Annotated in this window: 105 protein-coding genes and 1 pseudogene (1 of these 106 only partly in view); 53 read left to right on the forward strand and 53 right to left on the reverse strand. The window is 61.9% G+C overall.

The genetic code is table 11. The features are described 5' to 3' along the window. Positions 1-195 precede the first annotated feature (195 nt). Positions 196-1,845, reverse strand: a complete 1,650-nt coding sequence (locus ACH79_RS40870) for an MFS transporter (protein ID WP_246738332.1) — start codon at positions 1,843-1,845, stop codon at positions 196-198. Positions 1,846-1,919: 74 nt separating this feature from the next. Continuing rightward, positions 1,920-2,918 (reverse strand): glutaminase A, encoded by a 999-nt coding sequence (gene glsA, locus ACH79_RS40875; protein WP_202639136.1) that lies wholly within the window; start codon positions 2,916-2,918, stop codon positions 1,920-1,922. A gap of 533 nt (positions 2,919-3,451) precedes the next feature. Here glsA and ACH79_RS40880 point away from each other — a divergent pair. The 3 genes from ACH79_RS40880 to ACH79_RS40890 all read left to right on the forward strand — a co-directional run bounded on the left by ACH79_RS40880 (position 3,452) and on the right by ACH79_RS40890 (position 7,425). Next, the gene (locus ACH79_RS40880) at positions 3,452-3,973 is read left to right on the forward strand and encodes a DUF1269 domain-containing protein (protein WP_161855809.1); all 522 of its coding nucleotides are present in this window, start codon (positions 3,452-3,454) and stop codon (positions 3,971-3,973) included. Positions 3,974-4,072: 99 nt separating this feature from the next. Then, positions 4,073-5,635 carry an AbgT family transporter gene (locus tag ACH79_RS40885; protein ID WP_161855810.1) on the forward strand — a complete coding sequence of 521 codons (1,563 nt, stop codon included), beginning with the start codon at positions 4,073-4,075 and terminating at the stop codon, positions 5,633-5,635. Positions 5,636-5,646: 11 nt separating this feature from the next. Continuing rightward, entirely contained in the window at positions 5,647-7,425 is a 1,779-nt protein-coding gene (locus tag ACH79_RS40890; protein WP_161855811.1) for a metallophosphoesterase, read from the forward strand. A gap of 1,067 nt (positions 7,426-8,492) precedes the next feature. Here the strand turns inward: ACH79_RS40890 and ACH79_RS40895 are convergent. Continuing rightward, positions 8,493-9,200 carry a hypothetical protein gene (locus ACH79_RS40895; RefSeq protein WP_161855812.1) on the reverse strand — a complete coding sequence of 236 codons (708 nt, stop codon included), beginning with the start codon at positions 9,198-9,200 and terminating at the stop codon, positions 8,493-8,495. A 2,398-nt stretch (positions 9,201-11,598) separates the two neighbouring features. On the opposite strand from ACH79_RS40895, the gene ACH79_RS40900 reads away from it, so the two are divergent. Next, entirely contained in the window at positions 11,599-11,808 is a 210-nt protein-coding gene (locus ACH79_RS40900) for a PRC-barrel domain-containing protein (protein WP_161855813.1), read from the forward strand. Positions 11,809-11,904: 96 nt separating this feature from the next. On the opposite strand, the gene ACH79_RS40905 is transcribed toward ACH79_RS40900, so the two are convergent. After that, positions 11,905-12,939 carry an AI-2E family transporter gene (locus tag ACH79_RS40905; RefSeq protein ID WP_161855814.1) on the reverse strand — a complete coding sequence of 345 codons (1,035 nt, stop codon included), beginning with the start codon at positions 12,937-12,939 and terminating at the stop codon, positions 11,905-11,907. 171 nt (positions 12,940-13,110) lie between these two features. Here ACH79_RS40905 and ACH79_RS40910 point away from each other — a divergent pair, with 171 nt between their 5' ends. Next, on the forward strand, positions 13,111-14,763 hold the full coding sequence (locus ACH79_RS40910) for a caspase family protein (RefSeq protein WP_161855815.1): 1,653 nt from the start codon (positions 13,111-13,113) through the stop codon (positions 14,761-14,763). 71 nt (positions 14,764-14,834) lie between these two features. On the opposite strand, the gene ACH79_RS40915 is transcribed toward ACH79_RS40910, so the two are convergent. The 4 genes from ACH79_RS40915 to thiD all read right to left on the reverse strand — a co-directional run bounded on the left by ACH79_RS40915 (position 14,835) and on the right by thiD (position 18,725). Next, positions 14,835-15,824, reverse strand: a complete 990-nt coding sequence (locus tag ACH79_RS40915) for a threonine/serine dehydratase (protein WP_057836636.1) — start codon at positions 15,822-15,824, stop codon at positions 14,835-14,837. A 53-nt stretch (positions 15,825-15,877) separates the two neighbouring features. Beyond that, positions 15,878-16,936, reverse strand: a complete 1,059-nt coding sequence (locus ACH79_RS40920; RefSeq protein ID WP_161855816.1) for a glycosyltransferase family 1 protein — start codon at positions 16,934-16,936, stop codon at positions 15,878-15,880. Beyond that, positions 16,933-17,745, reverse strand: coding sequence for a UDP-2,3-diacylglucosamine diphosphatase (locus ACH79_RS40925; RefSeq protein ID WP_161855817.1), 813 nt, complete (start codon positions 17,743-17,745; stop codon positions 16,933-16,935). The genes ACH79_RS40920 and ACH79_RS40925 overlap by 4 nt, the downstream gene beginning before the upstream one ends. A gap of 179 nt (positions 17,746-17,924) precedes the next feature. After that, the gene (thiD, locus tag ACH79_RS40930) at positions 17,925-18,725 is read right to left on the reverse strand and encodes a bifunctional hydroxymethylpyrimidine kinase/phosphomethylpyrimidine kinase (RefSeq protein ID WP_161855818.1); all 801 of its coding nucleotides are present in this window, start codon (positions 18,723-18,725) and stop codon (positions 17,925-17,927) included. A 132-nt stretch (positions 18,726-18,857) separates the two neighbouring features. Here thiD and ACH79_RS40935 point away from each other — a divergent pair, with 132 nt between their 5' ends. The 3 genes from ACH79_RS40935 (at position 18,858) to ACH79_RS40945 (ending at position 21,326) form a co-directional block, all read left to right on the forward strand. After that, positions 18,858-19,103: an Lrp/AsnC ligand binding domain-containing protein gene (locus ACH79_RS40935; protein ID WP_029583462.1), complete on the forward strand. Its 246-nt coding sequence runs from the start codon at positions 18,858-18,860 to the stop codon at positions 19,101-19,103. A 64-nt stretch (positions 19,104-19,167) separates the two neighbouring features. Then, complete coding sequence (locus tag ACH79_RS40940) at positions 19,168-20,244, forward strand: Ldh family oxidoreductase (protein WP_246738333.1); 1,077 nt, start codon at positions 19,168-19,170, stop codon at positions 20,242-20,244. A 269-nt stretch (positions 20,245-20,513) separates the two neighbouring features. Further along, positions 20,514-21,326: a J domain-containing protein gene (locus ACH79_RS40945; protein WP_161855819.1), complete on the forward strand. Its 813-nt coding sequence runs from the start codon at positions 20,514-20,516 to the stop codon at positions 21,324-21,326. Positions 21,327-21,350: 24 nt separating this feature from the next. Here the strand turns inward: ACH79_RS40945 and ACH79_RS40950 are convergent, their stop codons facing one another. Next, positions 21,351-22,274 (reverse strand): cytochrome c, encoded by a 924-nt coding sequence (locus ACH79_RS40950; RefSeq protein WP_161855820.1) that lies wholly within the window; start codon positions 22,272-22,274, stop codon positions 21,351-21,353. A 169-nt stretch (positions 22,275-22,443) separates the two neighbouring features. Between ACH79_RS40950 and ACH79_RS40955 the strand changes: the two genes are divergently transcribed. Then, on the forward strand, positions 22,444-22,866 hold the full coding sequence (locus ACH79_RS40955) for a CHRD domain-containing protein (RefSeq protein WP_161855821.1): 423 nt from the start codon (positions 22,444-22,446) through the stop codon (positions 22,864-22,866). A gap of 236 nt (positions 22,867-23,102) precedes the next feature. Here the strand turns inward: ACH79_RS40955 and ACH79_RS40960 are convergent, their stop codons facing one another. The 7 genes from ACH79_RS40960 to ACH79_RS40990 all read right to left on the reverse strand — a co-directional run bounded on the left by ACH79_RS40960 (position 23,103) and on the right by ACH79_RS40990 (position 32,621). After that, entirely contained in the window at positions 23,103-23,546 is a 444-nt protein-coding gene (locus ACH79_RS40960; protein WP_161855822.1) for a cytochrome c, read from the reverse strand. Between the two features lie 101 nt (positions 23,547-23,647). After that, positions 23,648-25,957, reverse strand: a complete 2,310-nt coding sequence (locus ACH79_RS40965; RefSeq protein WP_161855823.1) for a xanthine dehydrogenase family protein molybdopterin-binding subunit — start codon at positions 25,955-25,957, stop codon at positions 23,648-23,650. 328 nt (positions 25,958-26,285) lie between these two features. After that, positions 26,286-27,827, reverse strand: a complete 1,542-nt coding sequence (murJ, locus tag ACH79_RS40970; RefSeq protein ID WP_161855824.1) for a murein biosynthesis integral membrane protein MurJ — start codon at positions 27,825-27,827, stop codon at positions 26,286-26,288. Between the two features lie 36 nt (positions 27,828-27,863). Further along, positions 27,864-29,015 carry a DegT/DnrJ/EryC1/StrS aminotransferase family protein gene (locus tag ACH79_RS40975; protein WP_161855825.1) on the reverse strand — a complete coding sequence of 384 codons (1,152 nt, stop codon included), beginning with the start codon at positions 29,013-29,015 and terminating at the stop codon, positions 27,864-27,866. Positions 29,016-29,042: 27 nt separating this feature from the next. Continuing rightward, complete coding sequence (locus ACH79_RS40980) at positions 29,043-30,059, reverse strand: Gfo/Idh/MocA family protein (RefSeq protein ID WP_161855826.1); 1,017 nt, start codon at positions 30,057-30,059, stop codon at positions 29,043-29,045. 153 nt (positions 30,060-30,212) lie between these two features. Beyond that, positions 30,213-31,625, reverse strand: a complete 1,413-nt coding sequence (locus ACH79_RS40985) for a mannose-1-phosphate guanylyltransferase/mannose-6-phosphate isomerase (protein WP_161855827.1) — start codon at positions 31,623-31,625, stop codon at positions 30,213-30,215. A gap of 6 nt (positions 31,626-31,631) precedes the next feature. After that, positions 31,632-32,621, reverse strand: coding sequence for an NAD-dependent epimerase (locus ACH79_RS40990; protein ID WP_161855828.1), 990 nt, complete (start codon positions 32,619-32,621; stop codon positions 31,632-31,634). 180 nt (positions 32,622-32,801) lie between these two features. On the opposite strand from ACH79_RS40990, the gene ACH79_RS40995 reads away from it, so the two are divergent. Then, positions 32,802-33,761 (forward strand): lysylphosphatidylglycerol synthase transmembrane domain-containing protein, encoded by a 960-nt coding sequence (locus ACH79_RS40995; protein ID WP_161856824.1) that lies wholly within the window; start codon positions 32,802-32,804, stop codon positions 33,759-33,761. A 27-nt stretch (positions 33,762-33,788) separates the two neighbouring features. Beyond that, a complete protein-coding gene (locus ACH79_RS41000; protein ID WP_161855829.1) occupies positions 33,789-34,811 on the forward strand; it encodes a glycosyltransferase family 4 protein in 1,023 nt (340 codons plus the stop codon). Here ACH79_RS41000 and ACH79_RS41005 read toward each other — a convergent pair. The 6 genes from ACH79_RS41005 to rfaD all read right to left on the reverse strand — a co-directional run bounded on the left by ACH79_RS41005 (position 34,808) and on the right by rfaD (position 43,125). Beyond that, complete coding sequence (locus tag ACH79_RS41005; RefSeq protein ID WP_161855830.1) at positions 34,808-36,013, reverse strand: glycosyltransferase family 4 protein; 1,206 nt, start codon at positions 36,011-36,013, stop codon at positions 34,808-34,810. The two genes, ACH79_RS41000 and ACH79_RS41005, sit on opposite strands and share 4 nt — an antisense overlap. A gap of 47 nt (positions 36,014-36,060) precedes the next feature. Beyond that, positions 36,061-37,977 carry an SDR family NAD(P)-dependent oxidoreductase gene (locus tag ACH79_RS41010; RefSeq protein WP_161855831.1) on the reverse strand — a complete coding sequence of 639 codons (1,917 nt, stop codon included), beginning with the start codon at positions 37,975-37,977 and terminating at the stop codon, positions 36,061-36,063. Positions 37,978-38,065: 88 nt separating this feature from the next. After that, entirely contained in the window at positions 38,066-39,283 is a 1,218-nt protein-coding gene (locus tag ACH79_RS41015; protein WP_161856825.1) for an O-antigen ligase, read from the reverse strand. Between the two features lie 86 nt (positions 39,284-39,369). Continuing rightward, a complete protein-coding gene (locus ACH79_RS41020) occupies positions 39,370-40,632 on the reverse strand; it encodes an O-antigen ligase (protein ID WP_161856826.1) in 1,263 nt (420 codons plus the stop codon). Between the two features lie 23 nt (positions 40,633-40,655). Then, positions 40,656-42,128, reverse strand: coding sequence for a D-glycero-beta-D-manno-heptose-7-phosphate kinase (gene rfaE1 / locus ACH79_RS41025; RefSeq protein WP_161855832.1), 1,473 nt, complete (start codon positions 42,126-42,128; stop codon positions 40,656-40,658). A 19-nt stretch (positions 42,129-42,147) separates the two neighbouring features. After that, positions 42,148-43,125, reverse strand: a complete 978-nt coding sequence (gene rfaD, locus ACH79_RS41030; RefSeq protein WP_161855833.1) for an ADP-glyceromanno-heptose 6-epimerase — start codon at positions 43,123-43,125, stop codon at positions 42,148-42,150. 163 nt (positions 43,126-43,288) lie between these two features. On the opposite strand from rfaD, the gene waaF reads away from it, so the two are divergent. After that, a complete protein-coding gene (gene waaF, locus ACH79_RS41035; protein ID WP_161855834.1) occupies positions 43,289-44,353 on the forward strand; it encodes a lipopolysaccharide heptosyltransferase II in 1,065 nt (354 codons plus the stop codon). On the opposite strand, the gene ACH79_RS41040 is transcribed toward waaF, so the two are convergent. After that, positions 44,335-45,381 carry a glycosyltransferase family 4 protein gene (locus ACH79_RS41040; protein WP_161855835.1) on the reverse strand — a complete coding sequence of 349 codons (1,047 nt, stop codon included), beginning with the start codon at positions 45,379-45,381 and terminating at the stop codon, positions 44,335-44,337. The two genes, waaF and ACH79_RS41040, sit on opposite strands and share 19 nt — an antisense overlap. A gap of 128 nt (positions 45,382-45,509) precedes the next feature. On the opposite strand from ACH79_RS41040, the gene galE reads away from it, so the two are divergent. The 3 genes from galE (at position 45,510) to ACH79_RS41055 (ending at position 49,195) form a co-directional block, all read left to right on the forward strand. Beyond that, a complete protein-coding gene (galE, locus tag ACH79_RS41045; protein ID WP_161855836.1) occupies positions 45,510-46,523 on the forward strand; it encodes a UDP-glucose 4-epimerase GalE in 1,014 nt (337 codons plus the stop codon). Positions 46,524-46,626: 103 nt separating this feature from the next. Then, positions 46,627-48,447, forward strand: coding sequence for an ABC transporter ATP-binding protein (locus ACH79_RS41050; protein WP_161855837.1), 1,821 nt, complete (start codon positions 46,627-46,629; stop codon positions 48,445-48,447). A gap of 46 nt (positions 48,448-48,493) precedes the next feature. After that, a complete protein-coding gene (locus ACH79_RS41055; protein ID WP_161855838.1) occupies positions 48,494-49,195 on the forward strand; it encodes a fumarylacetoacetate hydrolase family protein in 702 nt (233 codons plus the stop codon). A gap of 164 nt (positions 49,196-49,359) precedes the next feature. Here ACH79_RS41055 and ACH79_RS41060 read toward each other — a convergent pair whose 3' ends face one another. Next, a complete protein-coding gene (locus ACH79_RS41060) occupies positions 49,360-50,376 on the reverse strand; it encodes a fatty acid desaturase (RefSeq protein ID WP_161855839.1) in 1,017 nt (338 codons plus the stop codon). Between the two features lie 417 nt (positions 50,377-50,793). Between ACH79_RS41060 and ACH79_RS41065 the strand changes: the two genes are divergently transcribed. The 16 genes from ACH79_RS41065 to ACH79_RS41140 all read left to right on the forward strand — a co-directional run bounded on the left by ACH79_RS41065 (position 50,794) and on the right by ACH79_RS41140 (position 62,813). Next, entirely contained in the window at positions 50,794-51,108 is a 315-nt protein-coding gene (locus tag ACH79_RS41065; RefSeq protein WP_161855840.1) for an EthD family reductase, read from the forward strand. An 81-nt stretch (positions 51,109-51,189) separates the two neighbouring features. Then, positions 51,190-51,591: an ACT domain-containing protein gene (locus ACH79_RS41070; protein WP_161855841.1), complete on the forward strand. Its 402-nt coding sequence runs from the start codon at positions 51,190-51,192 to the stop codon at positions 51,589-51,591. A 516-nt stretch (positions 51,592-52,107) separates the two neighbouring features. After that, the gene (locus ACH79_RS41075; protein ID WP_161855842.1) at positions 52,108-53,511 is read left to right on the forward strand and encodes a site-specific integrase; all 1,404 of its coding nucleotides are present in this window, start codon (positions 52,108-52,110) and stop codon (positions 53,509-53,511) included. A gap of 245 nt (positions 53,512-53,756) precedes the next feature. Continuing rightward, a complete protein-coding gene (locus ACH79_RS41080; RefSeq protein WP_161855843.1) occupies positions 53,757-54,167 on the forward strand; it encodes a hypothetical protein in 411 nt (136 codons plus the stop codon). Between the two features lie 98 nt (positions 54,168-54,265). Then, on the forward strand, positions 54,266-54,508 hold the full coding sequence (locus tag ACH79_RS41085) for a hypothetical protein (protein WP_246738334.1): 243 nt from the start codon (positions 54,266-54,268) through the stop codon (positions 54,506-54,508). A 5-nt stretch (positions 54,509-54,513) separates the two neighbouring features. Further along, positions 54,514-54,786, forward strand: a complete 273-nt coding sequence (locus tag ACH79_RS41090) for an AlpA family transcriptional regulator (protein WP_161855844.1) — start codon at positions 54,514-54,516, stop codon at positions 54,784-54,786. Positions 54,787-54,902: 116 nt separating this feature from the next. After that, positions 54,903-55,193, forward strand: a complete 291-nt coding sequence (locus ACH79_RS41095) for a hypothetical protein (RefSeq protein WP_161855845.1) — start codon at positions 54,903-54,905, stop codon at positions 55,191-55,193. Continuing rightward, positions 55,190-55,882, forward strand: coding sequence for a DUF3102 domain-containing protein (locus tag ACH79_RS41100; protein WP_161855846.1), 693 nt, complete (start codon positions 55,190-55,192; stop codon positions 55,880-55,882). Before ACH79_RS41095 ends, ACH79_RS41100 begins: the two co-directional genes overlap by 4 nt. A gap of 79 nt (positions 55,883-55,961) precedes the next feature. Next, complete coding sequence (locus ACH79_RS41105; protein ID WP_161855847.1) at positions 55,962-56,981, forward strand: helix-turn-helix domain-containing protein; 1,020 nt, start codon at positions 55,962-55,964, stop codon at positions 56,979-56,981. A 27-nt stretch (positions 56,982-57,008) separates the two neighbouring features. Beyond that, positions 57,009-57,293, forward strand: coding sequence for a hypothetical protein (locus tag ACH79_RS41110; protein WP_161855848.1), 285 nt, complete (start codon positions 57,009-57,011; stop codon positions 57,291-57,293). 72 nt (positions 57,294-57,365) lie between these two features. Further along, entirely contained in the window at positions 57,366-57,692 is a 327-nt protein-coding gene (locus tag ACH79_RS41115; RefSeq protein WP_161855849.1) for a hypothetical protein, read from the forward strand. After that, entirely contained in the window at positions 57,689-58,027 is a 339-nt protein-coding gene (locus ACH79_RS41120; RefSeq protein ID WP_161855850.1) for a hypothetical protein, read from the forward strand. The genes ACH79_RS41115 and ACH79_RS41120 overlap by 4 nt, the downstream gene beginning before the upstream one ends. 61 nt (positions 58,028-58,088) lie before the next feature. Further along, the gene (locus ACH79_RS41125) at positions 58,089-59,204 is read left to right on the forward strand and encodes a hypothetical protein (protein ID WP_161855851.1); all 1,116 of its coding nucleotides are present in this window, start codon (positions 58,089-58,091) and stop codon (positions 59,202-59,204) included. A 315-nt stretch (positions 59,205-59,519) separates the two neighbouring features. Further along, on the forward strand, positions 59,520-61,943 hold the full coding sequence (locus tag ACH79_RS41130) for a DUF4238 domain-containing protein (protein ID WP_161855852.1): 2,424 nt from the start codon (positions 59,520-59,522) through the stop codon (positions 61,941-61,943). A 142-nt stretch (positions 61,944-62,085) separates the two neighbouring features. Then, positions 62,086-62,262: a hypothetical protein gene (locus ACH79_RS41135; protein WP_161855853.1), complete on the forward strand. Its 177-nt coding sequence runs from the start codon at positions 62,086-62,088 to the stop codon at positions 62,260-62,262. Next, on the forward strand, positions 62,259-62,813 hold the full coding sequence (locus tag ACH79_RS41140; RefSeq protein WP_161855854.1) for a hypothetical protein: 555 nt from the start codon (positions 62,259-62,261) through the stop codon (positions 62,811-62,813). The genes ACH79_RS41135 and ACH79_RS41140 overlap by 4 nt, the downstream gene beginning before the upstream one ends. A gap of 15 nt (positions 62,814-62,828) precedes the next feature. On the opposite strand, the gene ACH79_RS41145 is transcribed toward ACH79_RS41140, so the two are convergent. The 3 genes from ACH79_RS41145 to ACH79_RS41155 form a co-directional block, all read right to left on the reverse strand. Next, positions 62,829-63,362, reverse strand: a complete 534-nt coding sequence (locus ACH79_RS41145; RefSeq protein ID WP_161855855.1) for a hypothetical protein — start codon at positions 63,360-63,362, stop codon at positions 62,829-62,831. Between the two features lie 196 nt (positions 63,363-63,558). Beyond that, positions 63,559-63,837: a hypothetical protein gene (locus ACH79_RS41150; protein WP_161855856.1), complete on the reverse strand. Its 279-nt coding sequence runs from the start codon at positions 63,835-63,837 to the stop codon at positions 63,559-63,561. A 22-nt stretch (positions 63,838-63,859) separates the two neighbouring features. Continuing rightward, positions 63,860-64,354: a hypothetical protein gene (locus ACH79_RS41155; protein ID WP_161855857.1), complete on the reverse strand. Its 495-nt coding sequence runs from the start codon at positions 64,352-64,354 to the stop codon at positions 63,860-63,862. A 260-nt stretch (positions 64,355-64,614) separates the two neighbouring features. Here ACH79_RS41155 and ACH79_RS41160 point away from each other — a divergent pair, with 260 nt between their 5' ends. Then, complete coding sequence (locus ACH79_RS41160) at positions 64,615-65,667, forward strand: competence protein CoiA (RefSeq protein WP_161855858.1); 1,053 nt, start codon at positions 64,615-64,617, stop codon at positions 65,665-65,667. Here the strand turns inward: ACH79_RS41160 and ACH79_RS41165 are convergent. After that, positions 65,664-66,872, reverse strand: coding sequence for an EVE domain-containing protein (locus ACH79_RS41165; RefSeq protein ID WP_161855859.1), 1,209 nt, complete (start codon positions 66,870-66,872; stop codon positions 65,664-65,666). The two genes, ACH79_RS41160 and ACH79_RS41165, sit on opposite strands and share 4 nt — an antisense overlap. A gap of 702 nt (positions 66,873-67,574) precedes the next feature. Here ACH79_RS41165 and ACH79_RS41170 point away from each other — a divergent pair. Next, positions 67,575-68,534: an IS110 family transposase gene (locus ACH79_RS41170; RefSeq protein ID WP_161849892.1), complete on the forward strand. Its 960-nt coding sequence runs from the start codon at positions 67,575-67,577 to the stop codon at positions 68,532-68,534. Positions 68,535-68,873: 339 nt separating this feature from the next. Here ACH79_RS41170 and ACH79_RS43490 read toward each other — a convergent pair whose 3' ends face one another. From ACH79_RS43490 to ACH79_RS41190, 5 genes are all read right to left on the reverse strand, one after another. Then, entirely contained in the window at positions 68,874-69,026 is a 153-nt protein-coding gene (locus ACH79_RS43490) for a hypothetical protein (RefSeq protein WP_202639137.1), read from the reverse strand. A gap of 157 nt (positions 69,027-69,183) precedes the next feature. Further along, positions 69,184-70,650, reverse strand: a complete 1,467-nt coding sequence (locus ACH79_RS41175) for an NAD(P)/FAD-dependent oxidoreductase (RefSeq protein ID WP_161855860.1) — start codon at positions 70,648-70,650, stop codon at positions 69,184-69,186. A 222-nt stretch (positions 70,651-70,872) separates the two neighbouring features. After that, complete coding sequence (gene ahcY, locus ACH79_RS41180; RefSeq protein ID WP_161855861.1) at positions 70,873-72,300, reverse strand: adenosylhomocysteinase; 1,428 nt, start codon at positions 72,298-72,300, stop codon at positions 70,873-70,875. Between the two features lie 126 nt (positions 72,301-72,426). Continuing rightward, on the reverse strand, positions 72,427-73,623 hold the full coding sequence (gene metK, locus ACH79_RS41185) for a methionine adenosyltransferase (protein WP_161855862.1): 1,197 nt from the start codon (positions 73,621-73,623) through the stop codon (positions 72,427-72,429). Between the two features lie 60 nt (positions 73,624-73,683). Further along, positions 73,684-75,036 (reverse strand): hypothetical protein, encoded by a 1,353-nt coding sequence (locus ACH79_RS41190; RefSeq protein WP_161856828.1) that lies wholly within the window; start codon positions 75,034-75,036, stop codon positions 73,684-73,686. Between the two features lie 169 nt (positions 75,037-75,205). Here ACH79_RS41190 and ACH79_RS44675 point away from each other — a divergent pair, with 169 nt between their 5' ends. The 3 genes and pseudogenes from ACH79_RS44675 to ACH79_RS45395 all read left to right on the forward strand — a co-directional run. Further along, on the forward strand, positions 75,206-75,487 hold the full coding sequence (locus ACH79_RS44675; protein WP_246738335.1) for a hypothetical protein: 282 nt from the start codon (positions 75,206-75,208) through the stop codon (positions 75,485-75,487). Next, entirely contained in the window at positions 75,484-75,771 is a 288-nt protein-coding gene (locus ACH79_RS44680; RefSeq protein WP_246738336.1) for a tetratricopeptide repeat protein, read from the forward strand. The genes ACH79_RS44675 and ACH79_RS44680 overlap by 4 nt, the downstream gene beginning before the upstream one ends. Beyond that, positions 75,750-75,869, forward strand: a pseudogene (locus ACH79_RS45395) (caspase family protein); the annotation flags it as partial. The gene ACH79_RS44680 and the pseudogene ACH79_RS45395, both read left to right, overlap by 22 nt. A 105-nt stretch (positions 75,870-75,974) precedes the next feature. Here ACH79_RS45395 and ACH79_RS41205 read toward each other — a convergent pair. From ACH79_RS41205 to ACH79_RS41230, 6 genes are all read right to left on the reverse strand, one after another. After that, positions 75,975-77,093 (reverse strand): cobalamin-independent methionine synthase II family protein, encoded by a 1,119-nt coding sequence (locus ACH79_RS41205; protein WP_161855863.1) that lies wholly within the window; start codon positions 77,091-77,093, stop codon positions 75,975-75,977. A 34-nt stretch (positions 77,094-77,127) separates the two neighbouring features. After that, the gene (locus tag ACH79_RS41210) at positions 77,128-77,844 is read right to left on the reverse strand and encodes an ABC transporter ATP-binding protein (RefSeq protein WP_161855864.1); all 717 of its coding nucleotides are present in this window, start codon (positions 77,842-77,844) and stop codon (positions 77,128-77,130) included. Continuing rightward, complete coding sequence (locus ACH79_RS41215; RefSeq protein WP_161855865.1) at positions 77,837-78,589, reverse strand: ABC transporter ATP-binding protein; 753 nt, start codon at positions 78,587-78,589, stop codon at positions 77,837-77,839. Before ACH79_RS41215 ends, ACH79_RS41210 begins: the two co-directional genes overlap by 8 nt. Continuing rightward, positions 78,586-79,617, reverse strand: coding sequence for a branched-chain amino acid ABC transporter permease (locus tag ACH79_RS41220; RefSeq protein ID WP_161855866.1), 1,032 nt, complete (start codon positions 79,615-79,617; stop codon positions 78,586-78,588). Before ACH79_RS41220 ends, ACH79_RS41215 begins: the two co-directional genes overlap by 4 nt. A 7-nt stretch (positions 79,618-79,624) precedes the next feature. Continuing rightward, positions 79,625-80,494 (reverse strand): branched-chain amino acid ABC transporter permease, encoded by an 870-nt coding sequence (locus ACH79_RS41225; protein ID WP_057835590.1) that lies wholly within the window; start codon positions 80,492-80,494, stop codon positions 79,625-79,627. Between the two features lie 179 nt (positions 80,495-80,673). Further along, complete coding sequence (locus ACH79_RS41230; RefSeq protein WP_161855867.1) at positions 80,674-81,846, reverse strand: ABC transporter substrate-binding protein; 1,173 nt, start codon at positions 81,844-81,846, stop codon at positions 80,674-80,676. Positions 81,847-82,193: 347 nt separating this feature from the next. On the opposite strand from ACH79_RS41230, the gene ACH79_RS41235 reads away from it, so the two are divergent. Beyond that, the gene (locus ACH79_RS41235; protein ID WP_161855868.1) at positions 82,194-82,469 is read left to right on the forward strand and encodes a hypothetical protein; all 276 of its coding nucleotides are present in this window, start codon (positions 82,194-82,196) and stop codon (positions 82,467-82,469) included. A gap of 91 nt (positions 82,470-82,560) precedes the next feature. Here ACH79_RS41235 and purU read toward each other — a convergent pair whose 3' ends face one another. Beyond that, positions 82,561-83,424 (reverse strand): formyltetrahydrofolate deformylase, encoded by an 864-nt coding sequence (gene purU / locus ACH79_RS41240; protein ID WP_161855869.1) that lies wholly within the window; start codon positions 83,422-83,424, stop codon positions 82,561-82,563. A 140-nt stretch (positions 83,425-83,564) separates the two neighbouring features. Here purU and ACH79_RS41245 point away from each other — a divergent pair, with 140 nt between their 5' ends. Then, entirely contained in the window at positions 83,565-84,410 is an 846-nt protein-coding gene (locus tag ACH79_RS41245; protein WP_161855870.1) for a uroporphyrinogen-III synthase, read from the forward strand. A 63-nt stretch (positions 84,411-84,473) separates the two neighbouring features. Here the strand turns inward: ACH79_RS41245 and ACH79_RS44685 are convergent, their stop codons facing one another. After that, positions 84,474-84,749 (reverse strand): hypothetical protein, encoded by a 276-nt coding sequence (locus ACH79_RS44685; protein WP_246738337.1) that lies wholly within the window; start codon positions 84,747-84,749, stop codon positions 84,474-84,476. Positions 84,750-85,006: 257 nt separating this feature from the next. On the opposite strand from ACH79_RS44685, the gene ACH79_RS41250 reads away from it, so the two are divergent. The 3 genes from ACH79_RS41250 (at position 85,007) to ACH79_RS41260 (ending at position 86,999) form a co-directional block, all read left to right on the forward strand. Then, on the forward strand, positions 85,007-85,243 hold the full coding sequence (locus tag ACH79_RS41250) for a hypothetical protein (protein ID WP_161855871.1): 237 nt from the start codon (positions 85,007-85,009) through the stop codon (positions 85,241-85,243). Between the two features lie 301 nt (positions 85,244-85,544). Further along, positions 85,545-86,303, forward strand: a complete 759-nt coding sequence (locus ACH79_RS41255) for an outer membrane protein (RefSeq protein WP_161855872.1) — start codon at positions 85,545-85,547, stop codon at positions 86,301-86,303. Between the two features lie 258 nt (positions 86,304-86,561). Then, positions 86,562-86,999: a hypothetical protein gene (locus tag ACH79_RS41260; protein WP_161855873.1), complete on the forward strand. Its 438-nt coding sequence runs from the start codon at positions 86,562-86,564 to the stop codon at positions 86,997-86,999. A gap of 138 nt (positions 87,000-87,137) precedes the next feature. On the opposite strand, the gene ACH79_RS41265 is transcribed toward ACH79_RS41260, so the two are convergent. From ACH79_RS41265 to ACH79_RS41285, 5 genes are all read right to left on the reverse strand, one after another. Beyond that, on the reverse strand, positions 87,138-88,115 hold the full coding sequence (locus ACH79_RS41265; RefSeq protein ID WP_161856829.1) for a tripartite tricarboxylate transporter substrate binding protein: 978 nt from the start codon (positions 88,113-88,115) through the stop codon (positions 87,138-87,140). Positions 88,116-88,232: 117 nt separating this feature from the next. After that, entirely contained in the window at positions 88,233-89,177 is a 945-nt protein-coding gene (locus ACH79_RS41270; RefSeq protein ID WP_161855874.1) for a GDP-L-fucose synthase, read from the reverse strand. After that, entirely contained in the window at positions 89,158-90,240 is a 1,083-nt protein-coding gene (gmd, locus tag ACH79_RS41275; protein WP_161855875.1) for a GDP-mannose 4,6-dehydratase, read from the reverse strand. Before gmd (ACH79_RS41275) ends, ACH79_RS41270 begins: the two co-directional genes overlap by 20 nt. 54 nt (positions 90,241-90,294) lie before the next feature. Continuing rightward, entirely contained in the window at positions 90,295-91,470 is a 1,176-nt protein-coding gene (locus ACH79_RS41280; RefSeq protein ID WP_161855876.1) for an aromatic ring-hydroxylating dioxygenase subunit alpha, read from the reverse strand. 183 nt (positions 91,471-91,653) lie between these two features. Beyond that, positions 91,654-92,328 (reverse strand): Crp/Fnr family transcriptional regulator, encoded by a 675-nt coding sequence (locus ACH79_RS41285; protein WP_161855877.1) that lies wholly within the window; start codon positions 92,326-92,328, stop codon positions 91,654-91,656. Positions 92,329-92,620: 292 nt separating this feature from the next. Between ACH79_RS41285 and ACH79_RS41290 the strand changes: the two genes are divergently transcribed. The 6 genes from ACH79_RS41290 to ACH79_RS41315 all read left to right on the forward strand — a co-directional run bounded on the left by ACH79_RS41290 (position 92,621) and on the right by ACH79_RS41315 (position 99,813). Continuing rightward, positions 92,621-93,442 carry an ABC transporter ATP-binding protein gene (locus ACH79_RS41290; RefSeq protein WP_065756420.1) on the forward strand — a complete coding sequence of 274 codons (822 nt, stop codon included), beginning with the start codon at positions 92,621-92,623 and terminating at the stop codon, positions 93,440-93,442. Further along, complete coding sequence (locus tag ACH79_RS41295) at positions 93,439-95,370, forward strand: long-chain fatty acid--CoA ligase (RefSeq protein ID WP_161855878.1); 1,932 nt, start codon at positions 93,439-93,441, stop codon at positions 95,368-95,370. Before ACH79_RS41290 ends, ACH79_RS41295 begins: the two co-directional genes overlap by 4 nt. Positions 95,371-95,518: 148 nt before the next feature. Further along, positions 95,519-96,412, forward strand: coding sequence for a branched-chain amino acid ABC transporter permease (locus tag ACH79_RS41300; protein ID WP_161855879.1), 894 nt, complete (start codon positions 95,519-95,521; stop codon positions 96,410-96,412). A gap of 6 nt (positions 96,413-96,418) precedes the next feature. Continuing rightward, a complete protein-coding gene (locus ACH79_RS41305) occupies positions 96,419-97,492 on the forward strand; it encodes a branched-chain amino acid ABC transporter permease (protein ID WP_161855880.1) in 1,074 nt (357 codons plus the stop codon). A 51-nt stretch (positions 97,493-97,543) separates the two neighbouring features. Further along, positions 97,544-98,824 (forward strand): ABC transporter substrate-binding protein, encoded by a 1,281-nt coding sequence (locus tag ACH79_RS41310; RefSeq protein WP_161855881.1) that lies wholly within the window; start codon positions 97,544-97,546, stop codon positions 98,822-98,824. Between the two features lie 149 nt (positions 98,825-98,973). Then, entirely contained in the window at positions 98,974-99,813 is an 840-nt protein-coding gene (locus tag ACH79_RS41315) for an ABC transporter ATP-binding protein (RefSeq protein ID WP_161855882.1), read from the forward strand. A gap of 125 nt (positions 99,814-99,938) precedes the next feature. Here the strand turns inward: ACH79_RS41315 and ACH79_RS41320 are convergent, their stop codons facing one another. After that, positions 99,939-101,099, reverse strand: coding sequence for an AGE family epimerase/isomerase (locus tag ACH79_RS41320; RefSeq protein WP_161855883.1), 1,161 nt, complete (start codon positions 101,097-101,099; stop codon positions 99,939-99,941). An 89-nt stretch (positions 101,100-101,188) separates the two neighbouring features. On the opposite strand from ACH79_RS41320, the gene ACH79_RS41325 reads away from it, so the two are divergent. Beyond that, positions 101,189-102,412 (forward strand): phenylacetate--CoA ligase family protein, encoded by a 1,224-nt coding sequence (locus ACH79_RS41325; protein ID WP_161855884.1) that lies wholly within the window; start codon positions 101,189-101,191, stop codon positions 102,410-102,412. 378 nt (positions 102,413-102,790) lie between these two features. Here the strand turns inward: ACH79_RS41325 and ACH79_RS43495 are convergent, their stop codons facing one another. The 5 genes from ACH79_RS43495 to ACH79_RS41345 form a co-directional block, all read right to left on the reverse strand. After that, positions 102,791-103,351 carry a hypothetical protein gene (locus ACH79_RS43495; protein WP_202639138.1) on the reverse strand — a complete coding sequence of 187 codons (561 nt, stop codon included), beginning with the start codon at positions 103,349-103,351 and terminating at the stop codon, positions 102,791-102,793. 21 nt (positions 103,352-103,372) lie between these two features. Continuing rightward, positions 103,373-103,759: a hypothetical protein gene (locus ACH79_RS41330; protein ID WP_161855885.1), complete on the reverse strand. Its 387-nt coding sequence runs from the start codon at positions 103,757-103,759 to the stop codon at positions 103,373-103,375. A gap of 154 nt (positions 103,760-103,913) precedes the next feature. Further along, the gene (locus tag ACH79_RS41335) at positions 103,914-105,257 is read right to left on the reverse strand and encodes an IS5 family transposase (protein ID WP_161851761.1); all 1,344 of its coding nucleotides are present in this window, start codon (positions 105,255-105,257) and stop codon (positions 103,914-103,916) included. A gap of 339 nt (positions 105,258-105,596) precedes the next feature. Next, complete coding sequence (locus ACH79_RS41340) at positions 105,597-106,313, reverse strand: hypothetical protein (protein ID WP_161855886.1); 717 nt, start codon at positions 106,311-106,313, stop codon at positions 105,597-105,599. A gap of 239 nt (positions 106,314-106,552) precedes the next feature. Next, the gene (locus ACH79_RS41345; protein WP_161855887.1) at positions 106,553-106,780 is read right to left on the reverse strand and encodes a helix-turn-helix transcriptional regulator; all 228 of its coding nucleotides are present in this window, start codon (positions 106,778-106,780) and stop codon (positions 106,553-106,555) included. 130 nt (positions 106,781-106,910) lie between these two features. Between ACH79_RS41345 and ACH79_RS41350 the strand changes: the two genes are divergently transcribed. Together ACH79_RS41350 and ACH79_RS41355 are read left to right on the forward strand one after the other, a co-directional pair. Continuing rightward, the gene (locus tag ACH79_RS41350) at positions 106,911-107,741 is read left to right on the forward strand and encodes a YqaJ viral recombinase family protein (protein ID WP_161855888.1); all 831 of its coding nucleotides are present in this window, start codon (positions 106,911-106,913) and stop codon (positions 107,739-107,741) included. Continuing rightward, positions 107,722-108,849: an ERF family protein gene (locus tag ACH79_RS41355; RefSeq protein ID WP_161855889.1), complete on the forward strand. Its 1,128-nt coding sequence runs from the start codon at positions 107,722-107,724 to the stop codon at positions 108,847-108,849. The genes ACH79_RS41350 and ACH79_RS41355 overlap by 20 nt, the downstream gene beginning before the upstream one ends. A 166-nt stretch (positions 108,850-109,015) precedes the next feature. On the opposite strand, the gene ACH79_RS41360 is transcribed toward ACH79_RS41355, so the two are convergent. Beyond that, positions 109,016-110,107 carry an IS5 family transposase gene (locus ACH79_RS41360; RefSeq protein WP_161853322.1) on the reverse strand — a complete coding sequence of 364 codons (1,092 nt, stop codon included), beginning with the start codon at positions 110,105-110,107 and terminating at the stop codon, positions 109,016-109,018. Between the two features lie 2,655 nt (positions 110,108-112,762). Between ACH79_RS41360 and ACH79_RS41365 the strand changes: the two genes are divergently transcribed. From ACH79_RS41365 to ACH79_RS41375, 3 genes are all read left to right on the forward strand, one after another. Further along, positions 112,763-113,287: an HAD-IIIA family hydrolase gene (locus ACH79_RS41365; RefSeq protein WP_161855890.1), complete on the forward strand. Its 525-nt coding sequence runs from the start codon at positions 112,763-112,765 to the stop codon at positions 113,285-113,287. 128 nt (positions 113,288-113,415) lie between these two features. Next, on the forward strand, positions 113,416-114,501 hold the full coding sequence (gmd, locus tag ACH79_RS41370; protein ID WP_161855891.1) for a GDP-mannose 4,6-dehydratase: 1,086 nt from the start codon (positions 113,416-113,418) through the stop codon (positions 114,499-114,501). Beyond that, on the forward strand, positions 114,482-115,343 hold the 5' portion of the coding sequence (locus ACH79_RS41375; protein ID WP_161855892.1) for a GDP-L-fucose synthase. The gene runs 134 nt beyond the window's last position; 862 of the gene's 996 nt are visible here — the first part of the coding sequence; its start codon is at positions 114,482-114,484; its stop codon lies beyond the right edge, outside the window. The genes gmd (ACH79_RS41370) and ACH79_RS41375 overlap by 20 nt, the downstream gene beginning before the upstream one ends.

Raw genomic sequence — 115,343 nt, forward strand, 5'->3', positions numbered from 1 at the left:
GAAATCTCCGGCGTTTTTTCCAGGATCCTTCTGCACCGCGAGCGGCGCCGCCTCGGCCATGGCTGATGGCAGGCTTGTGGCCAGGCCGATGGTCACGGCACCGCACACCAGAGTCCGCAGCGCAGTGCGACGGTCAATCGCATCCATGGTTGTTCTCCTTCTTGGAACGTCCCTTCCCTCGCATGCTCGTGCTGATCAGCCGGACCTCAACCGGCTGCCGGGCGCATCGCTCGGGATTTCGCCGGGCAAATAGTTCGGAAGCCGACCCGCCGGGATGATCGCCAGCAATGCAAGACCGGCCATGATCAAAAGTCCGATCTTCAGCGCGCGCAGCCGCGCTTCGGTATTCACGCGTACCGCTTCCTCGACTTGCTGCGGCGTGGCGGTGGTGCCTTCCATCACGCTGCGCAGCCGGTCGTTGCTGACGAAATTGATGTTGTCGAGATCGACCTGGCTCTGGACCTCCTTCGGCAGCACGGGGTTCGCAGCGATCTGGGCCAGCACGACCGTGCTCAACAGGCCGACCAGAAGCGCGCCAGCCAGCGCCGTTCCGACCGCGCTGGCCAGATTTTGCGTGGTGCCCCGCAGCGAACCAACGTCGCCTGCCAGTTCCTTGGGCGAAGCCGTGACCAGCACGTTGAACAGCAATGTCACCAGCGCGCCCTGGCCGATGCCGAACAGAATGAGGCCAAACAGCACCGGAACCTCACTCCAATCGTTGCGAACGACGAAGGCGAGGCACACCAGACCGATGGTGCAGAGCACGAAGCCGTAGCGGCCGATCTGCCGCGGCGTCAGCCGGTCATAGAGATTGACGACCAGCATTGCGGTGAAAAATACCGTCAGGTTGAACGGCATCATCGCAATCGCGGTCGCCAGCGGCGAGCGGCCCTGGACGATCTGGATATAAAGCGGCACCGAGAAATTCAGCGCGGCTTCCAGCGCGACCACCGCAAACAGCGCATATACGGCGCTGCGCTCCTCCGGCGAGTCGATCACCTCGAGCGCCAATAGCGGCGTTTTTCCCGCCGCCTGGCGCCGGTGCGTCCACATCAGAAAAGCTTGCCCGAGCACGACGCCGAGAACGATGAGGACAGGCGCGGGCGAAAGGCCGAGCAGATTGAATGGCGCATTTGCCGTCGCCAGCACAAGGCCCCAGCCATTCAGATTGTTGAAGCCGAAACTGATGAAGACGATCGCCGCTGCGGCCAGCACGACACCGACCATATCGATCTGCACATCCGGGCGGCCGTAGTCGCGCTTGAGACGGAAGCTCAGCAGAAACACAATTGCGGAAACCGCGATCAGGATTCCGAACGCCGGCCGCCAGCCGATATAGGTGCCGAGCACGCCGCCGATGATGAATGCCAGCACGCCGGCGGCAGCACGCGCCGAGCCGAGCGCGCCCACCGCCGTCGCCTGCTGCCGCCCCGTGTAATTCTCGGCGATCAGCGCCACCAGCGACGGCACGATCACGGCGCCCGCCGCGCCGCAAAGCCCCTGCGCCGTGATCATCAGCGCTGCCGTCGGGCTGAACGTCATCAGTATCTGCGACGCGCAGAACAGGACCACGGCAAAGCGGAACACCTGCAACGCGCCGAACCGCTGCGCGAGCTTGGCGCCGAGCATGACGAAGCCGGCCACCAGCATCGAATACGCCACGATGCCGGTGGCAACCGTCGTCGGCGGCACGCCGAAACTCTTGACCATCCTGCCGAGCGCGACCGGGAGCGAGGCGACGTTGAAGGACATGATCATCTGACCGAGCGCGATCGCGATCATCGGCACCCATGATTCCCGCGCCCCTTCCCGGATGCCTCCGATCGACATCGAGTGCGTTGCCATGGTGTCCTCCCGAGTTGCTCGGCTTTTTGGATCGACCGGCCATCAGCTCGATCAAGCCACTCTTTGCATCTGCTTCAGTTTTCCGGTTGCGATACGAACAGGTCCATTCCCAGCCGCTGCGACAGGAATTTTGCTGCGAGTTGTCCCTTCACGCTGTTGCCGGCCGCATCGAGCGGCGGCGCGAAGGTGCCGAAGCCGCCCTTGCCCGGAGAGACCGCGACAATGCCGCCGCCGATCCCGCTCTTGCCCGGCAAGCCGATGTCGTAGAGCCAGTCGCCCGAGGTCTCGTACAGGCCCGCCGTTATCATCACGGTCAGCGCATAGTGGCAGACCGCGGCATCCACCACGCGCTGGCGGGTAACGGGATTGACGCCGCCGTCCGCCAGCGTCGCGCCCATCACAGCCAGATCCCGCGCGCTCACATTCAGCGAGCACTGCCTGGTATAGAGATCGGTCGCCTGCTTGGCGTCGCAATAGATGCGGTCGTAGCTCTGCAGCAGCCGGGCGATACTGCGGTTGCGATAGTTGGTTTGCGAGGCCGAGGCGTACACCTCTTCATTGAGCGTGAGCTTGCGCCCGGCAAACCGCGACAACCCGTCGTGAATGAATTGCCATTGGCCTTCCGCCGTCAGGCCTGGCACCAGACTCGTCGTCGCAATCGCGCCCGCATTCACCATCGGGTTGGTGCGGCCGCCGCCCTGCTCGATGGCGGCCAGCGAGTTGAACGGCAGTCCGGTGGCGTTCGCGCCAAGCCTCGCGCGCGCTTCCTCCGGACCGATCGTCTCGCACACCAGCGCGAACACGAACGGCTTCGATACGCTCATGATCGAGAATTTATACTCGGTCTCGCCTGCTTCGTAGACGCGCCCGCTGGTCCCGACCACGCAGACCCCAAACAGCTCTCTGGGGACCCGGGCGAGTGCCGGATAGACCTGAGAGTTGTGGCCCTCTTCATTCGACTTGAACCGCTGGTGGGCGTCGGACACCAGCCTCTGCACCATCTCTGGCTCGGGCAGATGCCCTGTCGAAATGTATGGCCGGTCTGCGGGTTCCGAGATCGAAGGCATGTCCATCGGACTCCTCCACCCGGCTCGAACGATCCTGCTCGCGGATTGTCGAGCCGTTCGGCAACACGACTACACGCTGACGAGCGATCGTGCTCGATCGCTTCAGCCTTCTTGCTGATTGGATGAACCGTAACGCTCAAGTCTATGTCGAGTCAACAATACAACCTGGAAGAAGGTTTGCGACGCGTGCGTTTTGCTACAACATTTTGTGACAAATCGCTCGACGCCGGCGATGCGTAGACGCTGCGTGCGCGCAGGAAACGTCCGGCGAATTAAGAGCGAATTTGATTACAGAGAACCCAAGAGTGCGATCAGCGAACCGTGATCCGTTCGCTCCCGAGTTATGATACGGTGATGCCTCTGCCGCACGGCCGCTGTTCATTGCGCGGCTCTCCGGGATGACCTCGCCGCCGTCGGACATTTGCCATCGGCAGTTGACGGAAGCTCTCCGCTGCGACGGCAACGCTTGAGGAGTGTCGATCCATCAATGCGCCCCGTGCGGCCTATATCATGTTCACATCGAGTGGGAGGATACGGAGATGTCAGATCTAGTCGCGATCGTCTATCCATCCGAAGCAAAGGCCGAAGAGGTACGGCAGCGTCTGTTCAAGCTACAGAAAGAATATCTGATCTCGATCAGCGATGCCGTGATCGCGGTGAAGACCGAAGCAGGCCCCATCAAGCTGAACCAGCTCGTCAATACGACGGCGATCGGCGCCGTGTCGGGCAGCTTCTGGGGGCTGCTGATCGGGGTGATCTTCCTCAATCCCATCCTTGGTGTTGCGCTCGGCGCAGCTTCCGGAGCGCTCGGCGGCGCCCTGTCGGATTACGGTATCGATGACGCCTTCATGAAGGACCTCTCCAAGAGCATGCAGCCGGGCAATGCCGCACTGTTCGTGCTCATCAAGAACATGACCCCGGACAAGGTGCTGCGGGAGATCAAGGACGCGGGAGGCACCGTGCTCAAGACATCCCTTGACGACAGCAAGGAACAGCAACTTCGCGACGCACTGGCGAAGACGAGCACCGAGGAGCCAGGACCCAAGACCAACGCCGCCTAGTTCGCGGCGGCCAAACGATCAGCCGGCTGCGGTCGCGATGCCGCAGCCGGCCGCGCTTCAAGGCATGCTCCGAAAGCATGCTCTGCAAGGATGTCTGTCATGCGCTCCGCGGGCGAAGTGACGACCGAACCGGCAAAGGCAACCACCCGGACAATTCTCGACACCATCGAGCGGATCGGAAACGGCGTTCCCCATCCCGTCGTGATCTTCCTGATCCTGATTGCCGTCGCCGCGCTCGCATCGCACCTGCTTTATCTGCTCGATGCCTCGGTCTCCTATCAGGTTATCAATCCAGCGACGCATGGCACCGACACCGTGACAGCGCGCGCCAACAGCCTGCTGACGGCCGAGGGCATCAGGCACATCTATACGCGGCTGGTGCCGAACTTCATGGGGTTCTCCGCCGCCGGATTGCTGATCATCGCCATGATCGGCGTGGGGGTGGCCGAGGAAGCGGGCCTCGTCAACGCATGCATACGCAAACTCGTGACCGTCTCACCGCGCTGGGCGCTGACCTACATTCTCGCCTTCGTCGGCATCATGTCGAGCGTTGCCTCGGATGCGGGCTATCTCGTGCTGATCCCGTTGGCAGCCACCGCGTTTCTGAGCGTCGGCCGGCATCCGCTGGCGGGGCTCGCGCTGGGCTTTGCCGCCGTTGCCAGCGCGTTCAGCGTCAATATGCTGATCAAGCCGCTCGATGCCGTGCTCACCGAGTTGACCAATGACGCCATTCACATCGTCAACCCGTCGCTGTCGATCGCGGTGACCGCCAATTTGTGGTTTTCAATCGTATCCGTCGTCGTCTTGACGATCGTGATTGCGCTGATCAACGAACGGATCATCGAGCCTCGCCTTGGCTTGTATCGCGAAGATCAGGCGGGGGTAACCCTGCCTCCGCACGAAGGCGGGCGGCTTTCCGCCCAGGAGACGCTCGGCCTGAGGTACGCCGGCGCGGCGCTGCTGGCCGTCATACTGGTATTCTGTCTGCTGACGCTGCCATCAGGAGCCCCGCTCCGCGATCCCGCGACCGGTGCGCTGCTCGGAAACTCACCCTTCATGAGCGGCCTGATCGGCCTTGTCATGCTGCTGTTCCTGCTAACCGGTATCGCCTACGGCATTGGAGCCGGAACGATCAAGCGCGCCACCGATGTGGTCGACGCCATGACCAAAGCCGTTTCGGGATTGGGCGGCACGATCCTGCTGTTCGTGGTGATCAGCCAGTTCGTCGATTACTTCAACTACAGCAACATGCCGACGTTGCTGGCGGTCAGCATGGCCGATATCCTGAAGGACGCCAACATCGGTCCGCTGTGGCTGTTGCTGGGTCTTATCCTGCTCGTTGCTGTCCTTGACCTGATCTTCACGCCAGCGATCGCGACATGGGCCATCTTTGCGCCAGTGTTCGTGCCGCTGTTCGTGCAACTGGCCGTCGATCCCGCCGCGGTGCTGGCGGCCTACCGGGTCGGCGATGGCCCCATCAATTCCATCACGCCACTGAACGCCTATTTCGCGCTGGTCGTCGGGTTTGCGCGAAAATACGACCGAAATGCCGGCGTCGGCACGGTCGTCGCGCTGATGCTGCCCTACGTGGCCTGGATGTTTTCGCTTTGGGTAGTTCTTTTCGTCGTGTGGTACCTGTTGGGCCTTCCCTGGGGCGTATAGCTGGAGCAACGATGACGGATCCGGCCGTGGAGCGTGACTCAGCCAGCATGGAAGACCGCATGCTCGTCGATCCGCGCCACGGCGATATCGAGGACGATGCCGCTAGTCCCGGGCAGCGATCTCTGCTCGCCATCGCCGGCAGCCTGCTGGTCGAAATCAGTTTGCCGAAGTTGCTGTTTGCCTGGACGGTGTTGCTGCTGTTGCCGGCGGTGCTGCTGGGCCTCGCGCCATTGCTGGTCTCCGCCTGGCTCGCAACCCTGTCGGAAAAGCTCGCCGCGCTGACCGGGATCGGCACCGCCCTCGCCTTGCTTGCGATCGTCGCGGTCGGATGGATCGGATGGCGACCGCTGTTGCGGATCGCCGAAAATAATTTCTGGTCGCTCAATGCGCTCGCCGTGCAGCCCGGCTACGCTTTCACCCGCGAAGCGCTGCGCCACCTGACGGAACGAATGTGGGGCAGGAAGCTGACCGTCGTCGGCCGGGCGAGGTTACGCAGCGCCAATTCGATTGGGGCAGCCGTCCTGCTGTCCGCCGGCGCGGTGCTGATTGCGATGCTGGCCTGGCCCGCCTCGCGTTGGACAGGCGGCTGGAACGACCTGGTCCTGCTGCACCGCCTCACAGTGCCGACGCTGGCAAATGCAATCCTGCTGGTGTCAGGATATCTGGCGGTCGCTTCGCTGATGTGGGGATTTGCCGATGCCAGCATGCAGCAACCCGTCGATCTCGCTACGTTCGACACCGCCTCGTCCGATGCGCGCCGCTGGCGCGTTGCGCACCTGTCGGACCTTCATGTGATTGGCGAGCAATACGGCTTCCGCATCGAAAGCGGACGGGCCGGCCCACGCGGAAACGACCGGCTCGAGCGCGTCCTGGCGCATCTCGCCGCCATTCACGCGGCCGGCCCGCTCGACCACATTCTCGTTACCGGCGATATGACCGACGCCGGCCGCGCCAGCGAATGGGCCGCATTCCTCGACGCCATGGCACGTCATCCGGAACTTGCCGCGCGCACGATCTTGTTGCCGGGCAATCATGACCTCAACATTGTCGACCGCGCCAATCCGGCCCGGCTCGACCTGCCGTTCAGCCCGAACAAGCGGTTGCGGCAGATCCGCACCCTGTCGGCGATGGCGGCCGTGCAAGGCGATCGCGTGCACATAGTCGACGGTAACGGAAAAATGGCCGTAACGCTGAGCGCCTCGCTGGCACCGAAGCGCGATTCGATCGTGGCCCTCGCTCAGCACGGCGGCCTGCGTCGTGCCGCGGCGCTGCGCGGCCTGTTCGACGACCAGTTTCCGATGATCCTGCCGCCCGATGCGGAAGGCGGCCTCGGAATTGCGGTCCTGAACTCCAACGCGGAAACTCACTTTTCCTTCACCAACGCACTCGGATTGGTGTCGGTCGAACAGACGCATCGCCTCGAGGCGGCGATCCGGCATTATCCGGCCGCACGCTGGATCTTCGCATTGCACCACCACGTCGTGGAGTATCCCATGCCGGTGAAAGCATTCTCCGAACGCATCGGGACCGCCTTGATCAATGGCAGCTGGTTCGTGCGCAAGCTGGATGCGCTGGCCGGTCGCACCGTGGTGATGCACGGTCACCGCCATATCGACTGGATCGGCGCCTGCGGTTCGCTCAAGATCATCTCCGCGCCCTCCCCGGTGATGAATGCGACCGATGATGCGGCCACGCATTTCTACATTCACACCCTGGCGGCCGGCCCGGAAGGGCGGCTTGATCTGCTGCCGCCGCAGCGCGTGGAGATTGCCGGCGAGAAGAACGCCTAGGGCAAGCGGCGTTCGATCGGAAGTGGCTCAGATCGAACGCCAACCTCAGCGGCAGCCTCGCGGGCACGTCGCGATAAAGCGAGCCTACGTGCGCAGTTCGAGGGCAATCCGAACCCGCACGAGCCCGACGCGGTGAGTTTGACTCGAACGCGTTCGGAAAAAGACTAGAGCCCGCCGCGGCACATTTCCCGATACCGTCGGCAGTTTCCCTGGCCCCGTTCGCCAAGCTCATCCTTGTAGAGGCAGTGCGCGCGCAATTTCGCGCAAACCTGGCCGGTTGATACACGCTCGAATGACGGACGATCGAATGACGGACGCTGGCACGCTTCGCGGAATCTGCGGCAATGGCCTTGACCGCGCTCGCCGAGCGCGTCCTTCATTTCGCAGGTGCGCTGCAATTCCCTGCAGTTCTGCGCGAACACAACATCGGTCAATCCAACTAGCAAAAACATCGCTACTGAAAATGCACGCATGGCTTCACTCCTCGCGTTATCACTTTTGCTAAATACTGGACCCTGAAGTCTCCCGGCACGAATGTGTCAAGTGGATGCCGGGAAGAGCTCGATTTTGCGCACCAGCAAGTAAATCGCGAACATGACTTACCTCCTTTGCACCTCCACTTCCTTACCACGTCGGCGCGTATGGGCGCTGTGAACCCGATCACAGGTAGAATGGCTGGAATGCTAACTTGCTTGTCTCGATCTAAAGGACCGCTTCGATTCAAGAGCGACGGTCGAGGCTAACGGCAGCTACGTCGCAGGCTATGTCTTTGCGATCCGCTCGGAGCGATTGATCTGCCGCGAAGTGCGGTGAAGGTTTGCCATCGATGCGAGGCCGATTGCGGCTGATGCCAACAAGCAGCGCTCGATCACGGAACAGGATTGGCGTAGAGATCGCGATCCGGCGAAGTCAAGCCAGTGTCTAGCGACCGTCGCGATTCGGCTGGGGCATCGCCAGCGAGTTGTTCGGAAGCTTGTCTCACCATCGGATCCCGCGGCGCAGTGGACCGGAGCTCACAAGCGGCCGGCATTCTTTGCTTCTCGGACAACTATCTCATCGACGTGAAGTCAGTTGCGGAAGTCCAGCACCGGAAATCGGTCCGTAATTCGATGCCAAAAACTGAGTGGCGGTCGCCGCGATCTTTGACCTGGAAGGTACAAGCACCGAGGCGCCAATTTCATTCCATAGTAAAGATTCTTTCCAGAAATGATTTGTCCACCCTCGAACCTTGCGTCCGCATCAAAAGTTAGCTTGATCACTTCTGCTGTTCGGTTCAGTAGTCCAGTTGCTGTATCGTCAAACGCAACCGTATATTTGGTCGTTGCCTTCAGAACTTGCTGTCCCTGACAGATGTAGTCACCTTCCTGCAGATACCTTCTCACCTCCTGATCGCATGTCCCTCTGTGTAACAACTCATTTGCTATGACCGCGAGATCCTCGAGTGACACTTCAAGAACTTCAACGTCATCAAGCTCAAGCTTGACAGATTCTACAAGCTTTGCATTCACGGTTGTTTCGATATTCCGCAATAACTCTGTAGTCACTCCAAGTCGCGCCTTTCGGAGCTCCGAAGAGACCTGTTTATTTGTGAAAGAGGTGCGAGTCACAGCGACTAGTCGTTGAGGCTCAACCTCGCAGAGCATGGAATAATATTTGCCGTCCGATGATACATGGTAGAGTGACCCCGGAGCGCGCAAGCTGGTGGGTGGCGTAATTGGATAGAAGCCAATGTCCACAATGGCTTCGTTTAGTTTATCGGGGTTAGGCTTGTGCATGTATACCGCCGCTACGGCGCCTGGGGGGCCTGCACACGCTAGAAATATTGCTCCCCACTTAAGGATCGGAAACATCAGATTCCCCTCCTTCGACGACTAGGGACAACAAACACTGCCGCAAGGCCGCGGGCACGCATTGGCCGAGTTGGTGGGGGCCGCCGCACCTAACGCGGAAAGAGCGAAGATCAAGAACAATGCTGCGAACTTCATGACCTGTCCTTTCTCAGATTGGTGTGTGCTCGCTCTAGTTGATGCGAAAAATTATCTCCCTACATAGACGTGCCAAATGTTATCTACTTCACACCCGCCTCGTTTTTTGTGGGATTGCCGAGAGAAACGGTCTGAGCCTTAGTGGTGCGATCGGCTCAAACAATGGGCGCTCTGGGTACCAGAACCAGTCATTGGCACGCATCCCAAGATGGAAGCGACGGTCGCAGAGGTTAGCGCCGGCGATGTTGGGTGAGCGTAGTGGACTCCGCAAAATGAAGCAGCCTCAGTTCGAAGTTAACTGAGGCAGAAGGTTCGGTCGCCACAAGTTGACCGGTTCCAAATGGAAAGGCGATCGTCAATTTCGCCGATCGCGATCCGAGAGTGTTCCCGCAGAAGGCGAAGGGCGAGGCACCGACGATGGCTGCACAGCCGATGACTGCGCCCTGGGTTGCGGAGTATTGGGCTGCGGGATGGAGGTCGCCTGCTGGGCCGGGGACGGAGGCGTAACCGACATCTTCTGTCTGATGTCCTCCTGAACAGCGCGCAGTGCCGCAACGGTCTGGGCGATCTGTTCTTGCTTGTTAGCGAGTTGCTCTACGCTGCGCCGCACGGCATCGAGATTGGACGCCAGGGGCTCAAGCTGCACCGGGCCAGGGGAAGTTGCTGCCACGGCCGGGGATTTCGTCGTCGAAGTGGATAACAACCAGGCTAGCGCTGGAGCGCGGGCTACCACCATCTCCTTTGCTACATCACCATAGGACTGCCAGCCAAGCGTAGCGCCGACACCGATGAGAACCGTAATAGAAAACCGGATGAGACTGCGGGTCATTCGCCTGCCAATCGACGGCCGGCCGCCCGTCGCCGGCCCCTCGCCGAAGCGATAGGAATGCGAAGAATCGACCGACGACTTCGTGCGTCTTCTACCCATACGCCGATCGGATCGGACGTCCAGATCGCGCGCAAGCCCGCCCGACGAAATTTCTTCGGCGCTCGGCCACTGCTGCTCCGCGAGCGGTGGGCTTTGCGAGTATAACATCTGGTGACTCCACCCCGCGGTTCTTATTGGCTGAAGAGGCCAACCTGGTTTGACAGAAGCGAGGCGGGAGCGCAGCAGTCCTGGGGCGATTGTGGGATCGTCGCGCGATAGAGGATCGGTTTGTTTGAACTCGGTGAAAACTCAACCGTCAAGCCGGCTCATTGCGCAGCCCGTGCGTGACGGCAGTGGGAAGAAGCTGACAGTGACGATGCTTGATCGGTGTCCGGTCACGCCGCGACGGTGACCTCCAAATTGATCAACACCGCCGGCCGAATTGACTTAGGCAGCGCCGCCATGCGTCTTGAGTTGCGCCATCCGTTAGCCTCCGGACCGAGGCAAAAACGGATGCACGGACTCAGCTAACAGGGTCGCCAATTGTGCGGTGGCAGGCGTGGACTGCTTTTCGGGCGGCAGTGAGCCGACAGACTGGACCACCAGTCCAGTACCAGCGGCAATGGCAACTATCGCAATTGCAGCAAGATATTCGATCCTCATGGCGATGGTTCCTCCATGGGCTTCCACAGAATAACCGGACACTCTCTAAATTGGTTCCAGAGCGCAGTTTGACCCTGGCCCTGGACCGCCTGCTTGCGCGGCGCCCGGATGGCACCCTCGTCAATCCGGCCGAGCGCGGCGTTCCGTCCGAACGGCGTCACGATCAGAAGTCAGGGAACGAAAGCTCTGGCCAAGACTTTAGAAGCTTGAGACCGTCGCTCGCCGTTAACTTCACGGCGCATGTCGCGGATAGCCAAAGGTTCTACTGCAGGGCCCGCTGTTCTCAAAAACAAGCGCTCGCGCAGATAGCCAAAAGCGGCGGTCTCGGTTCCGTTCAGAATTGCAGCAGTGCGCGCAAGCGGGAGATCTGCAGGAGGGGTGGGCGCCGATGCTGGTGCGTTCTTACCCGAACGAGGCTTCGTTATGCGCAACCGCCTTGACATAGACCCCAAACACAGCCGAGCAATCGTTCAAGAGATCGGGGAAAGATTACGCGCGCTCCTGAAAGAAGAGCCGGAACTCCCGGGGAGCCTTGGAACGCAACTCGACCGGCTCCGCGAATTTGAGAAGCAGTCACCATCGATCATTCCAGCGGCTGAGCACTGGGACAAGCGTCGCCGTTGAGACGCAGACGGCTCGGCCGAACATGGACGAGCAATGCCATCGGTGAAGGGCCGTGCGTCAAAAATTTTGAATGAGTACGGTGCGGCGCAATTCGAATTGATCGGCAAAGCCGTCGTGCTTACCGACGGAAAGGCTGGCACGGTCGAAAACGTTTGGCTCGACGAAATGCACGGGCTTCGGATTTCCATCAAAGGTCATGATGGAAGATGGCCGGTCTCGACCATCAAGCTTGTGGAGCCCTAGACCTCGCATCGGCTACGCGCTGCCCAGATCGCGCGCTCGGCGAGAGAGGATCATAATGCCTCGCATCTTGCGAAGCCCCGGGAGTGAGTAAACGCGCTAGAGCTTGCCCGGCTTCGTCTGATCCGGTCCGCCGAACAGATCGGCGACCCAGCGGCTCGACGGATGCGCGGCGCAGAAGGTCAGAATAGCGAGCGTGATCGGCACGCCGATGAAGGTGCCGAACAGGCCCCACAGGAAAGTCCAGAAGAAGATCGCGAACAGCACGACAACAGGCGAAATCGACAGCATGGAGCCGGCCACCCGCGGCTCGATGTAGCTGCCGACCGCAAACTGGATGACGTTCAGGCAGACGAAGACACCGAGCACCGCCGGCCAGCTCTCGAACTGCGTCATCGCCAGCAATGTCGGAAACAGCGTCGCGACGAACGGGCCGATGAACGGGATATAGTTGAGCACGAAGGCGATCACGCCCCACTCCAATGCGAACGGCAATCCGGCTACCCACGCAAATGCGCCGACCAACAGGCCGGTGATCGCGCTCATCTGCGTCCGCACCACGAGGTACTTGCGGAATTTCGCCGCCGTCGCCGCGCTGCCGTCGAGCAACACGCGGGCTGCGGCCTTGTTGTCCAACCGTTCGACATTCCGCCTGATGTTCTCGACTTCGAGAAGCCCGAGCATGACGTAAACCAGCGCGATCACCCAGAAGGTGAGCGTGGTATTGACGCGGGCCGTCACCTGCTGCGTCGCGCGCAGCAGCCAGCCGACGTTGAAATGCTCGGCCCAGAGCCCGGCAACCGAGATGCCGTGGCCGTCCAGCCACGTCACCATCGCCGAATAAAGCGCCTGGTACCGCGGCAGATCGCTGACCAGTGATCGGCCGACACGACCAAATCCCCAGGCCGCGAGCGAAGCAACGCCGAGACAGACCGCGACCGTTGCAACGATTGTGATCGCCAGCGCGACAAGCTTCGGCATCCAGGACTGCAACCGCTTCTGGATCGGCCACACGATCGCGATGATGAAAAGGGCCGCCGCCAGCGGCGCGAACACCTTGCTCGCCTGGGCCAGCGCCGCCGTGACCAGCACCGCCGCGATGAGTCCCGTGGTGGTCTTCAGCCCGAAGCCCATGTTGGGTTCCTTCGACCTTCACGCAATCCGAGATTGTCAGCCGCATTGAACCGCGGCAAGAGCGATGACGCCGGCGCATGCAACCGTGATCGCGGTCACGTACGGCAACCCGGACCTGACTTAGCTTCCCGGCAGCAAACCTCGCAACGAGGTCCGCCCGAGGAGGCAGCCATGTCCCGTTTTAAGCCATTGCTACTGGGTGCCAGCCTGCTGGCAGGCCTGTTGAGCTTCGCTGTTACCGGTGCGGCTTTCGCCGAAGCGCCGAACGTCGACATCCGCAACGGCATGCAAGGGCCGCTGACCGACCAGCGCGTCGCGCTGGTGATCGGCAATTCGAATTACCAGACCGCGCCAAAACTCGCCAATCCCGGCAACGACGCGCAATCGATCGCGCAGCTTCTGAACTCGGCGGGCTTCGAGGTCACCCAGGCGACCGACCTGACGCGCAGCGACATGGTCAGGGTGGTGCAGGACTTCTCCAACAAGGTCGCCGAGCGTGGTCCCGGCGCGGTCGCCATGATCTACTATGCCGGCCACGGCGTGCAGGTGGCTGGCGAGAACTATTTGCTGCCGGTCGACGCAAGGATCTCCTCGCCGTCCGATCTCGATGGCAACTCGCTGCGGCTGGTCGACGTGATGGGCACGCTGGAATCGATCCAGAGCCGGATGCGCATCGTCGTGCTCGACGCCTGCCGCAACAATCCCTTCCCGGAGGTCAATGACGCCGGGCGTGGCCTCGCTATCGTCGATGCGCCGCGAGGCTCGATCGTCGGCTACTCCACCGCGCCGGGAATGGAAGCCCAGGACGGCGACGGCAACCACAGCCCGTATACGAGGGCGTTCCTCAATATCGCACGTGAGCCCAATCTGCCGATCGAGCAATTGTTCAAGCGCGTCCGGCTCGAGGTGAACAATACCACCTCCGGCAAGCAGACGCCGTGGGAAAGCTCCTCGCTGACCGCCGATTTCTACTTCTTCGGCGATACCGCGGTTGCCGCAGGCCGCGCGCCGGATCGCCGCCCGATCATGCAGGTCGCGTCGAACCTGCCGTCGCGTTCGGCGCGCCAGGCTTACGATTACGTGCTGTCGGAAGGCTCGCCCGAATATTATGAAGAGTTCATCCGCCTCTACCCGCACGATCCGCTGTGCGACCACATCCGCCTGCTGCTCGGCAACCTGCGGGTGGCGACGGCCTGGCACAAGGCGGTCGTCGCCAACTCGCCGTTCGCCTACAAGACCTTCTATGACAATTATTCGAGCAGTCCCTACGCCAAGTCCGCGCTGAAGCTGCAGACAGCGCCGAAGGCTGTTCCGCTGATGCACTTCACGCATCTGGCGAAGCAGTCGCCGGCGTTCAAGCCGGGCAACGTCGGCAACGTGTCCACCCTCGGCATCTCCAAGGGCAATCTTGGCGGCAATTTCGGCCCCCACGGTCACATGCCCTCGAAGATCGTCACGCTTCCCGCCAAGGGCATCAACCCGGTCAATGGCGGCAACCTCAACGGCAACGCGGGTAAGGTCACCACCCTGCCTGGGAAGTTCAAGCCCGGCTCCGTCAACAACGGCGGGAATGCCGGCAAGATCGCCACCTCCCCCGGCAAGTTCGACCGCCATCCGACGCGGTTCGCCAACAAGCCCATGCTGACCTCACGGCCCATGATGACCTCGCGGCCCATGATCAAAACCGCGCCGCGCCAATTCAACGGCGGCATGGGTGGTGGGAATTTCAACCGCTTCGCCGCAGGTCCGTCCCGCAGCTCGTTCGGTGGCAGTTCGTTCGGTGGTGGCTCGTTCGGCAGAATGGGGGGCGGCTTCAGGCGCTAACTCAAACCCAGCGCAATGAAAAACCGGGCAGAGCACAAGCTCTGCCCGGTTTTGATTTTTAGAGCGCTGAATCAGGCGACCAGCTTGGCGAACAGGTCCGCGTCAACATTGCCGCCGGAGAGCACGATGACGACGTTCTTGCCCTTGGCGTCGATGCGTCCGGCGAGCAGTGCAGCGAGGCCGACGGCGCCGCCGGGCTCGACCACCAGCTTCAATTCGCGATAGGCATAGGCGACCGCCGCGCCGACTTCCTCGTCGGAGGCGGTCACGCCGTTCGCCAGCAGCTTGCTGTTGATTGAGAAGGTGAGTTCGCCCGGCATCGCCGCCATCAGCGCATCGCAGATGGTGCGGCCGGCGGCGTGATGGGCCTCGCGATGGCCGGCGCGCAGCGACAGGCCGTGATCGTCATAGTCCTTCGGCTCGGCGACGATCACCTGCGCTTGCGGAAATTTTGACTTCACCGCCGTCGCAACGCCGGCGATCAGCCCGCCGCCCGACGCCGGAGCCACCACGATATCGGGGCTGAGCCCGAGCGCCGCCATGTCCTCGGCGATCTCGCGGCCCGCGGTGCCCTGCCCGGCGATCACGAAGGGATCGTCATAGGGGCGGACCAGCGTCGCACCGCGCTTGCTGGCGATGCCGTTGGCAATGGCTTCGCGGTCTTCCTTGTCGCGGTCGTAGAGCACCACCTCGGCGCCGTAGCCCTTGGTGCGCTCGCGCTTGGTGACCGGAGAATCCGCAGGCATCACGATCGTCGCCTGCATGTTGAGGATCTGCGCCGCCGCCGCCACGCCCTGGGCATGGTTTCCGGAAGAGAACGCAACGACCCCGCCGCCCCGCTTGTCCTGCGGGATCGAGGCCAGCTTGTTGAAGGCGCCGCGGAACTTGAACGATCCGGTCCGCTGCAGCATTTCAGGCTTGAGAAAGACCTTGGTGCCGACGCGCTCGTTGAGAACGGGGAACGACAAGAGCGGCGTCCGCACCGCGAACGGGGCAACTACCCGCGCCGCCGCGTCGATATCTGCGGCACCGACCGGTGCCGTTGAGGCTTTTTCCGTCATCCATACTTTGTATCGCGCAAGCAGGCCGACGGGCAATACAGATTCAGGTGATCTCAGGCGGCGAAATGCGGGTCTTCCGCCACAAATTCGGCCGCCTCACCCTCCGATTCGACCGGGCGAGAATTCATGGCATGCTCGATGAAAACCCGCGTGGAGGCCTGCCAGGTATGGGCGGCGGCGAATTCGACGCAATCTTCCCGCGAGATCTGCAGCGCCTCCCGGCAGGCGGCCCGTAAATCCTCGCTCAGCACGCCCACCGGCGCCGCGCCGATCACGTCGCGCGGACCGGTGACAGGAAAGGCCGCGACCGGCAGCCCGCTGGCCAGCGCCTCCAGCAGCACCAGCCCAAACGTGTCGGTCCGGCTGGGGAAGACGAAAACGTCGGAGGCTGCGTAGATTTCCGCCAGTTCCTCGCCGTGCCTCGCACCGAGGAACACGGCATCAGGATATTTCCGCTCCAGCGCCATCCGGGCCGGTCCATCGCCGACGATAAGCTTGGTGCCAGGCAGATCGAGGTCGAGGAAGGCTTCGAGATTCTTCTCCACCGCGATCCGGCCGACGCAGAGATAGACCGGCATCGGCAGGCAGAGATCGGTGCTGCGCGGATGGAATAGCGAGGTATCGACCCCGCGCGACCACTGCACCACGTTGCGAAACCCGCGCATCCGCAATTCGGCTGCCAGCGCCGGCGTCGCCGCCATCACCGCCCGGCTCGGCCGATGAAACCACTGAAGCGCCTTCCACACCCATGATTCCGGGATTGGCGAGCGCGCCGAGACATATTCGGGAAACCGGGTGTGAAAGCTCGTGGTAAACGGCAAGCCATGCTTGCGGCAATAGCGCCGCACCAGAAGCCCGATCGGGCCCTCGGTCGCGATATGAATGCTGTCGGGCCTTGCCGCTTTGATCAATCGCGCGATTTTTGCTGGATACGGCAGAGCCAGCCGCAGGTCGGGATAGCTCGGCATCGCAAAGGTGCGAAACGATTGCGGCGTCAGGAAACTCACCTCGACACCAAGTCCCCTGGCCGCTTCCGCCATTGCGGTCAGCGTGCGCACCACCCCGTTGACCTGGGGATGCCACGCATCGGTTGCGACCAGGATATGCGTCATGCGGCGCGCGCCGCGACGCGGGGAACCGGCGCAGCCCTTCGCACCGGATCGGTCCAGGTGATGATCTCGAACCGGCCGTCCTCGTGCTCGGCGAGCGCGGTACAGCTCTCCACCCAGTCGCCGCAATTCATGTAGCGGATGCCATGCTCGTCGCGGATGGTGGCGTAATGGATGTGGCCGCAGATCACGCCGTCGGCGCCGTGCCGCCGCGCTTCACCGGCCAGCGTCTGTTCGAACGCGCCGATATAGTTCACGGCATTCTTGACCTTCAGCTTCGCCCATTGCGACAGCGACCAATAGGGCACGCCGAACATGCGGCGGAAGAAGTTGACCAGACGGTTCATCTGGATGGCGAAGTCGTAGGCCTTGTCGCCGAGATGGGCGAGCCAGCGCGCGTTCTGCACCACGAGATCGAAGATGTCGCCGTGGATGACGAGGTAGCGCTTGCCGTCGACGCCGGTGTGAATGGTGTTCTCCACCACATCGATGCCGCCGAAATGGGTGCCGTAATAGTTGCGCAGGAATTCGTCGTGATTGCCCGGCACGTAGATGACCTTGGCGCCCTTGCGCGCCTTGCGCAGCATCTTCTGCACGAAGTCGTTATGCGATTGCGGCCAGTACCAGCTCGACTTCAGCGCCCAGCCATCGACGATGTCGCCGACCAGATAGATGGTGTCGGCGTCGTGGGTTCTGAGAAAATCCAGCAATCGATCCGCTTGCGAGCCGCGGGCCCCGAGATGGACATCGGAGATGAACAAGGTACGAAAGCGCCGTTCCGGGCTCTCTTCACTCAAGGCGTCACTACCCATGCCTGTCCCCTGACAGATTTCTGTGACAGGGCGATGACTAGTTCACGCGACCCATAGCCCCACGAGAATCAATGTCGCGCCCCGCAGTTTGCGGATAGCAGCGCGATGCGACAGGCAAGCGACATCGCGGCGGCGATATCTCGACGTCGTCCCCGCGTTCGCAGGGACAACGGAGACGCTTAATAAAACTTGTGAAAATGATGCACCGGGCCGTGGCCATGCCCAACGCTGAACCGGTCTGCCGCTGCAATCGCGGCGGTCACCCACGCCTTGGCGTTGCGCACGGCGGTCTCCATGCCCTCCCCCCTCGCGAGCCCCGCCGCAATCGCCGAGGATAACGAGCAGCCGGTGCCGTGGGTGTTCTTCGTCGCGATGCGCGGCGCGGCCAGCGCGATCGCGCCATTCGCGCCGATCAGATAGTCGATGCTCTCGGCGCCCTCGCCGTGGCCGCCCTTGATCAGGGCCGCCTTGCACCCCAGCCCGAGCAAACGCTTGCCCTGTTGCTCGACCGCGGCTTCGTCCGCCGCCACGGCTTCATCGAGCAGCGCCGCCGCCTCCGGCAGATTCGGCGTGATCACCGATGCCAACGGAATCAGTTTTGTCCGCAGCGCCTCGACGGCTTCGGCGGCGAGCAACCGGTCGCCCGAAGTTGCGACCATCACGGGATCGAGCACGACGTGCTTCGGCGACCAGCGCGCAAGCCCCGCGACGATGGCATCGATGACAGGCGGATGCGCCACCATGCCGATCTTGACCGCACCGACGACGAGATCGGAAAACACCGCGTCGATCTGCGCGGTGACGAATTCAGCCGGCACCTGATGGATGCCGCTGACGCCCTGGGTATTCTGCGCTGTCAGCGCCGTGATTACGGAGGCACCGTAGACGCCGAGCGCAGCAAACGTCTTCAGGTCGGCCTGGATACCGGCGCCGCCAGAGGAATCGGAGCCGGCGATGGTCAGGGCGATCGGCGTCGTCACCGCAAGCCTCGCGCAGTTGGCGTGTTGGGGATCATGGATTGTCCTACCGCGCCCGGCCGTGTGCAGCAAGCTGGCTTGCCATGACCGGCGGTTTTTGGCCTATTGGGGCCAATTTATTCGGAGACGACAGCGATGGTTCCCTTCTTCGTCCAGTTCAAATGCAAGCTCGGCCAGTCCTACGCCGTCGCCAATGCGCTCGCCGAGGCCGAGATCGCCTCGGAGATCTATTCCACCGCCGGCGATTACGATCTGCTGGTCAAGTTCTACGTCGACAACGACACCGACATCGGCCATTTCGTCAACGAGAAGGTGCAGGTGATTCCGGGTATCCAGGACACCCACACCATCATCACCTTCAAGGCGTTCGGCACGGGCTAGCGGCCCCGCCCGCACATCGCCGTCGACTTCGCCCGGCGCGGCCACGCCCGCGGGCCTTACGGGAGTGCCCGTCCTGTCCGAGACGTCAGTTACTTTCGACCGGCTGAAGGCCTTCATTCAGCACGCGCTCACCGCGGTCGGCTTGCCGGACATTGACGCCGCAGAGGTCGCGGCGCTGATGGCGGCGGCCGACCTGCAGGGGTCGGACGGGCATGGCGTCAGCCGGTTGCCGCAATACATCAGGCGGATCGAGGCCGGCGGCTTCAACGTCCGGCCGAACATCCATGTCGTGCACGAGCACGCCAGCACGGCCGTGCTTAATGGCGACAACGGCATGGGCCATCTCGTCATGAAACGCGCCGCCGGGATGGCGATCGAAAAAGCGCGGACCACCGGCATCGGCTGGGTCAACTCGCAGTTCTCAAACCATGCCGGCCCCGCCTCGCTCTACGCCACGATGCCGCTGGCCCATGACATGATCGGGCTCTATTTCGCAGTCGGCAATGCCAACCACCTTCCGCCCTGGGGCGGCCTCGACATGCTGCTGTCGACCAATCCGATCGCGGCGGCGATTCCGGCCGGCGAGGAAAAGCCGATCGTGCTCGACATGGCGACGACGGTCGCCGCCTACGGCAAGGTGAAGACCAAGGCGTTGCGCGGCGAGACCATGCCGGAGGGCTGGATGATCGACCGCAAAGGTCGGCCGCTGACCGATCCGAGGCGCGCTGACGAAGGCATGCTGCTGCCGCTCGGCGGCATGGAGGCCGGATACAAGGGCTATGGGCTGGCGATGATCATCGGCCTGCTCGCGGGCACGCTCGGCGGCGCCGCGATGGGCCGCGAGGTCATCGACTTCAACCACGATGACGACAGCGTCACCAACACCGGACAGGCGATCGCCGCGATCAACGTCGCCGCTTTCGGCGACGTCGCCGTCTTCAAGCGAAGCGTCGATGCGCTGGTGCGCGATTTCCGCAACAGCGAGCGCATCCCGGGTGTAGACCGCATCTGGATGCCCGGCGAACGCAGCCATGAAACGCGGATGAAGCGGACAAGCGCAGGAATTCCCGTCGCCCCGGCGCTATTGCGCGCACTGGACCAGGTCGCCGACGACCTGGGAATATCGCGGCTTGGAGACTAGGCCTGTGGCTGGCGGTCGAGGCTGCCGACCGGCACCGGCCGGCCCATTGGATAGCCTTGCGGGAAGTTGACCCCGGGGCGCCCTCAGCAACCCCTGCTGCACAAAACGGCACTGATTTACCGCAATGCACGGTGACGACGTTAACCATGGCATGCTTTTGCCATAACAGGATCATCCTACCGCCTTGATATTTTTCATTATCTGGGGCGTCGTCAATCGGGAGTTCCGCGGCGGCGGACGTTCCGGGGGGAGTAGTCGCGAGTACCACCATGGGGACGCTGTACGATTTGCTCGGAGCCCTTCCGAGCGATAACGCCGAGGGATTGCGGACGGCGTTCCGCAAGGCCGCGAAGGCGACGCATCCCGATATCAATCCCGACAATCCAGATGCCGCGCTGAGGTTCAGGGAGCTCGTGCGCGCCTATGACATCCTGAACGATGCCGAGCAGCGCGCGACCTACGATGAACTGCTCGCCATTGCGCTGCAGCCGTCCCCCACGACGAAGACAACGCGTACCTACGAGAGGGTGCACAAGCTCGCCTCCAACACGATGGCGGCCTCGGTCATTTCGGCGGTGCTGGTGGGCGGCTACGTCCTGTTCGGGCTTTTTTCGACGCCACCTGGCGCCGCGGAAATGCTGGCCGACAGGACCACCGGCCGCGCGCAGGAAGTTTTGGCGCTGCTGCCCGACACCCCGGTGCAGGACGAGGCCCATTCCCCGCGCGGTGGAGAGATTTCGACCGGCGCGGTCACGCTGACCTCCGCAGCGCCGGCAGTAAAGGAAGCGGGCGCCGCGCCGGTCGGCCGCTTCGAGCCGGTGCCGGCTTTCGCCACATACAATCTGGGCGTTCAGTATTATCCGCGCTTCGCAGCCGCCTATTTGGATCGCGGCTTCGTGCTGTACCGGGTGGACGATTTCGACCGCCCGTCTGCCGACATTGCAGCCGCCAAGCGTGCTGCGGATTTGAGGCGCAGCAAGACCGCCACGCCCGCGCCGGTGCCGCAAAAGCCGCTGACCATCGTGCCCTCCCTGCCGGAAAGGGAAAGGCGAGAACCGGTCACCGCGGCCCTGACGCCCTGACGGCGCGCAAGGCTTTCCGCGCTCTCAGCCTTCCTTCTTCTTCGGCCGCGGCGGTCCCTCGACTGCAGGCAGCGACTTCACATATTCCGCAATCGCGGCGCGATCCTCCGGCGACAACTGCGACGTATTCTTGATCACGCGCACCATCGATCCGCCGGCGGTGTCGCCATCGGGCGTTTGTCCGGTTTCGAGGAAGTAGGCGATGTCATTTGCGCTCCACTCGGCCAGTCTCTTCTGGGTGATGTTGGGTACCCAGCCCTCGCCCTCCGGATTGGGCCCGCCGGCGAAGCGCTGCGCCTCGACGATGCCGCCCAGGAAATTGCGCGGGCTGTGGCACTCGGCGCAATGGCCCATACCGTTGACGAGATAAGCGCCGCGATTCCAGGACGGAGAACGCGAGGCGTCCGCCGTGATGGGCTTGCCGTCCATGAACAGCCATTTCCAGATTCCGACATTGCGGCGGATACTGAATGGAAACGGCACGTCGTGGTCGCGCGGTTTGCCGGTCACCGGCGCAAGCGTCTTCAGATAGGCAAAGAGATCGCGGACGTCCTCGACCGTCGCATGCTGATAGGACGCATAGGGAAAAGCCGGAAAATAATGCGTGCCATCCGGCGAAGTCCCCTTGAGCACCGCAGTCACGAAATCCGCTTCGCTCCATCGGCCAATACCGTAAGTGGGATCGGACGAGATGTTGGGAACGTAAAACGTTCCGAACGGCGAAGGCATTGCAAGCCCGCCGCCGAGCTTCAGCCGGTCCGGCTGGTTGGGAACGGCGTGGCAGGAGGAACAGCCGCCGGCATTGAACGTTGCAGCACCATTGGCCAGGTTCGGCGTGCGAGGAGCCAGCGAGCCCGGGGCAATCACCGCCGGGATCGTCAGCCACCAGAAGATTCCGGCGCCAGCGACGCCCACGAAGATCAAGCCAAGGAGAATTCGTCGCAGCATTCACCGATCCATCGTCAGGAGTCTCAATTCGATGACAGTATGAACGCACATCGCGCCATAAGCTTCCACGAAATTGCTGATGTCATGGCCGCCGTTCGGGGAATAAATCCGGAAAGTCGTTGTTTTGAGGCTGACACGGCCCGCTTCTTAATCAACAGGGAGAAACACCATGTCGAACAAGACCATGCTTGTCATGCTTGCGCTGGGGGCAGCCGTTGCTTTTGCCGGACCCGCGTCTGCCGACAAGATGAAGGCGACGCTCGACGGCAAGGCCCAGGTGCCGCCCAACACCAGCACGGCCACCGGTACGGCCGACATCGACTACGATCCCGCCAGCAAGAAGCTGAGCTGGAAGCTTAGCTATTCCGGCCTGTCCGGTCCTGCCACTGCCGCGCATTTCCACGGCCCGGCCGAAGCTGGCAAGAATGCCGGCGTCGCGGTCGCGATTCCCAATGCGACGTCGAGTCCGGTCGAGGGCAGCGCGACCCTGACCGATGCGCAGGCCGCCGACCTCGTGGGCGGCAAGTACTACATCAACATCCACACCGCAGCCAATCCGGGCGGCGAAATCCGCGGCCAGGTAACGAAGTAGACTTCGCATTTGCGCCGAAGCAAAAAAGGCGGACGCATCAAGCGTCTGCCTTTTTCGTTTTAGTCGCACTGAAGACAGTAACAACAAATCGTCGTCCCGGCGAACGCCGGGACCCATAATCCCGGTCGTCTATTGTTGAGCGACGCCGTCGGCGATCATACTCGACAATAGCCGCCGCGGCGTATGGGTCCCGGCTCCTTATGCGCAATTGCGCACAGGGCCGGGACGACCAATCATCAGCCTTTCACGCGGAAGGTCTCATGGCAGTTGCTGCATTCCTTACCGATCGCGGGCATGGTTGCTTTCAGCGAATCCAGGTCCTTGATCTTTGCCTTGGCCTCGGTGACCGTTTTGGCGAAGCTTGCAATGGCTGCGTCGAAACCGGCCTTGTCGCTCCAGATCTTCGGTGACGGGCTGTAGTCCCCCTCGAACTTCACGCCCTTGAGGCTGGCAGGAAACAATGTAGGAAGGTTCTTGGCGGTGTCGTCGAACTGGCCGATCGCGGCGTTGACGGTCGCCTGATCATAGGGCTTTTCGCCCTTGACCATCGCCGACAACGCGCCGGCGTTCTTGCCATTGTCCTTCATCATGGCTTGGGTCCGCTTGACCTGATCCTGCTGTGCAACGACCGCACCGGCACTGAATGCAAGCACAGCTACGACGACGACGATCCGCTTCATTGGCTAATCCCCCTTCAATTCGGGTTTGTATCGGCCCCAAAGTGCGGACCGACTGTTTGTAAACACCGCACCCGGCGCATCATTCCGCATGCGACAAAATATCAGAGATTATGCTGCTTCTGCGCCTCGCGGATCGCGATCCAGACCCGTTCGGCCGTGGCCGGCATATCGATGTGGTCGATCTTGTACTCGCGCCACAACCCCTCGATGATCGCATTGACCACCGCGGGACAGGAGCCGATCGCGCCGGCCTCGCCCGCACCCTTGACGCCGAGCGGATTGGTCGTGCACGGCACGTTGTGCGTTTCGAAATGGAATGACGGACCGTCGGAAGCACGCGGCACCGCATAATCCATGAAGGTGCCGGTGACGAGCTGGCCGTCGGTTGCGCTGTAGACCGCCTGCTCCATCAACGCCTGGCCAATCCCCTGCATCGCCCCGCCATGCACCTGGCCGGCGAGCAGCAGCGGATTGAGCGTGACGCCGAAATCGTCGACGATGACGTAGTTGACGATCTTGATGATGCCGGTCGCGGGATCGATCTCGACTTCGGCAAGATGCGTGCCGTTCGGATAGGTGCCGTCGGCCTGCGCAAACGTCGCGCTCGCATTCAGTTTCGAGGGATCGACGCCGGGACGCTTCGCGAGGTCGGCGAAGCTGATCGAACGATCGGTGCCGGCGATGCGCACGACGCCATTGCTGATCTCGAGGTCGCCGGCGCTGGTCTCCAGCGCTTCCGCCGCGATCTCCTTCAGCTTGGCGCCGAGTTCGCGCGTGGCGCGCTCGACGCTGACGCCGCCGGTCGGGATCGACGCCGAGCCACCGGTGCCGAGACCGGTCGCGATCTTGTCGGTGTCGCCCTGCAGCACATGGACGCGCTCCGGCGGCACGCCGAACTGCTCGGCGACGAGCTGCGCGTAGGCCGTCTGGTGCCCCTGCCCGCTCGACTGGGTGCCGATCAGGATGTTGATGTCGCCATTGGGATCGAGCGCGACATTGGCGGTCTCCTCGCCCATAGTGCCGCAGATCTCGACATAGCAGGACATGCCGATGCCGCGTACGAGGCCGGCCTTCTTCGCCGCCTTGGCGCGCTTGGGAAACTCCTTCCAGCCCGCGACTTCCATCGCACGCTTCATGTGCGCGGTGAAGTCGCCGGAATCGTAGACCTTCCCGGTCGCAGTCTTGTAGGGCATCGCCTTCGGCGGAATGAAATTCTTGCGCCTGATAGCATCCGGCGTCATTCCGAGCTTGCGTGCCGCCGCGTCGACCAGGCGTTCGACCACATACGCCGCTTCGGGACGGCCGGCGCCGCGATAGGCGTCGACCGGCACAGTGTTGGTGAACACGGTACGGACACGGCAGTGGAAGGCCTGGATGTCGTAGAGACCCGGCAGCATGCCGGCGCCGCCGTGCGGGATGTACGGCCCGAAGGTCGAGAGATAGGCGCCCATGTCGCCCATCAGGTCGACGTCCATGCCGAGGAATTTGCCGTCCTCGGCCAGCGCCATCTTCGCGGTGGTGACGTTGTCGCGGCCCTGCGCATCGCCCATGAAATGATCGGAGCGGTCGGCGGTCCACTTGATGGTCTTGCGCAGCTTCTTCGCGGCGACCGAAATCAGGGCGTATTCGCGGTAGGGAAACAGTTTGGTGCCGAAGCCGCCGCCGACGTCGGGGCAGATCACCCGCATCTTTTCCATCGGTATCTTCAGCACCATCCCGCACAGGATTTCGCGCAGGCGATGGCTGCCCTGGCTGCCGATCGTCAGCGTCAGGTGATCGCGCTTGGCGTCGTATTCGGCGACCGCTGCGCGCGTTTCCATGAAGTTGGTGATGACGCGCGGATTGACGATCGTTACTTCGGCGACCGCGTGCGCCTTGGCAAAGGCGGCCTCAGCCGCCTTCTTGTCGCCAACCGGCACGTCAAACAGCACGTTGCCGGGCTTGTCGGGCCAGACCTGTGGCGCGCCCTGCTTGACGGCGTTGACGACACCGACCACGGACGGAAGCGGCGTCCATTTGACGTCGATCGCCTCGATCGCATCGCGCGCCTGGTCGATGGAATCGGCAACCACGAAGGCCACGGCATCGCCGACATGGCGCACCTCGTCCTTGGCGAGGATCGGGTATGGCGGGCCGGTAAACGGGTCGACTTCCAGATTGAACAGGCATGGCAGATCGCCGAGATCGCCGACCTCGGCCGCGGTCAGAATCAACGACACGCCCGGCATCCCGCGGGCCTTGGTGACGTTGAGGGTGAATTTCGCGTGCGCATGCGGCGAGCGCAGCATTAGCGCGTGCAACGCCGGCTGTGGCGAATGGTCGTCGGTATAGCGGCCCTTGCCGCGAATGAGCGCGTCGTCTTCCTTGCGAAGAACGCTTTGACCGACGCCGAATTTGATGGGAGCTGCCATCGTATCTCCAATTCCATTAGCGCGTCGTGACTTGAAACGTTATCGCGCTTACTTTTGTTTTGAGCATGATCCTTTTCGGAGAGACCCCTATCCGCGCTTGCGGATCACGCACCTGGAAGCGTTCTATATTGCAGCGGTTCGCGAGCCAGCGCAAACCCCGCTTTCGGTGGCGAGCACCATTCCAGCAGCCGGATTTTCCGCACCTGCACAACAAGAAAACTTGATGATGCCCGGCTCACAATGCCGGCGTTTTTCCGTCAGCAGACGCGAAAATGCGTCAGCGCGGCCACCGCGTCACTTCCAGAAAATTTCGTTTATTCACAGAAGTTTAGCCCCGGGATTGGCGGTCGCGGACCAGCACAAATAGCCATCCCCTGCCGAACAGCAGAATGATGGTAACCCCATAAACGAACGCGCCAGCGACAATCAGCAGCAACAATGCGGTCTCGTCGCGGAAAGTATGCATTGACGCGAAATAGACGGCCGCGAATCGTGCGATGCCCCACAATGCGGCGGCGAGCACGACACCGGCAGCCGCGAACTTGGCGAAAGACGTCATCCAGGTGCGATCGAATTCGAGATAGCCGGCCCGCACCGCAAAAAACAGCACCAGCAGGAGATTGACCCAGGCGCCGATGGCGGTGGCGAGCGCCAGGCCGATCTGCGCCAGCGTACCCATCAGCGCGACCTTCAGCGCCACGTTGACGGCAACGCCGGTCAGCGCCGCCTTGACTGGCGTCGCGGTATCGTGACGGGCGTAGAAGGTCGCGACCGCGCTGCGGATGGTCACGAATGGAATCAGCCCAATCGCGTAAGCCGCCAATGTGGCGCCCGCGGCGACCGCATCCGCCTTCGAGAACGCGCCGCGCGCAAACATCGCGCGCATGATGACATCAGGCACGGTCAGGAACGCGGCAACGAACGGCACCGAAAACAACAGCGAGAATTCGAACGCCCGACGCTGCGCGACGGAGGCGCCGGTGACATCGTTGGCGGAGAGGCGCCGCGACATTTCCGGCAGCAGCACGGTGGCGATCGCGATCCCGATCACGCCGATCGGCAACTGATTGAGGCGGTCCGCATAATACAGCGCCGAAAGCGCGCCCGCCGGCAGAAAGGTCGCGATAATGGTGTCGGCGAACAGTGCGATTTGCGTTCCCATCGAGCCGAGGGTCGCAGGCCCCAGCGCCCGAAAGAACGCGCGCACGTCTTCGTCGAGCCTCGGGATTGCGAATTTCGGCAGGATCCCGCTCTTTGTCGCGTCGCCGGCCAGCAGCAGGAATTCAAGGACGCCGGCAAGCAGCACGCCCCAGGCGGCGGCGTAGCCCACGCCCGGAAAGAACGCGGCCAGCGCCAGCGTCGCCATCATCGACAGATTGAGGAAGATCGGCGCCGCGGCGGCGCTGGCGAAGCGATGCATCACGTTGAGCATGCCGCCATACAGCGTCACCAGCGTGATCAGCAGCAGATACGGAAACGTGATCCGCGTCAGCGAAATCGCCAGTTCGCCGCGCGCCGGATCGTCCTTGAACCCCGGCGCGAGAATGGCGATCACCTCCGGCATGAACACCCAGGCCAGGATGAGCAGGATGACCTGCGCGCCAAACAGCAGCGTGAAGATGCGGTCGGCGAACAGCCGCGCCGACGCTTCGCTCTTGCCGTGCAGATGCGCATAGGCCGGCACGAAGGCGGCGTTGAAGGCGCCCTCGGCGAAAATCGCGCGAAAGTGATTGGGCAGCCGCAACGCCACGAAAAACGCGTCCGCCACTGGACCCGCGCCGAGAATGGCGGCGAGCATGATGTCGCGCGCGAATCCGGTCAGCCGCGAAAGCAGCGTGTAACCGCCGACAGTGAAGATGCGTCCGAGCATGCGCCGCTTCTAGCGCATATTCGTCAAACGGTGAAATCAGGCAGAAAGGGCGCCGCGCACCGCCGCGATGACACGATCCTGCGTCGCCTCGTCGAGATAGGCGTGAATCGGCAGGCTGATGACGTCGTCGGAGAGCTGTTCGCTCACCGGCAGCCCGCCATCCACTACCGGGAAACCCTTATACGCGGTCTGCTGATGCATCGATTTCGCATAATAGACCATGGTCGGAACGCCCTGCGCCTTCAGCGCTGCCGCAAAGCCGTCACGATCGGTCCCCTTCGGCAGGCGGATGGTATACTGCGCCCAGATCGATGTGCATCCGGAGGCCAGGCGCGGCACCGTCACGACGTTGCCGAGACCGCGGGCATAACGCTCCGCGACGCGGTTGCGGGCCGCGATCTCGTCCTCGAAAATCTTCAGCTTCTCGATCAGGACCGCCGCCTGCAGGGTATCGAGACGTCCGGTCAGGCCGAGACGCACATTGTCGTATTTGTCCGAACCCTGGCCGTGGACGCGGATGCTGCGCAGCGTCTCGGCAAGCTCGTCGTCATCGGTAAAGATGGCGCCGCCATCGCCGAAGCAGCCGAGCGGTTTGGTCGGGAAGAAGCTGGTCGCGGTCGCAAGTCCCAACGAACCGATCCGGCGGCCCTTGTAGCTCGCGCCAAACCCCTGCGCGGCGTCGTCGAGCACGAACAGGCCCTCGGCCTTCGCCACCGCTGCGATCGCATCATGGTCGGCGCTTTGGCCGAACAGGTCGACGGGGATTACCGCCCGCGGCTTCAGGCCACGCTGCCTGGCCGTCGCGACCCCACGCTTGAGCGAAGCTGCATCCATGTTGAATGTTGCTTCATCGACATCGACGAACACCGGCGTCGCACCGGTCAGCGCCACCGCTTCGCCGGTCGCGCAGAACGTGAACGAGGGGCAGAAGACGGCGTCGCCCGGGCCGACCTCCCTCGCCATCAGCACCATCAGCAGCGCGTCGGTGCCGCTCGCGCAGCTCACGACATGCCTGGCGCCGCAGAAATCCGCCAGCGCCTTCTCCAGCACGGCGACTTCCGGACCGTTGATGAAGAGGCAATGGCTCGTCACCCGCGCCATCGCCTCATCGATCGATGTGCCGAGCCGCCGGCGTTGCGACGCGAGATCATAGAAAGGAACGGGTTCTGGGCGCATGTGCTGGTTCATGGAGCCTTGCAGGAATTCGGAGTGAGGTCAGCCGACGACGCGGCGCGGTCCCTTGCGCACGGCGGAGGCCGCGGGCTTGGCGGGCTGTTCGAGACAGCGGATGGCGATCTCGAGACTGGCGACGCCCTCATCGCCGGACACCGCCGGTACATTGCCGGTGCGGACGGCATCGAGGAATGCGATCAGCTCGGCGCGCAGCGGTTCGTCATGGCCGACCGGCAGATGGCGCATCGAATAGCTGCCGTCGGGCTTGAAGCCGAAACACTCGGTCACCTGCCGCGTCAGGAGGTCGCCCATCACATATTTGCCGCGGGTCGCCACCGTGACGCTGCGCGCCTTGAACGGCGTCAGCCAGTTGGTGTTGATGTGGGCGAGCACGCCGGAGGCGGTGCGGAATTGCAGGAGAGCGATGTCCTCGCGCTCGGCAACCGCGCTGGAAAGCTGCGGCTGCACCTCGACGATATCGGACTCGGTGAACCAGCGGATCAGGTCGATATCGTGAACGGCAAGATCGATGACGACGCCGACATTGGACATGCGCGGCGGAAACGGCCCGACGCGGGTGATGCCGATCGACAGAATATCCTCGCCCGAGATCGCCTGCTTGATCGCCGCGACCGCGGGGTTGAAGCGCTCGACATGGCCGACCATCAGCGTCACGCCGGCGCTCTTCGCCGCATCGACGATGTCCCGCCCCTCTTCCACCGTCGAGGCGACGGGTTTCTCGACCAGGAGATGGATGTTGCGGGTGATGCAGGCCAGCGCAATCTCGTGATGCAGATGGGTCGGCGCCGCGATCGTCACGGCATCGACGCCCTCGTCGAACAGTTCGTCGAGCTCGGCGAAGGCGCGGCAGCCGGCAAGCGCAGTGGCGCGCGCGCGGTGTTCAGGCAAGGGATCGACGATACCGACCAGCGTCACGCCGGGCAGGCCGGCCAGCACACGGGCATGGTTGCTGCCCATCACGCCCGCGCCGACGACGCCTACACGCAAGCCGCGTTTTTCACCGGTCTTCGCGTCGGAAGCGGACCCTTTGGAACTCATGATTTGTAGACCCCAAGCAGATTCGGCGCTGGAACTTTCCCCGGCGGTTCTCTAGCACGCCGTCACAGACGTGGCGAATGCGATTGGCGGTTTTCGGACACGTTTTGATTCAAACAGTTACAACCGCAGGACCGGTAGAATTACGGTCTCCGCTCAACTGCGCTTGTAGTCGTCCTCGATGCGGATGATGTCGTCCTCGCCCAAATAGCTGCCGGTCTGGACCTCGATCAGTTCGAGCTGGATCTTGCCGGGATTTTCCAGCCGGTGCACCGCGCCGATCGGGATGTAGATCGATTCGTTCTCGTGCACGGTCTTGACCAACTCGTTGACGGTTACCTGCGCCGCGCCGCGCACCACAATCCAGTGCTCGGACCGATGATGATGCTTCTGCAGCGACAACCGCCCGCCCGGCTTGACGATGATGCGCTTGACCTGATGACGGTCGCCATTGTCGACCGACTGATAGGAGCCCCAGGGCCGATGCACCCGGATGTGATCTTCGGTCACCTGCGGCGCCACCGTCTTCAATTTCGCGACCAGCCGCTTCAGGCCGTTGGAGTCCTTTTGCCTGGAGACCAGCACGGCATCTTGCGTTGCGACCACCACGAGATCGTCGACACCTTCCAGCGCGACCAGCGCGCGGTCGGTCGAAACGTTGCAGTTGCGCGAATCCTCGAACACGGCTGCACCGCGCGCCGCGTTACCCTCGCCGTCCTTGCCGGACAATTCCCACACCGCATGCCAGGAGCCGACATCGGACCAGCCGCATGCGACCGGCACGACGGCGGTGCGCGCGGTCTTTTCCATCACCGCATAGTCGATCGAGATCGACTTCGCTGAACCGAACGCGGCCTCATCGAGCTTGACGAAGCCGAGGTCGGTGCCCGCCTTCGCCACCGCATCGGTGACGGCCTGGACGCTTTCCGCGTCGACCTTGCGATATTCGTCCGACAGCACGGCAGCGCGGAACATGAAGTTGCCGCTGTTCCAGAGATAGCCTGCCTCGACATAACCCGCCGCCGTTGCCGTATCCGGCTTCTCGACGAATTTCGCGACTGCGCGAACCTTGCCGGAAATCACCTCGCCGGGATTGATGTAACCATATTCAGTGGCGGCGCGTTCGGGCTGCACGCCGAACGTCACGATGTGGCCGGCTTCCGCCGCGGCCAGCCCCTCGCGACAGGCGGCAACGAAAGCTGGCGTGTCGCGAACCACGTGATCGGCGGCGAGCGCCAGCACGATCGCGTCCTTGCCGCGCGCCTCTGCAAAGGCGGCGCCGGCCGCAATCGCCGGACCGGAATCGCGCCGCATCGGTTCGAGCAGTACGTCTGCCTCGAGCCCGATCTCCGCCAGTTGCTCGAGCACCATGAAGCGATAGGCGTTGTTGGTGATGATGACGGGCCGCTCGAACAGATCAGCGTCCGAAACCCGCAACAGCGTGTCCTGGAACGTCGAGCGCTCCCCGAACAGACACAGGAACTGCTTGGGGTGTACCTCACGCGAGGCCGGCCACAGCCGCGTTCCTGCTCCGCCGCACATGATCAGGGGAATAATTCGTCGGGTCATCGGGCCTCAAATCCTGTAGTAGTCACGGTACCACGCGACAAAATCGCGAAGCCCGTCCTCGATCGAAGTCTGCGGCCTGAAGCCGGTGTCGCGCATCAGTTCCGCGACGTCGGCAAAGGTCTCGGTCACATCTCCAGGCTGCATCGGTAGCATCTCCCGGACCGCCGCGCGCCCCAGTTCCCGCTCCAGAACCGCTACCACATGGGTCAGCTCTTCCGGATGATTGTTGCCGACATTGTAAATTCGTGCTGGCGCACCGGCGACCGGGCCGCCGTCGCGCGGGGCCTGGTCGACCAGTTGCACTACGACGCGCGCCGCGTCGTCGATATGGGTAAAGTCGCGCCGCATCCGGCCATGGTTAAAGAGCCTGATCGGGGTGCCCTCCACGATCGCCTTGGTAAAGAGGTAAATCGCCATGTCAGGACGGCCCCACCGCCCATAGATGGTAAAGAACCGCAGGCCGGTCGCCGGAAGGCGATAGAGATGGCTGTAGGAATGCGCGATCAGCTCATTGGCCTTCTTTGTAGCGGCGTAGAGGCTGACCGGATGGTCGGTCTTATCGTCTACCGAAAACGGTAGTTTCGTATTCGCGCCGTAGACCGACGAGGACGACGCATAGATCAGATGGCCGCATCCGTGATGCCGGCAACCTTCCAGCACATTGACGAAGCCCGCAAGGTTGGCGTCGACATAGGCATGCGGCCGGTCAATCGAATACCGCACGCCGGCCTGCGCCGCGAGATGCACCACCCTTGCAAAGCGGTGCTTGGCGAACAGGCGTTCCATGGCGGCGCGATCAGCGAGGTCGACCTGCTCGAATGCAAAGCCCTGCTCACCGCGCAGGATATCCAGCCGCGCCCGTTTCAGCGCCGGATCATAATAGTCGTTGAGATTGTCGAGGCCGATGACGGCGCGGCCCTCGGCAAGCAGCCGGCGAGCGACGTGAAAGCCGATGAAACCCGCAGCTCCAGTGACCAAAATGGATTGATCCGGCATCATATCCCTCGGGGGCACCGCTCAACGGCTGAAATTTCTGTCCCCGAGCCTTTTTACCCGCGTTGCCGAGGCCGCCGCAACACCTACCAGCCCCGCTATTGCCAGAACGGCTCGAAAACCATACCAAGGCGCCGAATTGCATCGCTTTGCACCCCCCTTCTCAAACCCGGCATGGGCGAGATGCGCCGTATCCTGCTTTCGACATTAAAGATACTGGTCTCGGCGGCGCTGCTGTATTTCTCGCTGCGCAAGGTCGACCTTGCCGACCTCGCCGCTCGCATCGACGTTTCCAGCCTGGGCTGGATCGGTGTAGCGATCGCGGTGACGTTCCTGCAGATCTTCATCGGCGTGCTGCGATGGCGCGAGATCAGCGCCGAGTGCGGTGCGCCGCTGCCGACCCGGCAGGCGATGCGCTTCAACGTGATCGGAACCTTCTTCAACCAGACGCTGCCCTCCTCGATCGGCGGTGATGCGGTCAGGCTGTGGCTGGTGGCGCGCAGCGGTCATGGCTGGCGGGCTGCGACCTATTCCATCTTCGTCGACCGCGCCATTGGCCTGATCGCGCTCGCGGTGGTCATCGTCGCGAGCCTGCCCTGGAGCTACCGTCTGATCACCGATCCGCACGGCAGGTCGGCGCTCTTGTTCGTCGATTTCGCAGCGCTTGCCGGCGGCCTCGGATTTCTCCTGCTCGGCAGGCTCAAATGGCCGTGGCTGAAGCACTGGTGGGGCACCCACCACATCCACGCCTGCTCGGTGATCGCCAACCGCGTGCTGTTCAGCCCTACCCACGGCCCGAAGGTCGCGGTGCTGTCGCTATTGGTGCACGTGCTCGCCGTCGTCATCGCCTGGTGCGTGGTGCAATCGATCGCAGCGCCGGTGGTGTTCAGCCAGATCTTCCAGCTCGTTCCACCCGTCATGCTGATCACCATGCTGCCGATCTCGATTGCCGGCTGGGGCGTCCGCGAGGCCACCATGGGGCTGGCGTTCGGCTATGCCGGCCTGATGGCCAATGAGGGCGTCAACATCTCGCTGCTCTATGGCGCGGTGTCCTTCATCGTCGGTCTGATCGGCGGGCTGGTCTGGATATTGAGCGCCGAGAAAGCCGCGCAGGGCACGGCGCCGATCGAGGTTCCCAAATAATCTCCGAATAACTTCCGCGCGGGTAGAATGGCCAATTCGCAATTAGTGCTGTCGTTTGCCGCAGCGGTCCCGGCGGCGCTGTTGTCGGGCATCCTGACCTGGGCGATCCGACCGCTCATGGTGCGAATAGCGCTGGCGAAACCAAATGCGCGTTCTTCCCATCGCATATCGACGCCGCAAGGCGGCGGCATCGCTGTCATCGCGGCCACGCTGATCGCGGCGACCGCCGTCATTGCACTTGCCGGCGCAGCAGACATGAAAATTCCCATCGCGATATTCGGCGCTACGCTGTTCATCGCGGCCGTCGGCTTTGCCGATGACGTCAAACCCCTCCAGGTCCTGCCGCGGCTGTTGCTGCAGGGACTTGCCGTCGCAGCGGTGATCGTTGCCGCGCCCGAAAGCCTTCGGATCGTTCCCGCCTGCCCGTTCTGGCTCGAGCGCGGCCTGCTGTTGCTCGCAGGCCTGTGGTTCGTCAACCTCGTCAACTTCATGGACGGGCTCGATCTGATGACGGTCGCCGAAATCGTGCCAGTCACCGCCGCGCTGGTCCTGCTCGGCTGGTTCGGCGATCTTCCGGCGTCGACAACGGTCGCCGCAGCAGCCCTGTTCGGAGCGATGCTCGGCTTTGCGCCTTTCAACCGGCCGGTGGCGAAAATCTTTCTCGGCGATGTCGGCAGCCTGCCGATCGGCCTGCTCGCCGGCTGGTGCCTGCTGCAGCTGGCCTGGCATCAGCAAGTGGCAGCAGCGCTGCTGTTGCCGCTCTATTATCTCGCCGACGCCACCATTACCCTGCTGCGGCGCATCGCGAGGGGCGAGCCGTTCTGGGCGGCGCATCGCAGCCACTTCTATCAGCGCGCCACCGACAACGGATTTTCAGTATCGGGCGTGGTGCGCGAGGTATTCGCGCTCAACATTCTGTTGGCCGCATTGGCGATCGGCTCGGTGATGACGTCTTCGCCCGCGATCTCCGGCCTGCTTCTTGTTGCGGGAGCTGTCGCCACGGCGTTTCTGATGCGCCGCTTCTCGCGCCGCGCGCCGTCTATCGGCTAATAGCTCGGCTTCTTCTGCGCCAACTCGCGGATCAGGCCGCAATACTCGGTCATGGCGATCTCAAAATCGAAACGTTTGGAGATTTCAGCCGCGCGTTCGGCCCGCTGCGGATCGATGGAACGGACAGCGCGACCGACCATTTCCGCCAGTTCGTCGGCGTTGCCGGGTTCGACGACCCAGCCGATATCGTGCTCGGTCACCGTCAGCGCCGCCTCGGCATCGGCTTCCGAAACCAGGATCACCGGACGGCCGATTGCCAGCAGATTGTAGAACCGGCTCGGCACCGATACGCCGGCGACGTTCTTGCGGTAGGGAATGATCCAGACGTCCGCGGCCGAGAGAAAAATCTCCAACTCATCGTCCTCGACGCGCTCGACCAGGGTGACGTTCGGAAGTTTCGCCTCCGCCTGCATCGCCTTCAACTGGTCGAAGCCGACCCCCCAGCCCGATAAGAGGAAATGGATATCCCTATCGTCCCGCAGTAACCGGGCGGCCTCGAACACGATCACGGGGTCGTGGGTGAAACCGAGATTGCCCGAAAGCCCGACGACAAAGCGGGCGGACAACGAACGGCGATACGGATTGCCAGGTTCGACCGCGCGGACGCCACGTGCAAGCGTCGCCCAGTTCGGAATGAAGCGGATCTTGTCGCTGGTCATTCCGCCATAGCGCAGCAACAGTTTTTCCGTGTCGCGGCCGATGATGACGACGGCGTCGAGCGCGCGAAACATCGGCGCGTTCAGGGCGCGCATCGCTTTCGCCACGATCGACTGCGGCTTCAACAGGCCAGCCATGACGAGAACGTCGGGATAGAGATCGTGCATGATCAGCACCGACTTCGCGCCTTTCAATTTAGACGCCGCGGCAAAGGCGTAAGGCAACATGAAGGGCGCGGGAACCGTAAGCGTGACGTCGCCGCGCTTGAGCCTCGCCAACAGCACGAAAAACATCCGGACCGTGAACAGCAATTCGGCCACTGCTCGCTTTCCTAGCGCGCCCTTTGCCGGCATCCAGCTCCTGGCTTCGACGACCTCCGGCTCGCCCGTTTGCGCCGATGTCGCGGAGCCTGCCGTGCCCGACAGCACCAGAACGTCGGCCTCCTGCGCCACGCGTTGCGAAATCGATGCCATGATCGCCGCCGTCGTGCTCGGATCCGGCGGATAATGCTGGCTGACGACGACGACTTTTCCGTAACTCTGCATCTTGGCTTTCGAACCGGCCCGCATGGCCGGCGGACACCGAAAAAAGATCAGGCGGCGTTCGAGCCGAACTCGGGCACGGCGTCCTTGAGCACCGCGCGGATGGTGGAACGGTCATCCCGCGCAATCGCATCCTCCAGCGCCGCGATCCATTTGCGCAAGGTCTGCATCGGCGGCTCGTTCGGCTTGGCCGCCATGATGCCGGCGACCCCGATCTCTACCGTCGGCTCCTCGCTGGCGAACAGGATCTCGTTCAGCCGCTCGCCCGGCCGCATGCCGGTGAACACCACCTCGACATCGACGCCGGGCTCGAGGCCAGACAGGCGGATCATCCGCTCGGCAAGTTCCACGATCTTGACCGGCTGTCCCATGTTGAGGACGTAGACCGAGACGTCGGGCCGTGCCGGCGTCAGCGCATGCGTCGCCGCGGTCAGCACGAGATCGCAGGCTTCGCGGATGGTCATGAAGTAGCGGACCATGTCCGGATGCGTCACCGTGACCGGGCCGCCGGCCTCGATCTGCGCCTTGAATTTCGGCACCACCGAGCCGTTCGAGGCCAGCACGTTGCCGAACCGCACCGAGATCAGGCGCATGTGCGGCTTGCCCGCCGATTGCGTCATCAGGTCATGGTCGAGCGCCTGGCAATACATTTCGGCAAAGCGCTTGGTCAGGCCGAGCATCGAGACCGGTTCGATCGCCTTGTCGGTCGAGATCATCACCATCGCGGTCGCGCCCGCCGCCATCGCCGCGTCGGCGACGTTGACCGATCCGAAAATGTTGGTCTTGACGCCCTCGCTCCAGTCGCGCTCGAGGATCGGCACGTGCTTCAGCGCAGCGGCATGGAACACGATATCGGGCCTGAATTCCCGCATCAGGTTCATGATCCGGTCGCGATCGCGGATATCGGCGATCCGGCCTTCGATCACGGCGTTGGCCGCGCGCGCCGTCAGCGCCTCCGTCACCGCGTAGAGCGCCGGTTCCGAATGTTCGATCACCAACAGCCGCGCGGCGCCGAAGGTCGCGACACGGTCGCATATCTCCGAACCGATCGAGCCACCGCCGCCGGTGACGATCACCGCCTTGCCCTTCACCAGCGTTTCAAGCCGCGCGTAATCGATCTTCTCGCTCGGCCGCAGAAGGAGGTCTTCGACGGCGACGTTGGTCAATCTCGGCACGTCGCCGCTTTCGAGCGACGGCAGGCGGCTGACGAACAGGCCGAGCCGCTTGGCACGCATCAGAACCGCTTCGGGATGCGCCTCGGGTTCGAACGCCGACGGCGTCATCACGAGCCGCGCAATCGGCTTTCCGCGGCGGGCATAGTCGCGGATCACGTCCTCGACGTCATCGATGCCGCCGAGCACCGGGACGTTGCGGATCGATTGCCCGCGGTCTGCAGCCGACGGCGACAGCACGCCGACCGGCCAAAGCTGCTTGACGGCGCCGCTCTCGATCGCGCGCAGCAGCACCTCCGCGTCGGCGGCGCGTCCGATCAAAAGGGTCGGCGACGCGCCTTCGGTCCGGGCATGGCGGCGAACCCGCGTGTAACGGAAATAGCGGTAGCCGAAACGGAGCGCGCTCAGCGCGAATATCTGGAGAAACCAGTAAAGAACGATGGTGATGCGGCCGAACAGCACCGGCGCCTTGCCGTTCGATGCCCCGAAGATGAACGCATAGTCCAGCACGATGAGCGCGACCGCCAGGACGCTCGCCACCCGCAGGATGTTCAGCGCATCGGGAAGCGAAATGAAACGCCATTTCGTCGTCGTCAGGTTGAAGACGTAACAGATCACGACGCTGAAGATGACGAACAGCGGCAGGATGCGCAGCAACAGCGGCAGGCGGGCATAGAAGGCCTCGCCGCCCTCGAAGCGCAGGTAGAAGCTCGCCAGCAGCGCAAGCGCCGTCGCCAGCCCATCATGCGCTGCGATCAGGAAATTGCGGCGGGTCAGTTGCGAAAGAGGCGTCATTCCAATGGCCGGATGCGGGAACGATCGGGATTCGCGAGGCGCGTCCCCTCGCCCGCTGATATCTTATCTCCGGCGCGCATGCCAGCGATCATGCCCGGGCTGTTCCGGAAGATTCGGCGGCCTCGGATCTGGCGCGAAGCACCATGCCGCCAGCTACCCCGACGCCGAGCACATACATCCACCCCTCGTGAAAATCGAACAGATGCGAGTTGAACAGCGAACTGAATACGTTCTGCAGCACCACCATCAGCCCGATCCAGGCCGCTAGCCCCTCGCCGCGAAACAACGAGAAGTGAAAAAACCACATTGCGTACAGGATCACGACCCCGACAGCACCCCACTGGACCGCGACGTTGAGGGTCTGGTTATGCGGGTTCCCGATCACCGCCCCCTGCGCCAGCGCCGCAGGCCCGGTTGCCGCCGCCTCGAACAACCGTCGGGTCGATCCCGTGCCGTGGCCGATCACCGGCGCCTCGGCAAAGAACCGCAACGACTTCTCCCAGAATTCCAATCGCAGCCCGATCGACGTTGGCTGATTGAATTCCTTATAGATGCGGTAATCCCGCGAGAATTTGTCGGTGGTCGCCTGCAATTGCGGCGATAAGGTCCAGGCCAGCGCGCCGAGCACGACTGCGGCTATGAACAGCAGCATGTTGGTCCGCCACCTCAAATGCGCCATCGCGAACACGGCAAGCATGATCGGCAGCGTGACCAGCGCCGTGCGCGACACGATGACAAACGCCATGTTGAGGATGAAACTGGCCGCGACCGCGGTCAGCAACAATGCCTGTCTGATTTTCCCGTCTCGCAGCAATGTGATGATGGGGAAAGCGAGCACGACCGTGCACAGCACGAATTCCTGGCTCTGGTCGATGTAGTTCTTGACGAAAATGCCCCGCTCCGCATCGTCCTCCTTGAGCGTGAAGGATGGTTCGAGCAGCACCAGCCAGGATACCGGCACCAGCAGCGCGCAGGAAACCAGGAAGCCGACGAATACCCACATGCCGCGCGTCGAGCGTTCGAAATGATAGAGCAGGAACGGCAAAAAGAGCAGCTTTGTCGCCGGACTCAAAGCGTAGGTGCGTGCGTTCCAGGGCGCATCCGACCAGAGGGTTCCGATCGCGGCCAAAGCCACAAGTGCAATCGGAAGCGCACAAATCGGCCGCAGCAACGAGCGCAGGAACGGGCGCCATTCGATCACCGCGACGTGGGCGAAAAACCATATCGTCATGCCGATACCGACGCCGCTGGTCGACCACGGCAGCAGGACGGCAACCGCGACCGCAATCAGGTCAACGTTCAGCATCCGCGCCGCCGGATCGTGGCGGAACGCAAATATCCGAGAAAAAATCCAACTGATCGAGCGCGGCTCCCCGCGCTCACCGTCGACACTCATGGTCGCGTCACCGGATCCGCTTTCTCACTGCGTTGTTTGGCCGCGAGGGTCATGCCGCCGGCAACGCCGACACCGAGCACGTACATCCATCCCTCGTGAAAGTCGAACAGATGCGAGTTAAACAGAGAGGTGAACATGTTCTGTACGACGACCAGCAACCCGATCCAGGAAACGAGGCCGTTGCCGCGGAACAGCAACAGATGCGACAGCCACGTCGCATACAACAGTATCACCCCTATGACGCCCCACTGCACGGCGACATTGAGCGTCTGATTATGAGGATTGCTTATAACCGAGCCAGCAGGCGATTCGGAGTAGTTGGTCGCAGCCCGCTCGAAGAGTCCGCGCAGCGAGCCTGTTCCGTGACCGAAGACCGGCGCCTCCGAAAAGAACCGCACCGATTTTTGCCAGAACTCGAGCCGAAGCCCAATCGATGTCACAGTTTGTTCCGTCTTGTAGAGCTGATAATCCCTGAGAAATCTCTTGGGGCCCCAGCGCAAGTCGGTCGTGGTGAACCAAAGGACACCCACGAGAGCGATCATTACGCCGATGATGATCAAACTGGTGCGTCGCCTCAGGTGAAGCAGCGCAAACACCGCCAGCATGATCGGCATTGTAACGATGGCGGTCCGGGAGACGACTACGAACGCCATGTTTGCGATGAAACCGAGCGAAACTGCGCACAGCACCAATGCTTGCCGCATCTTCTTCACCCGCAGCAGACTGACGATCGGATAGATCAGCGCGATCGCGCAGAGTGCAAACTCCTGACTCTGGTCGATGTAGTTTTTGACAAAGATGCCGCGATACGCATCTTCACCTGGTTTGAGCGAGAGGCTTGGATAAATCGCGATCAGCCACGACATTAGCATCAGCAGAGCGCAGGACACCAGGAATGCGATAAAGACCCACATCCCCCGCGACGATCGCTCGAAATGATAGAACAGCGCCGGCAGCACCAGGAGCTTGAGGGCTGGACTGATGGCGGCAAGCCGCACGCTCCACGTCGCGTCCGCCCATAACGTACCAACGGCGGCCAGACCGACCAGTGCGAGCGGCAAGTAGCAGATCGGCTGTTTCAGCAAACGCCCGTAGGCCCGCCAGTCCATCACCCAGGCCACGGCGCCGAGCCAGCAGAGCACGAAGATCGCCAACACCGTCGTCGACCAGGGCAACGCAAACGCGGCCAGAATGGCGAAGATATCCGCGATCGTCATCCACAGCGCGCGGTCACGCCAATATCGTCGCACCAGGGACATCGGTGGCACCACAGCACTAACGCTCACGCATTGTCTCCCCGTGCGCGGCCGACCAGCGACGTCGTGCTGTGGCCTGGCAGAATGTCGACGAGCATCACCTCGCCGCCGGTAGCCTCGACGATCTCGTGGCCGACGACCTGCTCGCGGGTGTAGTCGCCGCCCTTGACCAGCACGCTTGGCCTCACCTTCGTAATCAGTTCGATCGGCGTGTCCTCTTCGAAGATCGCGACGAGATCGACCGCCTCCAGCGCCGCCAGCACTTCGGCGCGCGCCCGCTCGTCCTGCACCGGGCGCCCCTCGCCCTTCAGCCGCTTCACCGAGGCATCGCTGTTGAGGCCGACGATCAGGCGGTCGCAGGCGCCGCGCGCGGCCGTCAGCACCTTGACGTGGCCGGGATGCAGAATGTCGAAGCAGCCATTGGTGAAGCCGATGCGCAGCCCCTGCCTGCGCCAGTCCAAAAGATGCGAATCGAGATCGCCGCCGGCAGCGACGATTTTTTCCTCCGCCGCCAGCGAGGCATGCGGCAGGATTTTCCGCCGCAGTTCCGCCGGCGTCACGGTAGCGGTCCCCTTCTTACCGACCGCGACGGCCGCCGCCGCGTTCGCCATCCTGAGCGCCGTCTCCCAATCCGCCCTGGCCGCGAGCGTCAGCGCCAGCGCCGCGGCGACGGTATCGCCCGCGCCCGAGACGTCGCGCACCTTGACCGGCAGCGCCGGCACGTGGATCGCCTCGCCGCCGCGCACCACCAGCGTCATGCCGTGCTCGCTTTGCGTCACCAGCATCGCCTCGCAATCGGCGAGAACCATCGCGTCCTGCGCCGCGCCGGCAATGTTCTGGTCGCTGTCGGCACGGCTGCGGGTGGCTTCCGCGAACTCCTTGCGGTTGGGCGTCAGCAGCGTGGCGCCGCGATAGATCGCGAAATTGGCGCTCTTGGGATCGACAATCACGCGCTTGCCGAGCTTCTTCGCGGCATCGATGATGTTGCGGATGACACGCGCCGTCAGCACGCCCTTGGCGTAGTCGGACAGCAGCACGATATCGGCGCGCGCGACCTGCGGCAGGATCGCATCGATCAGCTTTTGCTCGACATCGGCCGCGGCCGGCACGGACAGTTCCCAATCCGCGCGCAGCATGTGGGTGGAAAAATGCTCGGAAACGAAGCGCACCTTGCGCGTCGTCGGGCGCGAGGAATCGGAGACCAGCACCGCCTCGATGAGCTTCTCCCGCGCCAGATCGACTTTCAGCTTCGCGCCGGCCTCGTCCTCGCCGATCAGGCCGACGAAGATGCAGCGCGCACCGAGAGAAGCGATGTTGCGCGCGACGTTGCCGGCGCCGCCGACATTGGTCTCGCTGCGCTGGACGGCGATCACGGGCGCCGGCGCTTCCGGCGAAACGCGCGACACCTCGCCATAAACGAATTCGTCGAGCATGAGGTCGCCGACGCAGAGCACGGTCTGACGCGGGATCGCCTGGCTCAGGGCTTCGAAATCGAACATCTGTCCACCTTAAAGCCCGTCAGCGAAAGCGATCGGCGCGGTCGAGAAAGGCCTTCACATAGGTCTCGACCGCGTCTTCCAGCGCAGTGAAGCCGCCATTATACCCGGCGCGCAGCAGCCGATCGACTTCGCTCTGGGTGAAGTACTGATAGCTGCCCCGGATCTGCTCCGGCATGTCGATATACTGGATGTTCGGCGTGATGCCGAGCGCGGCATAGGCCGACAGCATCAGGTCGCGGAAGCTGCGCGCGGTGCCGGTGCCGACGTTGAAGATGCCGCTCACATCAGGCGTCGACAGCAGCCACATCGTCACCCGCACGACGTCGTCGACATAGATGAAGTCGCGCCGCTGGTCGCCGTCGGCGATTCCTTCGCGATGGGATTTGAACAGTTGCACGGGACGCCCGGTCTTGATGTCGTCGAAGCGCCGCGCCAGCACGCTCATCATCGTGCCCTTGTGATACTCGTTGGGGCCGAACACGTTGAAGAACTTCAACCCGGCCCATTGCGGCGGCAGCCGTTCGCCGCGCGCGGCGCGCTCCGCCACCACCATGTCGAACAGATGCTTGCTCCAGCCGTAGAGATTCATCGGCCGCAGCTTCTTCAGCGCATCCATGGACGCGTCGTCGCCAAAGCCGCTGCTGCCGTCGCCATAGGTGGCGGCCGAGGACGCGTAAATCAGCGGCGTGGCATTCGCCGTGCACCAGTCCAGGAGCCGCATCGACAGGCGGAAATTGGTCTCGATCACCAGATCGCCGTCGGTCGCCGTGGTCTCGGAGATGGCGCCGAGATGGATGATCGCCTCCAGCCGGCGGCCCTTCAGCCAGTCCATCAGTTCCGCGGGCGGCACGAGATCGGCGAGCCGGCGCTTGGCCAGGTTGCGCCATTTGCCGTCGTGCCCGAGCATGTCGCATACGGCCACGTCCCGGCCGGCGTCATTCAACGCCGCCACGACGTTCGACCCGATAAAACCGGCACCCCCGGTCACCAGCAACATGCCATCCCCTGCCTCGATTGTTCGGCGAAAGCTTTGCCCCACTCCCAGGCGGCAGGCAACTTTGCTTCTCTGGCCGAAGCAAAGGCCATCGACCGGCTTTACCTACTGATGCGGAGCGGTTACCGACGGTGCCGTAATCGGTTAGCGGCGCACCAGTCAAGATATGAATTTAAATTCATCACATGAAATCGAACTGGAGGATGCCGCCGACACCAGGCCGATCCTGATCGTCCCCTATATGTGGATTGGCGACTTCGTTCGCGGCCACACGGTCGTGCGGGTCCTGAAACAACGCTGGCCGAACCGTCCGGTCGACCTGCTGGTCACCCCCCTGTGCGCGCCCCTGATCGATTACATGCCGGGCGTCCGTGCCGGGATCGTCTGGGACCTGCCCCGTAGCCGGCTTGCCATCGCCAAGCAGAGGGGGCTGGCCGCTGAACTCCGCGCCCGCAACTATGGAACCGCCCTCGTCCTGCCCCGCACCTGGAAGGCGGCGATTGCTCCGGCGCTCGCCGGGATCCCCGAACGGGTCGGCTTTTTTGGCGAGGTGCGATTCGGGCTGATCAACCGGATGCGCTGGGGCGAAAAGGCCCTGCCCCGCTTCATCGACAAGAACGCCGCACTGGCGCTGCCATCAGGCGCGCCGTTGCCGCCGGAATGGCCGGTACCGCAGCTCGTGATTCCGCCGGAGGAAGCCGCCCGCTGGCGGCAGACGAATGGGCTCGGTATGGGTCCTGCCGTGGCGCTGGGCCCCGGCTCCGTCGGGGCTTCAAAACGATGGACCTATTATCCGGAAGCCGCGCGGCTCCTGATCGAACGCGGTCTCGACGTCTGGGTGGTCGGCGGTCCCGGCGAGAAGGCACTAGCGCAGGAAATCGTCTCCGCCACCGGCGGCAGGGCGCGCGACCTCACCGGCACTGATTTGCGCAACGGCGTTCTGGCGATGGCAGCGGCGAGCGTTGCGATCTCCAACGATTCCGGCCTGATGCACATCGCGGCCGCGATCGGCACGCCGACCATGGGCATTTTCGGTCCCACCAGCCCCTATCTCTGGGCGCCGTTGAACGGCCTTGCCGCGACGGTGCTGCAGACCAAATCGAAGCTGTCCTGCCAACCCTGCCAGCGCACCGTCTGCACCATGAACGACCACCGCTGCATGCGCGACATCGCAGCGTCCGAGGTGGCCGACATCGCGCAGCGCGTGATGGCTCAATCAAGCGCCCGATAAACCGCGGCGATCGCGTTCGCTTCCGCCTCCAGGCTGAATTTTTCAATGACGCGCTTTCGTGCGCGCTCGCCCATCGCAATCGCCGCTGCCGGATCGCGCATCAAGGGCTCGAGCGCCGCCACCAGCGCATCGGCATCGCCCGGCGGCGTCAGCACGCCGGTCACGCCGTCCTCGACCACGAACTGCGCTGCGCCCGCGCGCGCCGCCACCAGCGCCGCGCCCGATGACATCGCCTCGATCAGCGTCAGGCCAAAGCCTTCGTTGCGCGAGGTGAAGGCGTAGATCGTCAGCCGCTGATACCAGCGCTGCACTTGCTCGATTTCGAGCTCGCCGGTGATGACGATGCGCGATTGCAGGCCGGCGGCGTCGATCTGTCGTTTCAAGCCGTCGGCAAAACCCTGCTGCTCCGGGACCACCGCGCCGACGATGACGGCGGTGAAATCCGGATAGCGCGGCAACAGCCGGCACATCGCCTCGACGAAAACATCCGTACCCTTTTGCGCACGCACCCGGCCGAAGCAGCCGATGGCGTAACGTCCCGGCAGTTTTGCCTCCGCAAATGCCACCGCGCGATCGGCCGGCGGCGCGTAGCGCATCGTATCGACGCCGTGCATTACCACCGTTGCCTCGCGCTTGAGAAACGATGCCGACAGTTCTGATGTCGCGATGACGGCGTCCATCTGCCGGATCAGCCAGCGCGTCAGCCGCTTGTGATGCCGCTGTGCGGCGGACGTAAAGACCAGTTTCAGCGGCCAGCCGAGCGCGCGCAGCAACAGCCCCGCGATCATCTCGTCATTGCGCCGCGCATGCCAGATCAGGGAGGTGCGGCGACGCCACAGTTTCAACAGATCCGCAAAACCCATCCGCGCGATGCCGTCGGGCGCGTGCGGACCCAGCCATGCCGCGCGGTACATTGTGGCGAGTACCGGCGCCACCATCCGGTTGGTGGCGGTAACGCCGGAATAGCGCCTGTGCAGATTCGGCACGATCAGTTGCAGATCACTGGCCAAATTGTTCTCGCTCGGCACGTCCGGCTCCGGTTGGGAAGGTTCCTATACGCAACATTAAGCATAGTGGCCAGTTCGCCCCCGCCGAAACCCCCTCTTCACCGCAGCCCCGCTAGCATCGTCACCAAATAAATCGGGAGAGGTGGCCTATGACCGTGCTCGTCACCGGCGGCGCCGGCTATATCGGAAGTCATATGGTTCATGCGCTGGTGGATGCCGGCGAAAGCGTCGTCGTGATCGACAACCTGTCGACCGGTTTTTCCGCCTTCCTGCCGCGGCCCGTGCCGCTGTTCATCGGCGACGCCGGCGACGAAAATCTTGTCGAGGGCGTGATCGCCCAGCACCGCGTCGAGAGCATCATTCATTTCGCAGGCTCGGTCGTGGTGCCGGATTCGATGCGCGATCCGCTCGGCTATTACCGCAACAACACCGTGACGACCCGCAGCCTCCTGAATGCCGCGGTCAAGGGCGGCGTCAACCGCTTCATCTTCTCGTCGACGGCTGCGGTCTACGGCAATCCGGACCAGGTGCCGGTATCGGAGCATGCGCCGACGCGGCCGATGTCGCCGTACGGCTCTTCCAAGCTGATGACCGAAATCATGCTTCATGACGTCGCCAGCGCACACGACATGAAGTACGTCGTGTTGCGCTATTTCAACGTCGCAGGCGCCGATCCGCAGGTCCGCTGCGGGCTTTCTACCGTCGGCGCGACGCATCTGCTCAAGATCGCGGTCGAAGCCGCAACCGGGCAGCGCGCCAAGGTCGACGTCTACGGAACCGACTATCCGACGCCGGATGGAAGCTGCATCCGCGACTTCATCCATGTCAGCGATCTCGCGCAGGCCCATCGCGCTGCGCTGTCATACCTGCGCGACGGCGGAAATTCGATCACGCTGAACTGCGGTTACGGCCGAGGCTATTCGGTACTGGAGACCATCGAGGCCGTGCGCCGCGTCTCGATGCGCAATTTCGCGGTTCAATACGCGCCGCGCCGTCCCGGCGACATCATGACCATGGTCGCCGATACCAGCCGCATCCGCGCCATGCTCGACTGGACGCCGCAATACGACAATCTCGAGACCATCGCGGGCCATGCGCTGACCTGGGAAAAGAAGCTGTTCAGCGAGCGCGGCGGCCTTCCGCAGCACGCGCAATCGGCGTGAAATCAAGCACTTATAGGGCTTGAAAAAGCCCTGTTAAGCAGGCAAGGAGGCATCGCACGAGCCCTGACGCGCCGGTTCGCCCGGCGCCGTCGATGGAACGCGGATGACCGAACTTCCAAGCAAACCGACAAGAAAAATTACCGACGATCCCTACGGCGCGGCGATCCTGATTCGCCGCCTCGTCATGGAACAGGGCTTCGTCTACTGGCGGCGCTATCTGACCGCGTTCGCGCTGATGGGGGTGGCCGCCGGCGCCACGGCGGGCTCCGCCTATATCCTCGGGCAGGTGATCAACCAGGCCTATATCGACAAGAACGTCCTCGGCATCGCCATTCTCTCCGGCGTCACCGTGGTGCTGCTGTTCATCAAGGGTCTGGCGACCTACGGCCACACCGTGATCCTGTCGAAGATCAGCAACGCCATTCTCGCCAACAACCAGCGGCGGCTGTTTGCCAAGCTGATGAGCGAGAGCATCGGCTTCTATTCCGAACGGCATTCCTCCGAATTCCTGGCGCGGCTGACGTCGGGCGCAAAATCCATCACCGATGTCCTGACGCTGCTGATCAATGCCGTCGGACGCGACGTAATGCTGCTGGTCAGCCTGATATTCGTGATGGTGACGCAGGATCCGGTTTTATCGTTTATCGGACTTGTGGTGGTGCCGCCGGCGATGCTGATCCTGCGCAAGCTGGTGAAGCGCATCAAGGGCCTCGCGCACAACCAGTTCACCGGCAGCGCCGACATCATGGAGACCATGCAGGAATCGCTGCAGGGAATCCGCACGGTGAAGGCGTTCACGCTGGAAGACACCATGCAGCGGCGCATCGACGAGAACATCGCCGCCGTCGAGCGCAACGCCAACAAGATGGCGCGGGTCTCCAACCGCTCCAATCCGTTGATGGAAATGCTCGGCGGTTTCGCCGTCGCCGGCTGCCTGCTCTATGGCGGCTACAGCGTGGTGGCGCTCGGCGCCACGCCCGGACAGTTTTTCTCCTTCATGACGGCGTTCCTGCTGGCGACCGAACCGGCCAAGCGGCTGGCGCGCCTCAACATCGACCTCAACAGCCAGTTGGTCGGCGCGCGCATGCTGCTCGAAATCGTCGACAGCCCGGCGAGCGAGCCTGCCGACAACGACAAGCCGGCGCTGAAGCTGTCGAACGCGCGGGTCGAGTTCCGCGACGTCAGTTTCTCCTACCGGCTTGACGAGCCGGTGCTGAAGAACGTGAGCTTCGTTGCCGAGCCCGGCAAGACCACCGCCCTGGTCGGCCCTTCCGGCGGCGGCAAATCCACGGTGCTGGCGTTATTGCTGCGACTCTATGAAGTGAAGCAGGGCGAAATCCTGATCGACGGCCAGGCGATCGCGGGCGTGTCGCGGCAGTCGCTGCGGCGACAGACCGGCTATGTCGGGCAGGACGTCTATCTGTTCCGCGACACCATCGGCGCCAACATCGCCTTCGGCAAGCCGGACGCCACGCAGGAAGAGATCGTGGCGGCGGCGAAGGCCGCCTGCGCGCATGATTTCATCATGGGCTTTCCGCTCGGCTACGACACCCCGGTCGGCGAGCACGGCACGCAGCTCTCCGGTGGTCAGCGCCAGCGCATCGCAGTCGCCCGGGCGCTGCTCAAGAACGCACCGATCATTCTCCTGGATGAGGCCACCGCGGCGCTGGATTCGGAATCTGAAAAAGCGGTGCAGGAGGCGATCGAACATCTCTGCCGGAACCGTACCACCATCGTGATCGCCCATCGCCTCCACACCATCATGCATGCCGACGCCATCCTGGTGGTCGAGGCCGGCGAGATCGTGGAGCGCGGCCAGCATGACGATTTGCTGCGCCGCGGCGGCCGCTATGCTTCCTTCTTCCGCCTGCAGCAGCGCGATGCCGGCCATCCCAGTCTGGCGCCAGTCAGCGCAACCGCGTAAAAGCGACCCGCCGGATTTCCACCTGTAACCATCCGAGACCTTTTTCATGAACGCAGCCTCTTACGTCATTCCCGCAATTCCGCAGCCCACCCTTCCCGTCGTCGGCGAGACCGGCACCTATCCGGTGCGCCGCATCTGGTGCGTCGGCCGCAACTATCTCGAGCACATCCGCGAGATGGGCAATGACGAGCGCGCGCCGCCGTTCTTCTTCGGCAAGCACGCCGACATGCTGGTGCCCGACGGCGCCACGATTCCTTATCCGCCGCTGACCAAGGACCTGCATCACGAGGTCGAGTTGATCGTCGCCATGAAGAGCGGCGGCCTCAACATTCCCACCGATAAGGCGCTCGACCATGTCTATGGCTACGCCGTCGGCATCGACCTCACCCGCCGCGACCTGCAGATCGCCTCGCGCAAGAAGGAGCGGCCGTGGGAAGTCGGAAAGTCGTTCGACTATTCTGCGCCCTGCTCCGCGATCCAGCCGGCTTCCAAGATCGGCCATCCCACCAAGGGCAAGATCTGGCTGACGGTGAACGGCAAGGAAGCGCAGAAAGGCGATCTCACCGAGCTGATCTGGAACGTGCCCGAAATCATCTGGCAGCTCTCACAGCAGGTCAAACTCGCCGCTGGCGACATCATCATGACGGGCACGCCGGCCGGCGTCTCCCAGCTCCAGCCCGGCGACAAGCTCGAGTGCGGCGTCGACGGCGTCGGCACGCTGAAGGTCAATATCGGCAAGCCGGAATAGACCGCCGCCTGCAAGTTCTCACGAATGAAAAGCCCCGGACCTGTCCGGGGCTTTTTGTTGATGCGTAGGATGGGCGCAGCGCAGCGATACCCCACCTACGCGCTCCGCGACCGCTATCGCGATGGTGCCGCTAGATTTGGCGCTGCTTCCTGAAAGTCCCGGGTTCAGATTTCGCGGAACGACACCAGGCGGCGCCGCGCCTCGTCCCATAACACAAGCCGCACACATCGGAAGCTCTGCAGGAGCGTGATGCGGCCGACGTCGCGCAGTTCAGGGTGGTCGCGCAGCACACGCGGCAGCCGGTAATAGGGAATACGGCTGGAGAGGTGATGCACGTGATGAATACCGATATTGGCCGTGAACCAGCGTAGCAGCGCCGGCAGTTCGTAATGTGAGCTGCCGTGCAGAGCGGCTTGATGCAGGTTCCAGCTCTCGTCGCGCTCCCAACTCGTGTGCTCAAACTGATGCTGCACGTAGAACAGCCATACGCCGGCCGTGGCGGCGAGAAGTATGATCGGAAGGTGCACGAGCAGGAACGCCTTGATGCCGATAAACCATGTGAGAACAGCTACGATGACGGCAATCGCGAGATTGGTTGCCATTGTACTGGCCCAGGGCTGCCAACCATTGCGCATGAGGCCAACGGGAAGCCTCTGCTGCAAAAGAAACAGGTAGGCTGGTCCGACCCCGAACATGATCAGCGGGTGTCGGTAAAGACGGTATTTCAGACGACCCCACCAGGAAAGGGCGCGATATTCGCGCACTGTCAGCGTATCGAGATCGCCGATACCGCGGCGATCGAGGTTGCCGGTGGTGGCATGATGCGTCGCATGCATGCGGCGCCAACAGTCGTAGGGCGTGAGCGTGAGCACGCCGATGACGCGGCCGACCCAGTCATTTGCCAGACGGCTGGCGAAAAAGGTGCCATGACCACAGTCGTGCTGGATCATGAACAGGCGTACGAGAAAGCCGGCAGCCGGAATCGCAATCAGTAATGAAGCCCAAGCATAGCCGAGGGAAAACGTGAACCAGGCCGCGGTCCACAGCATTGTGAGTGGCAAAGCCGTGATCGCCAACTCGCTAACGCTGCGCAGCCGATTTGGGGTGCTGTAGTCGTCCAAAATGCGCTTCCAGCGTCGAGCGTCGGGGACGTCATCGCCGCCATGGGCAGGCTGAAGCAAGCCAGGGCCGTCTTGCCTGTTAGAGGGCTGCGCAGCTCTCTTATGCACGGAGATATCTCCTTCTGACAGTGCACGGAAGATCGAAGCACCGAGGGATCGGCAACTTCGACGATTGATCGATTTTGGGAGAAGGGTCTGAAACGTGCGTGCCTGTCAGTAGCGCAAGGCAAAGCGGCCCAGTCGTTCGGCCAAGTGTCGATTACCGCATATGGACACGAATTGGGGTGGCGTCAAGGACTGCAACGCCGCGCTCCCGGAGTCCCCTTTGGTCAATTTTGAACATGCGCGCGATCGCGAATGACGTCCGCTTTGCCCCCCGCTCACCGGACACAAGCCGCCTCCCGGTTGCAAGATCCGCAAAACTGCCGCAGATTTCGAATATTGCCGAAGCATAACGGCGAACGTCGGAGGACACACATGATCAAGGTAAGCGTAATGTATCCCAATACGCCCGGCGGGCGCTTCGATCACGATTACTATCGCGACAAGCATATGCCACTTGTGAAAGCCCGCATGGGCGATGCGTGCAAGTCCTATACGGTGGACAAGGGCCTGGCCGGCGGAGCACCCGGCGCTCCCGCAACCTACGTCGGGATGTGTCACATCTTCTGCGACTCGATCGAGGCCTTCCAGGCCGGCTTCGGGCCTCACGCCAAGGAGATCATGGCCGACATTCCGAACTATACCGACCAGGCCCCGGTCATCCAGATCAGCGAAGTCGTCGTTGGCTGACTCCTGGCTCGCGATGTAGGGCGGGTTAGCGAAAGCGTAACCCGCCGATTTCGCGGCGTGCGCCTTGAAAAGAACGGATCCATGCCGGGCGAACGCAATCTCGCGACGTTGCTGCAAAATATGAGGCCCGAGATGCACGAAGGCGTCTTCGTCTTCTGCAGCATTTCGGGCGACGAGGAAATTCCAGCCACCCTCACCCCGGTGCACATCTTCCGCGAACGCGAGGGAACGACCTTCGTGGTGCGGCGTGAGGAAGCCGAAAGCGCCGGGCTCTTCTATCAATGTGCGTCGCGGCTGATCACACTGACGGTTTATTCCTCGCTTGAAGCCGTCGGCTTCCTGGCGGCAGTCACCGGCCGCCTGGCCGAAGCCGGCTTCAGCGTGAATGCCGTGTCGGCCTTCTACCACGATCATCTGTTTGTGCCGGAGCACAGGGCGGATGAGGCTCTGCGACATCTTCTATCCATGTCGAGGCAAGCGTAGCCCGGATGAGCGAAGCGAAATCCGGGAGGATGACATCCCAGCGAACTGATTTGCTTTGCGCGCAAGTGCATTTTCTCCGCGCACCCTGCGACAAGCTAACCCGAGGGCAAATCAATTCGGATTTTCCGAAATCACGTCAAGTCCACGAATCAAAAATATTCCGCTTAACAGGTCGGGCAAATCAGTCGCATAACTCCGTCCGTCTCACGGCAAGATGAGGGGCGCTTCGCGATCGTCACGAACGTGCGGTGAGATGCGATGGACGCTGATGGCGCGCAAGACGTACGCGCCGGAAGCGTACGGCGAAGTCGTGTGGGCCTTATTTTGAAATCCGGTGAAAGGCCCTGCAACCAACAAAACCCTTTATTTCAAGGGTTTTTCTTCTACCCTCAGTCGCGGGCTTTCAGGGCATTTCGCCAAAGTCAGGGCCCGGCCCTAGGCCTCCCGCGACCCTCCAAGGACTGAGAGACCCAAGTCCGAGCCCATGGTCCCAAACCCTTCGAGGAGCCTGAAACCATGAGCGATACTACCACTACCGCCGACCCCGCCAAGCGCGGACGCAACGGCAGCATCATCCTGACAGACCGCATGTGCGGAAAGCGGGTCGCCAAGCGAACTAAGATTTACGACCGTAAATGCCCAGGCCTCTACGTCTCCATCATTCCGGCCGGCACTGCCACACTCTCGTTCAAGTTCACCGATCCGGGGAGCGGCAAGCAGCGCTCAACCACGCTCGGCATCTTCAACCCCGATACCTTCACCGTGGAACACGCGCGCAGCCGGGTCTATGCGTTGAAGGCGCTCGATCCGGCGGTGCTAGTTAATCAGTTACGCCAGCACCGGGTTGCCAAAGGCAAGCACGGCAAGACGGTCGCCGAGATTATCGACCTGCGCATCGATTGGATGCAGCAGCTGGAGCGGAAGGCCGATGGCGAGATGCGATCCCGGATCGAAAGCTGGCGCTACACCGCAGGCCACTTGGGACGCTTGGTCAAGCCGAAGCTCGGCAGGATGATCGCCAGCGACGTGACCCGGCAGGACATTGCCGAGTTGTCGAACGACATTCTCGACGGCAAGTATGGCAAGCCATCAGTCAGCAGCGCCCGCCACATGCGCCGCGCCGTCTCGGGCCTTTACACATGGGCAGCGGAAGCGGGCCGCGACTTCGTCCCCGAAACCTGCCGCCCTACATTCAACCTTCCGAAGCTACCGAAGGAACATGCCCGCGAACGGGTGCTGACTGAGGAGGAAATCCGGATTTTCTGGCATGGCCTCGACCGCGACGATCTGCCTTGGGATCGTAAGACGCGGCTGGCGCTCAAATTCGAGTTGGTCACCATGCTGCGCTCCCGCGAACTGCTGGGCGCACAGCGCAATGAACTGTTCGACCTCGACGGCAGCGCGCCTTACTTCCGCGTACCGGCCAAGCGGGTCAAGAAGCGTCGTGTGATCGAGCAGCCGTTATCCGATCTGGCAGTCGAGATTATCCGCGAAGCGTTGGCCAGCGACGCACAACAGTTTGTTTTTGAAAGCCCTGTCTATCCGGGGCAGCCAATCCACAGGATCGCGATGGCGACCGCGCTGCGTGGCACCAAGCACGAGAAGAACGCGGACAAGAGCAAGAAGCCGGGTCTGTGCGAACTGTTGGGCCTGAAGCCATTCACGCCGCACGACCTACGCCGCACTGCTGCTACGCTGGCCGGTGAACTCGGGTACTCTGACGCCGCCATTGCGAAATGCCTGGATCACGCTGTGACCAAGGATGACGGCGAGAAGGTCAATCGGGTGACCGGCATCTATAACCAATCGAAGCGCGCGCAGCAGAAGCGCGCGGTGCTCGACGGCATCGCAGCCGAACTACGGCGGATCATCGGCGAACCTGCACCGAAGGCAGTCGCCAAGCTGCGGCTCGCCGCCTGATCATCGAAATCCGACACCGTGTCGGACTTGAGCGGCCCGGTCAGCGCGAAGCTGGCCGGGCCTATTCATTTGAAAGCTGGTGAAACCCGCCATTTGGCCACTGGTGCGCGCTTTGGCGGGCTGGTGTGTGGCGGCGGCGGCTTCCGGATAACGCACGGGCGAGCCGCGCTGGAAGTGCTACAGTGCGACCGGGCCAAGGCGCTGTCACGCCCGGCCCGGACTGACCTCAAGCCAATGGTGCCGCCATGGGCAAGAAGGCTGCGAAGCATTATACACCCGAAGAACGCGCCGCCATCTCGCGGAGGTTAACCGCCGAGGAAATCGCAGTCCTCAAGGAGGAGCGCGCTAAACAGGAAAAGGGGGCCAAGATCATCGATCGCGCCATCGGCGTCGAAGCCGGTTTGATCCCGCCGCCATGGGCGGAGAAGCTGCTCGCCACCACCGAAGCGAAGACCCGAAAGGAAGGGCCCAAGGAGCGCCGCGTCAACTTGATCTCGCGCGGCTACTGGCCGCCTGAGGGAAAGCCGCCGGCAAAGCTCTCTAATGCCGACATCGTCAAGAAGGTCGGCGACGCCTACCACAAGCGATACGGGCACGCGGTTGATCGCACCACCATCCTGCGAAGCCGAACAATAGGTCGACTACCACGCCCATAACGCGGCTCCTGTTCGTTTGTGCATGCACACTTGCACACGTGCAATTTGCTGGCGATGTCGCATGCTTCTCGGTGTCATTTACTGAGGAGTAGCCGAAAATGGCTAACCAGACGAAGGCTGAAATGGCGGCGGCCCTGCGGGATGCGGGTATCCCGCGCAAAGCCTACTCGATCCCGCAATTCTGCGCCCGACACGCACTGTCCGAAGGGTTCTATCGGAAAATGCGCGAGCGTGGCCTTGGTCCGCGCGAGACCCGCATTCTTGATCGCGTGATCATCACCGAGGAGGCGGAAACCGATTGGCGTCGCGAGCGTGAGGCCGCGACCGCTGTCGTGGAGTAAACGCCATGAACACGGCAACGAACAAGCAAACCGACCTGCAAGAAGTCGCACCGGATACGTCCGTTCCTCGCCGCATGCTCAATCAAGAGCAGGTTCTGCAAATTGTGCCGGTCAGCCCGGTAACGCTCTGGCGGATGGAGAAGGCGGGGCGGTTTCCGAAATCGACCTACATAAGCCCAAACCGCAGGGTCTGGTTCGCGGACGAAATCATCCGATGGCAAGATGAGGTAAACGGCCGCAGCCGTGGCCGTGCAAACCACCAGCGCGAAGCTCAGTAGAAAGGCCGGGCGCTAGCTAAAGCGCACCGGCCAATGAAGGGCACTCGAACGGCCCACCATATGCGCCCGCGTCGCTACACTTGCAAACCCCGGCCTCACCCTAAGGGGAGGCCAGTATGAGTAAGTTTCAAACACGTCCGCGATCTGCGCGACGCCAGCAGGTCAAAACGAGCACTTGTTCGCCGATCACAATCATACGTCACCCGCATTTTGCGCGTGGCCTCGACGACATACGCGCCGGGCGGCCGTTCGCTCATGATGTCCAAGATGATTACTGGGCCTACGAGCGGGGTCGATTGTTTGGCGCGATTGCACCGCGTTCCATGCAGCTATTCGATGGCAAACGGCTCAACGTCAAGGCTGTCCTGCTCTTCTGCACCGCGAGCGAGCGAGGGCTTATCCTATGACCAGAAAGAAAAGGCGCGACCTCACACTGATCACGGACGAACTACACAGCGAACTGGCTCGGGAGGCGACCAGCTTCATTGCCATTGGCGCATTGCTGACCGAAGCGCGTGGTCAGCTCAATCACGGAGAATGGTTGCCGTGGCTCGAAGAACACTTCTCGGAGAGTACCAGCACGGCCGAGAACTACATGGCGGCGGCGCGCTTCGCGGCCAAATTCCCAATCGTTACGAATTTGAAGTTGCGCCCGACCGCGCTTTATAGGCTCGGCAGGGCGTTGGACGATCTGGATGATCCGTTCAATGATCGCAAAACAATCAAGGCGATCCTGAAAGCAGCCGAGACCGGATGGGTCAGCGTCCATCGAGCGCACACTATCGCGGACGCGTTGAGGCCGCCGGAGCCGGAGCCGTCCCCGGCAGGCGTAGAGACCGAAGCAGATGAACTGCAAGACGACGTCGAAGAAATACTTGCAGGTCCGCCGCCCGAATTGCCGCCTGCACCTGAAGCCACTGTCCACGACGTGATTTTGCCGTCGTTCGATCAGGCGGTGGCAACGCTGGCGCACTTGCAGACGAAGCCTATGGCCAGCTTCGTTGCCACGACACACGACCCGGACAGGATCAGCGACGTTATCATTTTTCTGCAGGAGGTTGCTGTTGCCATCCAGAACCGGAAGGCGGCGGCGTGAACAACTACAGGGCAAAACATTCAGAAGACAAAGACCGACGTGATCCACACCGCGCTGGGCGGGCGCTGGAGGACGAGCCATGACCAAAAAGAAGATCGCTCGCCCTGACCTTGAAATCCCCGTTGAGGCGTGGGGCACGATCAAGTCCGCGACCGACAAGCTCACATGGCTGGCGGTCGCCGGTGCCTGCATTACCGCTCGCATGGTTGACGTGTCATTCGCCCAGATGGCGATCAACATGGCCACAAGTCCGAAAGGAGTGAACAGCCAGACCGGACTGACATGGCGCAGCTCACGGACACTGGCTGCTGAAACTGGGATGACCAAATCGACCGTGAACCGCCTGTTGGACAAGGCCGTCGCCGCCGGGCTGCTGTTTGTTGTTCGTAAGGGCAGACCCGGACGAGACGGGCAATCCACGATCTATCGGCTGGCCATGCCGGAGGCCGCAAACGGCCCACCAGTGAGGAGTTTTGAGCCAGACAAATGGCCCACCAGTGAGACGAAAAAATCGGAAAACGGCCCATCCAAGCCACAGGAAACGGACCATGCATGTTCGGGAAAAGGGCCTACCACTGGGACACATCTCCTAAGAGACAGTATCTCCGTAGAGAATAACCTCCGGGCGGCCGCCGAAGGCGGGGCCGACACCGCCCGTGTGGATAGTTCTAACACCACCCGAGTTGTTAGAGAGAGCGCAGACGGCAGCGGCGCGGCTCCTGATCATGCGCCACCTGTTCGGCGCGCTGACGCGCGGACAGAACCGGAAGCGCATTCGTCAACATCCTCGACACCGGACCCATCGCGACAATCTCCCCTTCGCGACAATCCCGATGCCGCAATGGGTCGGCCTGCCGCCGCTGCGAACGCCGAGCCCGTCTTCGCGGACGTGCTGGCGGCGTACCCAGCGGACCGCCTTGGCGACGAAGCTGCAGCATACTTCGCTTTCGCACGCAGGATGGCCGACTGCCCGTTGGCGCGGGTCCTGGCGGCCGTTGCGGAGTTCGTCCGCGCGCGTGGCACGGATGAGCTCCCGACGCTGGCCGAGGCGCTGACGATAATTGCACGCACGCAGGCCCCGCAGGAGCGGCCGCAATGAACAACCCCAAGCGAGAGGAGCCAGACTATGACGAACAACATCGATAAGGCGATTGAAGAGTTTCTCGCGATCCGAAAGGAGGCAGGGCTAAAGATCGATCCCGAGACCGCCGAGGTGCGGTGGTGGTACGCAGATGTCCTCGATCCTTATGGAATTCATCCGGACCCGTCTGATTACGTTGGGAGGGAGTATTTCGCTCGCTCACCGAACAGTGACGTTTGGGTCGAGTTCGGTGACCTTCCTAAGGCAACCCGAGAAGCGCTATGGCAGAGGCTTGAACGGCGGATCGAGTTGCCAGATGTTCCATTCTGAGGCACCGCTGTGAGTAACCGTCACCAGCGTCGCGCCGATCTGCGGGCATTCCGGCGCAAGGCGTCCGGCGCGGTGCTGACCTATTTGGTTTCGCCCGACGACAGTGCTCTCGACCATTACCCGCTGCTGGGCAACGCGCTCGCGTTCTGGCGCAGCACCATCCAGCAGCGACAACCGTTTTGCCCGGCCTGTCGCGCAAGCTTTGCCGAGGAGGCACAGCCCGCCGCGTTCCTGTTCGCAACCGCGGCCATCGCGCCAACATCGGCCAGCGTGTCGGCGTTCTGCATGGCGTGCTGGAATGATCTGCCACCGGCCATGATCGAGCGCGAAGCCACGCGGGTTCTACAGCAGGTGATCCCCGGCGGCCGGTTCCTTGATCCTTGCGAGGCGAGGCGATGACCCGGCCACTTGACCACGCCAGGCTCACTGCCACACCGCTGCCACGGCATCGAGGCCAGCGGAGCACTGCACTGCTCGATGCACTGGCGCGCCGCGATGAATTGTTGAGGGCCGCCCGGTCGAGGTTCTACAATGCCATGTCGGAACGCTCTGCCGCTGCGGAGCTGCACCGGGAGCTGGCCCGGTATTCCGCGTTGGCTTGGCGTCGCGACCGGACCGAGGTGCAATGCCCAGCACGGCATGTCGGCAGGATCACCGAAGCGTGCTGGTCGATTTTGAAGCTGCGCGACCAAGTGCCGAGCGAGCGCGTGATCCGGCGCGCGCTGGCCGCCTGATCCGGTTTTCGTGGCCCACCTTGTGGTCCATGTTCGACGCCTCACGTGACAGGAACACACCATGGCATTCGAGCGAGCACCAGCGAACGCTGATTTCATCGAGCACGGCCCGGTGCCGAGCCTGCTGATCCCGCGCTACGGTAATCCAGCAGCAATACTGCCAGAGGCGGCCCGATTGCGGTGGCAGGCGCTCCAGCAGCGGTGGGACGACGCCAAAGCCCTTTCGATGCCGATGGTCGATGGGGTTAACGAGTTGCGGATGGACGCCCAGCGCGAGCAAGCTCGCCTGCGGCAGCTAACCTTGCCGAAGTCGGCAGGCGGCTTCGGGTTGCGGGCATCAACCGAGAAAGAGCCCACTGACGACATTCAGGTCAGGGATGTCGAGCGCAAGATCGCGGCCATCAGCGAGGAACTGCAGCGGAAGCAGGTTCTGCTTGAGGACCGCAGCGCCAGAACCAACAATGTCGGACGGCTCTGCGAGCGCGGCGAGCAGTGGCTTTCCGGCGGCATCCCGGGCGGCAACCGCGTTGTCGATCACGGCGAGATTGCGATCAGCTCAGTCCTTAAGCGCAACGAGACCGAGAGGCAGGCGCTTGAACGACTGCAGCGACGCTCACGAGAATTGCTGGCCGACGAGAACCGGGCGCGCTCCGCACCGTTGCCGTCATCCGAGGGCATCGGCAAGGCCCGCACCGAGATCGAGCGACTGGCGCAGCGCGGCGAACCGGATGTCTCCGCATTGGTCGAGGTCGGGGCACCGATCAGATGGCCACAGACGGTGCAGCGGCTCGACCTCGTTGCGATGACGCACGAGCAGAAGTCGATCTTCGGTGATGCACGCGGCGAGGTGGCCGATCCTCTCGCACTGCTGTGCTGGCTGCATCGCGACCAGTTGCTCACCCGCCTCGAGAAGCTGATCGCCGAGAACAGCGACGACGGCAATGCGCTGTCGGAACAAGATCGCGCCGAGAAGCTGGCTGAGATCGACGGCGACCGGCTTGAGGTCGAGAGACAGGAAGCTGCGCTGATCTGGCGGATGCAGGAGGCGGGACAGTCGGTGGATTTTCGGCAAGATGCCGACATCCGGGCCGTGCTGGGTGTCCGTCTTGAGGTCACCGACGACGTGACGCCGTTCGGGCAGGCAGCCGATTACTCGCATGTGATCGAGATCAGGTGAGGTGCAGAGATCGCCGCATCGTTTCAGCATGGCCGTGCGGCGAACCCTACCGCGAGCGGCCAATGGGTTTCAGCGGTGGGACACGAGCGCGGCGGCCCGGCTAACTCGATGCGGGCCGCCGCTGTTTGATCTAATGTCGTCGTGCAGACCCTTGAAAAACGGATAAGCACCTTTCCACCGGCGGACTTGGCCCGGTTAATCAAGGGGTTGTGGTCGGCAGAGCGCAATCTCCCCTTTTGGTAGCGGATGTGAATAACTGGTACGCAACCATTGGTTCGGGCAAAAAGGAAAGGCGCGTCATGCTTTAATGGCGCGATGTCCAAGACACGAAACAATCACTACGTCCCACAATGGTATCAGGAAGGGTTCTTTGAACCCGGCCGCAACTCGTTTGCTTATCTGGACCTTGAACCTCCCCAAAAGGTTTTGGCCGACGGGCGCACAATTAGCGAGAGAGCCATTTTCGATGCGCCGACTTCTCGCGCCTTTCGGCAAATGGACTTGTATTCGACCTTTTTCGGAACATCGGTCAATGACGAAATAGAGCGACACCTGTTCGGCTCCATTGATGCACGAGGATCGAAGGCCATCAGGGCGTTTGCAGGACCTGATCTCCGTGAGATGCACAAACATTTCAGAACGCTATTCGAATATCTTGATATCCAGAAAATTCGTACCCCGAAGGGGTTGGCCTGGCTTCGTGCGCAGTACCCCAAGCTCTCGCAAAACGAACTGATGTTTGAGATGCAGGGCATCCGCATGATGCACTGCACGATCTGGACCGAGGGAGTGCGGGAGGTCGTCTCCGCTGAGGATGCCGACGTGAAGTTCATCATCAGCGACCATCCAGTGACCATCTACAACTACGCTGCTCCACCCGACGCGGTGGCGTGCGCGTACCCGCATGATCCTTCAATTGCGTTGAAAGCCTCGCAGACGATCTTCCCCCTCAGCCGGGACTTCTGTCTCATTCTGACCAATTTGGAGTACGCGAAGGATCCTTCCGTAAGCCCGCTTGAGAAGCGGACCTTCCCACGAAATTATCGAAGTTCGATGGTTCGAACCGACGCATTCGTCCGGACGCGCCGATTTTCCAGCGAAGAAGTCACGCAAGTGAACTATTTGCTGAAGGCGCGCGCCCGCCGCTTTGTTGCTGCCGGCCGCAAAGAGTGGCTTTACCCTGAGCGACGCATTTCCGCCTCTTGGAGCGAGCTTCGCGCAACACTAATGCCACCGAAGAGTGAACTCCTCCTCTACGGCGGCGAGATGTTCGCTCGGTTCGAAGATGGCAGCGTCTATTATCAGGACGAATTCGGTAGGACCGAGAAGCCAAGGGATTTTCTGAAAAAGCACGTACCTGACAAGCCGCCGCAGCCAAAGGATCCGTGTGGCTGCGGGTCTGGCCTCACCTACAAGGAGTGCTGCGAGAAAAAGCCTCATGCGCTGCGACGAACTTGGAAAGAACCAAGCATCCGCGAACGAAACATCATGCTCTACAACGGCATCACAAAAATTCTCCACCTTGAGGACGGTAGGGACTGGGTCACCGTCCGCCGAAATATGACGGACGAGCAGATCGGCGAAATCTATTTTCTCTATCAGGCACTATGGCCGCTTGAGACTGATCTTTTTCCGCTACTGCCAAAGCCTGATGGGACGGCTCGGGCGGTTTTTACAGGGTCGATCCATCCTACGACGATGGCGGACTTCGCATACGGGGCACCGCTCTATTTTGGTGAGTTAATCGTACCGCACCCTTTCATGCACGCTGGAACGGTCAAGAAAGAATACAGTCCGGTCGAAAACCCGCGGGCCTACCGTCAAGAAATTCTCAAGGCCTTGGTCCTTCTCTTTGAGATCATGCCGCTGGTCGAAAGAGGTTTGATCAATCTCATTCCTGATCCGTGTGACTTCAATACTCATCTTCGCGACCAAATGCTTCAAATGGCTACGGCACGCTCGGCTGGTGTCAAACTTGATTTGGAAAAGGACCCTCGGCTGGCGGCACTAATGAGGGAGGACAGAAAGAGACACATGATGCTGTGGCCACGGCATTACCTGCGATCCGAGTTGTTAAGAACTGTGCCGGGTATGGACGAAGTGAAGGTAGAAGAGACGCTACGCGGTCTCGACGTGCTGAAGGAGCGAGATCCACTGGCTGTTCTGCAAGAGGGTTCCCTTGAAGGCGGCAGGAAAGGTGGGCAGTTTCACGTTATGAAGCTCGCCCCGAATTTCGAGATGGCGTTGTACTTGGCCCAGGCAACAGGCTCCTGCATCGTAACTGACAGTCACTATCGTTGGACCGAAATCCGCGGAGCAGTGCGCCGTCGGGCCGCAGCGGCGCCGCAGGTTCTCACGGCGCTCGCAGATAACATCGAGCATACTGCGTTTGCGTTCCCGCGACAGGTTGCGGATATTGCGGCGCTGGCTTCCGAAATGAGCCTTGAAGGCTATCCGGCTTTGATGATGCGCGTTCTCAAATACCTGTCGAAGCTCTACGACCGCGAACCGAAGGCCAATGTAGAGGAGCATTTGGCGGCTCGGTTTGCCCGGACCCATGTCTCGGCGCAGGCATCGTTGAGGAAGGCCGGCATTCTCGTCAAGGAGGCAAAGGTCTCCGGCATTTTCCCGCGCGGTGGCATTCAGGACAATACCGTCAGCCGTCTCCTCCTGATGTCCAGTTCGGAGATGCACATATCGTCCGTCCCTATGGCATTCTTCATCGAAGAAGCAAAATAGGCCGCACGTGGACATTGCGGGGGGGCAAACGGCAGGTTCGAAACAACGTAGGACAATGAATTTACAAGCAAAAACATGATTTTACTGCGCTCGCCAGCGGTGGCTGAACAGGAGGACGCCAACCAGCCACAGGAGCAAGTCAGTGCAAAGTCCAAAGCCCTTCAGCGTCTTTCAGGCGATACCCGGCCAGAAGGACCCCAAGCCGCTCTTCGTCGTCCACGCCTATTCGCTCGAACAGGCCCGCGCGATCGTCGCCGGCAAGGTCGCGGGCGAGACCGTCGTTGTCGGCCCGGTCTCGCGAGAGGGAGCCGGCCAATGATCCCGGACACCAAGAACGGCCTTAACGCAATGACCTGCGTCTCGGCCATGCAGAAGGCGATCAGGCGCGGGATGGAACGCGAAGCGATGGAGTTCGCGGTCGAACTCATGCACACCAGCAAAGCCTTCCACTCGATGGTCTGCAACAGGCTGCTGATTATCGCGCATGAAGACCTCGACACCATCGCAGCGCCGCAAGTCTTTCCATTCGTCGCTGCATCGTTGGCCACATCAAGGGACCGCTACGCGAAGTCGATCGGTGAAGCCCGGCTAATGGTGGGCAATGCGATCCGCATGATGTGCAGGTCACCAAAGTCCCGCGCGGGCTGCCACTTCGCCGCCGCCATCGGCCTGCGGTCATCGCTGGAGGACTTCGTGCCTACCATTCCCGACTGGGCGAACGATCAGCACACCCTTGCAGGACGGAAGCTCGGGCGTGGCTTAGATCATTTCCGCAGAGAGGGCGCGAGGCTGGTACCGGAACCGACAGAGCCGGACGCATACATCGAGGATGCCTATCGGTTGTGGGCGCTCAAAGCGCGGAGCAAGTAATAAGCCTGCCTCTGCCTATACTCTTGTCATCAGCCAAACGTCGGCTTGGTTCAGCTTGCCAGCAGATTGCAGGTAAATGCCGACATTGAACCGAGTGTGCCCTTCTACTAAGACGTAGGCGCTCGGCAGATCATGCTGCTTGGGATATTCCTTGTCGTGGTGCCCGTCCTGATTGTCGAGAACGATAATCGGGGCCGGGAATTTGCTGTGCTCCAGCATGTATTTTGGCACATACGGCATCCAGTCAGGCTTGAGGTTCACCAACTCCTCGCCCTTTTCGAGCGCGCCAGCGTTTTCGGCTTTGAAGTCGCTCCACCTGGTTAGGATTGTCTTGAGATCTGCCCATTGTCTCTGGTCGAACCTGTAGTTCTTGGAAATCAGGTAGCTGTAAGGTGAGTGCTTCCAGTGGCGGTGTAGCCATTGGCGAGCAACATCCACCGGGACGTTGGGAAATGAAGGCTGTGCCTGCGCCCACCACTCATCAAACGGGGTTTTGACTGCGCCGCCTTCCTCGAATTCAGGCGCGAGATTTGCCGGGTAATCGTCCATCTTATTTGTCCACAGCATCCTGCCGTCGCCAAGGTAGGTCCGCCATCGCGTGCGAAACGGCACACAAATTAAACGCGAAATGCGGAATGGGGAATATCTTCGCACCCCGGCGTCGCGCGTTCCTCGCATTTCCGACGCGCCCCAAAGGACCCGAGCGATCGTCGCACGGCATAATGCATCGCCGCCTCGCCGGTGCTCACTTATGTTTGCTCTCACAGCTTGATGACGACGTTTTCTTACAGCAAATGTAGGACCAGCCGGTCGAACGGCTCATGTTCAGTGAAGCGGCTCGCCCCGACGCCGCCCTCTGGCAGGCGGAGAGACCCGTTACGAGGCCCAGAAACTCCTCTCGATTGTTGTCGGGATAGTAGAAATAGGCGTTGAAGTCTGCCCGCTCCAAGTTCTCTTCCCCGCAGCCAGTCAGCCCACCAGCCAACAGCACAGCAAATGAAAGTGCGATAAATCGTTTATTCATGCCAGATACCTTTTGCCTCCCATCAACGCAGCGGCTCGCCAAGATAGAGCGTCAGTGGTTCATCCTGCACCGCTGAGCAGACATCCTCTCGATTGATTTTTGTGCGGACCATCGTCACCGCTTTCGCTACACGGTCGAACGTCAGTGCTTGGCGAATGCATACGTCCGGCAACGCCTCGGCCACCACGCTCTGGGCATCGAGCTTCGTGATACGGAAAGAGTTGCGATACGAGGAGAGCCAAGGCTGGCCGCTCAGCGACATCACGTCGGCTTGGTACAGATCGCAGTTACTCTCGGAGGCATCACAGACTATACGAACCGTATTGATCTTGTTTGCCAAGTCACCGCCTCGCCAGCTACCGGTCGCGCTGAGGTAAGGCACCTGCCGGTCCGCCAGTTTATCGTTGAAGCTGAAAGTTACGCTGGCGCGAACGTCTTGCTCGGCTAGATCGCGCACGAACCACCCCGCGCCACAGCCGATCACAAGCCCCAAGAGCAACCAAAGTGCAGCCTTCATTTGCCGTCCCCCGCAACGAGCCTACCGCGTTCGTCAGGCCGCGTTTGCCGGTTGTTTCCCGATATCCACAAGTGGCGGCCGCCGGGCGCGGCAAGCGACGGGCAGTCTGGCAGCGTCGAAGGCGGCAGGACGGTCCTACAGCTCCCGGGCTATGCCCAGCGCATCACGGCTTGGGATTATTTAGCGGGTTCTGACCTTTGGCATCGCGCCATCGTCATGGGTGCGCTAACCTCGCATCAGGTGTCCGAAAGCTCGACAAAATGCCCCTGCGCTGCCTCGGGCCAGATGGCCGATCCATCCAATCTTTCGATCTGCCCGAAGCCGAGTGGTTAGCTTTGCAGCTAGAGAACCGCCAGTCACGGCAACTGCGGATGCCGTGCTGTGATGCCTGCGTGATCATGAAAACATCTGCCCGGGGGCTGAAGTTCTTCGCCCATAAATCGCGCGGGCCATGCTTGAGTGCCCCAGAGACAGAAGCACATTTAGCTCTTAAGACGCTAGCAGCACAGGCCGCACGGAGAGCAGGATGGAAATGCTCGACCGAGGCAAGCGGCTCGTCACCATCTGGAGAAGCATGGACGGCTGATGTGCTGGCGTACAAAGGCGAAGCCAAGGTCGCGATTGAAATCCAATGGTCGCCTCAAACAAATGAGGAAAGTCTGTACCGCCAAGAGCGCTACCGCCAGTCCGGCGTGCGGTGTCTGTGGCTGTTTCGGCGGTCGGGCTTTCCCGTTTCAAAGGATTTTCCCGCCGCTTGCATCAGCGGTGACCTTGCCACTGGATTTAAGGCTCATCTGGGCAGGCAAGAGATGCCGATGGACGAGTTCTTCGACGCCGTGTTCGCAAAACGCTTTCAGTACGGAGTTTCGCTCGGAGCGAAAGCCCACGTTCGCATCCAATCTGGCGTGCTCCCTTGCTGGAAATGTGGGGTATTCACGCGGATTGTCACGTTTATCGAGATATTCGTAGACCCCTATCGCTTTCTGCTTGCGGTCGCCGACCTAACCGACTTTCCGGACCTGTTGGCATCGTGCAAGGAGCGCATTCCGAAGGCGGCTAACATCGGCGTCATCAAACCGAGATACAGCGCATCGCAAAAACGGAGCTATATGAGCAATGGCTGCTATGAGTGCGACGCATTGATCGGCAAGTACTTCGAACACCCAGCATGGCGTGATGAAGAAGCCACTTTGGCGGAATTCCAAATCACGATAACCAAGGACTGGTTGAGAGCAATCGAAAGCAAACCGTACTATTTCGCCGACTACAGTTGGCGTGTTGTCGGTTTGGATGACAGCAACAGGGGCGATTAGGCTCCTCGCGCGTGGGCGGCTCGCAACTCCTTTAGTTGAGCTTCGATGACGCTGCGTTGGTTGCCATGGTGAACCTCCCGATGGTGGGAGGGGCACAGGCACGCCGCGTTCTCGATGCGGTCTTCCCCGCCTTCGGCAAGTGGGATCACGTGGTGCACTTCACAGTAGGGCATGCCGTCAGCCGCCATAAACTGCGGGTGAGCGCAACCTGGCACCTCACAACGATGTCCAGCGCGCTTACGCGCGATGGCAATGACCAGTTGGTCACGCTCGTACACGCGAGTTGTGGCTGAGGAAGCGCGCGGACGCGCTGGCCGGACGGCAAGGTTGGCATGATATCTTGCGAGAAGGTCATCCAGGTCATAGTCTTCCAACCTGCGGGCCGCAGCCTCGGCACGTTCCTGCGCCGCATCTGCATCCAGGGCCGGCTCAGCATTTCCGGCGGTGGACATCCATAGCCGGTTGAATTCTTGCTCAAGGTCAGCCTCACGAAGCTGGTTCGCGACGGGATCAAAAAACTCATTCCAGACCCGCTGATCGGTAACTCCCGATCCGGCGAGGCCAGCCCGGGCATCCCTCGGATCGATAGACCGAAAGTTCATGACCTTGTTATAGACGCCAGGGATTGCCCTCCCTATCAACTGGGAGACGACTACAACTGGCGAGCCGGGCAAGCGAGATACAGGAACGCCGAGTGTCTTCGCGTAAGCCCAGAGCCCAGCAACGCTCTCGTCTCGCGACCAATCCTGCCCAGTGCGGCTCCATAGAGCGTAGAGGCGGGCAGCATGCTGTGGCGTCACAGGATAATTGGTGCCCGCCGCCATCTTAAGGTTTGGCAGGTCGTTTAGAACGGGGTCTTGAGCGAGCCATTCGCGCCGGAGGACTTCTTTCCCGCCGGCAATCCGGTTGAGCCGAAGAAGTGCGCGAGGCTGCACCTGCGCCGCCGCCTCGGCATTGCCTCGCCAGAACGGCATGGCATCAGCGCTCTCCGGCCTCGGCATGGCTGGAGCCACAACCGTGGCTTCCGCAACAATGCCTGCGTCCTTCTTCGCGCTTCCCTGAGTTCTCCAAATGAACACCCGATCACCCACTTCGACCTGCTGTGCATAGCGAGTGACCAGCCAAGGCAGTTGCGCCGGCGAGGTGGCGAGATAAGCGTCGATGTCGAACTGGTCGGGATTGCCCTGAAATATCCACGTCTGCACAACAGCCCTCATAAGCTCGGAGATAGAACCGAGCCAGCATTACCACGACGGCAACAAGGGGCGCGCGGCAAGCGTCAGAGACCGCAGGAAGGCCGTAGAGCCCCTGTTTAGCAGGGCTACGGGAACGCCGATCAGGCCGCGCCCGGAGAAATAGGGCCTATCGGGGCCCGGCGGCTTCCGGCGGGCCTTTCGTTCGTCCGGCAGAAATCGAAATATGCCTTTATTTTCGGGCTCTTCCGCCGTTCTCAACAGGCCGAAAAAGTCCCTAGACATCAAGTCGTGTGGTCCTGGCGTCGCGGTGCTGGCGTTAAGTCCTTAAGAAGCAAAGCTTCTCAGGGGCGACGGAGGCAAAAAAGCCGTTCTCCGGGGAGAGCTCGTTATAAGCCGTAAAGCCATTGCGCAGGGAAGGCCGGGATGCCCCCGCTGTACCTGTATGCTCGTGTGCGTTTTTCCTTATGCGCAACGGCACACGAGACCTCGGGTGCAGCAAGCACCCGGTCTTCCCTGCGCCCTTGTGTCCAGGAAATCTGTCAGAATGTGCGAACGGGCGGTTGCGCACCAACCGCCCGTTGCTGGAACTGAGCCCGTTGCGCCCAAAGGCGACCGAGCCTGTGTCAGAGCGAGGGACAGCTCCGGTGTCTTCCTCAACCCGAACAGTTGCAAGGGCTTCGAGCCCGAACCGAGCAAGGAAGGGAGTGGATGATGGCACAAAATGCTCATGTTGTCGTGGGTATCGATGTCGCCAAGGACAAGGTGGATGCGTGCATTCGTGCGTTGGGATTACGGCAAACCCTCCCGAGCACGACCCAGGGGCACCGTAAGCTGGTCGCCTGGCTTCGCAAGCACCAGGCGAACAAGGCGGTGATGGAGGCGAGTGGCGGCTATGAGCGTGCCTGGGCCAAGGTGCTGCGCGACGCCGGCATCGAAGTTCGGATCGTCGACCCCAAACGGGTCCGCAGCTTCGCGCTATCAGCCGGACGGCTGGCCAAGAACGATACGATCGATGCCGAGATGATTGCCTGGTTCGCCGAGACATTCAGCGATGCGCCGGGCCAGAAACACGATGCGGCACAAGAGGAGCTGCAGGCACTCGTAAAGGCGCGCTTAAGCCTGATTGATTTTAGGATGCGCTTGGTCAGCCAAAGCGAGCATGCCGCGCCGGGATTGGTGCAGAAGGCGCATGCCCGCATCTTGAAGAACCTGGCCTGCGAGATTGCCAAGCTCGAGGCCGCCATCTGCGCCAAAATCAAGTCCATGCCGGATTTTGCGGAACGCGCCGAGATCATCGAGAGTGTGCCGGGGTTCGCCGAGACGAGTTCGGCAAACCTCCTTGCAGGAATGCCGGAGCTTGGTCAGGTGAGCAACAAGATCGCCGCGGCCTTGATCGGGGTCGCCCCCTATGACGACGACAGCGGAAAGCGCCGCGGCGAGCGCCACATCAAGGGAGGCCGCCGCTGGGTCCGTAACGCCATCTACATGCCCTGTGTTGGCGCAGCCACGCTGAACAATCCCGTGCTGAAGGCCTACTATCAGCGCCTGATTGCCAAAGGAAAAGAGCCGAAGATTGCCATCATCGCCGGCATGCGCAAGCTGATCATCATCCTCAACACCATGATCGCACGACGGCAGAAATGGGATCCCAGCCGTTACGCGTTGAGCTGACGAGCGCGCCCACCGCGATCGGTTCCGCGACCGAGCGCTTGCAAAGCCGACAGACCGGTGAACGGGCGGGGTCAAGGCCGCAGCCGCCGTAGGCGGGGGCGCGCCAGCGCCAGCCTTGAGGCCGGCCGATCACCGGGCTACTTCCAGCACAGTTGCTCTGATTTCAAGGAGGGGGCAAACGAAGATGCAAACCTCGGGCAAAACATGTCGCGAGATCGCGAAGCTATATCCACGTTATTGCGAGCGCAGCGAAGCAATCCATTGTCACCTCATGCGCGGAAAGATGGATTGCTTCGCTCCGCTCGCAATGACGGCGGAGAGGTCACGAGCCGACCGCGCCTAACCCCGCAACGCCTGCAGGCCCTTGAAAGTCAGCCGCTTCGGGTCGCGGACACCGGCCAGATAGAATTTGCGGATGAAGGCAACCGCCGCCTCGCGGTCGCAATCGGTCAGCGCCACCAGGGCATCGACGGCAATTCGCTGGGCGTCCATGGGCTTCCTCGTGCTGTCAGGTGCCGCAAGACACGCAGCGTATCGGCACGCCGGTTAATCCGGCGTTAACCGTGAGGACACTTTGGACGATTCGCATTCAGCTACGTATACGCGAAATAACGCATGCCGCGTCCGGACGCAGCCGCCAGGCGCGACTTCACGAATACTGCATTACCCCGTCGTCGACCTTGCCGTAGCGCAGGGTAACGATGTCGAGCGCGTAGTTCTGGTACAGCCGCCACGGCCGCTTGGAACCCTGCTTGGGCAGTTTGGCGATCGAGCGCTGCACATAGCCGGAGGAGAAATCGAGCGACGGCATTTCAGTGACATCGGGATCGACATTGTGCGGCATGCACTGCTTGTAGCCGTTGCGGTCCATGTAGTTGATGAGACGGCAGACATACTCGCAGGTCAGATCACATTTCAGCGTCCACGACGCATTGGTGTAGCCGAACGCCGAGGCCAGGTTCGGAATGTCCGAATACATCATGCCCTTGTAGTTCAGCGTTCGCGCGAAATCGACCGTGCGGCCGTCGACGCTGACTTCAAGGCCGCCGAGCACCTGCAGGACCAGCCCGGTCGCGGTGACGATGATGTCGGCCTCGAGTTCGCCGCCGTCCTTCAGCTTGATGCCGCTCTTCGTGAAGCTGTCGATCTCGCTGGTGACGACGGAAGCGCGCTTGTCGCGGATCGACTTGAACAGGTCACCGTCCGGCACCAGGCACAGCCGCTGCTCCCACGGATTGTAGCGCGGCGTAAAGTGCTTGCCGACATCGTATTCCGGACCCAGCGCCATCTTGACGCCGCCGAGGATCAATTGCTTGGCGCGGTCCGGCTTGCGCCGGCAGAGCTGAAAGAAATACATGCCGAACAGCACGTTGCGCCAGCGGATCATGTGATAGGCGAGCTTGGCGGAGAGATTTTTGCGCAGCTTGTTGGCGAGCGCGTCCTCCGCCGGCCGCGCCACCACATAAGTCGGCGAGCGCTGCAGCATGGTGACGTGCGAGGCGGTCTTCGCCATCTCCGGCACCAGCGTCACCGCAGTGGCGCCCGAGCCGATCACCACCACGCGCTTGCCGGCATAGTCCAAATCCTCAGGCCACTTCTGCGGATGCACGATCCGGCCTTCGAAATCCGCAGTGCCCGAAAACTCCGGCGTGTAGCCTTCCTCGTATTTGTAATAGCCCGAGCACATGAACAGGAAATTGCAGGTGAAGCGCACGGTTTCGGTCGTCCCCTCGCCCATCGTGCGTTCCGCTTCCACAGTCCAGCGCGAATCCGGCGACGACCACGACGCACGTTTGACGCGATGATGGAAACAGATCTTCTTGTCGATGCCGTTGTCGGAAGCGGTCTCGCGCACATAGTTCAAAATGCGCGGTCCGTCGGCGATCGCCTTCGGCTCGGTCCAGGGACGGAACGAATAGCCGAGCGTGTACATGTCGGAGTCGGAGCGGATGCCGGGATAGCGAAACAGATCCCAGGTGCCGCCGATGCAATCGCGTCCCTCGAGAATGACGTAGCTCTTGCCGGGACACTTCTCCTGCAAATGATAGCCCGCACCGATGCCGGACAGGCCCGCGCCGACGATGAGGACGTCGAAATGTTCTGCCGTATCGGTCATGGCGTTCTCCCTGCTCTCAGATGTAATGGTCAGCAGGCAGAAATTGCAACTCGCATTGTGAGCTTACCGCAGCGATACAGGCTGTATCGAAATTTGCTGTTGAATTTCAACCGTCGCAGGTTGTGCCGCAGGCAAGCAAAAAGCCCCGGATCGCTCCGGGGCTTGCTGGTGCTTTGGCGTTCACGTCAGGACGGCGCCTACACCGGGACGTCCTGCCTGAAATCAGTAGCGGTAGTGATCCGACTTGAACGGGCCTTCCGGCTTGACGCCGATATAGTCGGCCTGGTCTTTGCGCAGCTCGGTCAGCTTGACGCCGATCTTGGCGAGATGCAGCCGGGCGACCTTCTCGTCCAGCGTCTTCGGCAGCACGTAGACCTTCTTCTCGTACTTGCCGTCCTTGTTGTTGGCCCAGAGTTCGATCTGCGCCAGCGTCTGGTTGGTGAACGAGGCCGACATCACGAAGGACGGATGGCCCATGGCGTTGCCGAGATTCACCAGGCGGCCTTCCGAGAGCAGAATGATGCGGTGCTTGTCGGGGAATTCGATCTCGTCGACCTGCGGCTTGATGTTGGTCCACTTCAGGTTACGCAAGCCGGCGATCTGGATCTCGTTGTCGAAGTGGCCAATGTTGCAGACGATGGCGCGATCCTTCATCGCGCGCATGTGGTCGATGGTGATGATATCCTTGTTGCCGGTCGCGGTGACGAAGATGTCGGCGCGGGGCGCCGCGTCTTCCATGGTGACGACTTCATAGCCTTCCATCGCCGCCTGCAGCGCGCAGATCGGATCGACTTCGGAGACCATGACGCGGCAGCCGGCCTGGCGCAGCGAGGCGGCCGAGCCCTTGCCGACGTCGCCGAAGCCCGCGACCATCGCGGTCTTGCCGGACATCATGACGTCGGTACCGCGGCGGATGCCGTCGACCAGCGACTCGCGACAGCCATAGAGGTTGTCGAATTTCGATTTGGTGACGCTGTCGTTGACGTTGATCGCGGGGAACAGCAGCGTGCCCTTGTTCGCCATGTCGTAGAGGCGGTGCACACCCGTCGTGGTCTCTTCCGAGACGCCCTTGATGTTCTTGGCGATCTCCGCGAAGTAGCCCTTCGGCTTCTCCTTCAGCAGGCGCTTGACCAGCGCATAGAAGATTTCCTCTTCCTCGGACGTCGGCTTGTCGAGGAATGCCGTGTCGCCCTGCTCGGCGCGGTAGCCGGCATGCACCAGCATGGTGGCGTCGCCGCCGTCATCGAGGATCATGTTGGGCGTGCCGCCGCCGTGCCAGTCGAACAGCTTGGCGGTGTAGTCCCAGTATTCGGCGAGCGTCTCGCCCTTCACCGCAAACACCGGAATGCCGGCGGCGGCAATCGCAGCGGCCGCATGGTCCTGCGTCGAATAGATGTTGCACGACACCCAGCGGATGTCGGCGCCGAGGGCTGCCAGCGTTTCGATCAAGACCGCAGTCTGGATCGTCATATGCAGGGAGCCGGCGATGCGGGCACCCTTCAGCGGCTGCTTCGGACCGTATTCCTCGCGCGTCGCCATCAGGCCCGGCATTTCGGTCTCGGCCAGCGAGATTTCCTTGCGGCCGAAATCGGCGAGCGAAATGTCCTTGACGATGTAGTCGGTGAAGGCGGGCTTGGTGGGGGCGTTCATGAGAGCGTCCTGTTGTTGAACTCGTCATTCCGGGTCGCCCAAAAGAGGCGAAGCTGGAATCTCGAAATGAAGGATAAGGATTCCGGGTTCGCTCGCGGTCGCGAGCGCCCCGGAATGACGCAAAAGTCAGACCGCGCGCTTGAGCGGTTCGACGAGATCGGTCTTCTCCCAGGAGAAGCCGCCTTCATTGTCGGGCGTGCGGCCGAAATGACCGTAGGCCGAGGTACGCGCGTAGATCGGCCGGTTGAGATCGAGATGGGTGCGGATGCCGCGCGGCGTCAGATCCATCGCCTTCGCAGCAGCCTTCTCAAGCACGTCCTCCGGCACCTTTCCGGTGCCGTGGGTGTCGATATAGATCGACAGCGGCCGCGCCACGCCGATCGCGTAAGCAAGCTGCAGCGTGCAGCGGTCGGCGAGACCGGCCGCGACGATGTTCTTGGCGACGTAGCGCGCGGCATAGGCGGCCGAACGATCGACCTTGGTCGGATCCTTGCCGGAGAACGCACCGCCGCCATGCGGCGCCGCGCCGCCATAGGTGTCGACGATGATCTTGCGGCCGGTGAGGCCGGAATCACCGTCGGGACCGCCGATGTAGAACTTGCCGGTCGGATTGATGTGCCAGATGGTCTTGCCGTTGATCCATTCCTTGGGCAGCGCTTCGCGGACATAGGGCTCCACGATGTCACGAATCTGATTGGAGGAGAGGTCCTCGACCAGATGCTGGTGCGAGACAACGATCTCGCGCACGCCGACTGGTTTCCCGTTTTCGTACTGCACGGTGACCTGGCTCTTGGAGTCCGGACCGAGCACCTTCTCGCGGCCGGAATGACGCGCTTCGGAAATCAGCCGCAGGATCTTGTGGGCATAGAAGATCGGCGCCGGCATCAGATCCGGCGTCTCGTTGGTGGCGTAACCGAACATGATGCCCTGGTCGCCGGCACCCTCTTCCTTCTTCTCGCCCGGCTGCAGCGCATCGACGCCCTGCGCGATGTCGGCCGACTGCGGATGCAACAGGATCTCGATGTCGGCCTTCTCCCAATGGAAGCCTTCCTGCTCGTAGCCAATGTCCTTGATCGCCCCGCGCACCACGCTTTCGATCTGATCGTTGGTGACCGACGCCGGACCGCGGGTTTCACCGGCGATCACCACCTTGTTGGTGGTGGCGAGCGTCTCGCAGGCCGCGCGGATCTGCCACGGATCGATGCCCGCCTTCGGCCCTTCCCGGTAGAACAGATCGACGATCTCATCCGAAATACGGTCGCAGACCTTGTCGGGATGCCCCTCCGAGACCGACTCGCTGGTGAACAGGTAAGACGCGCGCATCAAGCAAACCCCTCTTTTCGCCGTACTCCGACGGTTGTTCGTGAATGTGTTCCTGAAGTGTCAGTCGCGACGACGCGAGATGACATAGGATTCGTCGTAAAACCAAAGCCCATTATGCTTGCGCAGAACCTCTCGCGTGGCATCGAGGGTTCGGCTGTTTTCAGTCATTTCCGTCAACCGGTCGTCTTCAATTTGGGCGACATACACCGCCGCATTCCACGCTGCAAAGGCCGTCGAGGTTCCGATCGAACCGGTTACCTCGTTGGGCAGCGCTTCCATATCATAACGGAAGATGGAACGGTTATCGGCGTAGGCATTAAAGTTAAGGTCGCGCCCGGCCGATCCCAGCTCGTATTTCACCGCGCGCAATAGCTCATGACGGCTCACGGCGAAAGGATTTTCTCCCGGCCACACCGACTGGATGATTTCCAGGCCCGGATCGTGGCCGTGGGAGTGAATTCCGATCAAACGGCCCCCTGCCCGAAGCGAGCGGGCCAGCGGCGCAATGATCCGCTTGGCGCGGAAATTCACAGAGGATTTGGCCCGGTACGGCTGGGACGCGATCACGAGGTCGAAATTGGCCTCGGTCCGGCCCGCCCGGGGGATGATCGAATCAAGCAGGAACCGGTGGTCCTCCCGGTACACGACCAGCGCTACCGGCCGTTCATAGATCGGCATGCCCGATTTGGGGCTGATATTGGCCCGCCAGTTCTGCTCCAGAAACGGCCCCAGTTCGGCGATCTGAGTCTCGAATTCCCCCGAAGAGGCCCCCCGCAGAGCGACCTCGTGCCAGAGCATACCCGCTGCGGCCGTGGGCGAAGCCGGCGTCAGCCAGGGCGCCTCGGCGTAATGCATGTTGGTCAGGACCACGACCGTCGCCGGGTGCTCGAACAGCCGGTCGGGCACCTTGTCGAGCGTCAGGCGGACATCCTCCAGGCTGAGCTCCTTGCCGGCGATATAGAACGGCATATGGGGAAAGCGGCCGTGCATCGAGCGCATCACTCGCGCCAGCACGGTGCCGTCGCCAACGCCGGCGTCAAATACCCGAAGCGCCGGCGGCCGCGGGTGCAGGCTGGAGAGCTCCAGCGCCACCCGCTCGGCAATCACCCGCTTTTCGCTGCAAGTATGGACGAACAGCAGGTATTTCTGCCGGTTTTCAAAAAAGCGGAAATTGCCTCTGGGATCGCGCTTCTCCGGCGGCACGTCGAGGCCGCGCGGCGGCGGCAGCGCGCCGGTGGACGCCGCGATATAGGCCTGGATGCGATCCAGCGTGTCGATGGTGATGCGTTTGCCCTCGCGCAGCCGATGCACCAGCTTGCCGTCATTGACCACCCGCCGGCCGAACGTCGTCTCCGCCATGTCGGACTGACGGCAGAACTCGGTGATCTGGCTGAGGATCTGGTCGTTTTTCATCGGGCCAGGGAGCTGAAGCATTGGGAAGCGCCGGTGGGCAGCGTTAGGTGATTCATATGTCCTACCACCATCTGCCCAACGCGTCTATGCCCGAAAACCGGAGCAGCGTCATTGGAACCTGCCGCACTTGCCAATCTACAAGACGATGAAATGATACTTTGGGGCGAGAATGCTTAGGCGATATTGCGCGGCCGCCTTGCTGCTGTTTGCAGCACAGGCCCCGGCAATTGCGGGTTATCAGGACGAAAATCCCGACCAGGTCTTTTCCACGGTCTACGAGCGGCTCGGCGCACTGCCGGTCAGGGCCGCGCGCGATCCCAACGTCTGGCTTCGGCTCGAAGAGCTCAAGCGCGAGCCATGCGACCAGAAAAGCATCGGCGATCTCGCGCTGGCGCTGGACAAGGCCGGCTACCGGCGAGAGGCGGCCAATGGGTCTACAAATTCGTCATGAACTGCGGCGCGCCGGTCACTGCCCTGCATCGATCGATCGACATCTATCTGCGGCTGACCGACTATCCGAAAGCGGTCGAAGTCGCCGACGAATTCATCCGTCGCGCGCCGTCCAATCGCGAGGCGCACTATCTGCGCGGCATAGCCCTCGAAGGTGCGGGCGACCACCAGCGGGCGCTGGTCGACTTCGCCAATGCGATCGAACTGTTCGGCTCGGACAAGAAGGGAATCTCCAGCCGCGTGTTCATGCACATGGCGGCCGCCTGGAAGTGCAGCAGATGCTGACACGCGTCCGCGCCGAAGTCGTTGCCGCGACCAAGGGCAAGCAGGTGCCGTGGTCGAACTCGTCGCTATTGGGCGAGGTCTATCTGGCGGAGAAGTGAGGGTGTGACTTCACGCCGTCATCCCGGGGCGATGCGCAGCATCGAACCCGGGATCTCGAGATTTTGGGTTCGTCGCTTCGCGACGCCCCGGAATGACAGCCTGAGTTACTTTCCCCACACCTCGTTCGCCACTTCCACCGCGAGGCTCAGCTTCGCCCACTGCTCCTCCTCGGACAGGATGTTGCCCTCTTCGGTGGAAGCAAAGCCGCATTGCGGCGAGACCGCGAGTTGCTCGAGCGGGGCGAACTTGGCAGCCTCGTCGAGGCGGCGCTTGATGTCGTCCTTCTTCTCGAGCTCGCCGAACTTCGACGTAATAACGCCGACCACCACGACCTTGTTGCCCTTCGGCAAGTACCGCAGCGGCTCGAATCCGCCGGCGCGATCGGAATCATATTCGAGGAAGTAGCCGTCGTAGTTGGTGCCGGCGAGCATGGTCTCGGCCACCGGCTCGTAGCCGCCGGAGGAAATCCAGGTCGAGCGGAAATTGCCTCGGCAGACATGCGTGGTCACCACCATGTCGGCCGGCCGATCGGCCAGCGCGTAGTTGATGACGCGCGCGTAGATTTCCTGCAGGCCGTCGGGATTGTCGCCGCGATCGCGCGCCTTCTGCAGCTCATCCTGCGAGCACAGATAGGCCCAAACGGTGTCGTCGAATTGCAGGTAGCGGCAGCCGGCGTCGTAGAACGCCTTCACCGCCTTGCGGTAGGTCTTGCCGAGATCGAGGAAGAATTCCTCGAGGTCAGGGTAGACCTCCTTCGAGATCGACTTGCGGCCGCCACGGAAATGCAACACGGCCGGCGACGGGATCGTCATCTTCGGCGTGACGTGGGCCGTGTCGGCATGCTTCTTCAGGAAGCGGAAGTGATCCAGCATCGGATGGTTGTCGGGAAAATCGAGCTTGCCGATGACGCGGACGGCGTCATGGCGGGTCTCGACGCCTGCGAACTGAATGCCGGTTTCGGGATGGAAGAGCTCGCAGCCGGTGAGCTTGGCGAGAAAATCGAAATGCCACCAGGAGCGGCGGAATTCGCCGTCGGTCGCGAGCTTCAGGCCGATCGAGGCCTGCCGGTGTACGACCTTCTCGATCTCGAGGTCTTCGGCCTTGCGTAGATCCTCGGCCGTGATCTCGCCCTTCTCCAGCTTGGCGCGCGCTTCCTTGATGCGCGGCGGCCGCAACAGACTGCCGACCTCGTCGGCGCGGAACGGGGGCTTGGTTCTCTGCATGGTCTCAACTCCCATCAATCTTGTGCGCGGCAATCTAGTGCGCGGCGGCGCCGGCAACGCCGAGATAGCGTTCGAGCACCGCGGGATCGGCCTTCAACGCGTGGCTTGCCGCATCATGCACGATTGCGCCACGTTCCAATATCACAACCCGATCGGCCAGCCCCAGAATCTTTTGCGCGTTCTGCTCGACGATGATCGAGCAGATGCCGCCAGCACGGGTGATGGTGCCGAGCGCCTTTAACAATTCCTCAACGATGATCGGCGCCAGCCCCTCGGTCGGCTCGTCCAGCAACAGCACTTTTGGATTGAGGGTCAGCGCGCGGCCGATCGCCAGCATCTGCTGCTCGCCTCCGGATAGCTGGTTGCCGAAATTGCTGCGGCGTTCCTTCAGCCGCGGAAACATCTCGTAGACCTTTTCGACAGTCCACGGACCGGGCTGGGCCACCGCGGTCATGTTTTCCTCGACCGTCAGCGAACGGAAGATGTTGCGCTCCTGCGGCACCCAGCCGATCCCGGCCCGCGCCCGCTGGTCCGGGCGCATCGCCGTGATGTCCAGCCCGCCGAGCGCAATCGCGCCGCCGAAACGGCGGGTGATGCCGACGATCGAATTGATCAGCGTGGTCTTGCCGGTGCCGTTGCGTCCCAAGAGTGCCAATACCTGGCCTTCGCCGAGCGTCAGCGACATCGAAGGCAGCACCACCGCTTCGCCGTAGCCGGCGCGCAAGGCATCGATGGCGAGAAGATCAGACATCGGCAGCCTCGCCGAGATAGACCGCCTTCACTTGCGGATCCCGCGCCACCTCGTCCGGCGGACCCTCCACCAGCATGGCGCCGTTGACCAGCACCGAGATGCGGTCGGCGAACGAGAATACGAGGTCCATGTCATGCTCGATCAGCAGCACCGTGACGTCACGTGGCAGCGCCGCAACGGCGGCCAGAATGTCATGGCGCTCGCTCTCGGGCACGCCGGCGGCAGGCTCGTCGAGCAGCAACACGCGGGGCCTGGTCGCGATCGCGACCGCGATCTCGAGCAGGCGCTGCTTGCCGTAAGGCAGTGTCGACGTGGGCTCGTTCATCACGTCGAGCAGATGAAAGCGCCCGAGCGTTTCGGCGACCTCCCGGTTGACGTCGTTGCGCGTGCCCATCCGCCGCCACCAGTCGCCGCCGCGGCCGAGCCGTTCGGAGACAGCGAGTCCGATCGTTTCGAGCGGGGTCAGGTCGGCATAGAGCTGGTTGATCTGGAAGGTGCGCGACAGCCCGCGCAGCACCCGCTTGTGAACCGCAAGGTTGGTGATGTCATTGCCCTCGAGCAGGATTTGTCCGGCATTGGGCTTGAGCACGCCGGTCAGCAGGTTGATGACGGTGGTCTTGCCGGCGCCGTTCGGCCCGATCAGGGCATGGCGGGCGCCCTGCTCCACTTTCAACGACAGATCACGGGTGACCCGCAGGCCGCCGAAGGATTTTTCCAGCCCTCTGGTTTCCAGCACGATGGTCATGGCGCATCGCTTTCGGGAACGGCGACGACGGCCTTGCGTCCGAACACCTGACGAATGACGAGATTCGGCCCCCAAAGCACCCAGCGATGGATGCGCTCGCGGCCGATCAGCACCATCACCACCAGCACGAGCCCGATCCAGAACAGCCAGTATTGTGGCGTGATGGTCTGAAACAGTTCCTGCAGCATCTTGAAGACAACAGCACCGATCAGCCCGCCGTAGAGATATCCGGTACCGCCGATCACGAGCACCAGCATCAGATCGGCCGAGCGCTCAAAGGCGAACACATCGAGCGAGGCCAGCGCCGTGGTCTGTGTGAACAACGCCCCGGCGATGCCGGCGTAGAACGCCGCGACCGTATAGATCGCGATCAGGCGGCGGTTGACAGGCACGCCGATCGCGGACGCCCGCAACGGATTGTTCTTGATGGCGCGCAGCGACAGGCCGAACGGCGAATTCACGATCCGCCGCGCCAGCAGAAACAGCAGGAACAGCACGATCAGCGAATAGAAGAAGCCGGTCTTTCCGAACATATCGAACGCAAACATGCCGAGGATCGGCTGCATCTCGATGCCCTGCAGCCCGTCGGTGCCGCCGGTGATGTTGGAAAAGCGTTCCGCCAGCGCCTCAAGCAGCAGCGCGATGCCGAGCGTCACCATCAGCCGGGTCAGATCGACGCCGCGGATGACGAGAAAGCTGGTGAGGAAGCCAAGCACCATGGCGACCAGCCCTGCCACCACCAGCGCGATGACAGGCTCGTTGATGATCCCGTGCAGCGCCAACAGCCCGGCGGAATAGGCGCCAACGCCGAAGAAGGCCGCATGCCCCAGCGAAACGATGCCCGCGTAACCGAGGATCAGATCGAGCGACAGCGTGAACAGCGCCAGTCTCAAGATGTCGGTCATGATCAGATAGCGCGATGGGAACAGGAACGCGCAGGACAGCGCCAGGACCCAGAATACGATCTCGGCCGGCCGCCAGCGGGCACGGGCGATGGCATGGGAAGAGACGTCGGAAACTGCGGTCATCGCGGGCTCATCGCGCGGCGGCGCGGCCGAACAGACCGTTCGGGCGCCAGATCAGGATCACGATCATGATGGTGTAGATGACGAACGGCCCCATCTTCGGCACGTAATATTTACCGGCGACGTCGCCGATGCCGAGCAACAGCGAAGCGAGAAATGGCCCGGTGATGCTGGAGGATCCGCCGACGGTGACTACGATCAAAAAGTAGATCATGAACTTCAGCGGGAAATACGGATCGAGCCCGAGAATCTCGGCGCTCAGCGCGCCGCCCAGCCCTGCAAGACCGCAGCCGAAGGCAAAGGTGAAGGCGAAGACCTGCGGAACGTTGATGCCAAGGCCGCTTGCCGCGCGGGGATCGTCGACCGCCGCGCGCAGGCGGCTGCCAAAGCGGGTTTTCGCCAGGATCAATTGCAGGGCAACCGTGAGCAGGCCGCAGATCACGATGATCATCAGCCGGTAGCGGCCGATGCCGACACCGAAAAAGTCGAACTGCCCTTCGAGCGCCGCCGGCAGCTTGATGAAGATCCGCGACGATCCCATGATGTAGTCGACCGCCGCGACCGACATGAAGGTCAGCCCGATCGTGAACAGCACCTGGTCGAGATGGCTGCGGGTGTAGAGATGGCGGTAAAGCGTGCGCTCCAGCGCCACGCCGATCGCCGCGGCCGAAACAAACGCCAGCGGCAGCGCCGAAAAGAACGGCCAGCCCTGGTTGTTGACCAGCACCGCGCAGATATAGCCGCCCGCCATGGCGAAGGCGCCATGGGCGAGATTCACAAAGTTCATCAGGCCGAGCGTCACCGCCAGCCCGCAGGCCAGCACGAACAGCAGCATGCCGTAGGCGACACCGTCGAACAGGATGGTGAACAGCGTGGTCATATAAAAAGCTTGGCCAAGGTCTGAAGCGAAACTGAAACTATGGCGTCATGGCCGGGCTTGTCCCGGCCATCCACGTCTTCCTTGCGACTTGCCGCGGAAGAAAGTCGTGGATGCCCGGGACAAGCCCGGGCATGACGTGGAGGGTGCAGTGCATGCGCCCCGGGATGACGGTTTCGCCGTCACTTCTTCGTCTTGCCGGAATCCTTCACGGCCTCGAAGGTTGCGAATTCGACGTTATAGAGTTCGCCGTCGACCTTCTCGACCTTGCGGATGTAGATGTTCTGGACGATGTCGCGGGTTTCCGGATCGATCGAGATCGGGCCGCGCGGGCTCTCCCACTTTGCGCCCTTCATCGCTTCGATCAGCGCATCGCCGTCGGTCTTGCCGCCGGTCTTCTTCAGCGCCTCATAGATCAGGCGGATGCCGTCATAGCCGCCGACCGCCATGAAGCCGGGGCGCTGGCCGAACGCCTTCTTGTAGGCGGCGACGAATTCCTTATTGGCAGCCGAGGGATGCGCCGCGGAGTAAAGATGCGCGGTCACCGTGCCGAGCGCCGCGTCGCCCATGCCGTTGAGCAAATCGTCGTCCATCACGTCGCCGGGGCCGATCACCTTGATGCCGGACTTGTCGAGCCCGCGCTCGGCATATTGCTTCATGAAGTTGCCGCCCTGTCCTGCCGGCACGAACACGAATACGGCGTCGGGCTTGGAGTCCTTCATGCGTTGCAAGAACGGAGCAAAATCAGGGTTCTGCAGCGGTACCTTCACCTCTTCCACGATCTCGCCGCCCCCGGCGGTGAAGTTCTGCTTGAAGAAGTTCAAGGCATCATTGCCCGGCGCATAGTCGGAGGTCAGCGTTGCGACCTTCTTGATGCCGTTCTTCGCGGCCCAGTCGCCGATGATGGTGGACGACTGCGCCAGCGTGAACGAGGTGCGCACGATGTAGGGCGAACGCTCGGTGATGATCGAGGTGCCCGCCGCCATCACGATTTCCGGGATCTTGGCCTGCGTTGCCAGCGGCGCCGCCGCGAGTGCCGCCGGCGTCACGCCGAAGCCAGCAATGAAATTGACTTTGTCGTTGACGATCAATTCCTGCGCCAGGCGCTTGGTGTTGTCGGGAACTGCCGCGTCGTCCTTGAGGATGACCTCGATCTTCTTGCCGGCGACGGTATCGCCGTTCTGCTGCATGTAGAGCTTGACCGCGTTGTCGATCTGTTTGCCGGTCGACGCCTGGCCGCCGGTCATCGGCAGGATCAGGCCGATCTTGACGGTCTCCTGTGCCTGCGCCGGCGCAAGCGCCAGCATCGCGGCGACCGAGCCTGCGGCCAGCAATAGTTGACTGCGAATAGACATGAGCATCCCTCCCCCTGATCGGCCTTTTGTCCTCGAACCGAGTCCCCGGCCCTTGATCTCACCATAACCCAGATTTTTCCGCCGGGTAGCGCGGCAACATGGCGTCCCCGGGCATCACGTTGTCAATCGGACGATGGGCGTGCCCCGCGACGACGCGCGTCGCTTGCGCCCATCTATTGGGTATCTAAATACTATCGAAACATCAGGGCCGTCGGGAAAGGGCGACCCATTTGTACGATTGTACAAATGAAATGGTGCTGTCAACAAATATGCGTGGCGGCAAAGTTCCTTGGATGGAGCGCCCTAAATCCATCACCCTTAACCGCCAAAGGCGTAATCTACTGCCGATGCCGACCAGCGCGCGCCATATTGCCACGATCGCAGCCGTTGCCCTCACGGGCTGCGGCCTGAGCGGCTGCGGGACCATCAACGAGAAACTCGCCGCCGGCGTCAGCGACGCCATTCCGGCCGCGATCGGCGGACTGCCGGCGGATGCGCCGCCGCGCCCGGGCACCGCAAAGTACGACGAGTACATGCGCGAGCGCGAGCGGAAGCGCCTGCTGCCGGCTTCCGAACGCGACAAGGAAGAAAAGCCTGTGGCCGCGCAGGATGCGGCGCGCTAATTAGAGCCCGATCAGTGATCAGGCTCTAGATTCCTTTTTTGATGCGTTTTCTTGACGCGAACCGGTACCCACTTCGCTCGAAAACGCTACGTCAATCCATGAACACGACGGTCTTGCGGCCGTTGAGGATCACGCGATCCTCCAGGTGATGGCGCATGGCGCGCGCCAGCACGCGGCGTTCAATGTCGCGGCCCTTGCGCGAGAGATCTTCGGGTGTGTCGCGGTGGCTGATGCGCTCGACGTCCTGGTCGATGATCGGGCCTTCGTCGAGGTCGCGCGTGACGTAATGCGCGGTGGCGCCGATCAGCTTGACGCCGCGCTCATGGGCCTGGTGATAGGGCCGCGCGCCCTTGAAGCCCGGCAGGAATGAGTGGTGGATGTTGATGCAGCGCCCCGATAGTCTGGCTGACATCTCGTCCGACAGGATTTGCATGTAGCGCGCCAGCACGACGAGATCGGTATTTGTGTCCTGCACGAATTTCCACACCGCCTCTTCCTGCTCGCGCTTGGTTTCCTTTGTCACCGGCATGTAGTGGAACGGAATGTCGCCGAAATCGAGCGAGCCGTAGGTCTCGCGCGGATGGTTGGAAACGATCGCGGTCGGGATCATCTCAAGCTCGCCGGTGCGCCAGCGATAGAGAATATCGACCAGGCAATGGTCCGATTTGGAGACCAGCAGCATCACCCGGCGGCGGTTGGCGCGGTCGCGCATCTGCCAGTCCATGCCGAAGCGCTCGGCGATCGCGGCAAAGCCGGTCTGCAGCGCCTGCAGTTCGACGGCTAGGTCGGCGGCGGTGAACACCACCCGCATGAAGAATTTCCCGGTCTCGACGTCGTCGAACTGCTGGGCGTCCAGGATGTTCTGCCCGTTATGGGCGAGAAAGGTCGACACCGCGGACACGATTCCGGGGCGATCCGGGCACGACAGGGTCAGGACGAATTGATGATCGGGCATGGCGGAGTTGATTACAATTCAGGCAGAAAGGTGAAATTTCGGATTTGCGCCCTGCTCTATCACCACAGACGCGCTTGCGCCAATCCGGAAACCGGAGGAAGGATGAACAAAGCACGCAGTATCTGCGTTGGAGCGAGATCATGGCTGACAGATTGAACGGCTACCGCATCCTGATCCTGGAAACGCGCGAGGAGGCGCAGTTTTCCCGCCTGCTCACCGAGCAGGGCGCCGACGTGCTGCAATGTCCGATGTTCACCATCCACGACGCGCCGGACCCGGCGCCGGTCGAGGCCTGGATCAGGCGGGCCATCGAAAAGCCACTCGACGATTTGGTGCTGATGACCGGCGAAGGCCTGCGCCGGCTGATGAAGGTCGTGCGGCGCATCGATGCCGAACAGGCGTTCGTCGCCTCGCTCGGCAAGGCGCGCAAATTCGCCCGCGGGCCCAAGCCGGGCAAGGCGCTGCGCGAAATCGGGCTGGAGCCGGAGATGACGACGGAGAAGCCGACCTCCGAAGGCGTCGCCGAGATGCTGTCGCGGCTTGATCTCCGCGGCCACCGCCTCGGCCTGCAGCTCTACCCCGATAAGGATCACAGCGTCCTGATCGGCGAGATCAAGGCGCAAGGAGCTGAAGTCGATACCGTGCTACCCTATGCCTATGATGCGCAGGCCGCGGATGCCAACATCATCGCGGCGATCGACGAGATGGCGGAAGGCCGCGTCGATGCGATCGCGCTGACCAATCTCGGCCAGATCCGCCGCCTGATGGAAGTCGCACGGGCAAAAGGTTGCGAGGACCGGTTACGCGATGGGCTCGATCGCACCCCGATCGCTTCCGTCGGACCGGCGGTATCGGATGAACTCAAGTCTCACGGCCTGCGCACCGACATCTATCCGGCCGAGGATGCCTTCTTCATGCGGCCGCTGATCTCGGCGATGGCCGCGGCGCTCGGCAAGAACCCGCCGCGCGCGGCAGCGCGAGGCTGACACGCACCGGCAGCGTCATACGTCGGCAATTCCAGCGGCCCTGGACCACCAGCAAGATACGCATCAGCGACATACGTATCTGCCGTTCACAAGCACGCGCACACAGGCTGTGCCTGCTGCCGCCGCACCGACGGCCGCACCGCCAACGACCGCGCGTCTTGTCGTACGACGGGCGACACCCGCGACGCTCATTGGCGTTGCCGGTCGTCCTACTCTGGCCTCAGCGCTTTGAACGGATAACGCAAGACCGTTGTCCCGCGACCACTCGATCGTTCCGAAGATGCCGCAGCCCAGCGTGGCTGCCACAAGCAGGATAAATTTTGGACGAGCTAATTTCATTGGGTTTTTCCTCCCGAGTTGAGTTCTCGTGTCCGCGCGCCCCGCTCCTGGGCTACACTTGCTGCGCAGGCGGCTCAGAGCTTGACGTAGATCAACGCCGCCGCAGCGGCGGAAAGTCCCCATCAGGCGAGATCAGACGCATCGTGGCGCTGCCGGCAATCGGGGTTCGTGATTTTGGGTTGCCCGCTCCTGGCGTCTGACACCAACCACGCCTGATCTCTCACTCAGGCGCGGTTGACGACGTGCATGGGTGGAAGATGCGGCCTACCTGGTATGTGACCTATGAAGTGCATAAGCGCGGCGTGCTCCCGAAACGGCGAAGCCCTCGCCTCACCACGACCTTCGAGACGGAAGCGGAAGCCAAGGACTTCGCCCGTGCCAGGCTGCATGAGGGATTGATTGTCTTTGCCGGCACAATCAATCCTCACGTTCCACGGCAGCTTGTGTCCTCGCACGACATTGCAGCCTGGTTGGCCGACGAGCAGGAGGAGTAGGCCGCCGCTTCCCCATGCGCGGGCGGTCTGACTCGGTCTTATCCAGTGTTGCATCAGCCAAAGCCGCTCAGGCGGATCGGCACCGATGTGGGGCGCCCTAGCCCAAGCCGAAGCCCGTACCCGTCAACACCAGAAAAAGAAATCGCCCAGGCACCAATTCCCTTGAGTGTTGCCATTTTGGCACGGCGGTTCTGCAGACCCGCGCATAGCGTTCGAATCGGAAGTTGGGGGACTAGGACGCGCAGACGGGCGACGGATGCGTGTTCGAACATATAGACGGAAAATATTGGAGAAACGTATCATGAGGAAACTGCTACTTAGTACTGCGGGTTTATTGGCACTCTGCCTGGGGACTCCCGCATCAGCCGCGGACATGGCCGTCAAGGCACCGCCGCCCGCTCCGCTGCCGGTAATCTACAATTGGAGCGGCTTCTATATCGGCGCCAATGGCGGTTGGGGTCAGAGCCGCAATTGTTGGGATTTAGTTAATGTGGTCGTGTTGGGCACCTTCGATGAGGGCTGCAGCTCGCGGTCCGGCGGCCTCGCCGGCGGCCAGATCGGTTATCGCTGGCAAGCCAATCAGTGGGTGTTTGGCGTGGAAGCCCAGGGCGATTGGGCGGATCTCAGCCACTCGCGCGTCAGCCTGTTCGATCCTACGCTCTCGCTTCGCACCACAACCGATGGCATCGGCCTCTTTACCGGCCAGATTGGCTACGCCTGGAATGCAGCGCTGCTCTACATAAAGGGCGGTGCGGCGGTGACGAGCAACCGCTTTACCATCCGCGATGACCTATTCTTTGTTGACCTGGCCTCGGCCAGCGCGACCCGCTGGGGCGGCGTCGTGGGTGTCGGATTTGAGTACGGCTTTGCACCGAACTGGTCGATCGGTCTTGAATACGACCACCTGTTCATGGGCGATGCTAATAATTCGTTCACGGGCCTCCCTGTGTTTGCCGCCTCCTTTGCCAACAGCCGGATCACCCAAGACGTGGATATGGTCACCTTGCGCATCAACTACCGCTTCGGCGGTTATGCTGCGCCGGTCGCGGCCCGTTACTGATTGGTCGCCGGTCCTGACGTAAACATCAGCCCCGGCACTGCTCGGGGCTGATTGTCATCTGCAACGATCGGCCGGCGGGCATCAAACCATGACAGGGGTGCTGTCACCTCCCGGATGACCGAAGCTTGCCTTGCACAGCGTTCCGCGCCTGATGGCAAGCCAGGTCACCTGCGCGCGTAACGAGCCGACTTGATCTGGATCAAGGGCAGCACGACGAAACCCAACCATGAATGACAATGGGGGGCCGCGGAGCGACGTATGCCCCTGGCCCGATATTTCCTCGTCATTGGCGGGGCGCTGCTCGCGCTCCTGCTTATCGCGAACGCCTGTTTGCCGATGCTGCCGGTTGCCATCGAGGCAAGTTCAAATCCGGTCACCATCCGCATCCATTCCGAGCAGAAGTTGCCGGAGCGCGTGGTTTTCGACACCAGCCTTCCAACGATAGTCCCCCAGGCGATTGCGAACGCGGAACGAAATGTTCCAGCCACAACAGTCGCCGATGTCCCGATCAAGGCGCGGGAGGCTCTTGCGCAATTACAGTCATCTGACGCTGTCCAACCCCGGGCATCAGACCCAAGAAAGCGAGAAGTGAAGCAGCAGCACCAACGCAGATCGGCGAAGAAGCGCAAGGCGCCGCATGAGTTCATGATGGCGCGGCCAGCGCACTATGGCTGGTTTGGCCACGGTATCTGGTGAACATCCAGAGCGAGGCGCGATCATCGCGACGTTCGGCTTCAAGAGGCGGCTTCCAGCCGCCTCTTTAGATTGATCGAAGATCAATTCGAGCGAAGCTGCGCAGCAAATCTTTGCCCGCCGATTTGATGACTCCGCGCCCTAATCCACCTTGGCGCCCGCGAACTTGACCACCTTGCCCCATTTCTCGGTTTCGTCAGCCACCAGCTTGCCGAAATCCGCGGGCGAGCCTGGTAGCAAGATGGCGCCGATCTCGGCAAAGCGCGCCTTCGCCTTCGGGTCGGTAAGGATCTCGTTGACCGCCTTGTTGAGCTTATCGACAATATCTGCCGGCGTGCCCTTTGGCGCCGCGAGGCCGTACCAGGCGCTCGCCTCGTAGCCCGGCAGGAAGTCAGCGACCAGCGGCAGATCCGGCAGCACGTCCGAGCGCGTCGTGCTGGTGACCGCAAGCCCGCGCAGCTTGCCGGATTTGACGTGCTCGGCGCAGGTCGGAAGGTTGTCGAACATGACATGCATCTGGCCGGACAGCATGTCGGTGAGCGCCGGCGCGCCGCCCCGGTAGGGCACGTGCTGCATGTTGATGCCGGTCAGCATCTTGAACAGCTCGCCCGACATGTGGATCGTCGACCCGTTGCCTGACGATGCCATGTTGAGCTTGCCCGGATTGGCCTTGGCATAGGCGATCAATTCGGGAATTGACTTGATCGGCAATGACGGATGTACCACCACCACGTTGGGAAAGCGGATGATGCCGGCGATTGGCTCCATCTCCTTCATGAAATCGAACGGCAGCTTGTCGTAGAGCGTGGCGTTGATCGCATTCGCCGGCGCGACCAGCAGCAGCGTGTAGCCGTCAGGCGTGGCGCGCAACACGGACTCGGTCGCGATATTGGTGCCGCCGCCCGGCCGGTTCTCGATGACGAAGGACTGCCCGAGCTTTTCCGACAGCCACTGCCCCATCAAGCGCGACGTGAGGTCCGCCGAGCCGCCGGGCGTATAACCGATCACGAGGCGAACCGGGCGGGATGGATAGGCTTGCGCGCTTGCGCTTGCAGATGTGAGCGGAACCGCAGCCGCCCCGGCTGCGAGTTGCAAAAATTGACGACGCTGAATCTTCATCATGCTTCCTCCGACGCACCGGCGGCTCTTGCGGCGCGCCTGGGTGCAGGCATCCTATCCGCGCGGCGTCGCGAAGCCGACAGATATTCTTAAGTGGGAGGCGGAGGGTTTACCGCGTCACTTCGTCTCGCTCAGGAACGCCTGATAGGCGAGCCGGATGCCTTCCTCGAGCCCGGTGCTGGCGCGCCAGCCGAGTTTTGCCAGCCGGCTGACATCGAGCAGCTTGCGCGGGGTGCCGTCCGGGCGTGAGGTGTCGAAGCCGATCTCGCCGGTATAGCCGACGGTCGCGGCGACCACGCGGGCGAACTCGGCGATAGTGATGTCCTCGCCGGTGCCGATATTGACCAGTTCGCTATCCGAATAGGTCTTCATCACATGGATGCAGGCGTCCGCGAGATCGTCGACATAGAGGAATTCGCGTCGCGGCGTGCCGGTGCCCCAGACCACGACCTGCTTCGCGCCCGAAACCTTGGCTTCGTGGAAGCGGCGGATCAGCGCGGCGACGACGTGGCTGTATTCCGGATGATAATTGTCACCGCTTCCATAGAGGTTGGTCGGCATCACGTTGATGAAGTCGGCGCCGTACTGGCTGCGATAGGCCTCCACCATCTTGATGCCAGCAATCTTGGCAATCGCATAGGGCTCGTTGCTCGGCTCCAGCGGCCCCGTCAGCATACAATCCTCGCGCAACGGCTGCGGCGCCAGTTTGGGATAGATGCAGGACGAGCCGAGGAACATCAGCTTCTCGGCGCCATTGACGTGCGCCGCGTGGATCACATTGGTCGCGATTGCCAGATTGTCGTAGAGGAATTCGGCGCGCAGCGTGTTGTTGGCGACGATGCCGCCGACCTTGGCGGCTGCGAGAAACACCACCTGCGGACGCTTCGCGGCGAACCACTGGTTGACCGCCGCCTGATCGCGCAGATCGACTTCGCTGCGGGTCGCCGTCAGCAGTTCGACGTTTTCCGCCGCCAGCCTGCGCACCAGCGCCGAGCCGACCATGCCGCGATGCCCGGCGACGTAGACGGTCTTGCCTTTCAGATCAAAGGGAATGCTTGCCACCTGCCGCCTCCCGCCGGGCTTCTGCGAGATCGCTCGCGACCATTTCCTTGACCATCTGGGTGAAGGACGTCTTGGGCTTCCAGCCGAGCTTGTCCCGCGCCTTGCTCGCATCGCCGATCAGAAGATCGACTTCGGTCGGCCGGAAATAAACCGGATCGATGCGGACCACGGTCTTGCCGGTTTTCTTGTCGACGCCGGTCTCGTCGACGCCCTGGCCGCGCCATTCGATGCGGCGGCCCACTTCGGCAAACGCCACCTCGACGAACTCACGCACCGAACGGGTCTCGCCGGTCGCCAGCACGAAATCGTCGGGCGCATCGGCCTGCAGGATCAGGTGCATGCCCTCGATATAGTCCCGCGCATGGCCCCAGTCGCGCTTGGCTTCGAGATTGCCCAGATAGAGCGTGTCTTCCAGACCGGTCTCGATGCGGGCAACGCTGCGCGTGATCTTGCGCGTTACAAAGGTCTCGCCCCGGATCGGGCTCTCATGGTTGAACAGGATGCCGTTCGAGGCATACATGCCGTATGCCTCGCGGTAATTGACCGTGATCCAGTAGCCGTAAAGTTTCGCAACGCCATAGGGCGAGCGCGGGTAGAACGGCGTGGATTCCCGCTGCGGCACCTCCTTGGCGAGACCATAGAGCTCGGACGTCGAGGCCTGATAGAACCGCGTCTCCTTTTCCATGCCGAGAATGCGGATCGCCTCCAAGAGCCGCAGCACGCCGATCGCGTCGGCGTTGGCGGTGTATTCCGGGCTTTCAAAGCTGACGCCGACATGGCTCTGGGCGGCGAGGTTGTAGATCTCGGTCGGCCTGATTTGCTGCATCAGCCGGATCAGGTTGGTCGAGTCGGTCATGTCGCCGTAATGCAGCAGGAACGGCACGTTGCGCGAATGCGGGTCCTGGTAGATGTGATCGATGCGCGCGGTGTTGAACGAGGACGACCGCCGCTTGATGCCGTGGACTTCATAGCCGAGGCCAAGAAGATATTCGGCCAGATAGGCGCCGTCCTGTCCGGTGACGCCGGTGATCAGCGCCACACGCTTTGGATTTTGAGCCGTCATAGTATCTCCAAGCCCCTGCGCGGCGCAGGCCATAGCATCCGCCAGAGGCCGAGTCTAATCCGAAAGCCGCTCAGTTTCAGACCTTAGGCCGAGTGCCGTCCGCATCGACTGATGGTAGTGGATCATCGCGGGCTCGTTGCGGCCGTAGACGGTGTGCGTCTGCGCACCCGAGGTCAGGCCGATCTGAATGCTGCGCCCGGTCGGGAAATCCTCGCCCGTGACGACATCGAGAACGAGCTGCATATTCTTGTCCCAATGGATGCGCTCTTCCTCGGTGCTCGGCGCCTTCGGCACATATAGCCCAAGGTCCATGACGGCGCGGTCCGTGCGTCCGTCGCGGGGAAACACCCGCGCCAGTTCGACATGGTCGCCCTGCACCAGCAGAACCGTGTTGGGAAACAGCGAATAGACCAGCGTCGTATTCCACATCAAATCCCAGGTGTCCTCGGGCTCGGCCTTGAGCCGCTCGAGTTTCCTGCGCGGAAACGTCAGGCGGTGATTGAGACCGAACGCCTCGAAATCGGTCACGTTGCCATGCAGGATGTCGCGCAGGGAATCGCGGTGCAGGAAGCCGACGTGGTAGCCCTCGTTGAACGTATCCACGACAATCTTCCAGTTCATGGTCTCCGGAATCTCGCGCCGGTCGTAGAACGACCAGGACGCAAATCCAAAAGACGCAAGCTCGTCTGCGAGCCCCCCAAGCCATGGATCGATGTCGAAATCCGTCGAACGGTCCGCGGTCGGCATCACCCACACAAGACCGTGCTTTTCACACAATGGCAGCTCGACGAGCGATGCGCGCTCGCCGCGCACGTCGGGAAAGCAGCGCTCGTCGGGAATGCCCATCAGCTGGCCGGCGAGATCATAGGTCCAGGCATGATAGGGGCATGAGAGCAGCCGCGCCTTGCCGCAGCCATGCGCGACCTTGGCGCCTCGATGGCGGCACACGTTCAGGAAGGCGCGCAATTTGCCGTCGCGTCCCCGCACGATCAGAACGGGCAAACCGGCATAATCGTCGGTGCTAAAACTCCCCGGCTCGGGCCAGTCCGAAGCGAAGCCCATGACCAGCGGATGCTTGCGAAACAGAACCCGCTGCTCCTCTTTGAGGCGCTCTGCATCCGTGTAGACCGACACCTCGTTGCGCCACGGGCTATCCGCCATCGCCGTGGTCCGGGTCTCCACGTAATGCAACAGCCGCTTCAAAAGATTGACCTGATCCTGCCTGCTCATCGGACATCTCCGGCTTGGCTGTGGTTCTCAAAAACCGATCACACCTCTTGATACGTTACCGTATCAATACCACTTGCAGTTTCGATTTTCAATACGGCACCGTATCAGATGCGAACACAACAACGCGAGCGATCCCGCAAAATGTTTCCTTTGGTCAATTTTCAGAAGACGTCGAAGCCGATTTTATTCGCCGTAATGGCGCAGCTTTTCGGGGTCGAGGATTGTCACCCCACCATATTCCAGTCGCAGCAGGCCCTCCTTCTCCAGCCGCTTCAGGCACTGGTTGGCGTTCTGCCGGGACAGGCCTGACAGGGCTCCAATCTCCTCCTGGGTGATTTCGAGATGACGCGTCAGGTCCGGATACAGTATCGGATTGAACAGCGAGGCGATCGAGCGCGCGACGCGACCGGTCGCATCCAGCGTGCGGCCATGTTCCAGCGCCCCGATGAACTGGCCGAGCCGCTCGTTGAGCTGCCTGACCAGAAAACGGTTGAAGGCGACGCTGTTCTCGAACAGCCAGAAGAAGGTAGCGCGATCCATCAGCGCCAGCCGCGTGTCGCGCAACGCCACCACGTCATAGCGACGCGGCTCGCTTTTGAGCATCGAGCCCTCGCCGAACCAGGCGCCGGCCGTGAGGCCGGCGAAGGTCGCCGCCTTGCCGCCGCTCGACACGGTACTCATGCGGGCCAGGCCCGTCACAATGCCGGTCCAGTAATCGAACGGATCGCCGCGCATGAAGATGTGCTCGTTGGCACGATAGGATTTCTCCACAATGCCGGCACGCGCGGCCTCGATTTCCCGCTCGTTCAGTTCACGCGACCAGGCCGCGATGCGCTTGAGGTACTCCGCAGCAATCATGACCGCATCAACCGTCGCGTCCCCATCGATTCTCTTGCTGCACCGCAGCAGAAATGCAGCCTGCGAAATTTCCCGACGAATTGTCAGGCAAAAGACATTTCAAACTACCGCATTGCCGTAAGGAGGGCCACCTCGGCCCGGGCGAGCGTGCGTGGCGGCGGGGTGCGGCGTTACCGCGCGCGAAGCCGGCGTTGCCCGGCATCGTTAGTCGGATGGCCCGCAGGTTACGGCCGATGTAGAATCGCGAACGACATAAAGAGCGCTGCCCAGGCGCCACATCTGGAGGGAATGAGTGGCTCATACGTTGGAAGTGCGCGGGGTGTCGCTGCGCTTCGGAGGCGTCCGTGCGCTGACCGAGGTCTCATTCGGCGTGAACGAGGGCGAATTGTTCTCGATCATCGGCCCGAACGGCGCCGGCAAGACCTCGATCGTCAATTGCATTTCCGGCCGCTACAAGCCGACCGAAGGCAAACTGTTCTACCGCGGCAAGGACATCACCGGCCTCAATCCGAACGCACGGCCGCGGCTGGGCATCGGCCGCACCTTCCAGAATCTGGCGCTGTTCCACCATATGAGCGTGCTCGACAACATCATGGTCGGGCGGCACCACCTACTGAAGAACAATTTCATCACGGGCTCGCTGTACTGGCTGACCGGCGCCCGGCGCGAGGAACTCGAACACCGCCGCAAGGTGGAGGAGATCATCGACTTCCTCGACCTGCAGTCGGTGCGCAAGGCCACCGCCGGCACCCTGCCCTACGGCCTGCGCAAGCGTGTCGAACTCGCCCGGGCGATGGCGCTGGAGCCGCAACTGATCCTGCTCGACGAGCCGATGGCCGGCATGAACTTCGAAGAGAAGGAGGACATGGCGCGCTACATCGTCGATCTCAACGAAGAGTTCGGCATGACCGTGATGATGATCGAGCATGACATGGGCGTGGTGATGGACATCTCCCACCGCGTCATGGTGCTGGATTTCGGCCGCAAGATCGCCGAGGGCGATCCGGCGTCCGTGCTCGCCGATCCCCATGTGAAACGCGCCTATCTCGGCGAAGAGGACGAGGTGCTGGTCGATCCCGACGACAAGCCGGCACCGCGGGAGAGCGCGGCATGATGGATTACGCCGCACGCGCCGCGAGGGCGGATACCTTTCCGAAGCTGCTGCGCCTTAACGCGAAGGAGCATGGCGGCGAGATCGCGCTGCGCGAAAAAGACCTCGGGCTGTGGCGCGTCTTCACCTGGAACGACTACCAAGCGCGCGTGCATGATTTCGCGCTCGGCCTGATTGAACTGGGTCTTAAGCGCGGCGACGTCATCGGCATTATCGGCGACAATCGCCCTGATTGGGTCGCGGCGGAAATTGCAACGCATGCCATCGGCGCCATGAGCCTCGGCCTTTACCGTGACGTGCTGGATGAGGAAGCGGCCTATCTGCTCAGCTACGGCGAGGCCAAGCTGGTGTTTGCCGAGGACGAGGAGCAGGTCGACAAGCTGCTGGCGCTGGCCGACCGCGCGCCGAACCTCAAGCACATCGTCTATTCCGATCCGCGCGGCATGCGCAAATACGACGATCCGCGGCTGATGGAGGCGGAAAAGCTGGCCAAGATGGGCCGCGACCGCGCCGCGCGCGAACCCGGCCTTTACGACCGGCTGGTCGACGAGACCCGCGGCGAGGATGTCGCGATCCTCTGCACCACCTCAGGCACGACAGCCAATCCCAAGCTGGCGATGCTGGCGGCGGGACGCGTGCTGAAACATTGCGCGACCTATCTGGCGTTCGATCCGAAGGGACCGGAGGACGAATACGTTTCGGTGCTGCCGCTGCCCTGGATCATGGAACAGGTCTATGCGCTCGGCAAAGGCCTGCTCTGCCGGATGAAGGTCAACTTCGTCGAAGAGCCCGAGACCATGATGCACGATTTCCGCGAGATCGCGCCGACCTTCGTCCTGTTCGCGCCGCGGCTCTGGGAATCGATTGCCGCCGATGTCCGTGCCGGCGTGATGGACTCTTCGCCGCTGAAGCAAAAGCTGTTCGACATCGGCATGAAGACCGGGCTTTCGGCGCTGGCGCAGGGCAAGCATTCGATATTTGCCGACCAGTTGCTGTTCCGCGCGCTGCGCGACCGCCTCGGCTTCACGCGGCTGCGCTCGGCCGCGACCGGCGGCGCTGCGCTCGGACCGGATACCTTCAAGTTCTTCCAGGCGATGGGCGTGCCGCTGCGCACGCTCTACGGCCAGACCGAACTGCTCGGCGCCTACACGTTGCATCCGGCCGGCAAGGTCGATCCCGACACGACGGGCGTGCCGATGGCCTCCGATATCGAGATCCGCGTCGACAATCCCGATGTCAACGGTGTCGGCGAGATCGTGGTGCGCCACCCCAACATGTTCCTCGGCTATTACAAGAATCCCGAGGCCTCGACCGCCGACATCAAGGACGGCTGGATGCATTCCGGCGACGCCGGCTATTTCAATGCGGACAGACAGCTCGTCGTCATCGACCGCATCAAGGATCTCGCCGAGACCTCGCGCGGCGAGCGCTTCTCGCCGCAATATCTCGAGAACAAGCTGAAGTTCTCGCCCTACATTGCCGAGACCGTCGTGCTCGGCGCCGGCCGCGACACGCTGGCGGCGATGATCTGCATCCGCTTCTCGATCATCTCGAAATGGGCGGAGAAGAACCGCATCTCGTTCACCACCTACACCGACCTCTCCTCGCGGCCCGAGGTCTATGCGCTGCTGCGCAAGGAGGTCGAAGGCGTCAACGCCACGCTGCCGCCGGCGCAGCGCATCTCGCGCTTTCTGCTGCTGTACAAGGAACTCGACGCCGATGACGGCGAACTGACCCGCACCCGAAAGGTCCGCCGTAGCGTCATCAACGAGAAATACGCCGATATCATCGACGCGATCTATGGCGGCAAGAGCGACATTCCCGTCGACACCGTGATCCGATTCCAGGACGGCACCACCCAGCGCATCCGCACCACGCTCCGGGTCGTCGATCTCGGCAGGGATACGCCTATGGCGGAGGCCGCGGAATGATGCTGACGTCTGCTAGCGGCGCCGCAGAACTGATCGTCATGCGCGGGCTTGACCCGCGCATCCATCCTCTTCGGACAAAGCGCTTCTTCAGGCGATGGATCGCCGGGTCAAGCCCGGCGATGACAGCTTGTACGTCTGGTGACTTGGCATGAACACCCAGCTTCTCATCCAGCTCCTGGTCAACGGCCTCGTGGTCGGCACGCTCTATGGCGTGGTCGCCATGTCGTTCGTTTTGATCTACAAGGCGACTCAGGTCGTGAACTTCGCGCAAGGCGAACTGCTGCTGATCGGCGCCTGGGTATGCTGGTGGCTGCTCACGAAATACCAGGTGCCGTTCTACGTGGGCATGCCGATCACACTGGTCTTCATGTTCCTGTTCGGCATCGCGATCCAGATCGTCATCCTGCGGCCGATGATCGGCGAGCCGATCATTTCCGTGATCATGGTGACGATCGCGCTGTCGACGGTGTTTTCCGCGTTGATGAAGTGGATGTTCGGCGTCAATTTGCAGCCGTTCCCGCGCATCTTCCAGACCCAGAACGTCAATATCCTCGGTCTGCAGGTGCAGACCGTCTATCTGATGAGCCTCGCCGTCTCGGTGGCGATGATGATCGGCATGGCGTGGTTCTTCCGCCTCTCCAAATATGGTCTCGCCATGCGCGCCACCGCGTTCAACCAGCAGGTCGCGCAGTCGCTCGGCATTTCCGTGAAGAGCGTATTCGCAATGGCCTGGGCGATCTCGGCCACCGTCTCCGCCGTCGCAGGCGTGGTGGTGGCCGTCGTCAACGGCGTTTCGGCTGGGCTTTCCGCCTATGGCGTGAAGGTGTTTCCGGCCGCGATCCTCGGCGGCCTCGACAGCGTCGGCGGCGCGGTGCTCGGCGGCATCATCATTGGGCTGTTGGAAAACGTCGCGCACTTTCTCGACAGCGAATATCTGCATTGGGGCAATCTCTACGAGATCGCGCCGTTCTATGCGCTGATCATTATTCTCATGATCAAGCCGTACGGACTGTTCGGCACCAAGGACATCGAGCGGGTGTAATCAATTATGGCAGGCCAGACCCTCATTCCCGCCGGCGATTTCCGCACCAGCTACGCGGCGGATACCACCGTGTTTCCGACCACCACCAGCCGCAATGCCATGATCCTTGGCATCGTACTGATCTGCCTTGCGCCCCATGTCGTCGGCGCCTACGTCCTCAGTCTGCTGATCCAGATCGGCATCTTCGGCATCGCCGCCCTCGGGCTCAACATCGTCGTCGGCTTCACCGGCCAGATCTCGATCGGCCACGCCGCCTTTTTCGGCTTCGGCGCCTTCACCTCGGCCTATCTCTCGAACCGGTTCGGGATTCCCGTCTTCTTCTGCATTCCGCTCGCAGGCGTAGTGACGGCGGCCGTCGGCCTGATCTTCGGCCTGCCAGCCGCGCGGCTGAAGGGACTTTATCTCGCGATCGCGACCCTGGCGGCGCAATACATCCTGCTCGACTTCTTTGCGCGGGCCGAATGGTTCACCGGCGGCAGCGTTCCGGCCAGCGCCGAGCCGTTCTCGATCTTCGGCTACACGCTGCGCGGCGACAAACAGTACTTCTACGTCGTACTGGCCTATGTCGTCGTCTGCTATCTCCTCGTGACGAACCTGATCCGTTCGCGCGACGGACGTGCGCTGGTCGCGGTGCGAGACCATTATCTGTCCGCCGAGATCATGGGCATCAACCTGACCAAGTACCGCACGCTGTCGTTCGGCCTCGCCGCCTTCTTTGCCGGCGTCGGCGGCGCCCTTTATGCGCACTACAACCAGGTGGTCTCCAACGAAGGTTTTGGCATCGATCGCTCGATCATCTTCCTCGCGATGATCATCATCGGCGGGCTCGGTTCGATCATGGGCACGCTGATGGGCACAGCCTTCATGGTGCTGCTGCCGGAATCGATGGAATGGCTGAGCGTCGCGCTGCGCGACAGCCCGATCGACCAATTCCTCGGACTGAAGAACAACATCGCCTTCCTGCGCGAGATGGCCATCGGCGTGATCATCATCGTCTTTCTGGTGTTCGAGCCGGATGGATTGGCGCATCGATGGCGGCAGATCAAGGCATACTGGAAACTCTACCCGTTCTCGCATTGAGGTCGGAACGGGACGAACAACGAGAAGACCTCGAGAGCTAACCGGAGGAACATGACGATGAAGACTCTATTGAGCACCGCCTCGCTTGCTTTGCTGCTGGGTAGCACCGCGGCATCGGCCCAGGCGCCGATCGCGCTGGGACATCTCACCGACTATTCAGGGCCCACCTCGGACGTCGGAACGCCGTTCGGACAGGGTGTCGCCGACACCTATGCATGGATCAACAAGAACGGCGGCATCAACGGCGCCAAGGTCAACCTCGATACCGTCGACTACGGCTATCAGGTTCCGCGCGCGATCGCCCAGTACAAGAAATGGTCCGGCGCCGACAAGGTCTCCGCCATTCTCGGCTGGGGCACTGCCGATACCGAAGCGCTGACGGGATTCCTGGCGCAGGACAAGATCCCCGATATTTCGGCATCCTATGCCGCAGCGCTCTCCGATCCCACCGGCGCCGGCGGCAAGGCCAAGCCCGCGCCTTACAATTTCTTCTACGGCCCGAGCTACTCGGATGCCGTACGCGGCATGCTGACCTGGGCTGCCGAAGACTGGAAGTCCAAGGGCAAGCCCGGCAAGCCGAAGTTCGTCCATATGGGCGCCAACCACCCCTACCCGAACGCGCCGAAGGCGGCGGGTGAAGCGATTGCCGCCGAACTCGGCTTCGAGCTGCTGCCGCCGATCGTGTTCGCATTGACGCCCGGCGACTACAGCGCGCAGTGCCTGACCCTGAAGAGCTCGGGCGCCAACTACGCCTATCTCGGCAATACCGCAGGCTCCAACATCTCCGTGCTCAACGCCTGCAAGGCCGCCGGCGTCGACGTGCAGTTCCTCGGCAACGTCTGGGGCATGGACGAGAACGCCGCCAAGGCCGCGGGCGCTGCCGCCGATGGCGTGGTGTTTCCGCTGCGTACTGCGGTGGCATGGGGCGGCAACGCGCCCGGCATGAAGACCTTTACGGAAATCTCCAAGATGTCTGATACGGCCGGCACCACCTACCGTCCCGTGCATTACATCGCCGGCGTTTGCACCGCGCTCTACATGAAGGAAGCCGTCGAATGGGCTGCCAAGAACGGCGGTGCCACCGGCGAGAACGTCAAGAAGGGCTTCTATCAGAAGAAGGATTGGGTGCCCGCCGGCGGCGAAGGCATCTGCAACCCCTCGACCTTCACCGAGACCGATCACCGCGGCACGCTCAAGGTCGATCTCTATCGCATGAAGGTCGCCGGCGCGACCGATGCCCCGCTCAACGATCTCGTCAAGAACGGCGGCATCAAGATGGAGAAGGTGAAGACGATCGACCTGCCGCGCAAGCCCGAGTGGCTCGGCTGGTAAAGCAGGCCCGCCTGCAGGCGGCTCAACACTCAACTGTCATCCCCCGCGAAAGCGGGGGATCCAGTACGCCGCAGCGTCTCGGTCGATCGCAGGCGCCTCTGGAATACTGGGTCACCCGCCTTCGCGGGTGACGACACCGAGAGGTCAATATGAGCGAAGCAACCGAAATCAATCGTCCTGCGACGGCAGCGCAAGCTGCCGCCCCGCTGCTCAGCGTCCACAACATCGAGGTGGTCTACGACAAGGTCATCCTGGTGCTGCGCGGCCTCAGCCTCGAAGTGCCGAAGGGGGCGATCGTGGCACTGCTCGGCGCCAACGGCGCCGGCAAGTCGACGACGCTGAAGGCGATCTCGGGCCTGCTCAAGACCGAGGACGGCGAAGTCATCCGCGGCGAAATCGTTTTCGACGGCGAGCGCATCAACGGCATCGATCCCGACAAGATCGTCCGCCGCGGCATCTTCCAGGTGATGGAGGGCCGCCGCATCATCGCCGACATGACGTCGATCGAAAATCTCAAGCTGGGCGCGTTCACCCGCACCGACAACGAAATCGCCGCCGACATCGACATGGTGTTCAGATATTTTCCGCGGCTCAAGGAACGCACCGGGCTTGCCGGCTATCTCTCCGGCGGCGAGCAGCAGATGCTGGCGATCGGGCGCGCGCTGATGGCGCGCCCCAAGATGATCCTGATGGACGAACCGTCGATGGGCCTGTCGCCGTTGCTGGTCAAGGAGGTGTTTGGGATCATCAAGGCAATCAACCGCGACCTCGGCGTCACCATCCTGCTGGTGGAGCAGAACGCGCGCGCGGCGCTGTCGGTGGCGAGCCACGGTTACATCATGGAACAAGGCAAGGTCGTGCTCGACGGCACGGCGGAAGAATTGCGCGACAATGAGGACGTCAAGGAATTCTACCTCGGCGGCGCCGGCGACCAGCGCAAGAGTTTTAAGAACCTGAAGAGCTTCAAGCGGCGAAAGCGGTGGCTGTGAATCACAGCGTTTTCAAGCGAAGCATGCCCTCGGACTTGATCCGGGAGTGGGAACCGGTTCGCGTGAAGAAAACGCGTCAAAACAAAAAGCTGTGCGGTTCTGACTCCATCAGAACCACCGATCATTTAACCGATCACCTGCTCCGCTTCCGCGACCGCGCAAAGGACATGGTAAAACGAGGACGCAGGGATCGTAGCAACCAGCGAGTTGCCGTCGCGGTCGAACTGGTCGTACCAGCCGCCTGCGACGGGATGGCTGAGATAATGCCACTCGAGCCGCGCCAGCGCCACGCGCGCTTCATCGGCCGCGCCCGCCTCGCCCGCTTCGGCCTGCGCGATCCACGCCTTGGCGATTTCGGTCTGCGGCCACAGCCGCCGCGTATGCCGCCTGATGTTGCCGCTGGCGTCGCCTTCGTCGATGAGACAACCGGTCGCCTCGTCGCGATAGCGCAGCGCCGACGCCAGCAATTCGCCGCGGTAGCGCCCCGTGGGGCAACCCGTGATGCGCTCAAAACCCTTCAGCAGCCAGGTCCATTCCGCCTGATGTCCGGGCTCGACGCTGACCGGCTCGATCTTCGAAAAGTCTTCCTCGAAATACTCGCCGAGCACCTGCCGCTGCTTGTCGTAGAGGTTGGCCAGAAACACGGCGAAGAAATCACCGGCCCGGTTCTGGAACACGGTGTCGTGCGTTGCGTCGAACGCCGCGATCATCGCTTCGAACAAATGCATCTGCGGGTTCTGCCGCCGCGGCATCGAAACCGGCAATCCCTCGTGAACCCCGCCATGCGGCGAGCGCAGCTGCGTATCGATGAAATGGCACAGCGCATCGATCTCGGCGCGGATCTGCGCATCGCGATCAAGCCCGTAGGCGGTTGCAAGCGCCAGCAGGATAAAGGCGTGGTCGTAGGAATCTCGCAAGGGGTCCAGCACCGTCCCGTCAGGCTTCAGCGTGTGGACAAAACCGGGCTTGCCGTCGGGAGCTTTCGCCTTGGCGAGAAGGTGCTCCAGCCCCTTCAGTGCGATCGCGCGCCCTTCCGGATACCAGCCCATCTGCGCCGCCTTGGCGTAGCAATAGATCTGGCGCGCCTGCACGAAAACCCGGCGCGGCGCCACGAAATCGGCACGGCCGTCCGCTCCGAGCCGGTCGATAAAGCCGCCCGCCTTGTCGTCCCAGCCTTCGCTCGACCACAGCGGCAGGCAGTGCTCAATCATGCGAAGCTTCAGCCGCTTGACGATATCGGCCGGATCCAGCCCATCTGCCGTCGCAGCGCTATCTCTTTCAGTCATTGCGTTCCCTGGAACATCAACACCGGTAGAAGCCGTCTGATAGCACGTCAGAGGCGGCACGCAATCGGCCCTCACCTGCGAGATCAGCCATGACCGATCACTATGACGCCCTTGAAACACGCGAGCCGGCCGCACGCGAGGCGGAGCTGTTTTCTCGGCTTCCAGATGTCCTGCACAAGGCGCTGGTCGCGCCGGCCTACGCCGACCGACTGAGAGGCATCGATCCCGCCGTAACCAGCCGGGCCGCGCTGGCGCGCCTGCCCGTGCTGCGCAAGTCGGAACTCCCTGCCCTGCACAAGGCCGCGCCGCCCTTCGGCGGGTTCGTTGCGGGACCTGTGGGATCGTTCGGGCGGCTGTTTGCCTCGCCGGGGCCGATATTCGAGCCCGAACCTGTTCACACTGACCCTTGGCGCGGGGCGCGGGCGCTGTTCGCGGCAGGCTTCCGGCCCGGCGACGTCGTGCTCAACACGTTCAGCTACCATCTGACGCCCGGCGGCTTCATCTTCGACGCGTCGGCGCGGGCGCTGGGCTGCGCTGTGATCCCGGCCGGCCCCGGCAATGCCGAGCAGCAGTTCGAGTTGATCGAGGCGTACCGCCCAGTCGGCTATAGCGGCACGCCCGATTTCCTCAAGATCCTGCTCGACGCCGCCGCATCCGCCGGACGCAACGTCTCTTCGATCAAGCGCGCGCTGGTCTCCGGCGCGGCGTTCCCGAGATCGCTGCAGGACGAAATCAAGTCGCGCGGCATCGATGCCTATCAGGCGTTCGGCACCGCCGACCTCGGCCTGATCGCGTTCGAGACGCCCGCGCGCGAGGGCATGGTGGTCAACGAGGACCTGATCATGGAGATCGTGCGTCCCGGCACCGGCGATCCCGTCGCGCCCGGCGAAGTCGGCGAGATTGTCGTCACTTCACTCGATCCGCAGCATCCGTGGATCAGGCTCGCGATCGGAGACCTCACGGCAACACTGCCGGGGACGAGCCCGTGCGGGCGCACCAACATGCGCATCAAGGGCTGGATGGGCCGCGCCGACCAGACCACCAAGGTCAAAGGCATGTTCGTGCGCCCCGAGCAGATCGCCGAGATCGGCAAGCGCCACCCGGAACTCGGCCGGCTGCGCCTCGTGGTCACGCGCTCCGGCGAAAGCGACCTGATGACGCTGAAGGCGGAGACGGCCGCGGTTACCGCAGGTCTTCAGGATGAACTGGCGGCAACACTGCGCGCAGTGACGAAACTCGGCGGCAAAGTTGAACTTGTCGCTTCAGGTTCGCTGCCGAACGACGGCAAGGTGATATCAGACGAGCGGAGCTGAGCGGCATCAAAATCCCTGCTAGCAGCGTGGCTCCACACACGTTTTCGCGCGAGCAAGTTCAATTGATCTGTGAATACATCAAGCCGGCGCTGTTTGCCGGCCCACCAGCACCAGCCATTAACGGTGGCGACTCTCGACTCTGTGTCCATGCTGCTCGGCGCCCCATTTGCCATTCGCAAAGGCGTCATCCTCATTGTCAGGAAGGACAGCCGCCAGGTCGACGCCGTGCTGCCCGCATATTAAGTCTCGATAGGTCTCCAACGTGTTGAATTTGCAAAACAAATGGGTTCGTTCTGCCAATTTCCATTTAGGGCTTCGGCAAGCTTGCTGTGCGCTGGCGGGTTAATGGAATATTGGCGGGAGCCATCATTTTCTACCTTAAGACGTATTTCTTTGTAAAATCAACCTTTCAGCTATTTCGCGCAAAGCTTGATTTTTCATGTTGAACGCCCGTTTCTCGTATCGTTCGAGCTTTCGCAGTTCCGGAAGTAACCGCTGCAAAGCTTCAGCCTCGAGCTCTGCCCGCGACAGCGGAGGGAGCAGCCAATCGACGGGTTTCAGCTTTTTCATGGGCGCGTTGGACAGGGCCTTCAGCAATCGCCTCTCGACGTCACGACCGAAGCGCGCTGCCGGGCCACAAGCTTCGACACGGGCTAGGCCGTCGATAATGTCCCGCTTGACTTGGCGAATGCGGGCGAGTTCTAGGTGAGCGTGCGCTGCGCTTCGGGCGCACTGAAGAAGATGTTGGTCTTTAACGCCTTCAACAATGCGCCGTGCCAGGGATTCAATAGCCTGGGCGTTTTCTCCTTCATCGGTTTGGATGCTGAGCCCGTAACGACGGGCATTCTTGGCCGCGCGCTGCTTGCCGGCATTCGTTCTAGGTCCGGTGCTCTTGCGCGCGTTCTTGCGGTTAGCCGCGATCTGCTTTTCGCTTGCCATGATTAATCCGCGCCCACCCACTCATCCGGCATCCAACAAGGCCGGCTTTGCTAATCCAGCGCGGTAATCCTCAAGTTGCTGGAGAATTTTGTCACGGCGCGAACCCAGATCAACCAAGCGTCGGTTGATTTCAGCCAAGTCTGCTATTGAGCAGCGGAAAGCTTCAGCATCGATGTTGGGTTCGCTGAGGCCAAACTTGCGCAGGAGAGCTTCGACTTTTTTCCGCTCACGCTTATTGGTAAAATAGCGTTCGGCTAGGTCCTCAATGTCTTCACTTTCGGCGCCTGACAGAAGTACGGCTAGCAGACTTTGCACCGCTAGGCGTCTGGCCGCCTTGACAATCAGGGATTTGAATTTGCCTAGTCGCAGCGTTTCCCACTCGCTCTTGACAATCTCAGCAACCCACATGTGCTCAACGAAGTCGCGGGGTCTGAGCTGTTCTAGAACAGCATGTCGTAGCGAATCATAGCCACGCCGGGATTCAGATACCAATAACTCTGTATCATAGAGATGATCAGCTAGCTCCGGATCGTTAATCAGTCGTCCGTGAAGAAGATTGATTTCACGCTGGATTAAGCCGACCGCCGGAGAAGAGTGCGGTCAGGAAGAGGTGCAGCAAAAGCCTGAGCCAGCGGATGAGGCGGCGGAAGTTGTAGCCGGCGGCGGCGAGGACGGCGTTGGCTGCATCGCCGCGACGGAACCAGAGATAATTGCGGCCCATGCGGTGCTCGGCTTTGAGATGGCCGATGACGGGCTCGACAGCGGCCCTGCGGCGCAATTGGCGTTTGATCCTTGGTGTCACTCCTCGCTTCTGGCCGGAGATGAAGACCCTGAACTTGTAATCGGGTGGGGCGTTGTGGCCGCGATATCCCTTGTCGGCGAGGAGGCGCGCGATGATGTTGCCGATGAGCGCCTCCATGTCCGGGATCACGGTGGCCAGCGTGTGACCGTCATAGGGATTGCCGGGCAGTGCCTTCACATGGGTGACGAGTTGGCCGCCCCTGGCGTGGCCGATCGTGGTGGCGACGGAGACTTTGACGCCGAACTCGTAAGGCCGGTGGGCCTTGCCCTTGCCGATGCACTCGACCTCCGGCGCGTGCAGGGAATAAACCTTCGGCCCACGTTGACGCTGCTGCTGCTCGCGCACGCGCCGCGCCAGCGCCAGCAGCTTTGCGAACGCCGCCTCGAGCCCGCTGTTACCCTCGATCTTGCGGCCGATGTCGCGGATCACGCGGCCCAGATAGGTCCGCAGCGTCTTGAGCTTCCGGTTGGCGCGCTTGAACTGCTTGGCGTGGGCATAGCGCTGGTGCTCGATCAGGGCGAACTTGCCCACCCGCGCATAGGACTGACGCAAAATCACCCCATGGCGCTGCGCCAGCCGCACCAGCTTCTCGCGCGCCCGGTTTAGAAGCTTCGCGTCGGTGGGGAACGTCACGTTCTTGGGCTGAACCGTGGTGTCGACGATCACCCGCGACAGTTCGGACGGCTTGACTGCCTCGGTCTTGACGGCAACCGACAGGCTTTCCTGGATCAGCGCCGCCAGCCGTTCCTCGCCCATGCGATTGCGCCAGCGCGTCAGCGACGAGCGATCGAACACCAACCGGTGCTGGAAGAATTCTTCGCCGCAGAAGTATTGGTAATAGGGGTTCTCGACCCACCGCTCGCACAGCACCTCGTCGGACAGGTCGTAGGTGTGCTTGAGGATCGAAAGCCCCGCCATCAAGCGCGTCGGCAGCGGCGGCCGGCCGGGATCATCATCGTAAACCTCGCCGAACCGCCCTTCCAGAAAGCCCCAATCCACCGTGCGGCCCAGCCTCACCAGCGGATGCTTCATGTCGATGATCTGATCGAGCCGGGAGCGGAAAAGATCCTGTTCCCCCGTCTCGCTCCGCTCTCGTGGCCGCATCGAATCTCTCGCCAAAGCCGGTTCTGCGCGAGTGAATCACAAATCAAGTTTGCAAGGAATCCCGCTCCAAAGGCCCGCTTTCCGGCAAATTCAATTACTGCAAAATGCCGTTTCCGGATTCCAAATCAACGGCTTGGGAATTCTTCACGGACGACTAATCAACCCACTCATCGAGCAATCCTTTTCGTATGGTTTAAGTCGCCATTATCGAACGTGAGCACGCCGATCGGCGGCGGTTCACCGGTTCAATGGCAAGCCTGTTACAACTTCACGAGCGGCAACAATTTATGCGCGCGCCCGGGGAACAAAATGGGGACGCACGAAAACTAATCGCTGGGATTATTGCGACGATTTGTGGGGTGCTCCGGGTTGTCCCCAATTTGCTCCGGTCACTTTGAGAGCATCGGACCAAGCAATGTCGAATTCTCGTCTGGATAAGGGAAATTTCGCCTTGGCAGCTTCATACCATCGGGCTTTGGTCATCTTCTTGTCATTCGGACTGGCAGTCATTTCGCGGATAAGCCATTGGCGAGCGAGATCCAGTCCCGATGCCTCGGGCCAGGCACTTACTTCCATGGCTAACCATTCTTCGAAGCGAGTAGTTTCGACGAGCACCGTTCTTCCGCGATGGCATTCAAGTCCCCTGCCCGCGTGCCGCGGAATCACGCCGCCACGAAGAATCTGTTCCCAGAATGGCTCGAAATGCCAGTCGCTTTGGGTCAGGCGGAATAGGCTGCCCGATTCAGGCGCGCGAACCATCGCCGAAATGGCACCTTTTTGGAGCGCTGCGCGGAGTTTGCCAACCGCGAATTCTCGCCCATTCCATTGACGCAATGCTTGCTCGGATGGGCTTCGAAAGTTCGGACTTTCTTGCTGTTGCGGCTCGTTGTTTGTGCTGGCGGTTTGCAGTTCATCGCGCCCGTTTGCGGCAACTAATCGGACGCCGCCTGGAAGATCTATGTTCGCACCCTCGAGATGAGCATCCGAGACACAAGTTGCTATTCGTTGCAGTGCCTCAGGCAGCGTGATGAATCCTGCCGGGATTGGATCATCCATTGTTATTTGTCCAGCTTAGAGGCAGCGGCCACACCGTCTTAAACTTTTCTAGACATGTCGTCCGGGCGAAAGGCGAGGTCTTTTCGGCGCAAGCCATCATTCGCGTTTTAAGCTTCCGTCGTTGGCGGAGCCGGGCACCTGGGCCGCCACCGTTCTCGTCGATGAACTCGACGCCGGCGGCTTCGACTGGTTGGGCCAGCGCTGCTCTGTTTGCCCCTCACGAATGCGGGCACGACCATTTATTTTTTCTGTGTCTCCCGCTTCGATTTTCCACTTAGGCGCACTCCGGGTCCACCACCGTTGGGTTCAATTAACTCGATGCCGGCGGCTTCTAGCACACGCTGCAACGCCTCGATCGTGCGCTCCTTCAATTCGGCTCCACGTTCAAAGCGAGCAACGGTGTCAATTGATACCTTGGCTGCTGCAGCAAGTTCTCGAACTCCCCAGCCAAGAGCAGCACGAGCCATTCGGCACTGCACAGGCAATAAAATCATAATAAATTACCGATTTCAGTTGCAATGCCGGGTTTTTGCGTTATCATGCTTTTGTTATGATTTCGTATCAAAGTTAGCCTTGGCGTCTCTTGGGAGGTCGAACATGCATGTTCGGATGGTAACTGATTCAACAGGTAGGCGCAGCTTCATCGGCGGCTCGGATGCCCGCATCATCATGGGCGACGATGAGACCACCTTGATCCGGCTGTGGCGAGAGAAGCGTGGCGAGCTCGAGCCCGAGGACTTGGCGGACAACCTGATTGTCCAGCTCGGCACCGTGACCGAGCACCTCAACCGGCACTGGTACGAGCGGAATACCGGCCAGGTCGTGACCGAGGTGCAGCGCCAGGTGTTTCATCCGGTCAAGCGCTGGATGGCGGCCACCCTCGACGGCATAGTCGAGGGCACCGGCGCGGTATTCGAGGCCAAGTTCATGCTGCCATGGTCGTTCTCGGAAGAAGGGGCGGCCGAGAAGCATATGCCTCAGCTACAGCACAACATGTGGGTCACGGCTTCCCGAACTGCGGTGCTGTCGATCATTACCGGGGGCGGCAAATGGATGGAGATGACCATTCCGGCTGATCCGCTCTATCAGCATCTCCTGCTCACGGCCGAGAAGAAGTTCTGGCGCTGCGTCGAGACCGGCGAGACGCCACACCTGTTTGGCGTCGAGCCGCCACGGCCCCGGATCGAGGCGGTCCGGACCGTCGACATGAGCGGGTCAAACGCCTGGGCCGAGTTCGCAGGCCTTTATCAGGCGACCCGACAGGCAGCGTTGGACCACGAGCGATCAAAGTCAGAGTTGAAGGCCCTGGTGCCGGAGGATGCCAAGGAGGCCTCAGGTCACGGCGTCCGGGCCAAGCGCTCGAAGTCGGGAGCCATCAGCTTTGACGTTCTCAGAGAGGAACCTGGCCATGCAGCGGTCCAGCAATAAGATTGGCACGCTGGCGGCGGCGCTGGCGAAGGCCCAATCCGAGATCGCCAACCCGGAAAAGTCGCTCACCGCGACGATCGAGTCCCCGTTTCCGCGCGAGGGCCAGCGGACCTTTCGCTACGCCTCCTTGTCTGTGGGCCTCGACATCGTTCGCAAATGCCTCGGCCTGCATGAGATCGCGACCGTCCAGAGCACTGCAATCGACCGGGATAGCGGCCTGATCAGACTGACGACCACCCTGGTCCACGCCTCCGGCGAATGGGTGTCTTCGGACTGGCCGGTCTGTCCGGCCTCGGAGACGGCAGCTCCCCATCGGATGGGCGCGGCCCTGACCTATGCCCGGCGCTATGCCCTGTTCACCCTGGTCGGCATTGCCGGAGAGGACGATCTTGATGCGCCGGAGACCTTGCCGAGTCCTCGGTCCACCGAATTTCGCACCGCCGACAGCTCCAGGAGAAAACAGGACCGAAACGTTCTGCAACGTCCCCCAACATTGAGTCGAGACCAATCCGCCCAACTGAAGGATCAGATGCTGGGCGAGATCCTTTCCGTAGCCACCGAGAACGACCTTCTGACCTGGGCCCAAAATGGGCTTCTGCGTAAGAATGCTCTGTTGGAGGACGATGCCCGGTTGATCGAAACCGCGTATCAACAGAGGCTCGCAGAAGTCACCCTTTCCGCCGGCTTATTGGACGGCAGCATACAAGGAGAACCTTCAGCGCAGGGTATCGTGGAAGAGCCGGTGGCTCATCTGGCTTTCCCCAAGGAACCTGTCCGCAAGCGGAGCAAAGCACATCTCTCGTTCGTGCGAAGTCAGCCATGTCTAATCTGCAAACAAATGCCTTCAGACCCGCACCACCTGAAGTTCGCCCAAACAAAAGCCTTGGGGCACAAGGTCAGCGACGAGTTTACCGTGCCACTTTGCCGTACTCACCACCAAGATTTGCATCGCCACGGTAACGAGAAGGCCTGGTGGGCGAACATGCAGATCGCGCCGATGCCTATTGCCAAACGACTGTGGGACGCGAGCCAGACCGGCGGCCAAGGCGGAGCCGCAGTATTGGCAAACGCCGCACACACAACGACGTCCCCGGGACTCGCAACATGAACGCGCCCTTCAGTACCGCTCAACACCTAACAGGCTGCTGAAAAAGCTGATTGCAGGAGCGATTTTCTTGATCGGCGCGAGGATGCGGCGACTTCCGAGGTCTGAACGACGCCGTAGGCGGTGTCTCGGAGGCGATTTTGCTTCATTTTCGATGCTCCAGACAGACTCATGCCGTCGTTGCCAGAATTTTCGGGATGCGAACGAGGTTGTAGGCGGTCGCGGTCAATACGAAGAACCACTCGACCAATCCTCGGCCGCGATGGCGTGTCTTGCGCAGCCCGCCAACGGTCTTGATCCAGCCGAACGGCTCCTCGATCCGCTTGCGCTTGATCGTGCTGATGCGATAGCCGGGATGACGGGTGGTGCGCGCATCGATCGCCGAGCGGCGATTGGCATTGTTCTGGGAGACATGCGGGGTGCAGCCGCGCTCACGACAGCCTGCGACGAAGTCGGCAGTGTCGTAGTTCTTGTCACCGCCCACCGTGCTGCCAGGCTTGGCATTATCCTCGATCATGTCGAGCGCGGTGGTCCGCTCCGCGGTGCCGTTGGCCTCGGTCAGTCGCGCATCGACGATCAGCCCGTTGCGGTTCTCCGTCATCAGATGACCCATGTGACAGAGCTTGGCCTCCTTGCCGGCGCCTTTGCGGAACAGCCTGGCATCCGGGTCAGTGTTCGAAGAATGCGTGTCATTCTTGCGCTTCTCGCCATGGAAGTCGCGCTCGGCGTTGCGCCCGCCACTGCCCTTGGCCGCCGGCGGTCTGCCATCGCCATCCTTCGGCACAAAACTCTTCATGCTGGCCCAGGCCTCGATCAACGTGCCGTCGACGGAGAAGTGCTCGCTGGACAGCAGCTTGCTCACTTGCGGAAGGTTGAGAACGCTCGCGAAAAACTTCGCCGCGATATCACCGTCGAGCAGGCGGTCCCTGTTCTTGCAGAACACGGTCGCGTCCCACACCGTATCGTCCGCAGACAGGCCGACGAACCAGCGAAATAGCAGGTTGTAGTCGAGTTGCTCCATCAGCTGCCGTTCCGAGCGCACCGTGTAGAACGCCTGCAGCAGCAGCGCTCGCAACAGCCGCTCCGGCGGGATCGACGGCCGTCCTTCGCGCGCATACAGTCGATCGAACGATCGCGACAAATCCTTCAGCGCCGCGTCAACAAGCTCCCGGATCGCTCGCAGCGGATGGTCCGTAGGGATCCGTGTCTCCAGCCGCACGTAGCTGAAAAGGCGTTCCGCATGCTCATCTTCGCCGCGCATCCCGATCCTCAGTCGAAAGGAATCAACCACATGCACAGAATCACACTCCGATCGCCTCGCAAAACGACTTTTTCAGCAGCCTGCTAATACTATCCAACTTGCCGGCGGCGTCACTCTCGGTTCCGGCCCTTCTCCTGCCGGTGACTCACTCGGCTGATGCGCCAACCAATATCCCCCGACCTCGGCTGCGGCACCGTGCGCTGTTTAGATTGACGGTGAGTGTCCTACCTCTAATTATGCACCGTGCCAATTAGCCGGGACGGTGCCATGGAAAGGACCTTACTGCTAACAGTCTGTGCTGCGCTTGTTGTTTTCGGCATTTTCACGATCGCCGTTTCGTCTGGCTTTTTCATGCAATTGCTGGGAGCTATCGTGATGGCCTTGGGTGGCTCGGCCGCCTATCTGATTTTGTCTCATAGAAGTCCAGAGGCGCCCCGCAAATGAAAGACTGCGTCAGGTGGCCGGCTACTTCGATCTTGTCAGCGAACAGCTCCAGCGCCGGGAAGCTCACTACATCGTCCGACACGATGCGCGACGACCTTTCTCGCTAAGGTCTTATATGCCGCCGCCTTCTGTAGCCACTCCACCACCCTCCCGCCGATCGCTGGCCCGATGAGGTTCGGCTGTCGGACACAGGGATGTCACGGACGCCGCGTCGATCCTATTTCTTATTTTTATGGGTGGGGTTGGCACCGCCGCCTTGTGGCCGGGCCGAGCAAGATAGGCTTGGCCCACGCGTTGATGATGCCGCCTAGATTAGCGGTCCAAATACAAGGTACACCAAAAGAACGATCGCCGACGCTGTCGCGACGGTGTCCAAAACAACCCTATGGAGCGAACGTTGCATATCGCAACGATAGCATCTCAGGTAGAGCTGTCTGCCCGTTACATAGCACAAGTCTGGCCACTGACAAATCAATCAATCAGGCCTAACAAGGATCGCGAATCCGGCCGAGCCATCCAAGAGCTGTCTACGTCAACACAAGCAAGCAGGTCGGCGACGCCGATCATATCAAGGGCGAAAAGAAAGCCTCTTAGGCGATCGGGTACAGCGTCCAGCACAGCACATCAAAGCCCGCCCTAACCGGCGGGTTTTTTGACCCTGTTCGGGAGGCGCGCGTCATACTCATAGGCTCTCTCGGCCACCACTTTGCCTGATGTCTTGCTGCGCAAGATCAAGCGCCCTCGCAACCAAGGCGACCTCCTCCTCATGCGCAAAATGCGGCCCGTTCTTCTCCAACCGCGGACCGGCCGGCGCGAGCGGGGTGCTACCCTGCCGGGTGCCTTTGGCGCGGGGCCTGGAATCGCGAGGCCCCCACCCGATTGTGTGGGACAAGTCGGGCTACGAACATCGCGTGCGCAATCCCTTCCCTCGTGCGTCGCGAGCACGAAAACACGCTTGCGCTGATTGCGAAGACAATCGGTACGACTTTTGGTACGAGGCGCCGCCAAGTCGTTGTGATGACTCGGTCATGTACCGATTTACGAATTAGGGCGGACTGGGCTCTTCTTTCACCCATCCGCCAAGCGAGGCGACCTTACTCGTCCGCCAGCAGCATGAGACCCCAAGCCATCGCCACGGTGACCGGTACGATCAACAGAGAGGGGCGCCGACAAAGGCTCTCGGCCACTGAGCAGGCAGAGCCGCCTGACCATCCCTCGCTGTAAGCTAATCCTATGAAAATTAACGATAGTGTGGCGAGACACGCCGCCATGACAATCGCGGAAATACCAAGGCTACGCATTTTCCCAGTACTCAAGGTGCAACTGGAAAAATGTTCCAATGGAACCCAAGCCAAATTCTGTCGGAAAAGAGGGCTTAGTTCCATCGCCTTATGGTTACATGGTGACAGGAAGACATCAATGGTTGGGCTTGCCCTAAAATCGCCACCCAACGGAAGGGGGCGCATCTACCGTGAATTGGATATTTGCTAAAATCAAACTCGGGCACTGCCCATTCATCCGACGAATGGATTTCCTGATTGACCGGATTAGGCCAGCAAAGGACGTCGGAACTCCCACCGGAGCAGCACTGCCTGTACAGCCGCCGCTAGCTCTGTTTTCGCTAGTTGGCATTACAGAAAGGATGATCCGTGAATCGGACGCACTGCCGGATCCACTGCCCGTCGAACCCGGGCTAGGAACGGGTTCCGGAGGCAAAGAGGCTCTACGCCAATCACCGCTCATGGGTTTAATGGTACACTAAGCGAAGCCGCGGAAGAACCGGCGGTTCTTCTTACTTTCCCAAGAGCCTGTCGCAGGCGAAGCAAAGCGCATCTCTCCCTGCGAGGTCAGCCGTATCTGATCTGCAACAACGGCGTCAGACCCCACCCAACAGTTTGCCCAAGCGAACCTCGGGCTGCAGGGTTAGCGGCAAATTCACGGCGCCACTCTGACTTCACCACCTGCACGGCAACGAGAAGGCCTGATGGGCGAACCTGCAGATCGCACCATTACCTAATGAGCGGTGGGAAGCGAGCCCGTGCAATAGAATGCCCGCGAAAGTATCGGGCGACCTCAATCTCACTTTTGCAGTATGCCTGCGCGACAGCTCGCGTCGCTAACCTTGCTTTGCGCCGGAATCGGGATGCTGGCCACCCTTACTTTAATGTTATGAATGGAATAGTATTCTCTGGAAAGTGTCAGGATGATGATATGAGGAGACCAGCAGTTTTCTTTGATAGGGACGGAGTCCTGAATGAGGACTCGGGTTACGTGTTCGAGATCAGTAAACTGAGGTGGATAGATGGGGCACGCGAAGCGGTAAAGGCCGTCAATGATGCAGGATGCTTTGCATTCGTAGTGACAAACCAGTCGGGAGTGGCCAGGGGTCTTTATGAGGAAACTCACATTAAAGCACTGCATCAATGCATGGCCGACGACTTGGCCAAGATCGGAGCTCGCATAGACGCATTCGAATACTGCCCATTTCATCCTGAAGCATCGATTGAGCGATACCGTCGAGCAAGCTATCGACGCAAGCCTGCTCCGGGGATGATCAACGACCTCTTGGAACGTTTCCCTGTGGATGTCGGTCGGAGCATTCTCATAGGCGACAAGGCGACTGATCTAGAAGCCGCGCGGGCGTCGGGCATAAAAGGATATCTGTACGTAAGCGGCCACCTCGCCCGATTCGTAAAGCCGCTGTTGCCTCACATTAAGGCGAGACCAACTGAGTAAGGCGATCACGGTTGCAATCCTGTCCGATACCAAATAGACGCGCAACTCAGATCCGCTCTAGGGGGCGATGCATACCGCGCTGCCGTAGAGCACACGAACAGCCACTTTGCTGATTTTAGGAGACGTCATTGCATCCACAAGTTCCTAGCCGACGCGCGGCGCTGATCACGGGGGCGACCGGCCAGGACGGCGCCTATCTCGCCGAATATCTGCTTGGCCTCGGCTATGAAGTCCACGGCATTAAGCGGCGGTCGTCCTCGTTCAACACCGCGCGCATCGATCACCTCTACCAGGATCCGCATTCGCGCAACGTGCCGTTCCTGCTGCATTACGGCGACATGACCGACTCGACCAACCTGATCCGGCTGATGCAGCAGATCAGGCCGACCGAGATCTACAACCTCGCCGCCCAGAGCCATGTCGGCGTCAGCTTCGAAAGCCCGGAATACACCGCCAACGCCGACGCCATCGGCGTGCTGCGGCTGCTGGAAGCGATCCGCATTCTCGGCATGGAGAAGGAGACGCGGTTCTATCAGGCCTCAACATCGGAGCTCTACGGTCTGGTCCAGGAAGTGCCGCAGAAGGAGACCACGCCGTTCTATCCGCGCTCACCTTACGGCGTCGCCAAACTTTACGGCTACTGGATCACGGTGAACTACCGCGAGGCCTACGGCATGTTTGCCTCGAACGGCATCCTGTTCAACCACGAGAGCCCGATCCGCGGCGAGACGTTTGTCACCCGCAAGATCACCCGCAGCGTCGCCCGCATCGAGGTTGGCCTGGAAGAGGTGCTCTATCTCGGCAACCTCGACGCCAAGCGCGACTGGGGCCATGCCCGGGATTATATCGAGGGCATGCACAAAATCCTGCAGGCGGATGCCCCCGACGACTTCGTGCTGGCGACCGGCGAGACCCGTTCGGTGCGCGAGTTCGTCGAGGTGGCGTTTGCCGAAATCGGCCGCCGCATCGAGTGGCGCGGCCACGGCGTCGAGGAGACCGGCGTCGACGCAAAGTCCGGCAAGACCATTTTGCGCATCGACCCCGTCTACTTCCGGCCGACCGAGGTCGATCTTCTGGTCGGCGATGCCAGCAAGGCGCGGGACAAGCTCGGCTGGAAGCCCAGGACGTCGTTTGCCCAACTGGTCAGGGAAATGGTCGCGAGCGATCTCGCGGAAGCCCGGCGGGAGGTCGCCAATGGCAGGCCTGCCGTTTGAGCTGAAGGGCAAGAGCGTCTACGTCGCCGGCCATCGCGGCATGGTCGGCGCGGCGCTGCTGCGCCGGCTGGCACAGGAAAACGCCGAACTCTTGACCGCGACGCGCAGCGAGGTCGATCTGCGCGATCAGGCCGCCGTCAATGCGTGGTTTGCCGCCCAGCGTCCGCAGGTGGTGTTTCTGGCCGCAGCCAAGGTCGGCGGCATCGTCGCCAACGACACACTGCGCGCCGAGTTCCTCTACGACAATCTGGCGATCGCTTCGAACGTGATCCACGCGGCGCATGTCCATGGTGCCGAGAAGCTGATGTTCTTCGGCTCGTCCTGCATCTATCCGAAACTGGCGTCGCAGCCGCTGCGCGAGGATTGCATGCTGACGGGGTCGCTGGAACCGACCAACGAGCCCTATGCGATCGCCAAGATCGCCGGCATCAAGATGGTGGAGGCCTATCGCAGCCAGTACGGCGCCGACTTCATCAACGTGATGCCGACCAACCTCTATGGCAGCGGCGACAATTATCATCCCGAGTACAGCCACGTCGTCGCCGCGCTGATCCGCCGTTTTCACGAGGCAAAGCAATCCGGCGCGAGGGAAGTCGTGGTCTGGGGCACCGGCACGCCGCGGCGCGAATTCCTCTATGTTGACGACCTTGCGGATGCCTGCATTCACTTGATGAAGACCTATTCCAGCGATGGACTGGTCAATATCGGCACCGGCGAGGACATCACGATCGCCGAATTCGCCAGCGTGGTGGCGGCGACCGTGGGTTATACTGGCGAGATCGGCTTCGACAGCTCACGTCCGGACGGCACCCCGCGCAAGCTGTTGGACGTCAGCCGGCTGG

This window comes from Bradyrhizobium sp. CCBAU 051011, from assembly GCF_009930815.1.
Classification (GTDB): Bacteria; Pseudomonadota; Alphaproteobacteria; order Rhizobiales; family Xanthobacteraceae; genus Bradyrhizobium.

Coding starts and splice junctions, on each gene's coding strand:
- glsA (WP_202639136.1), bottom strand. CDS start 2,918: ATGGACATGCCTTCGATCTCGGAACCCGCAGACCGGCCATACATTTCG.
- ACH79_RS41235 (WP_161855868.1), top strand. CDS start 82,194: ATGCCGACCAGCGCGCGCCATATTGCCACGATCGCAGCCGTTGCCCTC.
- ACH79_RS41220 (WP_161855866.1), bottom strand. CDS start 79,617: ATGACCGCAGTTTCCGACGTCTCTTCCCATGCCATCGCCCGTGCCCGC.
- ACH79_RS40950 (WP_161855820.1), bottom strand. CDS start 22,274: ATGCTGCGACGAATTCTCCTTGGCTTGATCTTCGTGGGCGTCGCTGGC.
- ACH79_RS41005 (WP_161855830.1), bottom strand. CDS start 36,013: ATGCAGAGTTACGGAAAAGTCGTCGTCGTCAGCCAGCATTATCCGCCG.
- ACH79_RS40890 (WP_161855811.1), top strand. CDS start 5,647: ATGACGGATCCGGCCGTGGAGCGTGACTCAGCCAGCATGGAAGACCGC.
- ACH79_RS41075 (WP_161855842.1), top strand. CDS start 52,108: ATGAGCGATACTACCACTACCGCCGACCCCGCCAAGCGCGGACGCAAC.
- ACH79_RS40920 (WP_161855816.1), bottom strand. CDS start 16,936: ATGACGCATATCCTGGTCGCAACCGATGCGTGGCATCCCCAGGTCAAC.
- murJ (WP_161855824.1), bottom strand. CDS start 27,827: ATGCTCGGACGCATCTTCACTGTCGGCGGTTACACGCTGCTTTCGCGG.
- ACH79_RS41090 (WP_161855844.1), top strand. CDS start 54,514: ATGAACACGGCAACGAACAAGCAAACCGACCTGCAAGAAGTCGCACCG.
- ACH79_RS41280 (WP_161855876.1), bottom strand. CDS start 91,470: ATGAGCAGGCAGGATCAGGTCAATCTTTTGAAGCGGCTGTTGCATTAC.
- ACH79_RS40980 (WP_161855826.1), bottom strand. CDS start 30,059: ATGAGTTCCAAAGGGTCCGCTTCCGACGCGAAGACCGGTGAAAAACGC.
- ACH79_RS44680 (WP_246738336.1), top strand. CDS start 75,484: ATGAACTGCGGCGCGCCGGTCACTGCCCTGCATCGATCGATCGACATC.
- ACH79_RS41055 (WP_161855838.1), top strand. CDS start 48,494: ATGAACGCAGCCTCTTACGTCATTCCCGCAATTCCGCAGCCCACCCTT.
- ACH79_RS41020 (WP_161856826.1), bottom strand. CDS start 40,632: ATGTCCCTGGTGCGACGATATTGGCGTGACCGCGCGCTGTGGATGACG.
- ACH79_RS41365 (WP_161855890.1), top strand. CDS start 112,763: ATGAGGAGACCAGCAGTTTTCTTTGATAGGGACGGAGTCCTGAATGAG.
- ACH79_RS41130 (WP_161855852.1), top strand. CDS start 59,520: ATGTCCAAGACACGAAACAATCACTACGTCCCACAATGGTATCAGGAA.
- ACH79_RS41100 (WP_161855846.1), top strand. CDS start 55,190: ATGACCAGAAAGAAAAGGCGCGACCTCACACTGATCACGGACGAACTA.
- ACH79_RS41150 (WP_161855856.1), bottom strand. CDS start 63,837: ATGAATAAACGATTTATCGCACTTTCATTTGCTGTGCTGTTGGCTGGT.
- ACH79_RS41140 (WP_161855854.1), top strand. CDS start 62,259: ATGATCCCGGACACCAAGAACGGCCTTAACGCAATGACCTGCGTCTCG.
- ACH79_RS40985 (WP_161855827.1), bottom strand. CDS start 31,625: ATGACCCGACGAATTATTCCCCTGATCATGTGCGGCGGAGCAGGAACG.
- ACH79_RS40995 (WP_161856824.1), top strand. CDS start 32,802: ATGCGCCGTATCCTGCTTTCGACATTAAAGATACTGGTCTCGGCGGCG.
- galE (WP_161855836.1), top strand. CDS start 45,510: ATGACCGTGCTCGTCACCGGCGGCGCCGGCTATATCGGAAGTCATATG.
- ACH79_RS41325 (WP_161855884.1), top strand. CDS start 101,189: ATGACCGATCACTATGACGCCCTTGAAACACGCGAGCCGGCCGCACGC.
- ACH79_RS40880 (WP_161855809.1), top strand. CDS start 3,452: ATGTCAGATCTAGTCGCGATCGTCTATCCATCCGAAGCAAAGGCCGAA.
- ACH79_RS41285 (WP_161855877.1), bottom strand. CDS start 92,328: ATGATTGCTGCGGAGTACCTCAAGCGCATCGCGGCCTGGTCGCGTGAA.
- ACH79_RS41215 (WP_161855865.1), bottom strand. CDS start 78,589: ATGACCATCGTGCTGGAAACCAGAGGGCTGGAAAAATCCTTCGGCGGC.
- ACH79_RS40935 (WP_029583462.1), top strand. CDS start 18,858: ATGGTTCCCTTCTTCGTCCAGTTCAAATGCAAGCTCGGCCAGTCCTAC.
- ACH79_RS41095 (WP_161855845.1), top strand. CDS start 54,903: ATGAGTAAGTTTCAAACACGTCCGCGATCTGCGCGACGCCAGCAGGTC.
- ACH79_RS41335 (WP_161851761.1), bottom strand. CDS start 105,257: ATGCGGCCACGAGAGCGGAGCGAGACGGGGGAACAGGATCTTTTCCGC.
- ACH79_RS41015 (WP_161856825.1), bottom strand. CDS start 39,283: ATGCTGAACGTTGACCTGATTGCGGTCGCGGTTGCCGTCCTGCTGCCG.
- ACH79_RS41245 (WP_161855870.1), top strand. CDS start 83,565: ATGGCTGACAGATTGAACGGCTACCGCATCCTGATCCTGGAAACGCGC.
- ACH79_RS41065 (WP_161855840.1), top strand. CDS start 50,794: ATGATCAAGGTAAGCGTAATGTATCCCAATACGCCCGGCGGGCGCTTC.
- ACH79_RS40905 (WP_161855814.1), bottom strand. CDS start 12,939: ATGGGCTTCGGGCTGAAGACCACCACGGGACTCATCGCGGCGGTGCTG.
- ACH79_RS44685 (WP_246738337.1), bottom strand. CDS start 84,749: ATGAAATTAGCTCGTCCAAAATTTATCCTGCTTGTGGCAGCCACGCTG.
- ACH79_RS40915 (WP_057836636.1), bottom strand. CDS start 15,824: ATGACGGAAAAAGCCTCAACGGCACCGGTCGGTGCCGCAGATATCGAC.
- ACH79_RS41255 (WP_161855872.1), top strand. CDS start 85,545: ATGAGGAAACTGCTACTTAGTACTGCGGGTTTATTGGCACTCTGCCTG.
- ACH79_RS40895 (WP_161855812.1), bottom strand. CDS start 9,200: ATGCACAAGCCTAACCCCGATAAACTAAACGAAGCCATTGTGGACATT.
- ACH79_RS41225 (WP_057835590.1), bottom strand. CDS start 80,494: ATGACCACGCTGTTCACCATCCTGTTCGACGGTGTCGCCTACGGCATG.
- ACH79_RS41360 (WP_161853322.1), bottom strand. CDS start 110,107: ATGCGCGGCGAAGATGAGCATGCGGAACGCCTTTTCAGCTACGTGCGG.
- ACH79_RS40885 (WP_161855810.1), top strand. CDS start 4,073: ATGCGCTCCGCGGGCGAAGTGACGACCGAACCGGCAAAGGCAACCACC.
- gmd (WP_161855875.1), bottom strand. CDS start 90,240: ATGACGGCTCAAAATCCAAAGCGTGTGGCGCTGATCACCGGCGTCACC.
- metK (WP_161855862.1), bottom strand. CDS start 73,623: ATGCGCGCGTCTTACCTGTTCACCAGCGAGTCGGTCTCGGAGGGGCAT.
- ACH79_RS41000 (WP_161855829.1), top strand. CDS start 33,789: ATGGCCAATTCGCAATTAGTGCTGTCGTTTGCCGCAGCGGTCCCGGCG.
- ACH79_RS41170 (WP_161849892.1), top strand. CDS start 67,575: ATGGCACAAAATGCTCATGTTGTCGTGGGTATCGATGTCGCCAAGGAC.
- ACH79_RS41205 (WP_161855863.1), bottom strand. CDS start 77,093: ATGCAGAGAACCAAGCCCCCGTTCCGCGCCGACGAGGTCGGCAGTCTG.
- ACH79_RS44675 (WP_246738335.1), top strand. CDS start 75,206: ATGCTTAGGCGATATTGCGCGGCCGCCTTGCTGCTGTTTGCAGCACAG.
- ACH79_RS41145 (WP_161855855.1), bottom strand. CDS start 63,362: ATGGACGATTACCCGGCAAATCTCGCGCCTGAATTCGAGGAAGGCGGC.
- ACH79_RS40960 (WP_161855822.1), bottom strand. CDS start 23,546: ATGAAGCGGATCGTCGTCGTCGTAGCTGTGCTTGCATTCAGTGCCGGT.
- ACH79_RS40925 (WP_161855817.1), bottom strand. CDS start 17,745: ATGGGTAGTGACGCCTTGAGTGAAGAGAGCCCGGAACGGCGCTTTCGT.
- ACH79_RS40955 (WP_161855821.1), top strand. CDS start 22,444: ATGTCGAACAAGACCATGCTTGTCATGCTTGCGCTGGGGGCAGCCGTT.
- ACH79_RS41155 (WP_161855857.1), bottom strand. CDS start 64,354: ATGAAGGCTGCACTTTGGTTGCTCTTGGGGCTTGTGATCGGCTGTGGC.
- ACH79_RS40910 (WP_161855815.1), top strand. CDS start 13,111: ATGTCCCGTTTTAAGCCATTGCTACTGGGTGCCAGCCTGCTGGCAGGC.
- ACH79_RS41085 (WP_246738334.1), top strand. CDS start 54,266: ATGGCTAACCAGACGAAGGCTGAAATGGCGGCGGCCCTGCGGGATGCG.
- ACH79_RS41105 (WP_161855847.1), top strand. CDS start 55,962: ATGACCAAAAAGAAGATCGCTCGCCCTGACCTTGAAATCCCCGTTGAG.
- ACH79_RS41070 (WP_161855841.1), top strand. CDS start 51,190: ATGCCGGGCGAACGCAATCTCGCGACGTTGCTGCAAAATATGAGGCCC.
- ACH79_RS41345 (WP_161855887.1), bottom strand. CDS start 106,780: ATGGCTCGTGCTGCTCTTGGCTGGGGAGTTCGAGAACTTGCTGCAGCA.
- ACH79_RS41160 (WP_161855858.1), top strand. CDS start 64,615: ATGCCCCTGCGCTGCCTCGGGCCAGATGGCCGATCCATCCAATCTTTC.
- ACH79_RS41320 (WP_161855883.1), bottom strand. CDS start 101,099: ATGACTGAAAGAGATAGCGCTGCGACGGCAGATGGGCTGGATCCGGCC.
- ACH79_RS40965 (WP_161855823.1), bottom strand. CDS start 25,957: ATGGCAGCTCCCATCAAATTCGGCGTCGGTCAAAGCGTTCTTCGCAAG.
- ACH79_RS41340 (WP_161855886.1), bottom strand. CDS start 106,313: ATGGATGATCCAATCCCGGCAGGATTCATCACGCTGCCTGAGGCACTG.
- ACH79_RS41295 (WP_161855878.1), top strand. CDS start 93,439: ATGATGGATTACGCCGCACGCGCCGCGAGGGCGGATACCTTTCCGAAG.
- ACH79_RS40945 (WP_161855819.1), top strand. CDS start 20,514: ATGGGGACGCTGTACGATTTGCTCGGAGCCCTTCCGAGCGATAACGCC.
- ACH79_RS41230 (WP_161855867.1), bottom strand. CDS start 81,846: ATGTCTATTCGCAGTCAACTATTGCTGGCCGCAGGCTCGGTCGCCGCG.
- ACH79_RS41110 (WP_161855848.1), top strand. CDS start 57,009: ATGACGAACAACATCGATAAGGCGATTGAAGAGTTTCTCGCGATCCGA.
- ACH79_RS41315 (WP_161855882.1), top strand. CDS start 98,974: ATGAGCGAAGCAACCGAAATCAATCGTCCTGCGACGGCAGCGCAAGCT.
- ACH79_RS41350 (WP_161855888.1), top strand. CDS start 106,911: ATGCATGTTCGGATGGTAACTGATTCAACAGGTAGGCGCAGCTTCATC.
- ahcY (WP_161855861.1), bottom strand. CDS start 72,300: ATGAACGCCCCCACCAAGCCCGCCTTCACCGACTACATCGTCAAGGAC.
- rfaD (WP_161855833.1), bottom strand. CDS start 43,125: ATGTTGCTGGTGACCGGGGGTGCCGGTTTTATCGGGTCGAACGTCGTG.
- purU (WP_161855869.1), bottom strand. CDS start 83,424: ATGCCCGATCATCAATTCGTCCTGACCCTGTCGTGCCCGGATCGCCCC.
- ACH79_RS41330 (WP_161855885.1), bottom strand. CDS start 103,759: ATGTGGGTTGCTGAGATTGTCAAGAGCGAGTGGGAAACGCTGCGACTA.
- ACH79_RS41250 (WP_161855871.1), top strand. CDS start 85,007: ATGCGGCCTACCTGGTATGTGACCTATGAAGTGCATAAGCGCGGCGTG.
- ACH79_RS41305 (WP_161855880.1), top strand. CDS start 96,419: ATGGCAGGCCAGACCCTCATTCCCGCCGGCGATTTCCGCACCAGCTAC.
- ACH79_RS41210 (WP_161855864.1), bottom strand. CDS start 77,844: ATGTCTGATCTTCTCGCCATCGATGCCTTGCGCGCCGGCTACGGCGAA.
- ACH79_RS40900 (WP_161855813.1), top strand. CDS start 11,599: ATGCCATCGGTGAAGGGCCGTGCGTCAAAAATTTTGAATGAGTACGGT.
- rfaE1 (WP_161855832.1), bottom strand. CDS start 42,128: ATGTTCGATTTCGAAGCCCTGAGCCAGGCGATCCCGCGTCAGACCGTG.
- ACH79_RS41260 (WP_161855873.1), top strand. CDS start 86,562: ATGCCCCTGGCCCGATATTTCCTCGTCATTGGCGGGGCGCTGCTCGCG.
- ACH79_RS41310 (WP_161855881.1), top strand. CDS start 97,544: ATGACGATGAAGACTCTATTGAGCACCGCCTCGCTTGCTTTGCTGCTG.
- waaF (WP_161855834.1), top strand. CDS start 43,289: ATGAATTTAAATTCATCACATGAAATCGAACTGGAGGATGCCGCCGAC.
- ACH79_RS41355 (WP_161855889.1), top strand. CDS start 107,722: ATGCAGCGGTCCAGCAATAAGATTGGCACGCTGGCGGCGGCGCTGGCG.
- ACH79_RS41175 (WP_161855860.1), bottom strand. CDS start 70,650: ATGACCGATACGGCAGAACATTTCGACGTCCTCATCGTCGGCGCGGGC.
- ACH79_RS41010 (WP_161855831.1), bottom strand. CDS start 37,977: ATGACGCCTCTTTCGCAACTGACCCGCCGCAATTTCCTGATCGCAGCG.
- ACH79_RS41265 (WP_161856829.1), bottom strand. CDS start 88,115: ATGAAGATTCAGCGTCGTCAATTTTTGCAACTCGCAGCCGGGGCGGCT.
- ACH79_RS40975 (WP_161855825.1), bottom strand. CDS start 29,015: ATGAACCAGCACATGCGCCCAGAACCCGTTCCTTTCTATGATCTCGCG.
- ACH79_RS43490 (WP_202639137.1), bottom strand. CDS start 69,026: ATGGACGCCCAGCGAATTGCCGTCGATGCCCTGGTGGCGCTGACCGAT.
- ACH79_RS40990 (WP_161855828.1), bottom strand. CDS start 32,621: ATGCCGGATCAATCCATTTTGGTCACTGGAGCTGCGGGTTTCATCGGC.
- ACH79_RS41300 (WP_161855879.1), top strand. CDS start 95,519: ATGAACACCCAGCTTCTCATCCAGCTCCTGGTCAACGGCCTCGTGGTC.
- ACH79_RS41080 (WP_161855843.1), top strand. CDS start 53,757: ATGGGCAAGAAGGCTGCGAAGCATTATACACCCGAAGAACGCGCCGCC.
- ACH79_RS41125 (WP_161855851.1), top strand. CDS start 58,089: ATGGCATTCGAGCGAGCACCAGCGAACGCTGATTTCATCGAGCACGGC.
- ACH79_RS43495 (WP_202639138.1), bottom strand. CDS start 103,351: ATGGCAAGCGAAAAGCAGATCGCGGCTAACCGCAAGAACGCGCGCAAG.
- ACH79_RS41120 (WP_161855850.1), top strand. CDS start 57,689: ATGACCCGGCCACTTGACCACGCCAGGCTCACTGCCACACCGCTGCCA.
- ACH79_RS40870 (WP_246738332.1), bottom strand. CDS start 1,845: ATGGCAACGCACTCGATGTCGATCGGAGGCATCCGGGAAGGGGCGCGG.
- ACH79_RS41190 (WP_161856828.1), bottom strand. CDS start 75,036: ATGAAAAACGACCAGATCCTCAGCCAGATCACCGAGTTCTGCCGTCAG.
- ACH79_RS41050 (WP_161855837.1), top strand. CDS start 46,627: ATGACCGAACTTCCAAGCAAACCGACAAGAAAAATTACCGACGATCCC.